Annotated in this window: 100 protein-coding genes and 2 tRNA genes (2 of these 102 cut by a window edge); 66 read left to right on the top strand and 36 right to left on the bottom strand. The window is 39.0% G+C overall.

Going from position 1 to position 115343, the window contains the following annotated elements:
• Positions 1–1229, top strand: the 3' portion of a protein-coding gene (locus HMJ38_RS05905; protein WP_194973446.1) for a GMC oxidoreductase. It extends 478 nt beyond the left edge of the window; only the last 1229 of its 1707 coding nucleotides appear in the window; its start codon lies off the left edge, out of view; its stop codon occupies positions 1227–1229.
• 94 nt (positions 1230–1323) lie between these two features.
• Positions 1324–1557, top strand: a complete 234-nt coding sequence (locus HMJ38_RS05900) for a hypothetical protein (RefSeq protein ID WP_194973445.1) — start codon at positions 1324–1326, stop codon at positions 1555–1557.
• A 162-nt stretch (positions 1558–1719) separates the two neighbouring features.
• Here HMJ38_RS05900 and HMJ38_RS05895 read toward each other — a convergent pair whose 3' ends face one another.
• The 3 genes from HMJ38_RS05895 to HMJ38_RS05885 form a co-directional block, all read right to left on the bottom strand.
• The gene (locus HMJ38_RS05895) at positions 1720–2550 is read right to left on the bottom strand and encodes a hypothetical protein (protein WP_194973444.1); all 831 of its coding nucleotides are present in this window, start codon (positions 2548–2550) and stop codon (positions 1720–1722) included.
• Positions 2551–2773: 223 nt separating this feature from the next.
• Positions 2774–3241, bottom strand: coding sequence for a pyrophosphohydrolase domain-containing protein (locus HMJ38_RS05890; protein ID WP_194973443.1), 468 nt, complete (start codon positions 3239–3241; stop codon positions 2774–2776).
• A gap of 131 nt (positions 3242–3372) precedes the next feature.
• The gene (locus HMJ38_RS05885) at positions 3373–4143 is read right to left on the bottom strand and encodes a superoxide dismutase (RefSeq protein WP_194973442.1); all 771 of its coding nucleotides are present in this window, start codon (positions 4141–4143) and stop codon (positions 3373–3375) included.
• 194 nt (positions 4144–4337) lie between these two features.
• On the opposite strand from HMJ38_RS05885, the gene dapF reads away from it, so the two are divergent.
• From dapF to HMJ38_RS05835, 10 genes are all read left to right on the top strand, one after another.
• Positions 4338–5111: a diaminopimelate epimerase gene (gene dapF / locus HMJ38_RS05880; RefSeq protein WP_194973441.1), complete on the top strand. Its 774-nt coding sequence runs from the start codon at positions 4338–4340 to the stop codon at positions 5109–5111.
• Positions 5112–5408: 297 nt separating this feature from the next.
• Positions 5409–8789, top strand: a complete 3381-nt coding sequence (secA, locus tag HMJ38_RS05875; RefSeq protein ID WP_194973440.1) for a preprotein translocase subunit SecA — start codon at positions 5409–5411, stop codon at positions 8787–8789.
• 10 nt (positions 8790–8799) lie between these two features.
• Positions 8800–9369, top strand: coding sequence for a hypothetical protein (locus tag HMJ38_RS05870; protein ID WP_194973439.1), 570 nt, complete (start codon positions 8800–8802; stop codon positions 9367–9369).
• Positions 9329–10522 carry a M20 metallopeptidase family protein gene (locus HMJ38_RS05865; RefSeq protein WP_194973485.1) on the top strand — a complete coding sequence of 398 codons (1194 nt, stop codon included), beginning with the start codon at positions 9329–9331 and terminating at the stop codon, positions 10520–10522. The genes HMJ38_RS05870 and HMJ38_RS05865 overlap by 41 nt, the downstream gene beginning before the upstream one ends.
• A gap of 285 nt (positions 10523–10807) precedes the next feature.
• Entirely contained in the window at positions 10808–11584 is a 777-nt protein-coding gene (locus tag HMJ38_RS05860; protein WP_194973438.1) for a S1/P1 nuclease, read from the top strand.
• Positions 11585–11701: 117 nt separating this feature from the next.
• Complete coding sequence (locus HMJ38_RS05855) at positions 11702–12472, top strand: SDR family NAD(P)-dependent oxidoreductase (protein ID WP_194973437.1); 771 nt, start codon at positions 11702–11704, stop codon at positions 12470–12472.
• 34 nt (positions 12473–12506) lie between these two features.
• Positions 12507–13370, top strand: a complete 864-nt coding sequence (locus tag HMJ38_RS05850; RefSeq protein WP_194973484.1) for a histidinol-phosphatase — start codon at positions 12507–12509, stop codon at positions 13368–13370.
• A 17-nt stretch (positions 13371–13387) separates the two neighbouring features.
• A complete protein-coding gene (locus tag HMJ38_RS05845; RefSeq protein WP_194973436.1) occupies positions 13388–14209 on the top strand; it encodes a zinc finger domain-containing protein in 822 nt (273 codons plus the stop codon).
• Between the two features lie 55 nt (positions 14210–14264).
• Positions 14265–16532, top strand: coding sequence for an aminotransferase class III-fold pyridoxal phosphate-dependent enzyme (locus HMJ38_RS05840; RefSeq protein ID WP_194973435.1), 2268 nt, complete (start codon positions 14265–14267; stop codon positions 16530–16532).
• A 122-nt stretch (positions 16533–16654) separates the two neighbouring features.
• The gene (locus HMJ38_RS05835; RefSeq protein WP_194973434.1) at positions 16655–17635 is read left to right on the top strand and encodes a TlpA family protein disulfide reductase; all 981 of its coding nucleotides are present in this window, start codon (positions 16655–16657) and stop codon (positions 17633–17635) included.
• 14 nt (positions 17636–17649) lie between these two features.
• On the opposite strand, the gene HMJ38_RS05830 is transcribed toward HMJ38_RS05835, so the two are convergent.
• A complete protein-coding gene (locus HMJ38_RS05830) occupies positions 17650–19464 on the bottom strand; it encodes a serine hydrolase (protein ID WP_194973433.1) in 1815 nt (604 codons plus the stop codon).
• A 197-nt stretch (positions 19465–19661) separates the two neighbouring features.
• Positions 19662–20930, bottom strand: a complete 1269-nt coding sequence (locus HMJ38_RS05825; protein WP_194973432.1) for a LamG domain-containing protein — start codon at positions 20928–20930, stop codon at positions 19662–19664.
• Positions 20931–21199: 269 nt separating this feature from the next.
• On the opposite strand from HMJ38_RS05825, the gene recG reads away from it, so the two are divergent.
• Entirely contained in the window at positions 21200–23293 is a 2094-nt protein-coding gene (gene recG / locus HMJ38_RS05820; protein WP_194973431.1) for an ATP-dependent DNA helicase RecG, read from the top strand.
• A gap of 98 nt (positions 23294–23391) precedes the next feature.
• On the opposite strand, the gene HMJ38_RS05815 is transcribed toward recG, so the two are convergent.
• Positions 23392–24495 (bottom strand): Gfo/Idh/MocA family protein, encoded by a 1104-nt coding sequence (locus HMJ38_RS05815; protein WP_194973430.1) that lies wholly within the window; start codon positions 24493–24495, stop codon positions 23392–23394.
• A gap of 128 nt (positions 24496–24623) precedes the next feature.
• Between HMJ38_RS05815 and HMJ38_RS05810 the strand changes: the two genes are divergently transcribed.
• The 3 genes from HMJ38_RS05810 (at position 24624) to HMJ38_RS05800 (ending at position 27094) form a co-directional block, all read left to right on the top strand.
• Complete coding sequence (locus HMJ38_RS05810) at positions 24624–25079, top strand: GlcG/HbpS family heme-binding protein (protein ID WP_194973429.1); 456 nt, start codon at positions 24624–24626, stop codon at positions 25077–25079.
• Positions 25080–25151: 72 nt separating this feature from the next.
• Positions 25152–26048 (top strand): sterol desaturase family protein, encoded by an 897-nt coding sequence (locus HMJ38_RS05805; RefSeq protein WP_194973428.1) that lies wholly within the window; start codon positions 25152–25154, stop codon positions 26046–26048.
• Between the two features lie 80 nt (positions 26049–26128).
• A complete protein-coding gene (locus HMJ38_RS05800) occupies positions 26129–27094 on the top strand; it encodes a proline iminopeptidase-family hydrolase (protein WP_228779907.1) in 966 nt (321 codons plus the stop codon).
• A gap of 143 nt (positions 27095–27237) precedes the next feature.
• On the opposite strand, the gene HMJ38_RS05795 is transcribed toward HMJ38_RS05800, so the two are convergent.
• On the bottom strand, positions 27238–28371 hold the full coding sequence (locus HMJ38_RS05795) for an ATP-binding protein (protein ID WP_194973427.1): 1134 nt from the start codon (positions 28369–28371) through the stop codon (positions 27238–27240).
• A 217-nt stretch (positions 28372–28588) separates the two neighbouring features.
• Between HMJ38_RS05795 and HMJ38_RS05790 the strand changes: the two genes are divergently transcribed.
• The 5 genes from HMJ38_RS05790 to HMJ38_RS05770 all read left to right on the top strand — a co-directional run bounded on the left by HMJ38_RS05790 (position 28589) and on the right by HMJ38_RS05770 (position 36699).
• Entirely contained in the window at positions 28589–31735 is a 3147-nt protein-coding gene (locus HMJ38_RS05790) for a VPS10 domain-containing protein (protein ID WP_194973426.1), read from the top strand.
• A gap of 109 nt (positions 31736–31844) precedes the next feature.
• On the top strand, positions 31845–32441 hold the full coding sequence (locus tag HMJ38_RS05785; protein WP_194973425.1) for a YceI family protein: 597 nt from the start codon (positions 31845–31847) through the stop codon (positions 32439–32441).
• Positions 32442–32589: 148 nt separating this feature from the next.
• Complete coding sequence (gene recJ / locus HMJ38_RS05780) at positions 32590–34314, top strand: single-stranded-DNA-specific exonuclease RecJ (protein WP_194973424.1); 1725 nt, start codon at positions 32590–32592, stop codon at positions 34312–34314.
• 130 nt (positions 34315–34444) lie between these two features.
• The gene (gene lptB, locus HMJ38_RS05775) at positions 34445–35182 is read left to right on the top strand and encodes an LPS export ABC transporter ATP-binding protein (protein ID WP_194973482.1); all 738 of its coding nucleotides are present in this window, start codon (positions 34445–34447) and stop codon (positions 35180–35182) included.
• Positions 35182–36699, top strand: coding sequence for a GH3 auxin-responsive promoter family protein (locus tag HMJ38_RS05770; protein ID WP_194973423.1), 1518 nt, complete (start codon positions 35182–35184; stop codon positions 36697–36699). The genes lptB and HMJ38_RS05770 overlap by 1 nt, the downstream gene beginning before the upstream one ends.
• Positions 36700–36713: 14 nt before the next feature.
• Here HMJ38_RS05770 and mtgA read toward each other — a convergent pair whose 3' ends face one another.
• Positions 36714–37409: a monofunctional biosynthetic peptidoglycan transglycosylase gene (gene mtgA, locus HMJ38_RS05765; RefSeq protein ID WP_194973422.1), complete on the bottom strand. Its 696-nt coding sequence runs from the start codon at positions 37407–37409 to the stop codon at positions 36714–36716.
• Positions 37410–37416: 7 nt separating this feature from the next.
• Complete coding sequence (locus HMJ38_RS05760) at positions 37417–38247, bottom strand: class I SAM-dependent methyltransferase (protein ID WP_228779906.1); 831 nt, start codon at positions 38245–38247, stop codon at positions 37417–37419.
• 63 nt (positions 38248–38310) lie between these two features.
• Between HMJ38_RS05760 and HMJ38_RS05755 the strand changes: the two genes are divergently transcribed.
• Positions 38311–38778 (top strand): MaoC family dehydratase, encoded by a 468-nt coding sequence (locus HMJ38_RS05755; protein WP_194973421.1) that lies wholly within the window; start codon positions 38311–38313, stop codon positions 38776–38778.
• A gap of 154 nt (positions 38779–38932) precedes the next feature.
• On the top strand, positions 38933–40060 hold the full coding sequence (locus HMJ38_RS05750; protein WP_194973420.1) for a fatty acid desaturase family protein: 1128 nt from the start codon (positions 38933–38935) through the stop codon (positions 40058–40060).
• A 10-nt stretch (positions 40061–40070) separates the two neighbouring features.
• Here HMJ38_RS05750 and HMJ38_RS05745 read toward each other — a convergent pair whose 3' ends face one another.
• Positions 40071–41204 (bottom strand): amidohydrolase, encoded by a 1134-nt coding sequence (locus tag HMJ38_RS05745; protein ID WP_194973419.1) that lies wholly within the window; start codon positions 41202–41204, stop codon positions 40071–40073.
• Between the two features lie 243 nt (positions 41205–41447).
• Here HMJ38_RS05745 and HMJ38_RS05740 point away from each other — a divergent pair, with 243 nt between their 5' ends.
• The 6 genes from HMJ38_RS05740 (at position 41448) to HMJ38_RS05715 (ending at position 49286) form a co-directional block, all read left to right on the top strand.
• Entirely contained in the window at positions 41448–41624 is a 177-nt protein-coding gene (locus tag HMJ38_RS05740) for a hypothetical protein (protein ID WP_194973418.1), read from the top strand.
• A gap of 109 nt (positions 41625–41733) precedes the next feature.
• A complete protein-coding gene (locus HMJ38_RS05735) occupies positions 41734–42327 on the top strand; it encodes a pseudouridine synthase (RefSeq protein ID WP_194973417.1) in 594 nt (197 codons plus the stop codon).
• Between the two features lie 333 nt (positions 42328–42660).
• Positions 42661–43632, top strand: a complete 972-nt coding sequence (locus HMJ38_RS05730) for an AAA family ATPase (protein ID WP_194973416.1) — start codon at positions 42661–42663, stop codon at positions 43630–43632.
• A gap of 197 nt (positions 43633–43829) precedes the next feature.
• Positions 43830–46655 carry a TonB-dependent receptor gene (locus HMJ38_RS05725; protein ID WP_194973415.1) on the top strand — a complete coding sequence of 942 codons (2826 nt, stop codon included), beginning with the start codon at positions 43830–43832 and terminating at the stop codon, positions 46653–46655.
• Positions 46656–46679: 24 nt separating this feature from the next.
• Positions 46680–48668 (top strand): Ig-like domain repeat protein, encoded by a 1989-nt coding sequence (locus tag HMJ38_RS05720; RefSeq protein WP_194973414.1) that lies wholly within the window; start codon positions 46680–46682, stop codon positions 48666–48668.
• A gap of 66 nt (positions 48669–48734) precedes the next feature.
• Entirely contained in the window at positions 48735–49286 is a 552-nt protein-coding gene (locus HMJ38_RS05715; protein WP_194973413.1) for a hypothetical protein, read from the top strand.
• Positions 49287–49636: 350 nt separating this feature from the next.
• Here the strand turns inward: HMJ38_RS05715 and HMJ38_RS05710 are convergent, their stop codons facing one another.
• The 4 genes from HMJ38_RS05710 to mutS all read right to left on the bottom strand — a co-directional run bounded on the left by HMJ38_RS05710 (position 49637) and on the right by mutS (position 55456).
• Positions 49637–51832, bottom strand: coding sequence for a TonB-dependent receptor domain-containing protein (locus HMJ38_RS05710; RefSeq protein ID WP_228779905.1), 2196 nt, complete (start codon positions 51830–51832; stop codon positions 49637–49639).
• 399 nt (positions 51833–52231) lie between these two features.
• A tRNA-Leu gene (locus HMJ38_RS05705) sits at positions 52232–52315 on the bottom strand.
• 62 nt (positions 52316–52377) lie between these two features.
• A tRNA-Gly gene (locus tag HMJ38_RS05700) sits at positions 52378–52450 on the bottom strand.
• A 393-nt stretch (positions 52451–52843) separates the two neighbouring features.
• Positions 52844–55456 carry a DNA mismatch repair protein MutS gene (gene mutS, locus HMJ38_RS05695; RefSeq protein WP_194973411.1) on the bottom strand — a complete coding sequence of 871 codons (2613 nt, stop codon included), beginning with the start codon at positions 55454–55456 and terminating at the stop codon, positions 52844–52846.
• Between the two features lie 222 nt (positions 55457–55678).
• Between mutS and HMJ38_RS05690 the strand changes: the two genes are divergently transcribed.
• Entirely contained in the window at positions 55679–56218 is a 540-nt protein-coding gene (locus tag HMJ38_RS05690; protein WP_194973410.1) for an RNA methyltransferase, read from the top strand.
• A gap of 50 nt (positions 56219–56268) precedes the next feature.
• Here the strand turns inward: HMJ38_RS05690 and HMJ38_RS05685 are convergent, their stop codons facing one another.
• Entirely contained in the window at positions 56269–56646 is a 378-nt protein-coding gene (locus HMJ38_RS05685) for a hypothetical protein (protein WP_194973409.1), read from the bottom strand.
• A 73-nt stretch (positions 56647–56719) separates the two neighbouring features.
• On the opposite strand from HMJ38_RS05685, the gene HMJ38_RS05680 reads away from it, so the two are divergent.
• Positions 56720–57055, top strand: coding sequence for a tRNA-binding protein (locus HMJ38_RS05680; protein ID WP_194973408.1), 336 nt, complete (start codon positions 56720–56722; stop codon positions 57053–57055).
• On the opposite strand, the gene HMJ38_RS05675 is transcribed toward HMJ38_RS05680, so the two are convergent.
• Positions 57052–57378 carry a Rieske (2Fe-2S) protein gene (locus HMJ38_RS05675; protein ID WP_194973407.1) on the bottom strand — a complete coding sequence of 109 codons (327 nt, stop codon included), beginning with the start codon at positions 57376–57378 and terminating at the stop codon, positions 57052–57054. The two genes, HMJ38_RS05680 and HMJ38_RS05675, sit on opposite strands and share 4 nt — an antisense overlap.
• 50 nt (positions 57379–57428) lie before the next feature.
• On the opposite strand from HMJ38_RS05675, the gene HMJ38_RS05670 reads away from it, so the two are divergent.
• Positions 57429–58172, top strand: a complete 744-nt coding sequence (locus HMJ38_RS05670; RefSeq protein ID WP_194973406.1) for a hypothetical protein — start codon at positions 57429–57431, stop codon at positions 58170–58172.
• Positions 58173–58294: 122 nt separating this feature from the next.
• Here the strand turns inward: HMJ38_RS05670 and HMJ38_RS05665 are convergent, their stop codons facing one another.
• Together HMJ38_RS05665 and HMJ38_RS05660 are read right to left on the bottom strand one after the other, a co-directional pair.
• Positions 58295–58876 carry a DNA-3-methyladenine glycosylase I gene (locus tag HMJ38_RS05665; protein WP_194973405.1) on the bottom strand — a complete coding sequence of 194 codons (582 nt, stop codon included), beginning with the start codon at positions 58874–58876 and terminating at the stop codon, positions 58295–58297.
• Positions 58877–58878: 2 nt separating this feature from the next.
• A complete protein-coding gene (locus HMJ38_RS05660) occupies positions 58879–59184 on the bottom strand; it encodes a DUF4286 family protein (RefSeq protein ID WP_194973404.1) in 306 nt (101 codons plus the stop codon).
• A gap of 104 nt (positions 59185–59288) precedes the next feature.
• Here HMJ38_RS05660 and HMJ38_RS05655 point away from each other — a divergent pair, with 104 nt between their 5' ends.
• The 10 genes from HMJ38_RS05655 (at position 59289) to HMJ38_RS05610 (ending at position 69257) form a co-directional block, all read left to right on the top strand.
• Complete coding sequence (locus tag HMJ38_RS05655; RefSeq protein ID WP_194973403.1) at positions 59289–59978, top strand: carotenoid biosynthesis protein; 690 nt, start codon at positions 59289–59291, stop codon at positions 59976–59978.
• A 49-nt stretch (positions 59979–60027) separates the two neighbouring features.
• The gene (locus HMJ38_RS05650; RefSeq protein ID WP_194973402.1) at positions 60028–60471 is read left to right on the top strand and encodes a sterol desaturase family protein; all 444 of its coding nucleotides are present in this window, start codon (positions 60028–60030) and stop codon (positions 60469–60471) included.
• Positions 60471–61367 (top strand): MerR family transcriptional regulator, encoded by an 897-nt coding sequence (locus HMJ38_RS05645; protein ID WP_194973401.1) that lies wholly within the window; start codon positions 60471–60473, stop codon positions 61365–61367. Before HMJ38_RS05650 ends, HMJ38_RS05645 begins: the two co-directional genes overlap by 1 nt.
• A 221-nt stretch (positions 61368–61588) precedes the next feature.
• On the top strand, positions 61589–62101 hold the full coding sequence (locus tag HMJ38_RS05640) for an RNA polymerase sigma factor (protein WP_194973400.1): 513 nt from the start codon (positions 61589–61591) through the stop codon (positions 62099–62101).
• Between the two features lie 5 nt (positions 62102–62106).
• A complete protein-coding gene (locus HMJ38_RS05635; RefSeq protein ID WP_194973399.1) occupies positions 62107–63585 on the top strand; it encodes a phytoene desaturase family protein in 1479 nt (492 codons plus the stop codon).
• 24 nt (positions 63586–63609) lie between these two features.
• Positions 63610–64452, top strand: coding sequence for a phytoene/squalene synthase family protein (locus HMJ38_RS05630; RefSeq protein WP_194973398.1), 843 nt, complete (start codon positions 63610–63612; stop codon positions 64450–64452).
• A gap of 1 nt (position 64453) precedes the next feature.
• A complete protein-coding gene (locus HMJ38_RS05625; RefSeq protein ID WP_194973397.1) occupies positions 64454–65164 on the top strand; it encodes a lycopene cyclase domain-containing protein in 711 nt (236 codons plus the stop codon).
• A 3-nt stretch (positions 65165–65167) separates the two neighbouring features.
• Positions 65168–66013, top strand: coding sequence for a 4-hydroxy-3-methylbut-2-enyl diphosphate reductase (locus HMJ38_RS05620; RefSeq protein ID WP_194973396.1), 846 nt, complete (start codon positions 65168–65170; stop codon positions 66011–66013).
• Positions 66014–66042: 29 nt separating this feature from the next.
• Entirely contained in the window at positions 66043–66762 is a 720-nt protein-coding gene (locus HMJ38_RS05615) for a fatty acid desaturase (RefSeq protein ID WP_194973395.1), read from the top strand.
• Positions 66763–66851: 89 nt separating this feature from the next.
• Complete coding sequence (locus tag HMJ38_RS05610) at positions 66852–69257, top strand: TonB-dependent receptor (protein WP_194973394.1); 2406 nt, start codon at positions 66852–66854, stop codon at positions 69255–69257.
• A 101-nt stretch (positions 69258–69358) separates the two neighbouring features.
• On the opposite strand, the gene HMJ38_RS05605 is transcribed toward HMJ38_RS05610, so the two are convergent.
• The 6 genes from HMJ38_RS05605 to panC form a co-directional block, all read right to left on the bottom strand.
• Positions 69359–70288, bottom strand: a complete 930-nt coding sequence (locus HMJ38_RS05605) for a helix-turn-helix domain-containing protein (RefSeq protein WP_194973393.1) — start codon at positions 70286–70288, stop codon at positions 69359–69361.
• Between the two features lie 139 nt (positions 70289–70427).
• Positions 70428–71567 (bottom strand): acyl-CoA dehydrogenase, encoded by a 1140-nt coding sequence (locus tag HMJ38_RS05600; RefSeq protein ID WP_194973392.1) that lies wholly within the window; start codon positions 71565–71567, stop codon positions 70428–70430.
• Between the two features lie 104 nt (positions 71568–71671).
• Positions 71672–72358, bottom strand: coding sequence for a zinc metallopeptidase (locus HMJ38_RS05595; RefSeq protein WP_194973391.1), 687 nt, complete (start codon positions 72356–72358; stop codon positions 71672–71674).
• A gap of 32 nt (positions 72359–72390) precedes the next feature.
• The gene (locus tag HMJ38_RS05590) at positions 72391–73392 is read right to left on the bottom strand and encodes a lysylphosphatidylglycerol synthase transmembrane domain-containing protein (protein WP_194973390.1); all 1002 of its coding nucleotides are present in this window, start codon (positions 73390–73392) and stop codon (positions 72391–72393) included.
• A 1-nt stretch (position 73393) separates the two neighbouring features.
• The gene (gene panD, locus HMJ38_RS05585) at positions 73394–73741 is read right to left on the bottom strand and encodes an aspartate 1-decarboxylase (protein WP_194973389.1); all 348 of its coding nucleotides are present in this window, start codon (positions 73739–73741) and stop codon (positions 73394–73396) included.
• Positions 73742–73762: 21 nt separating this feature from the next.
• Complete coding sequence (gene panC / locus HMJ38_RS05580) at positions 73763–74611, bottom strand: pantoate--beta-alanine ligase (protein WP_194973388.1); 849 nt, start codon at positions 74609–74611, stop codon at positions 73763–73765.
• Positions 74612–74737: 126 nt separating this feature from the next.
• On the opposite strand from panC, the gene HMJ38_RS05575 reads away from it, so the two are divergent.
• The 3 genes from HMJ38_RS05575 to glmS all read left to right on the top strand — a co-directional run bounded on the left by HMJ38_RS05575 (position 74738) and on the right by glmS (position 78841).
• Positions 74738–75553, top strand: coding sequence for a glycogen/starch synthase (locus tag HMJ38_RS05575; protein WP_194973387.1), 816 nt, complete (start codon positions 74738–74740; stop codon positions 75551–75553).
• Positions 75513–76877, top strand: coding sequence for a DUF4270 family protein (locus tag HMJ38_RS05570; protein WP_228779903.1), 1365 nt, complete (start codon positions 75513–75515; stop codon positions 76875–76877). Before HMJ38_RS05575 ends, HMJ38_RS05570 begins: the two co-directional genes overlap by 41 nt.
• A 122-nt stretch (positions 76878–76999) precedes the next feature.
• Positions 77000–78841: a glutamine--fructose-6-phosphate transaminase (isomerizing) gene (glmS, locus tag HMJ38_RS05565; RefSeq protein WP_194973386.1), complete on the top strand. Its 1842-nt coding sequence runs from the start codon at positions 77000–77002 to the stop codon at positions 78839–78841.
• Between the two features lie 51 nt (positions 78842–78892).
• On the opposite strand, the gene HMJ38_RS05560 is transcribed toward glmS, so the two are convergent.
• Positions 78893–79318 carry a hypothetical protein gene (locus tag HMJ38_RS05560; protein ID WP_194973385.1) on the bottom strand — a complete coding sequence of 142 codons (426 nt, stop codon included), beginning with the start codon at positions 79316–79318 and terminating at the stop codon, positions 78893–78895.
• Between the two features lie 167 nt (positions 79319–79485).
• On the opposite strand from HMJ38_RS05560, the gene HMJ38_RS05555 reads away from it, so the two are divergent.
• A complete protein-coding gene (locus HMJ38_RS05555; RefSeq protein WP_194973384.1) occupies positions 79486–82068 on the top strand; it encodes a M14 family metallopeptidase in 2583 nt (860 codons plus the stop codon).
• 69 nt (positions 82069–82137) lie between these two features.
• On the opposite strand, the gene HMJ38_RS05550 is transcribed toward HMJ38_RS05555, so the two are convergent.
• Both HMJ38_RS05550 and HMJ38_RS05545 read right to left on the bottom strand, forming a co-directional pair.
• Positions 82138–82323, bottom strand: a complete 186-nt coding sequence (locus HMJ38_RS05550) for a hypothetical protein (RefSeq protein ID WP_194973383.1) — start codon at positions 82321–82323, stop codon at positions 82138–82140.
• A gap of 434 nt (positions 82324–82757) precedes the next feature.
• Entirely contained in the window at positions 82758–83630 is an 873-nt protein-coding gene (locus HMJ38_RS05545) for an AraC family transcriptional regulator (protein WP_194973382.1), read from the bottom strand.
• A gap of 142 nt (positions 83631–83772) precedes the next feature.
• On the opposite strand from HMJ38_RS05545, the gene HMJ38_RS05540 reads away from it, so the two are divergent.
• The 7 genes from HMJ38_RS05540 to HMJ38_RS05510 all read left to right on the top strand — a co-directional run bounded on the left by HMJ38_RS05540 (position 83773) and on the right by HMJ38_RS05510 (position 93950).
• On the top strand, positions 83773–87285 hold the full coding sequence (locus HMJ38_RS05540) for a PVC-type heme-binding CxxCH protein (RefSeq protein ID WP_194973381.1): 3513 nt from the start codon (positions 83773–83775) through the stop codon (positions 87283–87285).
• A 12-nt stretch (positions 87286–87297) separates the two neighbouring features.
• Positions 87298–88173, top strand: coding sequence for a sugar phosphate isomerase/epimerase family protein (locus tag HMJ38_RS05535; RefSeq protein ID WP_194973380.1), 876 nt, complete (start codon positions 87298–87300; stop codon positions 88171–88173).
• A gap of 313 nt (positions 88174–88486) precedes the next feature.
• The gene (locus tag HMJ38_RS05530; RefSeq protein ID WP_194973379.1) at positions 88487–89599 is read left to right on the top strand and encodes a Gfo/Idh/MocA family protein; all 1113 of its coding nucleotides are present in this window, start codon (positions 88487–88489) and stop codon (positions 89597–89599) included.
• A 276-nt stretch (positions 89600–89875) separates the two neighbouring features.
• Complete coding sequence (locus HMJ38_RS05525) at positions 89876–90844, top strand: hypothetical protein (RefSeq protein WP_194973378.1); 969 nt, start codon at positions 89876–89878, stop codon at positions 90842–90844.
• Positions 90845–90968: 124 nt separating this feature from the next.
• On the top strand, positions 90969–91796 hold the full coding sequence (locus tag HMJ38_RS05520; protein WP_194973377.1) for a hypothetical protein: 828 nt from the start codon (positions 90969–90971) through the stop codon (positions 91794–91796).
• A gap of 1270 nt (positions 91797–93066) precedes the next feature.
• Positions 93067–93465 (top strand): heme-binding domain-containing protein, encoded by a 399-nt coding sequence (locus tag HMJ38_RS05515; protein ID WP_194973376.1) that lies wholly within the window; start codon positions 93067–93069, stop codon positions 93463–93465.
• Positions 93462–93950, top strand: coding sequence for a heme-binding domain-containing protein (locus HMJ38_RS05510; RefSeq protein WP_194973375.1), 489 nt, complete (start codon positions 93462–93464; stop codon positions 93948–93950). Before HMJ38_RS05515 ends, HMJ38_RS05510 begins: the two co-directional genes overlap by 4 nt.
• 109 nt (positions 93951–94059) lie before the next feature.
• Here HMJ38_RS05510 and HMJ38_RS05505 read toward each other — a convergent pair whose 3' ends face one another.
• From HMJ38_RS05505 to HMJ38_RS05495, 3 genes are all read right to left on the bottom strand, one after another.
• Positions 94060–94584, bottom strand: a complete 525-nt coding sequence (locus HMJ38_RS05505; RefSeq protein ID WP_228779902.1) for a transposase — start codon at positions 94582–94584, stop codon at positions 94060–94062.
• Between the two features lie 231 nt (positions 94585–94815).
• Positions 94816–95319 (bottom strand): hypothetical protein, encoded by a 504-nt coding sequence (locus HMJ38_RS05500; RefSeq protein ID WP_194973373.1) that lies wholly within the window; start codon positions 95317–95319, stop codon positions 94816–94818.
• Positions 95320–95372: 53 nt separating this feature from the next.
• A complete protein-coding gene (locus tag HMJ38_RS05495; RefSeq protein WP_194973372.1) occupies positions 95373–95879 on the bottom strand; it encodes a regulatory protein RecX in 507 nt (168 codons plus the stop codon).
• A gap of 73 nt (positions 95880–95952) precedes the next feature.
• Between HMJ38_RS05495 and tpiA the strand changes: the two genes are divergently transcribed.
• The 3 genes from tpiA to HMJ38_RS05480 all read left to right on the top strand — a co-directional run bounded on the left by tpiA (position 95953) and on the right by HMJ38_RS05480 (position 97969).
• Positions 95953–96714, top strand: a complete 762-nt coding sequence (tpiA, locus tag HMJ38_RS05490; RefSeq protein WP_194973371.1) for a triose-phosphate isomerase — start codon at positions 95953–95955, stop codon at positions 96712–96714.
• A gap of 239 nt (positions 96715–96953) precedes the next feature.
• Positions 96954–97784, top strand: coding sequence for a 50S ribosomal protein L11 methyltransferase (gene prmA / locus HMJ38_RS05485; RefSeq protein ID WP_194973370.1), 831 nt, complete (start codon positions 96954–96956; stop codon positions 97782–97784).
• A complete protein-coding gene (locus tag HMJ38_RS05480) occupies positions 97781–97969 on the top strand; it encodes a hypothetical protein (protein ID WP_194973369.1) in 189 nt (62 codons plus the stop codon). Before prmA ends, HMJ38_RS05480 begins: the two co-directional genes overlap by 4 nt.
• Positions 97970–98041: 72 nt before the next feature.
• Here the strand turns inward: HMJ38_RS05480 and HMJ38_RS05475 are convergent, their stop codons facing one another.
• Genes HMJ38_RS05475 through HMJ38_RS05465 form a run of 3 tightly spaced genes read right to left on the bottom strand, consistent with a single transcriptional unit; the run spans position 98042 to position 101927 of the window.
• Positions 98042–99385, bottom strand: a complete 1344-nt coding sequence (locus HMJ38_RS05475; RefSeq protein WP_194973368.1) for a dicarboxylate/amino acid:cation symporter — start codon at positions 99383–99385, stop codon at positions 98042–98044.
• A gap of 24 nt (positions 99386–99409) precedes the next feature.
• On the bottom strand, positions 99410–100486 hold the full coding sequence (gene aroC, locus HMJ38_RS05470; RefSeq protein ID WP_194973367.1) for a chorismate synthase: 1077 nt from the start codon (positions 100484–100486) through the stop codon (positions 99410–99412).
• Positions 100479–101927 carry a BatD family protein gene (locus HMJ38_RS05465; RefSeq protein WP_194973366.1) on the bottom strand — a complete coding sequence of 483 codons (1449 nt, stop codon included), beginning with the start codon at positions 101925–101927 and terminating at the stop codon, positions 100479–100481. The genes aroC and HMJ38_RS05465 overlap by 8 nt, the downstream gene beginning before the upstream one ends.
• A gap of 118 nt (positions 101928–102045) precedes the next feature.
• Between HMJ38_RS05465 and HMJ38_RS05460 the strand changes: the two genes are divergently transcribed.
• Positions 102046–102237, top strand: coding sequence for a hypothetical protein (locus HMJ38_RS05460; protein WP_194973365.1), 192 nt, complete (start codon positions 102046–102048; stop codon positions 102235–102237).
• Positions 102238–102279: 42 nt separating this feature from the next.
• Here the strand turns inward: HMJ38_RS05460 and HMJ38_RS05455 are convergent, their stop codons facing one another.
• From HMJ38_RS05455 to ruvB, 3 genes are all read right to left on the bottom strand, one after another.
• Complete coding sequence (locus HMJ38_RS05455) at positions 102280–103452, bottom strand: hypothetical protein (protein ID WP_194973364.1); 1173 nt, start codon at positions 103450–103452, stop codon at positions 102280–102282.
• Between the two features lie 49 nt (positions 103453–103501).
• Positions 103502–104446: a tRNA epoxyqueuosine(34) reductase QueG gene (gene queG / locus HMJ38_RS05450; protein ID WP_194973363.1), complete on the bottom strand. Its 945-nt coding sequence runs from the start codon at positions 104444–104446 to the stop codon at positions 103502–103504.
• A gap of 99 nt (positions 104447–104545) precedes the next feature.
• Complete coding sequence (ruvB, locus tag HMJ38_RS05445; protein WP_194973362.1) at positions 104546–105577, bottom strand: Holliday junction branch migration DNA helicase RuvB; 1032 nt, start codon at positions 105575–105577, stop codon at positions 104546–104548.
• 157 nt (positions 105578–105734) lie between these two features.
• Between ruvB and HMJ38_RS05440 the strand changes: the two genes are divergently transcribed.
• The 9 genes from HMJ38_RS05440 to HMJ38_RS05400 all read left to right on the top strand — a co-directional run.
• Positions 105735–106796: an FAD:protein FMN transferase gene (locus HMJ38_RS05440; protein ID WP_194973361.1), complete on the top strand. Its 1062-nt coding sequence runs from the start codon at positions 105735–105737 to the stop codon at positions 106794–106796.
• Between the two features lie 11 nt (positions 106797–106807).
• The gene (locus HMJ38_RS05435; RefSeq protein WP_194973360.1) at positions 106808–107584 is read left to right on the top strand and encodes a ZIP family metal transporter; all 777 of its coding nucleotides are present in this window, start codon (positions 106808–106810) and stop codon (positions 107582–107584) included.
• A gap of 292 nt (positions 107585–107876) precedes the next feature.
• Complete coding sequence (locus tag HMJ38_RS05430; protein WP_194973359.1) at positions 107877–108299, top strand: IS1/IS1595 family N-terminal zinc-binding domain-containing protein; 423 nt, start codon at positions 107877–107879, stop codon at positions 108297–108299.
• 227 nt (positions 108300–108526) lie between these two features.
• Positions 108527–109882 (top strand): porin, encoded by a 1356-nt coding sequence (locus tag HMJ38_RS05425; RefSeq protein WP_228779901.1) that lies wholly within the window; start codon positions 108527–108529, stop codon positions 109880–109882.
• A gap of 14 nt (positions 109883–109896) precedes the next feature.
• The gene (locus tag HMJ38_RS05420) at positions 109897–110160 is read left to right on the top strand and encodes a DUF4212 domain-containing protein (protein WP_194973357.1); all 264 of its coding nucleotides are present in this window, start codon (positions 109897–109899) and stop codon (positions 110158–110160) included.
• A gap of 24 nt (positions 110161–110184) precedes the next feature.
• Positions 110185–111870 (top strand): sodium:solute symporter family protein, encoded by a 1686-nt coding sequence (locus tag HMJ38_RS05415; protein WP_194973356.1) that lies wholly within the window; start codon positions 110185–110187, stop codon positions 111868–111870.
• Between the two features lie 239 nt (positions 111871–112109).
• A complete protein-coding gene (locus tag HMJ38_RS05410; RefSeq protein ID WP_194973355.1) occupies positions 112110–112319 on the top strand; it encodes a hypothetical protein in 210 nt (69 codons plus the stop codon).
• Entirely contained in the window at positions 112312–115053 is a 2742-nt protein-coding gene (locus tag HMJ38_RS05405) for an ATP-binding protein (RefSeq protein ID WP_194973354.1), read from the top strand. The genes HMJ38_RS05410 and HMJ38_RS05405 overlap by 8 nt, the downstream gene beginning before the upstream one ends.
• Positions 115046–115343 carry the 5' portion of a response regulator transcription factor gene (locus tag HMJ38_RS05400; RefSeq protein ID WP_194973353.1) on the top strand. The gene runs 59 nt beyond the window's last position, so the window shows 298 of its 357 coding nt (coding positions 1–298); its start codon is at positions 115046–115048; the stop codon falls past the right edge of the window. Before HMJ38_RS05405 ends, HMJ38_RS05400 begins: the two co-directional genes overlap by 8 nt.

Raw genomic sequence — 115343 nt, 5'->3', positions numbered from 1 at the left:
GTCATGTGGAGAAATTTGTAGGGGTTTCCGGTAACAAAGATGGGCTTCCAAATTTGCCTGATGGTGAATTTTTGCCCGGCTTTCCATTGAATGTGGTGGAACAGTATTTTGCCGATCAACTCAAAAAGCACTATGGCAACGATAGGCATATGATTTTGGCCCGCTGTGCACACATTACGGGTAACTTGGATTATTATGCCAAACAAGGCAGGGCAAAATGCCAGAGCAGAAACCTTTGTCAAAGAGGCTGTCCTTTTGGAGGTTATTTTTCTGCGAACTCTTCCACAATTCCTTGGGCGGAAAGAACAGGGAATATGACAATGCGGACAGATGCCGTAGTTCATTCTATCATCTATGATGAAGAAAAAGGCAAAGCCACGGGAGTAAGGATTGTAGATGCCCATACCAAAGAGTTGGAAGAATACTATGCTGATGTAATCTTTGTCAATGCCGCGGCACTCAATACCAATTTGATATTACTCAATTCTACCTCTAACCGTTTTCCAAATGGGTTGGGGAATGACAATGGACTTTTGGGCAAATTTGTGGCTTTCCATAATTATAGAGCAGGTGTATCAGCCCAATATGAAGGACATTTGGAATATACTACCCAAGGAGGCAGACCTACCTCAGGATATTTTCCAAGGTTCCGAAATCTCCACAAGCAGGAGACTGATTTCTTGAGAGGTTATGCTGCCGGCTTCAGTGCAAGTCGTGGTACTTATTCCGACCAAAACAGTATTGGAATGGAATTAAAGGAGAGCTTGTTAAATCCTGATAAATATGGGCCTTGGCATGTGGGTTCCCACATGATGGGAGAGACCATACCCAAAGAAAGCAACTATGTGGCTTTGGACCCCAACCAAAAAGATGCTTGGGGGATTCCGCTTTTGAAAGTCAATGTGGATTATGATGACAATGACGAGAAAATGATCAAAGATTATCAGGAACAGATGACTGAGATGTTTGAAAAAGCCGGATTCACCAATATAAGACTCCGTGATGACAAGCGTGCCCCTGGCTTGGATATCCACGAAATGGGCGGTGTCAGAATGGGCAAAGACCCAAAAACCTCCCTACTCAATGCCAACCACCAACTGCATTCGGTATCCAATGTATATGTGACTGACGGGGCATCCATGACCTCCACCGCTACCCAAAACCCATCTTTAACCTATATGGCTTTTGCGGCAAGGGCAGCGCATCATGCGATGACGGGTTTGAAATAATACTTTCTTAGCCCCACTCAAAGGAAATTTGGGTGGGATCTTGTGCATCTTGGATGGATTTGATGTAAATAGGCTAAAATAAATATTTGGAGCGATGAGTATAGAAGATCAAAAAGCCATAATTATTGAAAAAGTCAAACAGGTTAATGATATTGACCTTATCAATGCCATTGAAAGTATGCTTGAATTTGCTTCCAAGAAAGATGTTTTGATTGAAATTTACGATGAGCATCAAAAATTAGTGATGAACAGGTTTGAAAAAGTTCGGCAAGACCCTGAAAGACTTTTGGACTTGGAAGAAGCTCAAAAAATCCTGAATGAGGAATGATTACCTGTAATGTCAAAGTAGATCCTGATGCCATTGTAGATATTAAAGAAATGGTACAATGATATCCAAAGAGGACTTGGCAGTAAATTTCGAAGTATTGTGATGGAACAGATCAAGTCTTTAAAAAATGACCCTCGTATTTAGCCGCACATCATGCGATAATTACCAACGATTTAAATAACCAGCACCATCCCCTTTTTTATTTCCCAAAACATAAAACAGGCCGGCATTGACAGTGATAAACTGCATGTGTGTCCTGTAAGAAGAGCCTGCATGGTATTCATGAATTATATCAGGCTGTGCAGCACTCACAAAATCAAAAGATACATTTTCGCCTCTTAGGGTGGTTGTGTTGTTGCTAGGTTCGTTCAAACTCATGTACCTTACTTCTCCGCCATTTAGGTAGTTAAGGCGAATATCAAAAAGCCATTTTCTTCTTTCGAGGGATTTGAAAGGATAACTCAAATCAAACCTTAGGCCGCCGCCCAGGAGTAAATATGAAGTCCGGTCGCTCACTAATGTAGTGGATTCCAAAGGTTTTGGACAATCTGAGGTAAATACCTCTCTTGGATCAAGGATGGACAAATCAGTGGAAATATTGCTCAAACCGCCTCCAAAAAACAGGTAAGGCTGGGCAAATCCGTTATCCACAATATCATACTTTATATATGCTGAATTGTTTGTAAAGAGGTTATAAATTTCTACATCAACATTGCCTTCATAGCCATTATCAAAGCGATACAATTCTTCCCGCTTTTCATTTCCATAATCTGAAATTGCAAATTGAACACCTACACTGAGTTTGGTCTTGGGAATGCGGTAGGCCAAATCTGTAGAAAAGCCATGACTTGCACGATTGATATAAGTACTCATCGGCCCTCGGGGCGTGGAGTTGAGGTATCCTAAACCAACCTCAAACTGGGCCTGAGAGAAGATAGGAATCAATAGCAAAGGCATCAAAAAAACCGAAAGAAGAATAAGTCTGTTTTTCATGGGTTTCAGAATTAAATGAATCTTATACTTACATTGAAAATGTCCTTAAAAAGGATACTCAATTGTACGGGATTAAACTAAAAAAAGTTAAAAAAATTATTTGGTATATTCGCCGTTTCCGACATACTATTTCTTTTTATTCAGATATGTACGTATTATCTTCGCTGTAAACAGATTATTGATAATTATATTATAATCAATAACAATATTCATTTTATAGACCTTATCTCCCCAATACCCCCTTCAAATCCGCCGGCGAGTAATTAACAGACTTTAAAGTTTTCCGGTCTTCCTTTCTAAATACCAAAAACAGTTCACCTTCTTGTTCATAAAAACAATCTACTCCCTGACTTGCATAATGTTCAACCGTCTTTTGGGCTTCCCCTTCGGTTTTGCAGGCTTTGCTCATATTGGACCTTTGGACCTCATCAAATAGTTCCTTGAATTTGTCAGCCAATCCGAATTCCAAAATTGCCCCGGACAATACATATTGGATGTCACAAAGGGCATCGGCAATTTCCACGATATCTCCGTTTTGAATTCCTTCTTCCAATTCTTTCAGTTCCTCGGAAATCAGGGAAACCCGCAATTGACATCTCTTTGCATCAGGGATTTGGGGTTCGGGAAGGATGGGATGTTTGAAAGTCTGATGGAAAGCAGCGACTGAGGTGAGGCTTTTTGGATCTTGCATGGAGGAATTTATAGAAGTGGTGTTTTAAAAACTTATCAATTATACTCCCCGATTTGGGGAAAAACGCTTTTTCAAATAAAATAAAAATGGCCGGAAAAACCGGCCACTTAATAATTATTTTAAGCAGTTTATTATACTAAAGTATCATATCGTCTGCCCACTTCATCCCAATTGACAACACTCCAAAAGGCAGTCACATAATCAGGTCTTCTGTTTTGGTAATTGAGATAATAGGCATGTTCCCATACATCGATGCCCATTAACGGTATTCCCTGAAATTCGGAGATGTCCATCAAAGGGTTGTCCTGATTAGGGGTAGAACCTACCTTCAGTAAATTGTCTTTATCCAATACCAACCAAGCCCAACCTGATCCAAATCTGGTTTTGGCGGCTGTCTCAAACTGCTCTTTAAAAACTTCAAAGCTTCCAAATGCTCCTGTGATGGCTTCTGCCAAATTGCCGCTTGGCATTCCCTGTCCCGAAGGCGTCATGATTTTCCAAAAAAGCTCATGATTGTAGTGTCCGCCTCCATTGTTTCTCATCTTGGTTGAATACTTGGAGATATTCATCATCACTTCTTCCAAAGGCCTGCTTACATCCACATTTTCTTCTGACGCTGCTTCTCCAAGGTTTTTGGCATAAGCTGCGGCGTGTTTGGTATAATGTATTTCCATGGTCATTTGATCGATATGTGGCTCCAAAGCCATATAATCATAACCTAATGGAGTCTGTTCGAAACCTGTACTCAGTAAAGAAACGGCTTCTCCTTCACTCTCTCCACCACCACAGGCGGTCAGAAATGCAGAGCCGATCATACTGCTTCCTATGCCCAAAGCAAAGGTCGCCTTTGAACTATGGCTTAGAAATGTTCTTCTGGAAACATTAAAATTTGTCTTTTTCATAGATTGATTTTTTCTTTTTGAAATGGTTTTTCATTCTAAAGAATTTCCAAGTTAACCAATTCGACTTGATTTTGAAACCATAAATCAGACATTAAGTCTGAAATTGTGACAAGTTGGTTATGTTTGTAGAACCATAAATACTTGGTTTGGTTTTTGAAAAAAATACGTTACCTCTAAAAGGTATCAAAATAGACATGGAAATTTCCTTTTATAAATATCAGGGCACAGGAAATGATTTTGTTATGATAGATGACAGATCAAATGCTTTCCCTGAAAAAAACCTTCCTCTGATCCAAAATCTATGTCACAGAAAATTTGGGATTGGTTCGGACGGACTGATCTTAATTCGAAACAAAGTAGGTTTTGACTTTGAAATGATTTATTTCAATGCAGATGGTTCTCAGAGTATGTGTGGAAATGGAGCGAGGTGTGCTGTGGCTTTTTCCAAGTTTCTGGGAATTATTGGAATAAATACTAACTTCTATGCCATAGATGGCGCGCATGAGGCAAAAGTTGTGGGAAATGAGGTGGAGTTGGGCATGAGTCCAGTTTTAAATTTGGAAAATGCAGGCCATGATTTCTTTGTGGATACAGGCTCTCCGCATCATGTAAGGTTTGTGGAAAATGTGCTTGAATATCCTGTATTTGAAGAAGGAACCAAAATCCGCTACAATGACAACTATGCACCCAAAGGGACAAATGTGAATTTTGTCACGCCCTTGACCAATGGAGAAATTCAAGTCAGGACATACGAAAGAGGAGTTGAAGACGAAACCCTGTCCTGTGGAACAGGAGTTACAGCATGTGCCATAGTATATGGTAACCAAAAAGGGCTCAATGAAGTTAAAATAAAAACACTCGGGGGCAATTTAAAGGTTAGGTTTACTGAAAATCCAGATGGGAGTTTTCACCGCATTAAACTCATAGGGCCAGCAGAACAGGTTTTTGAAGGAAGAATTGAAGTATGAGATTTGAGACATAAGACGTGAGACGTGAGACGTGAGATTTGAGAACCAAGAAACAAGAAACGAGGGCCAAGACTTGGGTTTGTTTCACCTAAATCAATATAATGGAGGTGATCCAATAAATATTAAGTAAAAACAAAATTCTATTTTGTCTCTTCTCTATTGCCCTTATTGCTCTATACTTACTTGTATATCTAAATAGACCCAAATCTCATATCTCACATCTCATATCTCATATCTCATAAAGATTATTAACAAAAAGGCCTTAATTTTAAGGCCCCATATTATACTGAATCAATTATGTTAGAATTATTAGCCAAAGGTCTGGCAAAAGTTTTTGGAACGAAGTCAGATAGAGATATAAAAGAATTGGCCCCTAGGGTTCCCCTGATCAATGATGCCTTTAATAAATTAAAAAACCTCAGTGATGACCAACTGCGGGCGAAAACCGAAGAAATCAAAACGATCATCAATGCAGATTTAAAAACATTTGATGATAGAATAGCTGAATTAAGGGAAAAAATCAATGCACTTGCTGCTGATAAGGTACATGAGAAGGATGCGCTTTTCAATGAAATTGACAATACCGAAAAGTCAAGAGATGAGGCCTTGGAAGTGACTTTGGATAAAGTCTTGATCGATGCTTTTGCAATTGTCAAAGAAACAGCAAGAAGATTTAAGGAAAACGGGAAACTAGTCGTCAAAGCGACGTTACTTGACAAAGAACTGGCAGCCAAAAAAGCCAATGTTGAGATTTCTGGAGAAGAGGCTATTTGGCATAACAAATGGATGGCAGCGGGAACAGAAGTCGTATGGGACATGGTCCATTACGATGTACAGCTGATCGGAGGAATGGTGCTACATAAAGGTAAAATCGCCGAAATGGCCACCGGTGAAGGTAAAACTTTGGTTTCTACATTACCTGCTTACCTCAATGCACTTGCAGGGAGAGGCGTTCACTTGGTGACTGTCAATGATTACCTGGCAAAAAGGGATTCCGAGTGGAATGCCCCATTATTCGAATTCCATGGCCTAAGCGTAGATTGTATAGACAAATATCCACCGAATTCAGATCAAAGAAGAAAAGCATATGCCTCTGATATTGTATATGGCACAAACAATGAATTTGGTTTTGATTACCTGAGGGACAATATGGCCCGTGATGCCAATGACCTTGTTCAGGGAAAGCACCACTTTGCCATGATTGATGAAGTTGACTCTGTGTTGATTGATGATGCAAGAACACCATTGATCATTTCAGGCCCCATTCCAAGAGGTGATGAACATGAATTCATGGACATGAAACCAAGGGTTTCTACTTTGGTCGATGAGCAGCGTAAATTGGTGCAGGGATTTCTGGCTTCAGCCAAAAAACTGATTGCCGAAGGAAATGAAAAAGAGGGTGGTTTGTCTTTGTTTAGGGCTTTCAGGGGTATGCCCAAATACAAACCATTGATCAAGTACCTTTCTGAACCAGGAATCAGAGTTATCCTTCAGAAAACTGAGAATTATTATCTTCAGGACAATAAAAGGATGATGCCGGAGGCTGATGAACCTTTACTTTTTACCATTGAAGAAAAAACCAATGGCATAGAACTGACCGATAACGGAATAGAGGTCATTACCACGAAAAACGAGAACCCAACTTTCTTCATCTTGCCCGATATCGGTGTTGAGATCGCAGATATGGAGAAAAACCCGGATTTAGATGACCGTGAAAAACTGATCAGAAAAGAGGAAATCATCAAAGACTACGGCATCAAGGCCCAAAGAATCCATACTGTCAATCAATTGCTGAAGGCCTATTGTATGTTTGAGAAAGATACAGAGTACATCCTTGTGGATGGAAAAGTAAAAATTGTCGATGAACAGACAGGCCGTGTGATGGAAGGCAGAAGGTACTCTGACGGACTGCATCAGGCCATTGAAGCAAAGGAAAACGTGAAAGTGGAAGATGCTACCCAGACCTATGCCACTATCACGCTGCAGAATTATTTCAGGATGTACCACAAGCTTTCAGGTATGACTGGTACTGCCGAGACGGAAGCGGGTGAATTCTGGACAATTTACAAGTTGGATGTAGTGGTCATTCCGACCAATAAGCCAATCGTCAGGGATGATAGAGAAGATAAAGTTTATAAAACCGTTCGTGAAAAGTTCAATGCAGTAGCTGACGAAATCGTCGAATTGACGACTGCAGGAAGGCCTGTTTTGGTGGGTACAACTTCAGTTGAGATATCTGAAGTGTTGAGCAGAATGCTTACGATCAGAAAAATCCAACATCAGGTTTTGAATGCAAAACAACACGCAAGGGAAGCCGATGTTGTAGCTGAAGCCGGTAAGCCAGGAACGGTCACCATCGCTACCAACATGGCGGGTAGAGGTACTGATATCAAATTGACCCCTGAATCCAGAGCTGCAGGAGGTTTGGCCATTGTTGGTACTGAAAGACACGAATCCAGAAGAGTCGATAGGCAGCTGAGAGGTAGGTCCGGACGTCAAGGGGATGTGGGTTCATCCCAATTCTTTGTTTCCTTGGAAGATAACCTGATGAGGATGTTCGGTTCTGACCGAATTGCCAAATTGATGGATAGAATGGGTCTGGAAGAAGGAGAAGTAATCCAACATTCCATGATTACCAAATCCATCGAAAGGGCACAGCGTAAAGTCGAAGAAAATAACTTTGGAGTAAGAAAACGTCTGTTGGAATACGATGACGTTATGAACTCTCAAAGAGAGGTGGTTTACAAAAGGCGTAAAAATGCGCTGATGGGTGAGCGCCTTGAATTGGATATTCTGAATGTCATGTATGATGTGTCAGAAGATATCGTTCAGATGGGTAAGTCAACAGAAGATGTTGAAAATCTCAGAATGAACATTTTTAGTTCCCTGGGTATTGACCATCCATTTACGATTGATGATCTAAAATCAAAAGACTCGAATGTATTGACGAGAGAGTTGTTCGATGCAGCCTATAAAAACTATGTATCCAAAAATGAAAAGATATTACAGAAAGCATTGCCAATCCTTAAAGATGTACATATCCAAAGAGGTGCTACTGTAAAAGAAATCATGGTACCCATCACAGATGGGGTCAAGCAGATAGGCGTAGTTATCAACTTGGAGTCTGCTGTCAAACATGAGGGGAGTGATCTGATTCGTGCAATTGAGAAGAATGTGACTTTGGCCATCATTGACCAAAACTGGAAAGAGCATCTCCGTGATATGGATGACCTGAAGCAGTCTGTACAGAATGCGGTTTATGAACAAAAAGACCCACTTTTGATTTATAAATTTGAGGCTTTTGAAATGTTCAAAAGGTTTGTGGGTAGATTGAATGAAGATACGATTTCTTTCATTTCAAAAGCAGAACTTCCTACTCAGGATCCTAGTCAGGTTAAAGCTGCTCAATCCCAAAGAAGGGATGATGGAAATGTTAAGGCCTCCAAAGAAGAAGTCAGCAGTAGCCTTAATCCAGGATCAAGAAGACAATCAGCAGCTGCAGTTGCCAATAGGACCGAAGCACCACAGGTGGTTGCGCCTAGAAAATCAGAAAAAGTTTATGGCCGAAATGACAAGGTTTCGGTTCAATATGCTGACGGAAAAACTGTTAAAGATGTCAAATACAAAAGTGTAGAAAGGGATGTTGCTGACGGAAAATGTATAGTAATTGAACATTAACAATAACATCATGAAAAAATCACTGATTGGACTGATTGGCCTGTTAATTTTAACAAACTCTTGTGCACTTCTTCAAAAAGGAGGTTCTAATGCTGATGCTTATGAGGGATATCAGGAAGATTTAAGTGAAATCAGAATCACATTTCCATCTCTGGAAAAACAGGTTGCAGAAAATGCACAACCTATAGTAACAAGCACCGAATCTTTGGCAATAGATCGCGACTTGGAAATTGCCTTGCAGAATTTTACTGAGAGCAATAGAGGAGAAAGATATTGGAGTGGGTTTACTGTTTTGGTTTACAGTGGGGTTGATAGAGATCTGGCTTTCAAAACCAGAAATGACCTTTTCACACATTTCCCGGACATCAAAACAGACATGCAATATCAACAGCCCCGTTATTTGGTGAAAGTTGGAAAATATGTCAACAGAATTGAGGCACAGGCCCATTACCATAAATTAAAAGATACATTCCCCTCTGCCCGGATCATTCAGGATAGGTTTCAAAGAGAAGAATATGTCAACCCAGAACCAATAGATGATGGTGAAAGACAAAATCAAGTCACTGGCAACCGACTATAAAGCCGAAATTATTGCAAACCGTAGGCACCTTCATGCCCATCCAGAGCTTTCATTTCATGAATTCAAAACAGCAGCCTTTGTTGAGGAGCAGCTAAAAAGTTTTGGTATCACCAAGCTGGAAAGAAAAGCTGAAACAGGAATAGTTGCATTGATAGAAGGGAGAAATCCATCTCATAAGACAATTGCTTTAAGGGGAGATATGGATGCCTTACCTATTATCGAGCAAAATGATGTCCCATATAAATCTACCAATACCGGAGTCATGCATGCCTGCGGGCATGATGTTCATACAGCATCACTTCTTGGTGCAGCTAGAATTTTACAGGGATTAAAGAACGATTTTGAAGGGACAGTGAAACTTATTTTTCAGCCTGGAGAGGAATTGATACCTGGTGGTGCATCTTTAATGATCAAGGATAAGGCCTTGGAAAACCCTCGCCCTTCAGGAATAATCGGTCAGCATGTAATGCCCTTGATACCTGTTGGTAAAGTGGGATTCAGAAAAGGCATGTATATGGCGAGTGCTGATGAACTTTATATTACCATCAAAGGTAAAGGGGGTCACGGAGCCATGCCCGAGACTTTGGTGGATCCGGTATTGATTGCTTCGCATATGATTGTAGCCTTGCAACAAGTGATTAGTAGAAATGCTTCTCCTAAAACGCCTTCGGTTCTTTCCTTTGGGAGAGTAGAAGCCTTGGGAGCCACCAATATTATACCCAACGAGGTAAAGATCCAGGGTACTTTCAGGACACTTAATGAAGAATGGAGAGCCAAAGCCCACATAAATATGGTCAATATTGCTCGGGGAATTGTGGAAGGTATGGGAGGTGAATTGGATTTCGAAGTCAGAAAAGGATATCCTTTTCTTAAGAACGCAGAAGAATTGACCTCAAGGGCACAGCTTGCTGCTATTGATTACCTTGGTGAAGAAAATGTGGAGGACTTGGATATTTGGATGGCCGCAGAAGATTTTTCCTATTATACACAAGAAATTGACGGCTGTTTTTATCGCTTGGGAACACGCAATGAATCCAAAGGTATTATCTCAGGAGTCCATACACCTACTTTCGATATTGATGAGGATGCCCTCGAAATCGGAGCGGGACTGATGGCTTGGATAGCTGTTAATGAATTGGAACATAAACTATAGAAATATTGTAGAAATACTCTGCCTATCGGCAGACAGGTTCACGAAATAAATAGAAATAGTGAACTGCATTGTTACTAAGCAAGCATAAAAACCAGTTTCTTGACTCTTTCGTCTCTGCAGATGTCTCCTGACTTCGACATGACAAGGAAAAGTCTTTCTTGAAAGGAAACACCTGGGTTTATCAAATCACCAATATTTCAAATTATTTCTATAGTATTTCCACTTTATTTCCATCTTATATTTATCGTATTTCATCTTTATATCTATCATATTTCACCTTAAAAAATGAAAGCAACCAAAAATCTAATACTAGCAGTAATTTTAGCAGTTAGCATCAATAACCAGTCATTTGCCTGGGGACCAATTGGTCATTATGTGATTGGAAAACTGGCTGAATGGCAAATGAAACCTCAGACAGTTCAAAAAGTTGAGGCAATTTTACATCACGAATCTATTTCAGGGGTAGGCGTTTGGATGGACAATATTCGATCAGACAGAAATTATGATTACACCAATACTTGGCACTGGGTTACAACAGCTGATGGTGAATATGACCCAAGTATTCAGGAAGAATCAGGTGATGCTTATGCTGCATTTCTCAAAATTAAAGAAACCCTCAAAAAAGGTGGCTTGAGTCCTGAAGAAGAAAGAGACCAGTTAAGATTATTGATTCACATTGTCGGAGATCTTCATCAACCTTTTCATGTGGGTAAACCCGGAGACCGCGGAGGAAATGATGTCAAAGTGAGCTTTTTTAACAAGGAAACCAATATCCATGCAATTTGGGATTCTGATTTGATCGAGGGCAAGAAAATGAGTTACACAGAGATCGCAACTGAATTACAGAAGCGTATCAATCCCGAATTGATTTATAAATATACTTCAAAAACTCCTGCTGATTGGCTGAGAGAAGCGGCTGCCATAAGACCTGACATGTATGACATACCGGAAAATGGAAGGATAGGATATGAATATATCTACAAGCATTATCATCATGTAGAAGAGAGATTGACTGCGGGAGGAATCCGCTTGGCGCAGGTTTTGGAAGAAATTTATGGTTAATTTTGGGGAGGAAAATTCTTAAAAATACGCGAACCGACACAAAAATGTGTCGGTTTTTTTTATTTTCTCATTCGCTATGTGATAATTGAAACTCAATAATTATCTTATAGGGTAATTATGGAAAAATATGCACTTATCACAGGAGCGAGGCATGGCTTAGGTAAATCTTTTGCAATTGAACTATCCAAAATGAAAATCAATACCATTTTGGTTAGTAGGCCAAACCATGGGCTTCAGGAATTTTGCACAGAATTGAAGGAAAAATATGAGATAGATTCAAAGTGCTTTGAGACGGATTTATCCGTTTATCAAAATGTAATTGACCTTGCAAATTGGGTAAATCAGCACTTTGACCTCTTTATCCTTATCAATAATGTCGGAGTGGGAGGAACAATTAGGATGACTGATGCGGATGTTGATTACCTCAATAATATTATCAAGCTAAACGTAATTACTACTTCTGTACTTACCCATCAACTACTTCCTAACCTCTTAAAACAACCTAGAGGATATGTTTTGAATATTTCTAGTTTGGCGGCTTATCTTCCCATAGGCTTCAAAACGGTCTACCCTGCATCCAAATCTTTTGTTTATTCCTTTTCAAGAGGTCTTAATCAGGAATTGAAGGGTACGAATGTTTCTGTCAGTGTAGTGTGTCCCGGACCGATCCGAACCAATGATGAAATCATGAAAAGAGTGGAAAAGGGATTTTTTGGAAAATTTATGGTATTAGAACCTGAGTTCATTGCCAAAAAATGTATCCGGGAACTTTTCCTAAAAAAGGCCGATATTGTGGTTAACCCAATGATTTGGTTTTTCATCATGATTTTACCAAAATGGATTAAGATTCCAATAATGACCAAAATTGCCAGTAAAGAGATTAGTTGAAATATTCAGAAAAAAATTCAATGTTAGAGGTATCATGACTTGGACCAATTACCATAACCACTGTAAATATTGCGATGGGGTGGAAGAGATTGAAACCCACGTTCAACAAGGTATCATTGAGGGTGTCGTCAGTTTGGGTTTTTCCTCCCATAGTCCTGTTTCATTTGAAAACAAATGGTCAATGGAAGAGAAAGATATCCCTGCTTATTTAAAGGATATCAAGGCTGCTGCCGAAAAATACTTCGGACAAATAGAAATATACAAAAGCTTGGAAATTGATTATTTTCCCCAGCAATCAGGAGTTATCAAAAAGTGGGTAGATGATCTTGACCTGGATTATTCAATAGGTTCTGTTCACTTTGTAGATGCTTTTGAAGATGGTATGCCATGGGAAATTGACGGACCTTTGATTACTTTTGAAAAAGGACTGGAAGAGATTTTTGGTAATGATATCAGGAAGGTGTTGGAAAAATATTTCGAATACACCATCCAAATGCTGGAAAAGGATTGCCCAACCATTCTGGGACATATAGATAAGATAAAGATGCAGAACCATCACCATTTTTTTTTCGATGAGAATGAAACATGGTATCAGGAGCTTTTGAAACAGACCTTGGAAGTTGCCGCAAAATCCGGAGTGATAGCAGAGGTGAATACCCGGGGATTGTATAAAAAAAGGGCTTCGGAGACCTATCCCGGTGAATTGGGACTTGGATTGTTGAAGGAATTTGGGATACCGATCTGCCTCAATTCAGATGCACATCACCCAAAAGAAATCATAGGGGAATATAAAAATACTGCTGTACTCTTAAAACACCTTGGATTTAAAGAGCTAATGATCTTGAAGAACAATACGTGGCAGGCTATGCCTTTTGATGAAAATGGAATTCAGTGGTAATTTAAATTAAGCTGATTATGATAGAAATCCCTGAATCCAAAACGCTGAGTTTACAGGCGTCCCAAATTCTGACTGGCAAAAAATTGGCCAAGGTCATTCCGTCCACCCATGTCCATAAAATGGCTTGGTACGAAGGCGATCCCAAAGATTACCCAAAACTTCTGGAAGGAAGAACTGTACAATCCACGCAGGGACATGGAATGTTTGTGGACGTCCATTTTGATGGAAATGTGAGTGTTTCTATAAGCGATGGAGTGAATATGCGATATTATTCCAATTTCGAAGAAGCTCCTACCAAGCATCAGTTGCTGTTGGTTTTTGAAGATGGGAGTTGCTTGGCTTTTACGGTAGCTATGTATGGGGGGATCATGGCCTATCGGGGGAAATTAAACAATAAATACCATATCGGTAGTTTGAATGCGATTTCTCCATTGGATGAAGCCTTTAATGAAAAGGTTTTTCAGGGAATTCTTGATTCGACAAAGGATATGTCCGCAAAATCTTTGTTGGCTACCGAGCAAAGAATACCGGGCCTTGGGAATGGGGTATTGCAGGATATTCTCTTCAATGCCGGTATACATCCCAAAACAAAGAAATCCAGTTTATCTGAATTGGAAAAGAGAGATTTGTTCCACAGCCTTAAAATCACACTCAGGAAAATGACTGACCTTGGGGGAAGGGACACCGAGAAAGATCTTTTTGGGAAAAATGGAGGATACAAAACCATTCTTTCAAAAAACACCTTGGTTCAGCCCTGTCCAAAATGCGGCGGAAAAATAGAAAAAGAATCCTATATGGGAGGGGCAGTATATTTTTGCCCAAATTGCCAGAAATTGTAAAGGACAATATTTTATTTTTTGTAGATATTGTAAAGAAATTGAAAAACCTTTCCTGATGCATGATCTGTTAAAAACATCCATTGGGTTCCTTTCGGTGGAACTTAAAAAATTAAATGGTTATGACAATGTTAACTATTTGGTTGAAACAGATAGTGGTAAATATATTTTTAAAACTTATCCTTTTACTTCAGAGACCTTTGATTTAGTCCAGGTGGAAACGGAATTTTTGCATGCTTTGCAAAAAAGGTTTCATGGAAGAATACCCGAACCGGTTCCCTTTGAGGACGGAAACTATGTTAAGTTGATTGAATCTGGCGGTCAAAAACTGGTAGGCAGGTTGCTTACTTTTTTGGATGGAGCGTTTTTGGGAGACTTGAATCCTTCAAAGGCTGACTATCATGCTTTAGGGATTCTTCTGGCGGAATTAGATCAGGAACTTGGAAAACAAAAAAGCTACTTGATTCAATCAAGGAAATGGGAATGGGATATTCAATACCTTGAATTGGTACATAAATTCCTCGAAGATATCCCTTCGGGTAAAGACAGGAATGCGGTACGATTTTTTTTCCTGCAGTTTGAAGAAAATGTTAGGCCACATCTTTCAGGTTTGAGAAAGTCGTTTATTTACAATGATGCCAACGAATGGAATGTTCTTTTCAGAGAAAATAAAGATTTGGCATTGATTGATTTTGGGGATTTGGCTTATGCGCCATTAATTCAGGAGTTGGCAGTTGCTATGACTTATGCCGCTTACGACAAAGATAATTATTTGGAATGGGGGGTTGAGGTATTAAAGGGTTACCAATCCGTAATCCCCCTTGAAGAAAAAGAGTTGGAAGCTCTGTATTACCTGATTGCAGCGAGGTTGTGCGCCAGTGTTTGTAATTCGGCCCACGCCAGAATAACTGATCCTGAAAACTCCTATACCTCTGTCAGTGAAGAAAATGCCTGGAAAATGCTTTATGGATGGCTGAAAATCAATCCTATTGAAGCAGAAAATAGATTCAGGGAGGCGGCAGGCTTGGCTAAGAAAATGGCACTTTCCCTGGAAGATAGCCTGATTTACCGCAATCAATACCTCAGTAGCATTTTATCTGTCAGTTACAGCAAGCCCATCAAAATGGAAAGGGCTGCTTTTCAATATATGTATGATGTCTATGGCAATACTTTCCTGGATGCATACAATAATATTCCTCATGTAGGGCATTCACATCCCAAGGTTGTGGAAGCAGGTCAAAGGCAAATGGCCAGGCTTAATACCAATACCCGATATCTTTATGACATTTTGCCTGAATATGCGGAGAAATTGTTGGCCAAGTTTCCATCATCTTTGAATAGGGTTTTCTTTGTGAACTCAGGCAGTGCGGCCAGTGACCTGGCCATCCGAATGGCAAAGTGGCACACCCAAAGAGAGGGGATAGCAGTAGTTGAGCATGGCTACCATGGAAATACTCAGATTTCCATAGATATTTCAGATTATAAGTTTAACAATCCCAAAGGGCAGGGCCAAAAAGACTATATCCTGAAAGTTCCTATTCCTGATGCCTATCGTGGAAAATACACAGGAGAAGGCGAAAAATCAGGAATTGCATATGCCAAGGATGCCAAAGGATTGATAAACAACTTTCAAATGCCGATAGCAGCATTTATCGCTGAACCCATTGTGGGTTGCGGCGGACAAATACCTCTGGCCCCAGGATATTTGCGGGAAGTTTATGCGGCTGTTCGGGCCAATGGAGGACTTTGTATTTCTGATGAGGTGCAAACCGGTTTTGGCAGGGTTGGGGATTGTTTTTGGGGCTTTGAGCAACATGCTGTGGTGCCGGATATGGTGATCTTGGGCAAGCCAATGGGAAATGGCCATCCAATGGGAGCTGTAGTCTGTACCCAAGAAGTTGCGGAGTCTTTTGAAAAGGGAGTAGAGTTTTTCAGTTCCTTCGGAGGCAATCCGGTTTCCTGTGCCATAGGGTTGTCAGTTTTGGAGGTGATGGAGGAAGAAGGATTGCAGGAAAATGCCAACATGGTAGGCAATTACTACAAATCTTTATTTCATGAACTCCAAAAAAAGCACACTTGCATAGGAGATGTCAGGGGTTCAGGTTTGTTTCTTGGTGTGGATTTGGTCAAACCTGGCACCAAGGAGGAAGATCCCTTGCTGGCAAAAATCATAAAAAATAAATTAAGAGAAAATTACATTCTCATCAGTACGGATGGGCCAAAAGACAGTGTCCTGAAAACTAAACCTCCTTTGATATTTTCCAGAGAAAATGCCCTTCAGGTAGTAGAGGAAATGGATGGGATTTTAAAAGATTTTCCCTGCTAGATTTAAAATTTTAATGGATAGATTTACATATCAGATAACCTTCTGAAATCAAATCAAAAAATCAGATTTCCCACAACATCAAGAACTGATTTGATTTCGTTGAAAGATAATTGTTTTATTAAATGAGAAAAGTATTCCTTTTGATTGTATTGTGGAGCATTTGTTTGAGTATTCGTGCACAGGAAAAAGTTGATTTTGAGATTGATTTTTTAAAAAGCAAGAAGGGATTCTATTGGGAAGGTGGAGGTGTACCGGTTGGTCCGGAAATCACCTTTTCGCAAAGCATGCTTTTTTCTGAGCTTCCGACCGCAGTTCAATTTTATGCTGTATCCAAAAAAGGAAGAATCAATTATTTAACGCCAAAAATCTGGGTGGATGACTTGGAAGTGCACCTGCAGCTGGAGTTTTTGCTAAAATCTGCCCAATGGGAAATAGATAAACCTTATCAACACCAAAATTTTTCTGAGAAGCTTGAACAAGCTACCAAGAATGAAAAGCTTGAACTCATCGGTAAGAATTTGGATAAATTACCGGCAATCTATTTCCTGGAGGCAGAAAAGGAAAAGTACCCTTTGGAAGTGGTCAGGGACTTGTTTCAAAAGATTCCTATCGAAACCAGTAATTCCATTTATGCCAAAAAACTAGAGGTATATCTTACCGTAAAGTCCATCACATCACCCAAAAGCGGTGATAAAATAAAAAATATCGAACTCATAAATTCAAATAATGAGCGTCAACAGCTATTCAAATCTGATCAAAAACCAAAGTTGCTCGTCCTGATGAACTCAGAAAGTGCTTATTCATTATCTACCATTTCACTCTTATCCCAATTTCATGAATTAGTGAAAGAAGAATATGAAATCGTCACTGTTTGGTCGGACAAAAGTTTTGACAGATGGCAAAATTACAGAGCTGATTTAAAGGCAAATATTAAATGGACCAATTTATTGGACATATATGGAGAGGCTTTTAATTACTTTGATGAAGATCTGACGCCTACTTTTTTTGTAATTAATCCGGATGGGATTATTGAGAGAAAATTTAGGGGCTTCAATAAGCGAATAGTAAGCCGATTGCAAGCTTTATCAGAAGCCGTTGAATAGAGGGTTTTAAATTTCTATTTTCTTTTTGCGACGAAAACGCCATTAGGTTGATTAAAAACAGCTTCAATAATTTTTCCGGATTCATCTTCTGTAAATACTATGGTATAACCCTCTGCCACTTTTAATGCAAATTTATTTTTACCAATAGGTAGGAGATCATATTCCGGTTGACCTGCCACAAAAAGGAAAAGCGTATTCACATTTCCTTCTTTTAAATAAAATTTGGCAACCTGCCCGCCCAAGTCATAATCCCCTGTATATTTTTCCAAGGTTTCTTTATCCAGTTCAATTTCCTTGGGTTTACGCTTGAATTCTATGGCATCCACCATTGGTTCGGCTTTGAAAGAAAGAGAAGCGATTTCTCCCAAATTATTGATTCTGAAATTGAACTGCATGGGAGAAACCGTAGTGGTATCAACCTTTCCATTTTCAATACCCACCAGTGAAAAGATATTGTAATGAAAATGTTTTAACCAGACTTTTTGATAAGGAGTGTTTGCAAAAAGGGAATCTCTCTCAAGTTGAATATTTACCATTCCGTAACCAGGATGAGAATATTCCCCGGTAAACTCGGCCAAAAGATGAGAAGTCTTGGTTCCTTTTTTTTGAATTGAGCTAGATTGAGCCTGATTTGCAGCAGCTTGTTTTTTGGCTTCATCAGCTTTTTCTTTTTGGATCTTGTTCCAATCGGTCTTATCTACTTTCAACAATCTGTCACTGATTATATTTCTGACAATGCCGGGAATCGGGGAACCGTTTTGATTGGACAAAACCACAATTCCAATACTATCCATCGGGAAAAATGCCGCATTCGCAGAGAATCCATTAATGTTCCCTCCATGTTCCACCCTGTAATGTCCTTTATAGGAAGAAACCATCCAACCGTAACCATAAGTACTGATATGCATATCCGGAAATTCTTTATCGGGGATGCTGTTTGCCATGATCATTTGCGGACTCATAGCTTCCTTGACATAGGCTTCAGGAAGAATTTGATTGTCCTTGAATTTGCCTCCATTGATCCAAGCAATCAACCAATTGGACATTTCATTGACACTGCTGTTGATACTCCCGGCAGGACCCATAGCGGCAATGTCATAATAGTCCATTTTTTTGATAATGGAATCGTTTTTTACTTCGTAGCCAAAAGATGCATCTTTGCCATTTTTCAGGCCTGTGATTACTGCATTGCTCGTTTTCATCTCCAAGGGATCAAAAAACTTTTCCTGAACGATGTCTTCCCAGGGCTTTCCTGAAATCCTTTCTGCGATTACCCCTTGGGTCAGAAACATAAAATTATTGTAATACCACTGTTCCCTAGGCTTGGCAAATGGTTCCTGATATTGAATTCTTTGCATCAATGAATCCCGGGATTGGGTAGTGAAGAAGTACCAGCTGAGATCATGTCTTGGAAGCCCCGTTCTATGGGTCATGATATCCTTGATGGAAATCAGGTTGTTCATCTCATTATTGAAAAACCGAAGTTCGGGGATGTGTTTGATGGGACTGTCATCAAATGACAATTTGCCTTCTTCCCTCAAAACCCCCAACAGCCCAGATGTAAAGGCCTTGCTGCTTGATCCTATGGCGAAAAGTGTATTTGGAGTTACAGGAATTTTATTTTCGTAATCACGGTAACCGAAGCCTTTTGAATAGATGATTTTGTCTTTTTCCACTACGGAAACAGCAAATCCAGCTGCATTCCAGGTTTCGAGGACTTTGTTTAGTTCGGAATCCAGACCTTCAAAACGATTGTCAGCCTTTTGTTTTTGAGCTATAGAAGTCAGAGAGACCAGAAAGATTAGAAGGGAGAGGAATAGTTGTTTCATGGAATAACTCAATTAAAAAGAAAAAGATAGGTTAATTTTGGTAATTTTTTTGAAATCTAATGAAAAAAATCAAATCTGATTATTAACATATCGAATTCTTGAAGAATTACAAAGTTAATCCTAGAGTTGTAGAAAAACCGATCTATTGAATAAAAAAGGCCCTGAGAATTTCTTCCTCAGGGCTTTCATATTTATAATTAAAAATCCGTTTTTGCATAGTTATAAATCTTGAGGTCATCTAAGAGAAACTTTCCTTCAGGAGAGCCATTTGCCCCAGCGATATCAACCATATTGTTCCAAAATGGATCTCCAAAACTTGAACTCCAATTATTTGATGTTGTTGCGGCTACTTTTTTCCCATTAATGTAAAGTTGCATAGCTTCTTTTGAACCTGAAATTCCCTTTCTATCCCAAACTGCTGCAATATGAATCCAGTCTTTAGTTTGTTCAATTGGGTAAAATTTGATAATTACTTGTGATGGTTCACGTCCAAGAGCGAAAGAAAAAACATTAGTTTTTTTATCTCCGAAAAAAGTGCCATCATAGCTCGACAAACTTATTCCTGATCTAAAACCATAAGGACCATCAAATATTCTATATGTATCAAATTTATACCCAATAGGATTTGTTCTTTGGCTATACCAAACTGATATGGTACCTCTTTCTGGATTTAAAATTTCATCTATATTTTTCAACACTAGGTTGTGTACTCTAGCTAAAGGAAAATAATCTCCAGGAGCAATAGTAACTGCATTTCCAAATTTGCCTGGCACATATTCTCTATTGGCTGGGATATCTAGTCCATTATTCTCATCAAAAAAGCTAAGATTAGGACCGAACTTACTATTTAAAACTTCGTAATCGCTACCAAGTTCATTCCATAAAACAAGTCCTTTCTCATATTTACAAACAGGAATTAAAGGATAAGTTTCAGTGAAGGAAATGGGTGAACCAAGACCTTTTTGCAGAATTGAAAATGAAACTTCATCACAACCTTTCCAATCTTTTTCAAGAGGTATTGAAAAAGTTGCCGTGTAACCGGAAGGTACATTTTTAAACTCTTTACTTTTTCCATTTATTTGGACATGAATGTTAGCTTTTGCTTTGGATGGACCTGAGGTAATATCATACCTGACTTTTACTACAAACTTTTCTTCGGTATTGAACACTTTGTAGGAAATTTTTTTTGTATTGATTCCTGAACTTTTGCTTTTGGAGTCTTTTTTTGCAAAATATTTTCCGCTGCCAAGTTCTATACAATCCGACTTACAATCTGAAGCGTAAATTAATCGTGCATTTAATGGATCATTTTCCTGTTCAAGTTCTATTCCTGTGAGATCTTGAAATTCTTCCAATAACAATACCGGCTCTTCCATTGGAGCAAATTGCTCGCAGGAAAACATTAAACCAAGTGTAAACAAAACTACCAAGTAGCTTTGAATGCAAATCCTTTTTTTTGTTTTCATTTTTTTACAATTTTAGAGTTAACAATAGTCCGGTAAAGGTAAATCTGACTTAAAGTTCCTGAAATGATTTTGCACATGACACTTAATGATTTTTCTCATTTAGTAATTGAAAATCAATAGATTAATCTATTTTTTTGAATAAAAACTAAAAATATATTGGTTTGCTATTTTCTTTTATTATGCTTCTTGCTTTTATGTTGAATGAAAAATCCTATTAGCAAATCCCATCCTTCCTATTTAATTTGACAATTGAAACCAAAATACTCAATTTGTCCTCATTCTTCGATACCAAAATAGAATTCCTCCGCGGCATGGGTCCGCAGAAAGCTGCTTTGCTCAACAAGGAGCTGAATATTTTTACCTATGGAGAGTTGTTACAATATTATCCTTTTCGCTACGAAGACCGGACAAAGTTTTACAAAATCAATGAGCTAAACGAGGACCTTGAAAATGTACAGGTCATAGCCAAAATCCGAAAAACAGAAACCATTGGAGATGATAGAAGAAAGCGCTTGGTAGCTTATATCTATGACGAGACCGGAGAAATGGAACTTACTTGGTTCAAAGGGATTCAATGGGTTGTCAAAAAACTGCTGATCGGACCTGCCTTTGTATTTTATGGCAAGCCCAATAAATACGGCCGAAAATTCAGCATCGCCCACCCGGAAATGGAACCGCTTTCTCAGGTACAGGAGGAAAAGAGTTTTTTTCAACCGGTCTATTCAACTACAGAAAAGCTGAGGTCGAAATACCTGGATTCCAAAGGAATTTCCAGGATATTGGAGGGTCTGGTACAGGTAGCCTATCCCCAAATTCAGGAAACTTTGCCTTTGGAAATCATACAGCGATTTAGCCTGATTTCAAAACAGGTAGCGATGAAGCAAATTCATTTCCCTGAAAACCCAGAAATCCTTCAAAAGGCAAGATTTAGATTGAAGTTTGAAGAATTTTTCTTCGTGCAGTTGAGGTTATTGAAACTGAAACTCACCAGAACAGAAAAGTCAAGAGGACAGATTCTCAACCAAACAGAATTGCTTACGAAGTTTTACAAAGAGCATTTGCCTTTTGAGCTGACAGAAGCACAAAAGAGAGTTGTTAGGGAGGCATTTGGGGATATGAAATCAGGCAAACAGATGAACCGCCTGATTCAAGGTGATGTGGGGAGTGGCAAGACCATGGTAGCCTTTATCTGTATTTTGATTGCTGTGAGTTCCGGGGCACAGACCTGTTTGATGGCACCAACAGAGATTCTGGCCAATCAGCATCATGAAGGCTTGAAGGAATATGCAGACCTGATGGGTTTGAAGATTGCCTTGCTGACAGGATCTACCAAAAAGTCAACCCGAAAAATCATCCATGAAATGTTGCTTTCAGGCGATCTACATATCATTATCGGAACCCATGCCCTCTTGGAAGATATCGTCCAATTCAAAAACCTGGGATTGGCGATTGTTGATGAACAGCACCGCTTTGGTGTAGCACAGCGGGCAAAACTTTGGGCAAAAAACGAAAATTTTGTTCCGCATGTATTGGTCATGACAGCCACGCCAATCCCCAGAACATTGGCCATGACATTGTATGGTGATCTTGATATTTCGGTCATTGATGAAATGCCCAAAGGGAGAAAGCCCATTCAGACCGTGCATCGCTATGATAAAGACAGGTTGAAAGTCTTCGGTTTTATGAGAAAACAAATTTTATTAGGAAGACAGGTGTACGTAGTCTATCCTCTGATCGAAGAATCTGAAACATTGGACCTGAAGAACCTGATGGATGGGTATGAAAGCGTTTGCCGGGCATTTCCTGAATTTCCGATCAGTATAGTCCATGGAAAAATGAAAGCGATGGACAAAGATTTTGAAATGCAGCGCTTTGTCAAAGGAGAAACCAAAATCATGGTAGCCACAACTGTTATTGAGGTGGGCGTAAATGTGCCCAATGCTTCGGTAATGATTGTTGAAAATGCAGAGCGCTTTGGCTTGTCACAAATGCATCAATTAAGGGGAAGAGTTGGCAGAGGGGCAGATCAGTCTTATTGTATCCTGATGACCAAATATGAATTGTCAAAAGACAGTCGGGTACGATTAGAAACAATGGTCAGGACCAACAATGGTTTTGAGATTGCGGATGTGGATCTGAAATTACGTGGCCCGGGAGATTTGATGGGAACCCAACAAAGCGGGGTTGCAGATTTATTGATTGCAGATCTGAGCAAAGATGCACCGATCTTGACTTTGGCACGTGATGCAGCGCAATTGCTTTTACAGGAAGATCCGGACTTGTCTCAGCCCCAAAACACCATGGTCCTGAGACAGATCAGAAACCAAAAGAAACACGCGATCAACTGGAGCAGGATTTCTTAAGTTGTCCCGCAGATTTCACAGATCAAAAAGGAAATATCATTTTCATTCATAAACCAAATTTTGGTTATCTGCGGATATTTGGGAAATCTGCGGGCCAGTTATATCACCACCCTCTGCCCGGTTTCAGCACTTTTTAGAATAGCCTGCACAATTCTGATATCTCGTAAGCCTTCTTCGCCCGGAACAGGCATCGGTTTACCCCCCATGATGGCCAAGGCATCCATGTCCATTTGGTTGGCTTGTTGCCAAGGAACCTCATATGGGAAATTGATCTCACCAAGAGGACTGGTACCCTTGTTTCCGGCATAAGCAGAAAATGGTGCCATTTCAATAGTTCCCTCTTCGCAAGTGATATTCAAAAAGTTTACATTCTCAGCAAAGGATGTTTTAATGTTGCCCAAAACTCCACCGGGAAACTCAAGTTGTGCTTCCACGATTTCTCCCAAACCATCTTGATATATTTCAGGTCTTTCTGTCCAGATTTTGGCAGAGTTGACTGCAACAGGTTCCATATCACTGCCCAATCTTGCACCTTGAATAGCATATACACCCATGTCATAGATAACACCACCGCCCATTTCTTTTTTCTGTTTCCAGTGATCAGTTCTTCCCTCTCGGTATCCTGCGGCACAATCCACTTGGGTAACTTTCCCCAAAAGGCCTTCTTTGACAATTCTCTGATACTCCAAAGTATTGGGTTCATGTTGGCATCGGTAGCCAATGGAGAGTGATACATTATTCTTTTTACAGGCATCAATCATGGCCTGACACTCCTCTACAGTTACAGCCATGGGTTTTTCACACCATACATGCTTGCCTGTTTGTGCAGCTTTGATGGTATATTCCATGTGCATGGAGGGGGGAAGGACAATATAAATGACATCGATATCAGGATTGTCTGCTATCTTATCCATATTCTTGTAGTTGTAAATATTTTTGTCGGGAATATTGTATTTTGATTTCCAATCAGCAGCTTTAGAAGGCGTTCCTGTTACGATTCCTGCTAGGTAACAATGTTCTGTCTGTTGTAAAGCAGGCGCCAAAAGATCAGTGCTATAGTAGCCCAAACCTACCAAGGCCACACCTAGCTTGCCATTTTTTGGAGCCTCATTACAGGAGATTAATGTAAGTGGGGAAAAGAGACCCAGTCCTGTGCCCAGAGTTAAAGTTTTTAGAGTATCCCTTCTACTGATGTTTTTCATGGTTTTGATAGGTTTAAGTTTTTCTTTGACATTATTGAAGTTTTAATTTAAGACTTTTTAATCAGTGCTTCAAAAAAATAATTAAATTAGGAATAATACTATCAATTTTACTTAACCTGAATGGACACATGAAAAAGTTAACCTTACTTATCTTAATCTTAATATCATTTAATGCTATCACTCAAGCTCAAATGCAACCCTATTTGACTATGGAGGAAGCCCTTAGGATTTCTGACGCTGCTGAGGAAAAAGCACGACTTGAAAACTGGAATGTTGTCATTGCCATTTTGGACGGCGGCGGACACTTGATTGCGCTCCGAAGAATGGATGGCGTACAGATTGGAAGTGTGGAGGTTGCTCAAGCAAAAGCAAAATCCGCAGTATTTTTCAAAAGATCTAGCAAGGTTTTTGAGGATTTGGTAAAAAGTGGAGGTGTACATATTCTTACACTGCCCAATGCAGTAGCGGTAGAAGGTGGATTGCCTATTTTCAAAGATGGTGTATGTGTGGGCGCTATTGGAGTTTCGGGCGTTACTTCCGCTCAGGATGGGATTATTGCTGAGGCAGGTATTAAATCATTATGATTTTTTTATCAAATAGTCACTATGTAACCTTCCATTATTAGACAACAATTAATTATCAATACTTTTGAATTTATGGAAAAAGAAAAATTAACCTTTGAACACATTGTAAACTTAGATCTTCCTAACCTTATCCTTATTGCGACTCCTGTAATGATTTTCTTGGTCGTTCTGGAATGGGTTTTTTCCTACAAAAACAACAAGGGTTATTATGACGGAAAAGATACTTTGACAGCGACCTTTATCGGACTTGTCAATGCAGGTATGAGTGCAGCGATTAAAGTGTTGACTTTTGGTATCATTTTGTTTTTTTATAACCTCATCCCGTGGTCTATTCCCCACACTTGGTGGGCTTATGTGCTTTGTTTGTTTTGGTTGGATTTTTGGAGATATTGGGCCCATAGGGTCGCACACGAAAATAGATTTTGGTGGGCAACACATGTGACCCACCACAATTCAGAAAAGTACAATTGGTCTGTGTCCTTTAGATTAAGTTGGACTCAACATATCAAAATAATTTTTTTCATACCGGTTGTTTTAGCTGGTTTTCACCCGGTTGTCTTCTTTATCATTCATCAATTGGCAGTATTGTATCAATTTTGGATACATACAGAATATATCAGAAAATTGCCAAGACCGATAGAATATTTCTTTACCACACCTTCCCACCATCGTGTACACCATGCTACCAACGAGCATTATTTGGATAAAAACTATGGTTCAACATTTATTATTTGGGACAGGATATTTGGCACATTTATGCCAGAAGGCGAGCAGGCAAATTATGGATTGACCAAGCAGGTGAAATCTTATAATCCCATAACTTTGAATTTTCATGAGTGGTCGGATATTGTAAAAGACGTCCGAAATTCCAAATCTCTGAAAGAGGCTTATGCAATGGTTTTTACCCGCCCGAGTTTGTTGGAAGGAGTGAAAAATGAGTTTAGGGAAAAAGAAAAAGTGAAAGTTTGATGTAATTCGCCTAATGATGGATTCAAGGTCTTTGGTGCAAAGAATTTTCCTTTATCCATAAAAATGCTTTGATTTATTGGATGATGAAGCCAAAAAATTATTCCAGCGCCATTAAGCTCCTAAGCCTCCTATTTTTATCTTTATATATTTCCTGTTCTCCAGGAAATCCACTTTTACCAGGAGAGGGGTTTGTTGAAGTCAATGGTGGAAGAGTCTGGTACGAAGTTTTTGGAGAGGGGGAAAAAGCCCCAATTATTCTTTTACATGGTGGTCCAGGAGGAACAAGTCTTGGATTTGAACCAATGAAGGAAATTGGATATGAGGGGCCAATTGTATTTTTCGATCAATTGGGTTCAGGAAGGTCAAGTGCTATTAGCGATACCTCTTTAATGACGATTGAAAACTATGTGGAGCAGGTTGAATCACTTCGTAAGCATTTGGGAATAAAGGATTTTGTGCTTTACGGATCATCTTGGGGAACCATGCTGGGCATGGATTATTATATGAAATACCCGGATGAAGTAAAGGCCATTATTTTCAGTAGTCCGTTATTCAGTACAGATTCTTGGATTGCGGATGCGGATACTTTAATTGCAACTTTACCGGATTCTGTACAACAGGTCATCAGATACCATGAATCCATCAATGAATATGACCATCCTGACTATCAGGAAGCGGTTAAACTCTATTACAGCCTATATGTCACCCGTAAAGAAAGGCCAAAAATCGACAGAAGTCATTTGAATTTAGTATCCGGAAAAGTGATCTACGAATACATGTGGGGACCTAGTGAATTTACTTCAACAGGCACTTTGAGAAACTATGACCGATTGGACCAATTGGGAACGATATCGGTTCCTGTTCTGCTTTTTACCGGGCAATACGATGAAGCCAGACCGGCTACTGTTCAATATTATCAAAGCCTGATTCCCAATGCGACATTCAGGGAAATCCCTGATGCAGCCCATAGCACCCTGAATGACAATAAAGAAGAGACTTTAAAAGTTGTGATGGAGTTTTTGGAAAGGGTTAATTCTTTGAAATAAAGCCTATCTATCTTTTGGCTGAGTCCTATCCTACCTATGGCCTTTGGATAAAGGCATGAAAATTTAGGGGAGCAAAGAGACCTAATCTTTACTGCTGCTGATTCAAAGGTTTCACTCGATATTTAAATATTTTAATAATTAGCTTAAGTAATCCACTCCAAATAATTTTCCTTTTCAATCAGTTCCCATTTTGCATCCGGGTATGCTTTGGCAAAGGCTACAGGTACTTTTGCTTTGGATTTTCCCCATTTACATTCAAATGCCTGCATCTGTTGTTGGCTGTCAATTTCCAATAAATCCAGTTCCTGTCCATCATAGGTCCTCCAAAAATAGTATTGAGGATAATGGCTTTGTGAGGCATTGAATTTCATTCTTTCATAGATGAAATACTGCTCCCAAAGTGCCCCAAGATCATTTCTCAGGTGTATAGGACTAAAATTATTGATAAGGGCATTCCGGATTCCATTGTCATGGAAATACCATTTTTTACTCTTGGAGACTTCTTTTCTTAGATTTTGACTATATCCTCCCAACGGAAAAATAATAAAGACCTTCGAAAGTAAATCCATATATCTTTCCACCGTTTCTTTATTTATCTGAAGACTGTTTCCAAGCTCTACTGTACTGACTTGACTTCCCACCTGCCAAGCCAATAGTTTTAAAAGCTTGATCAGAATATCGGAACCTTTCACATTGGTCAAAGCCAATAAATCCTTTAGGAGGTAAGAGTTTACCATGGATTTGAGATACTCCTCCTTCTCATCAAGGCTATCCATCTGTGTCAATTCAGGATAACTACCATAAATCAATCTTTCGGAAAGTCTGTTGGCAGTTTCCAAAAGGTTTTCGGATTTCCCAAATTCGGTTTGCGCTAAGGGGAATAGTTGATATTCTTTTTGCCTACCAACCAAAGGTTCCCCCGCATCATTGACCAAATCCAGACTACTGCTACCGGTGGAAATAATGGTGATTCCTTTCACATTGTCTATCATTAGCTTTAGGATTTTCCCAATATTGGGAACTGCTTGCGCTTCATCTATGATTACCAATTTTTTATCACCGATCAATTGACGGTAATTAGCTACAGTACGAATTTGAAGTAATTCTGCCACCTGAATATCTTCACCCAATAAGATTAATGATTCGTTTTGATGATTTACGTGAATACAATCGATGATTGTAGTTTTTCCTGTCCTTCTACTTCCATATAGCATCAGTACTTTCTGTTTGCCAATTTGGTATTCTAATTTGTCTTGGAGATACCGTCTAAATTCCATTTTTTGTTAATTGGGCTGGTTTACCAGCGCAATTTATATAAATTAGGCGGTTTAACCAGCGCAATTTATATAAATTAGGCGGTTTTGGAGAATTTGAAACATATCTCAAAAGAGAGATTATAGCTAACCAAAAAAATATCCTTGGATTTAAATGTCCTCATTATACTTTATAAACTTTTTTCACCAAATTCAGAACACCAATTAACCAACCTTTACAATGAAAAAAATAATATTATTTGGCATGATGCTGTTCATGTCCTTTCCTTCCTTTTCCCAAGGAAGAAAATCTACGGTATCCCCTTCCCCAACATTCGACGCAGAAATATTTCAAGGACTGAAATGGCGCAATATTGGACCTTTCCGTGGAGGCAGGTCAGGTGCTGTTTCCGGAGTTCCCGGCAATGATCAGGTGTTTTTTGTAGGATATACAGGAGGAGGACTTTGGAAAACTGACGATGCAGGAATCTCTTGGCACAATGTTTCAGATGGTTTTTTCAAAACGGGTTCTGTGGGTGCGATTGCTGTCAGTGAATCTGACCCTAATGTGATTTATGTGGGTATGGGCGAACATGCCATTCGTGGCGTGATGACCACCTATGGAGACGGAGTCTATAAATCCACAGATGGAGGCAAGACTTGGAAAAACATGGGTCTGGAAATGACAAGACATATTTCTGATGTTATTATCCATCCCAAAAACCCAGATATAATATATATAGCTTCCCAAGGTGCTGCACATGGGCCCAATGAAGAAAGGGGAATCTATAAAAGTACGGATGGGGGCAATACATGGACCAAAGTATTGTACGTAGATCAAAATACAGGAGCTTCATCTCTAAGTATGGATTTTAATAATCCCAGGATATTATATGCAGCTACTTGGGAATACCGCAGGTTGCCTTGGCAGGTACAAAGCGGTGGTGCAGGTTGTGGCATTTGGAAATCTGTGGATGGTGGAGATAACTGGACCAAAATCAATAATGGTCTCCCCGAGGAAATGGGAAAAATCGGTGTAAGTGTTTCTAGGGCTAATTCTGAAAGAGTTTATGCCATAGTAGAAGCTGAAAAAGCAGTTGCCGGTGTCTATCGCTCGGATAATGGTGGGGAGACATGGGCACATATGACCAACAATCAATTGTTGACTTCGAGATCTTGGTATTATATGGAAGTGGAGGCAGATCCGATAAATGCAGATGTGGTGTATGTGCTTAATTCACCTTTGACCAAATCTATCGATGGGGGCAAAAATTTTACTGTGGTACCGGTAAGGCATATTGATACCCACGACCTTTGGATCAATCCCAAAAACCCCATGAATATGATTTTGGGAGATGATGGTGGGGCTGAGATCACTTATGATGGAGCCAAAAGTTGGTCGACACAGGACAATCAACCTTCAGCGCAATTTTACAGGGTAAATGTGGACGAAGGTTTTCCATACAAGATTTATGGTGGACAGCAGGACAATACTTCATTGGTCATTGCCAGTCGGAACAATTACATTGGATTGACAGATAAGGATTGGTTTATCGGTCCGGGTTGTGAATCTGCTTTTATTGCTTTCGATCCCAAAAATCCGGTTTTGCTCTATGGGGGATGTTATCAGGGGCTAATTGATGTCCTGAATACCCAAGATGGGCATAGCAAAGATATCAGACAATATCCTTCCAATATCTTGGCCTATGATGCCAAGGATATGAGATACCGTTTTAATTGGAATGCGCCGGTTATTGCTTCTCCTCATGATTATAACACCATTTACCATGGTGGAAATATTCTTTTCAAGACAACTGACGGAGGTTTATCATGGGAAGAAATCAGTCCTGACTTAACCCGAAATGAGGAATCTAAACAAGGTCCCGGTGGAGCACCCATCACCAATGAAGGTGCCGGAGGGGAGAATTACAATACCTTAAGCTATGTCATTGAATCAATCCATGAAAAAGGAGTGATTTATACAGGCAGTGATTGTGGTCTTTTTCATATCACCAAGGATGGTGGAAAAACTTGGGAAAACATCACCCCGGCTGGGCTACCAGAAAGCCTTATACAATCTATTGAAGTTTCTCCCCATGAGAAAGGAACTGCCTTTATTGCAGCCACCCGATACAAATTCAACGATTTTTCCAATATGTCTTACAAAACTACTGACTATGGGAAAACTTGGACTAAAATAGATGCAGGAGTGGACAAAGATGATTTTATCAAGGTTATCAGAGAAGACAGAAAAGTGAAAGACCTCTTATACGGAGGCGCCGAAAGGGGCTTCTATGTTTCATTTAATGGTGGTACCAATTGGCAGAAACTTCAATTGAACCTACCTGTAGTTCCGATTACTGACATTGCTTTTGCGGATAATGACATGGTTGTTTCTACAGCTGGGAGGGCTTTTTGGATTTTGGATGACTTAAGTGCTTTGCAGCAGTCCAATGGGAATTTCTCCAGCATGAAAATATATACGCCAAAGTCTACCTACAAATATGAAGGATACATTCCATCATGGATGGACCTTCCTCCTGGAATCGGAGAAAATCCGGCCACAGGGGTGATCTTGGATTATTATTTGCCTGAAGAAGTGGATTCTCTGGAAGTTACTTTAGAAATTCTGGACCCATCAGGAAAAGTTATCCGTTCTTATTCCTCCATTAAAGATGAGAACTTTAAGCCATTTTCTGGAGGACCTTCACCTGCTCAGGTAATCCCATCCAAAAAAGGATTGAACAGATTTGCCTGGAATTTCAGAGGGGAAACATTATTGCCCATTCCCAATGCCTTTGTTTATGGTGATTACAGTGGACACCGTGTTGCCCCGGGTAAGTACAAAGCCAGGTTGAATTACAACGGTGCTGTATCAGAAACCGAAATAGAGGTAGTTCAAGATCCAAACCTCAAAAACATCAGCCCTCAGGATTGGGTTGCACAACAGGCTTTGCTAGAAAAGGCTGCCTTATCCCTAACAGATATCCATCAATCGGTCAATGACATGCGCAAAGTCAAAAGTCAGATTGAGCACCATAATTCTTTGCTGAAGGAAAAAGAAGATGCAAAGGACCTTTATCAGGCAGGGCAGGATTTGATCCAAAAATTAACTGAATGGGAAGCCAAATTGGTAGAAACCCGCCAAAGTAATTTCCAGGATGTCATTAATTTTCCAAGTCAGTTAAATGCCCAATACTTTGATCTAAGGGGAACTGTGGATGTGCATGACCCTCGATTGACAGTAGGATCAAAGCAACGATTGGCAGATTTGGATAAGGAATGGGCAGGTTATAAATCTGATTTGAAAGGGCTTATAGAAAATGACATCAGACAGTACAATGAAAAATTCAAAGCACAGAATTTACCCGCTGTCATCATAAATTGACCCATTTAAATAAAAATATTAAGTTGGATTAAACTATTTGTTTTCAAAAGAGTCTATAAGAGAGGTTTTTAACACCTCTCTTTTACATTTACTCCAAACCAAATCAACAATGAAACTTATCACAATTATTTCCTTTATCTCACTGATGTTTTCTTCAGTGATAGTCGGTTCAGAGAATGAATTCGAGGCCATAGTCAGCAAGTCTGAGAGCACCGTAACGTGGAGTGCCAAAAAAGTCACCGGTGAACATTATGGGAAAGTCCTGATTTCAGATGCTCAGTTGGATTATCAGAACGGAAAAATCCAAGGCGGCTCGTTTGAAATGGATATGACCACCATAACAGTAGAGGATATTACAGATGCAAATTCAAATGCAAGATTGACCAATCATTTAAAATCCGATGATTTCTTTTCTGTTGAAAAATTCAACAAATCATCATTTAAAATCACTGAAGCTAAAACATCCAATGGAACAGACTATCAGATCACAGGAAATCTGATCATCAAAGGAATCAGCAATCCAGTTACTTTTCCAGCTAAAGTAGATGTGCAAGGGGAAAAAATCTTCGCCACAGCAAGTATTGTTTTTGACCGCACCAAGTTTGACATCAAATACCGTTCAGGCAATTATTTTGAAAATCTTGCTGACAAGTTGATTTATGATGACGTGAGTTTGGAAGTGAAGTTGGTCGCTCTCAATCAGTAATATTTTAAAGGTAAATTATCTCAAGCTTTTTCAGGCTACTCTATTTAATGGAGTAGCCTTTTTTTGTTTAAGCCAAATGACAATCTCAATTCAAAATATTTGGGATGCAAATGTTACTATTGGTGCCTTACTTTAGTAATTTAGCCCAATGGAGTACAAATGGATGATCAGAGACAAGGCTGATTTAGAAACTGTAGAATCCTTGGGAAAAGAAATCAACGTAAACATGACCTTGGCCAATATGTTGGTCAACAGGAAGGTCAATACTTTTCAGATAGCCAAGGATTATTTTAGACCTGATTTGGACAAACTTCATGACCCATTTTTGATGAAGGATATGGATATTGCTGTCGAAAGATTACAGACAGCGATCCAAAACCAAGAAAAAATAATGGTTTACGGTGACTATGATGTTGATGGCACCACTTCCGTAGCTTTGGTTTTTGGGTATTTAAAAGAGTTTTATCCTCATGTCAGTTTTTATATTCCTGATAGGTATAAGGAAGGATATGGTATTTCCGAAAAAGGAGTGAGGTTTGCTGCCGAAAATAGTTTTAAGCTGATCATCTCTTTGGATTGCGGCATCAAGGCCTTGGAAAAAGTTGCATTGGCCAAGGAACTTGGGGTTGATTTTATTATTTGTGACCACCATACACCAGGTGAAAACCTCCCCCCTGCTGTTGCGATACTTGATCCTAAAAGAAAGGATTGTCTATACCCCTACAAAGAATTGAGTGGTTGTGGGGTAGGTTTTAAATTGATTCAGGCTTTTTCTATTTTTCAGGGAAAAGACCCTGCCAGAGTGATGGTTTACCTGGATTTGCTTGCCATCAGTATTGCTGCGGATATTGTACCGATTACGGGGGAAAACAGGGTGTTGACTTTTTATGGACTGGAAAGAATCAACAACAACCCAAGACCAGGTATCAAAGCCTTGATACTTCGAAGTCAGATTGAAAAAGAAATAGAAATCTCGGATATCGTATTTAAAATCGGGCCAAGAATCAATGCCTCGGGAAGGTTGGAACATGCCAAAGCCTCAGTGGAATTATTGATTTCTAAAGAATTGGAAGATGCTTTGGCAAGGGCAGAAATTGTCGATTCGGTGAATGCCGCAAGGAAAAACTTTGATGAGAATATCACCAAAGAAGCCTTGACCATGATACAGACCATGGAAGAAGTAAAACAGATGAAAACCACGGTTCTTTTTAAAGAGGATTGGCACAAAGGGGTAATTGGGATTGTCGCGTCGAGGTGTATTGAAAAATATTACAGGCCAACCATCATTCTCACTGAATCCAACAGTAAAGCCACAGGAAGTGCGAGGTCAGTATTTGATTTTGATATCTATGAGGCAATCTCCGAATGTAGCGATCTGTTGGAGCAGTTTGGAGGGCACAAATATGCTGCTGGTCTGACCATGTCCGTTGCCAATGTCCCTGCATTCCAATCCAAATTTGAAGAGGTGGTCAGTTCGAGGATTACAGATATCCACATGAAACCTGTTCTGGAAATCGATGATGAAATCTTGCTGGATCAGATCAACTATAAGTTTTATAATATTTTAAAGCAGATGGCACCTTTTGGCCCCGGAAATCCTGAACCGATTTTCTGCGTCAAACAGGTCTATGCTGAAAATGTCAGGATACTGAAAGACAAACACTTGAGATTCAATGTAGTGCAGGATGGACAAGAAACAAAACCGGTATGTATTGCTTTTGGAATGGCAGACAAAAATATCTATCCGGATGAAATTATTTATAAGATGCTCAACCGAAAAATGCGTTTTGATTTGGCTTTTGAGATCAGGGAGAATACTTTTAGGAACAACAGCAGCCTGCAATTGTACGTGAAAGACATAAAATTTGATTGATTATGAAATCGAGCCTGCCTGAGGCAGACAGGCATGATGCAAGTGACATATATTAGAACGATTATCATTGCGAGATTCCGTCACATGTCCCGACCAATCGGGATGACCAATGAAAATAAATTATAAACACATGAAATTAAGGGCAGAAAACCTTATCAAGATTTACAAAGGCCGTAAGGTTGTCAATAACATTTCCGTTGAGGTGGAACAGGGAGAAATTGTTGGTCTATTGGGTCCAAACGGTGCTGGCAAAACCACTTCTTTTTACATGATTGTGGGACTTATTAAACCCAATGAAGGGCAGATTTTTTTGGAAGATCAGAATATCACCAAACTTCCCATGTACAGAAGGGCAAAGTTGGGGATTGGATATTTGGCCCAAGAGGCATCTGTATTCAGAAAACTTTCTGTAGAAGAAAACATTCTTGCAGTTTTGGAAATGACTAAAATGACCAAAATTGAAAGAAAGGAAAAAACCGAAAGTTTGCTGGAGGAATTCAGTTTGACCCATGTGCGCAAAAATTTGGGTATGGTGTTGTCCGGCGGGGAAAGGAGGAGAACTGAAATTGCCCGTGCATTGGCCGTAGATCCAAAATTCGTACTACTCGATGAACCATTTGCTGGGGTAGATCCAATAGCAGTAGAAGAAATCCAAGGCATTGTAGCCAAACTCAAAACAAAAAATATAGGCATCCTCATCACTGACCACAATGTGAATGAAACATTGTCTATTACCGACAGGGCATACCTGATGTTTGAAGGCCAATTATTGAAAGCGGGTACTGCTGAAGAATTGGCAGCAGATGAACAGGTCAGGAGGGTTTATCTTGGCCAACATTTTGAACTTAAACGCAAAATTTTTAACTGATGGAAGTTGTCAACTCCTTTATGACCTGGATTTTTAAAAACAGGGTAGGTCAGATCCAAAATTTTATGCAATACCCGATTGAGTCTCAAAACCAGATTTTTGATGAACTCATCACGGCAGCCAAAAGAACTGAATTCGGGAAAAAATATCAATTTAGTGCGATCCGTTCCTATCAGGATTTTGCAGATCAGGTTCCAATTCATGACTATGAACAAATGAAACCCTATATCGAAAAAACGATGAGAGGGACTCAAAATGTCATTTGGCCAACAGAAATAGAATGGTTTTCAAAATCTTCTGGAACTACGGGCAGCAGAAGTAAATACATACCTGTTTCACAGGAATCTCTGGAAGAGTGCCACTTCAAAGGTGGAAAAGATATGCTTTCACTATATGTTAATAACTACCCGGAAAGTAAGCTTTTCACTGGCAAAGGTCTTACCATAGGAGGAAGTTTGGCAAAGAATCCTTTGAATGGTGATAGTGATATTCAGGTTGGGGATATTTCTGCCGTGATTACCCATAATCTGCCTATGTGGGTACAGTTTGCAAGGACACCAAGTCTTGAAATAGCGCTCATGAGTGAATGGGAATCCAAAATTGAAAAAACTGCCTTGGAGGTTATGGATGAAAATGTGACGAGCATTTCCGGTGTACCCACTTGGACAATTGTGCTGCTTCAAAGGGTCATGGAACTCAAAGGAGCAAGCAATATTTTGGAAGTTTGGCCAAACCTCGAAGTGTTTTTTCATGGAGCGGTTGCCTTTGGCCCTTATAGGAATTTATTCCGGGAATTGATTCCTTCTGAAGGAATGAGGTATGTAGAAACCTATAATGCTTCTGAGGGATTTTTCGGGATTCAGGATCAAAAGAATTCAGAAGAATTACTTTTAATGTTGGATTACGGGATTTTTTATGAATTCATTCCCATGGAAGAATGGGAAAATGAAAATCCAAAAGTCATTCCCCTCTCAGAAGTTGAGGTAGGGAAAAATTATGCAATTCTGATCTCAACCAATGGAGGACTTTGGAGATACAAAATCGGTGATACAGTCAAATTCACCAATACCTATCCATACAGGATTAAAATATCAGGACGAACCAAGCATTTTATCAATGCATTTGGTGAAGAAGTGATCGTAGAAAATGCTGAGAAGGCAGTTCAAACAGCTTCCGAAGCTACTGATGCCCTGATTACAAATTTCACCGCTGCTCCTGTCTATTTTGGTGATTCCAAAAGCAAAGGAGCACATGAATGGATCATTGAATTTAAAAAGATGCCCTCAGATCAGGAAAAGTTCATTCAAATCTTGGACAGTACTTTAAGGGAAATCAATTCCGATTATGATGCAAAGAGATATAAGGATATGGCCCTTACAGCTCCCAAAATCCATTTTGTGGACGTTGGTATTTTTGAAAAATGGCTAAGAGGGAAAGGAAAACTCGGGGGACAGAACAAAGTGCCAAGACTTTCAAATACCCGGGAGTATTTGGAAGAGGTATTAAAGTTGATTTAAATAATTATTGGTATTTATACCCCAATCTCGACAGGCTTCAAATTATTCATTTGCCTAAGGATCCAAGCCTGTCTGCCTGAAATGTAAGCCGTTGGCCTGGCGGGGTTCCATCGTCTCGGATTGGGAAGTACGGCAGCAATCAGGGCTGCCTCTCGTTTGGAAAGTTTTGCAGCAGTCTTATTAAAATAAGTTTGCGCAGCCGCTTCTATACCATAAATTCCCTCCCCCATTTCAATGACATTGAGATAGACCTCCATAATTCTTTCCTTGGACCAGATCAGTTCGATCAAAAAGGTAAAATAAGCCTCAAGCCCTTTTCGGATCAGATTTCTGGCGGGGCTTAAGAAAACATTTTTAGCAGTTTGTTGCGTAATGGTGCTTCCTCCTTTGACTCTTTTGCCCTTTTGGTTGTTTTCCCAGGCGGTCTTCATGGCTTCCAAGTCAAATCCATTATGATCCATAAACTTTTGATCTTCGGCGGCAATTACTGCTTGGGGGACATTTCTTGAAATTTCTGAAATCGGAACCCAATCTTTTTTAAGCCTAATTTCTTTTTCTTTATCAAATGCCTGCTCCCAAAGTCTGATTACCATCAATGGTGTAATGGGTACAGGCAAAAACCTGTAAAGGACTGTAAAACCTATGCTTAAAATAAAAAACCAGATGATGATTTTAAAAATAAGCCTGAATAGAAACCTAAATATTTTCATGGTATTTTTAAGCGTAGGCGGTAGCTTGTATAAATCGGTAATAGAAAACAGCATGTGGCATGTCCCTCAATTCATCCATGGCCAGTTGCATGTCATTCACCTGTTTTTCTGAAACCAAACCTTCTTCTATTAATAAAGGCGCTCCACTGCTTATCAGGTTTTTCCAATAATTGAATACCGTTCTTTTTTCTTCCGGATGTCGGCTGTCCAAGTGGAAGCCTCCTGAGCGCAGGTCAATGTTGATGTATCCTGCTTCTTCCAATAAATCACCCAATCTTACCCCAACTTGCGGATCACCACCAATTTGAACTTGGTATTCATTATAGATTCTCCAATAGTCTATCACTTCCTTTTTTACCGGATAGGTATAGAAAGTCGAATTGAATACTTCTGTTATGGAGACCAAGGCATTAGGTTTTAAGAATGGCTTCATGCTGACCAAAACTTTCACAGGATCAGTAATATGCTCCAATACCCAACAGATAAATGCTGCATCATATTGCTTGTCCAAATGCAAGTTTTTTGCATCCTGCTGTACGAATTTCACTTTGCTTTCATCATATCCTAATTTGGACATATTCTCAATGGCCTTTTTAATCTGACGGGATTCATATTCAACGCCTGTGATCTGGAGATGGGGAAATCTTCTGAGTAGGATTTCAGTTTGTGCACCAACCCCGCAGCCAATTTCAAGCAATTCTTTTACCTCCGAAAAATCTATGTAATCATAAATGGGCCTTTCGATGACCAATGCCTGTTCTCGGAGCCTTTCTTGCTCTTGTTCAAGGTAACCATGTATGTATTTTGGTGAACTGCTGCCCATATTTGTTTTTTTCAAAAACAAAATAAGGTGATTTTATCAGATTTCTTTACCTTTAATTTTTAAAAACCAGCAAATATCATGAGCCGCATAACAATCGGAAGCTTCGAGGATTTTGAACAATATATAGGAAAAGAATTGGGAGTCTCTGAATTTCACCAAATCACCCAAGAACAAATCAATAAATTTGCTGAAGCCACCCTTGACCATCAATGGATCCATACAGAACCTGAAAGGGCTAAAAATGAAGGAGGATTTGGAGATACCATTGCGCATGGTTATCTGACACTTTCGTTGGTGCCTTATCTTTGGGATCAGATCATTCAGGTCAATAACCTCAAAATGATGGTTAATTATGGTATTGAAAATCTTCGCTTTGCGCAAGCGGTTTTGGTCAATAATGAAGTCAGATTGAGTGCTAATCTTAAAAATGTGGTTAACCTCAGAGGTACAATCAAGGCCGAGGTAAATGTAAAATTGGTAATAAAAGATCAAAAAAAGCCTGCTTTTACTGGGGTTTTGGTCTTTCTGTATCATTTTGTTAGTTGATTATTACATGATTTACGTTTAAATTCGGATTTGAAATCTAAATTCACCACATTTATAGTATGGCTAAAACTATAGAAAATACTCACCCCAACTAATTATTTTTATACCCCACTCAATGATGTTTTATTAATTAACCTATTAAAAATTACCAGTTATGAACCAATCCCTAAAATTTAATGACAAGGGAAATTCACAGTTTTTTGTGACCATTAAAAATAGAGTTGACACATATTTCAAAGACAATAATATTTCTAAAAATGCCAATGCGGCAATGATTTGGAAAACTGTACTTTATCTAGGGTCATGGATTGGCCTATATCTTGTGATTATACTGGAGGTTTTTCCTACTTATATTAATTTCTTTCTTGCCATCATCCTGGGTATGAATATGGCATTTATAGGCTTCAATGTATGCCATGATGCCTTACATGGTTCTTATTCTAAACATGGCTGGATCAATAAAGCGCTTGGTTTTATTTTCCATTTTATCGGGGCAAACGTATATGTTTGGAATATCACCCACAATAAGGTTCACCATACCTACACGAATATCGTTGGGCATGATGGTGATCTGGATGTTGCTCCCGGCATGGTAAGGGTGTCTCAGGATGAACCTTTGAAACCTTTCCACAGGTTCCAACATATCTATGCATTTGCGCTTTATTCACTTGCTTCCCTATCCTGGTTTTTCAGAAAGGATTACGTAAAGTTTTTTCAGAAGAAAATTGGATCACATGTCAACAAGCATCCGAAAATTGAGTATTTCAACCTGTTCTTTTACAAGTTGATGTATTATAGTATTTACATAGTCATCCCATTAGTGGTAATGGACATCACTTGGTGGCAATTTACGATTGGTTTTCTGGTGATGAATTTTGCGGAAGGACTTGTACTTGGATTGGTATTTCAATTGGCCCATTTGGTGGAAGATACGGATATGCCCCACCCTAAGGAAAATGAAAATATTGAGGAATCTTGGGCAGAACACCAAATGCGGACTACTGCCAATTTTGCCAGAAAAAGTAAAGTTGCTGCTTTCTTATGTGGAGGGTTGAACTTTCAGGTAGAGCACCATCTTTTTCCAAAAGTCTGTCATATCCATTATCCGGCTATTTCGGATATTGTGAAAGAGACTGCGCATGAATTTGACCTGCCTTACAATGAGAATGATACCTTTATGAGTGCCTTAAAATCTCATTATCTTTTCTTAAAGAATGCAGGTAGAAATGAAGAAATAGCCGAACCGATACTTTCCTCTAGAGAAAGAGAATTGGTAGCTTAATCTGGTTTTTTTAACCATGTAGGTCCTGAATGATTTCTTTGAACATACTGACACCAACAGGTATAAGTTCATCAGGGAAATCGAAATTCTGTTCATGTAATTGAGGTTGCTTCTTACCTGACCCCAATCCAAAAAGTAAGGTTTTGGTATGGACTGAGAAAAGCCCAAAATCCTCCGACCACCTAAATGGTATTCGGATATGCTTGGTTTTGAGTTTGAGCCTTTTTGCAGCTTCATTGCCTAGATTCCAGGCGTCTTCGTCATTATGTGTGGCTGCAAAACTTTCAACATATTCAAAAGAAACCTCTAGACCGTATTCTTTGGCGATTTGTCCTACCAGCTTTTCAGCATAGGAGACCAACAAATCCCTTGTTTCATTTTCGTGTGCCCTTAAGGTTGCTCTCACATATGCCTCACCGGGAGTGGTACCAAAAGCTATTTCACCCAATTGGGCATGAATGACTGTTATCAAAGTAAATTTTTTCATGGCATCAGGAAGTCTTTCCAATGCTACAATCGTTTTGGCCATGGCCTCTGCAGGACTATTGCCTGCCTCAGGATGAGCTGAATGTGAGTTCCTTCCTTTCAAATGAATGGTCATTCCTACTGAGGCTGCTGCAAAAGCTCCTTTTTTTAAAATGATCTGCTTGCTGTCAAATGTGGGAAGGTTGTGCAGTGCAAAAGCATAATCAGGGTTGATCGATTTGAACTTTGGATCTTTGATGACTGCCTCAGCTCCTGCGCCAGTTTCTTCAGCAGGTTGAAAAAGTAAAACCACTTTTCCTTTTGTTGGTGGATTTTTAGATAAATGAATACCCAAACCACTGATGATGGCCATATGTCCATCATGACCGCAAACATGTGATTTGCCGTCAACAGTACTGATATGCTTGATGTTGTTTTCTTCTTTGATGGGCAGTCCATCCAATTCACATCGGTAAAGAGAGATTGGACCATCTTCTTTTCCTTCATATACAAAAGCCACACCATGCCCTCCTAGGTTTTGAATTACTTTATTGGGGCTTAAATTCTGGAAAAAATTTAAAACTCTTTTTGATGTCTCTTTCTCTTCACCCGAAACCTCAGGATATTGGTGTAATGTTTTTCGGAAGTCGGTGAGTGTTTTAAGGGTATCTTTATCCATGGTTTTTCCTTTGTGTCAAAAATAGAAGATTGCAGTTGGTTTATGCTACAAATTATGAGAATAGATTGTTCCAATTAGGAATTTATGATTTTAGAATTAAGAGTTCAGATTTGGACTAGAGTTGGTGATTCCTTATAATAACTTTGGTGTTTTGTGGATATTCATAAATCAGTGAAACAAGTAATCCATTTTTTTCAAGAACTTTTTTATATTGTCAGGTGCTAACAACTTAATCCGTTTGTCATGACTACAGAACAAAAAACTGCAATTGAGCAGGAAATCGAGAACTTGAAATCAAACCTAACAGGAGACATGTTTCAGGACATGGAAGCCCGCGACAGAATCCATAATCTGGAAATGCAGCTGAAAGGTGTGAAACCCATAGATAGTTATTTTGACTGCATAGGCTGCGGCAGTTAAAAAAATTTTGGAACCACAAAAGAAACAAAAGGTAACAAAAGATTCACTTTCAATTCTTTCTTTTATTCACTTTTGACACTTTTGTGGTTCAATCAAATTTTTCCCTCAAATGACCATTCACAGGTACTTCGTTATTTACAAGCCTTTTGGAATTCTTAGTCAGTTTTCAGGGGATAAGGGTACATTGAAGGATATTGGTGATTTTCCCAAAGAAGTCTACCCAGTTGGCAGGTTGGATAAGGATTCAGAGGGCTTATTGTTATTGACTGATGACAAAGTACTCAATCATCATTTGCTCGACCCCAAGTTCCGCCATATCAGGACTTACTTGACACAAGTAGAAGGGCTTCCTGATGCTAAGGCGATTTTATCATTGGAATCCGGCGTTGATATCAATATTGATGGTAAGATATACAGGACCAAAAAAGCTTTTGCAAAGCATCTGGTCGAACCGCCCATTTTACCGGAAAGAAATCCACCTATCCGGTACAGAAAGTCAGTACCTGATTCATGGATAGACTTGAAGCTGATAGAAGGCAAAAACCGACAGGTAAGAAAAATGACCGCAGCAGTTGGATTGCCTACTTTGAGATTGGTCAGGTGGTCTATCGAAACCTTAAATATTGATGGCATGGAAGTGGGTGAATCTAGGGAATATGAAAAAGAAGAATTGTACAGGTTATTGAATATAAAAGTTAGATAATGACACGGTATAGTCTTGGAAAGCTCTGTTTTTTAGAAATATACTATATAAATCACAACAAATATTCTCAACAATACTACCATCCATCAATTAAGGAAAATCAGAAATTGGGATAAAGGGTATTTTGTTATAATTTAGCCGTCTTTAAGACGTGAGATGTGAGACGTGAGACACAAGACTTAAGACGTAAGATAAGAGAATTGTTGACTTAAAAGAAGTTCAACTTTAAAGTTTTATTTCAATTTATATCAACTCTATTTCTATCCGCCACGGTGGACAAGCTCATATTTCACTTGTATATCAATAATTCAAATAATTAATTAAAAATATTCCATGCATCAGGACAAGATCCAACAGGTCATCGAAGAAGTAAAAAAAGTAGTCGTAGGTCAGGACCGGATGGTCAATAGGTTATTGATCGGATTGTTTACCAATGGCCATATTCTATTGGAAGGTGTTCCAGGTTTGGCAAAAACATTGACTGTTAATACCCTTGCAAGGGTTCTACATTTAGATTTCAAAAGAATTCAGTTTACGCCGGATTTGCTCCCATCGGATTTGGTGGGAACCATGATTTACAATCAGCAGGAAGCAAGCTTTGAGGTGAAGAAGGGGCCTATTTTCGCCAACATCATCTTGGCGGATGAGGTCAACAGGTCTCCTGCCAAAGTACAGTCTGCACTTTTAGAGGCGATGCAGGAAAAGCAAGTGACCATAGGTGAAACTACTTTTCAATTGGATAGGCCATTTCTGGTATTGGCTACCCAAAATCCCGTGGATCAGGAAGGAACTTATCCGTTGCCGGAAGCACAGGTGGATAGATTTATGATGAAGGTGCATATCGACTATCCTTCCAAAGCGGACGAAATGGAAGTGATGCGCAGAATGGCCAATATGTCTTTCAGTTCAGAAGTGAATGCAGTACTATCCAAAGAGGATATTTTTGCGATCAGGAATCAGATCAATGAAGTCAAAATCGCAGAACCATTGGAAAACTATATCATTGAATTGGTATTTGCGACAAGGTCACCTGAAAAGTACGGGATGAAAGAGGAAGCTAAGTATATCCAATTCGGTGTTTCTCCAAGGGCCAGTATCAATTTACATTTGGCTTCGCGTGCTGCTGCCTATATGGATGGCCGTGATTATGTCTTGCCTGAAGATATCAAAGCAGTGGCAGAAGATGTTCTAAATCATCGCCTGATTCTCAATTATGAGGCGGAAGCGGACAATATCAGCACTCGAGATTTGGTACGTCTGTTTTTGGATAAGATACCTATTAACAAAACCGTAACATTGAAATAGCCGAATATCATACTCATTTTCAATTATAACCTTTTGGTTTAGATCAAACGGTCATTGCAATATTAAAAAATTGTGATGACTGTTTTTTTTTACCTGCCTCTTATTAATGAATTGATAATTTTCAAAACGCTTCCAATTAACATTTAGTGGTGAATTTTGTGCAGTTAAAAATTGCTGCTGTACAAATTTTAAAACAAATGAAGAAAATTTTAATTCTAATTGTCTTTTTGTGTGGAATTGGGTCCAATGAATTGGTAGCCCAAACTGCCACAGTGAAAGGAATTATCAACGACACAAGGCTAAATGAAACTGTTGTTGGTGCCAATGTGAGAATAGAGGGGACTACCCTAGGTACTGTCTCAGACATTGATGGATCATTTGAACTGAAAAACGTTCCCTCAGGCCCCCAGATTTTGATTGTTTCTTTTATCACCTATTCCACAGAAAAAATTGAGATTGATGTTCCTCAATCGGGAAGTATTTCTGTAGAGGTTAACATGATAGAGGATATATCTGAACTCGCGGTGGTTACAGTCTCCGCTGTTAGGGAAACAGCTTCTGATATCAGTTTGCTTAGGGATATCAAAGAAAGTATTCAGGTAGTCAGTGGAATTTCTGCTGAATCCATTAAAAAAACACTTGATAGTGATGCATCTCAAGTGGTCAAAAGGATTCCTGGTGTAACTGTAGTTCAAGACCGATTTATTGTAATCAGGGGATTGAATGAAAGGTACAATACCACTCAATTGCACAATATCAACACGCCAAGTATGGAGCCTGATGTAAGGTCGTTTTCTTTGGATGTGGTGCCGAGTAATATTGTCGATAAGATTCTGATTTATAAAAGTCCTTCTCCAGAACTCCCAGGAGATTTCTCAGGAGGCATGGTAAAAATCTTCACTAAAGGTATTCCTGATGGAACCTCTACAACACTCGATGTTTCCACTGGATTCAGGCAAGGAACTTCTTTGAGAAATTTCAGGGGTGAAGAAAGAAGAAGTAACCATTGGCTAGGACTTAACGATGGAAAAAACAATCTCCCTGCGGGTTTCCCTGAAAGGTTGACGACTTTGCCATCTAATGAGATAGACCAAGCGGGAAGATCACTTCCAAATAACTGGCAGGAACAAAATTACGGTTCAGGACTTGATTCTAGGGTAGCAGTTACTCACTATTTTAGGAAGGATATTGGAAATAAAGGAATGCAGATAGGTAATACCACAAGTATCCAATATTCCAATACCAAGACAATCTTTAATGTGGAGAACAATGCCTTTGAAGCGTATGATTTTGAAGCCAATTCCCAAAAGCTCAGATATGCATTTGACGACGTAGAGTTTGGTCAGGAAATTATGAATGGGATCATTTTCAACTGGGCATGGAAGATAAATGACAACAATGTAATTGAGCTTAAAAATCTTTATGAAAGATTAACCACCTATGATTTTATAGATAGATTCGGTGATCAGGTTGCACAAGGTTTTAGACAAAATAACTTTGCCTTTTTCAATGAATACAGAGGTATATACTCTGGACAATTGGTCGGAACTCACAAACTATTTCAAGAATCAGGCAAGATTGATTGGGTGGGTGGTTACGGTTTATCTTACAATGACTTACCTGATTATAGAAGATATAGAAAGAATGTGGTTGATTCTGAGACAGGAGAATCAGTTCTATTTGTACCGAGAGGTCAAACTCCTGATTTTCTTGGAAAATTTTACTCCAATATGCAGGAGAATATCTATTCTGCAGCAGTCAATTATGAGCAAAAGTTCAATCTGAATAAGGAAACTAATTTCAGACCTGTTTTAAAAACTGGAATATATTTCGAAAACAGGGAAAGAAGTTTTGAAGCAAGGAACCTAGGTTACAGTAGAGGCACTAATTTTGATGAAAGCCTTACTCAAGTCGGAATAGGAGAGCTTTTCGATGAAAAAAACATCAATAGTGTATCAGGTATCAGATTGGGTGAGAATTTTTCAACGAGTAATTTTTATTCCGCAACCAACGAACTTCGAGCATATTATGTGTCCATGAATTTACCATTAGGTAAATTCAATTTGTCGGGAGGACTAAGGATAGAAGATAATGTGCAGACCCTGCAAAGTCCCGATAGGTTTCAACCAGGTACAGATACACCTCCAATTGAACCTGTAATTATAGATCAGGTGGATATCCTTCCATCTGTAACGCTATCCTACAACATCAACAATAAAATGGTTTTGAAAGGAGTTTATGGCAAAACATTGAACAGGCCTGAATTTAGGGAAATTGCTCCTTTTGGATTCTTTGATTTTATATTTGATGCCACAGTTACAGGATATACATTCCTAAGAAATGCCAGCATTCAAAATTATGACCTTAGATGGGAATGGTATCCTAGTCTGACGGAAACGGTATCTTTTGCATTTTTTTATAAAGACTTTACAGATCCTATCGAATCACTCTATGGGAATTTTGGTAGTGAGCAATCCACTTTCCTTTTCAGAAACTCCGAAAGGGCTTTTGCAAGAGGAGTGGAAATCGATATCAGAAAGTCAATGGCGAATGTGATTCGTACCAAGTTTTTCAGCAGAGTCAGCACTTTAGTAAACGTTTCGATTATCGACAGTGAAGTTACATTAGGTGAGGACCTATCACAGTTGCTTCGTGCAAAAGATAGACCACTGCAAGGCCAATCTAACTTTATCGTAAATACTGGTCTCTTTTATGACGATGAAATAAAAAACCTCCAAATTAATCTTAACTACAATGTGATTGGGAAAAGGATTTTATTGGTTGGTGCCGGTGCCATTCCTGACACCTATGAAATGCCAAGGAACGTATTGGATCTTTCAGTTCGAAAAGGGATAACACAAAAATTATTTCTTAAAGCAGGTATCAGAGATATTTTCAACCAGGAGTTTTTACTCCTTCAAGATGGAAATGAAGACGGAGTTTTTGATAGAAAAAATGATCAGATTTTCAGAAGGTTTAAACCTGGCAGACAGTATTCGCTGGGCATTTCATACGAATTTTAACAATTAACTAAACTTTATATTATTATGAAAAAAAACAAACTTAGTAGATTCTTGAGTAACAAGCTGGGTCTACTTTCATTGGCTTCATTTGTAGCCTTTGCATTTACTGTAATGTCTTGTGGGGATGATCCCGAACCGACTATTGGAGCTCCTCCAACAGTATCCGTATCTCCTTCCTCAGGATCTGGAGTAATTGGTGCAGTGGTAAGTACACAAGTTACCGTCAATGCACCAGAAGGTATCAAAACCCTTACAATTTTGAAAAACGGTGCTCCTGATGCAGCGTATCCACCAGTGACATTGACAGGTACCACTGGAACTTATGACTTATCGTATACCATCGAATCAGGTCTTTCAGTTGGAAATACAGTTAATTTCACTTTTGTGGCACAGGATACTAGAGACAGATCTTCTGCCCCGACAACATTTGCGGTTACTGTATCTGCAAATCCTCCTAAGCCTAGAGTCCAAGTTGGTGGAACTACGCAATTGGCTGGATACGATGAGCATATCGTAGGTGTAGCTGTTACTGGTTTGGAAGGTACTTACATCCAAGACCGAAATGTAACTTTGACCCCTGACAAAGATTATTTCTTAATAGGTTTTGTTAGGGTAGGACCTATTCCAGCATCTGGTCAGACACCTCAGACAGACGATGGTAGAACAGAAGGTGTTTTGACTATTGAACCTGGAACTGTAGTTTTCGGAGATCAAGCAACCAAGGGAACTTTGGTTATTCAAAGAGGTGGTAAATTAATCGCTGAAGGAGAAGTTGATAACCCAATTGTATTTACATCTACCAGAAATCCTGGTGAAAGAACTCCAGGTGATTGGGGTGGTGTTGTGCTTTGTGGTAGGGCAAGAAACAATGAAGGTCCTAGCGTGCAGCTTGAAGGTGGGTATGCTGCTTGGCATGGTGGCACCAATGATGAAGATGACAGTGGTGTTTTGAAATATGTTAGAATTGAGTGGGCTGGTATTCCAATCAACCCTAATGAAGAAGTAAATACCCTTACAATGGGTAGTGTGGGAAGAACTACTGAAATCGAATACGTTCAAGCTTCTTTTGGTCTAGATGATCAGTTCGAATGGTTTGGTGGATCAGTTGATGGACGTCATTTGATCGCCTACAGAGGTTTGGATGATGATTTTGATGTTGATTTGGGACATAGTGGTAACATTCAGTTTGCCATAGGCATAAGAGATTCCAAGGATGCAGATCAATCCGGTTCTAATGGTTTTGAAGTTGACAATAACGGTAGTGGTGAATTGAGGGAACCATTTACATCTTCTGTTTTTTCAAATGTTACCATCATAGGTCCTAAAAAACTTAGAGAAACTTCCATCTCAGCAGAATTTCAACATGGTGCTCAATTGAGAAGAAGTAGTAAATTGAAAATTTATAATTCCATCATTACTGGATATCCAATGGGTATTTTCATAGATGGAAACAGCACCACCCAATTCGCCGAAAACGATGAGCTTCAATTAAGAAACGTAATTCTTGCCGGTGTAAGAGGTTGGGGTGGAAATGGTTTTGGAAAAGCATATGATCCAAATAGACCTTGGGACAATCAAAGTGCAATCAACTCTGCTAGTTTCCCGGATTTAACAGCTACTGGATTACCGTTTTTAGATGCTAATGGAAATCCAAGACCAAATCATCCAGGTTCTGAACCAAGAGGACATGCATTGAGATCCACAGTTCAGGCCTTTGACTCAAGGGCTTGGTTTAGTACTGCTGCTTATGGTAATCAGTTCTTTGGTGCATGGGATGAAATTGGTATCAGTCCTTCTGTATTTGATTTGGGAACTCCAGTATTTACAGTAGAAGCTGCAAGTGCTGCTGCAACTAGTGGAAAATGGGATAATGTGCCATTTGTACAATCAAGCTCCAAAAGCTCCTGGTTTGGAGATTTTGAAGAAGTTCCTTATGTAGGTGCATTTGGTACTTCGGGAGATTGGACACAAGGATGGGCTAATTTCAGCAGAAATACAGTTTATAGAGATTAATAAATAAAAATTAGATGTTAAAGGCCAAGTCGGAAATTCTGACTTGGCCTTTTAAATTGATATTGCATGAAGAGTACAATCATTGCCATTACTACAATTTTATTATTTTCCGTTGGCTGTAACACTGGAAAACAGAAATATGATATCGGCAGCTATTATGAAAAGCAAGTTCAGGATACCATTATGACCAATATCATTACCTATATCTATAAAGTTCCAAGAGGTGCAGATCCAAAGAGGAAGCATGATTTGGAATATAGACAACTTTATGTGAATCAAATTGACTTATTTAAATTTGTAAAATATTATATAGATGTAGAAGACAGTACACATTATTTTTATTTGATCAGACCTGCGAGAAATGAAAAAGGATTTAAAAGAGGGGTTTTAGGGAAATATAAAATAGATGACTCATTTAATCTTTTGGATTTTGAAGAAATAGCAAATACCCCCATGATTCCCGAAGAAGAAATCTTGGAAAATGGAGAATACCTTTGGAATGACTTGATGCACTTTGGTAATGTGGAAAGATATATTTTGAATAAAAAGTATATCGAGTTTCCTGATGAACGAGCTAGGTATGATAAAAATACCCATCAATGGACTTATGAAAAATGATAGTTTTTTAAAGTTTTTAAAAATAAAATTTATTTTCCTTTATTGAATTCGGTTGAAAAAAGTCAAAAAAAGAACCAATTTCATTAAAAAATACCCTGTTTAGGGTATTTTTTGGTATTGGTAGGAAGGTTAAATTTGTAAAGTACGATAAGGTATTTTTCCACGGTTTTTTTGATAAAAATATAGGGGATAATAAAAAACTCATTTTTTATCCCCAATTTTTTTAATAATCCATCGATTGAATTAATTTTTCCCAAACCTAATTGGTCAAGTATCTATAAATATCTGTCCAAATCCTAATATCCGAAATTTGGTGTTGAACTGGATTTAAAGAATTTTATATTTCAATTCTAATATCTCAAACCCACCTTGATTCCTCCATAAAAATTCCGCCCCGGAGCAGGCTGGTAAAATCGATTGGCAAAAGCATTCAGGTCATTTCCCAAGCTGTAGACTTCATCCAATAGATTATCTGCACCTCCATAAACTTCTATATCCCATCGGCTGCCAAGAGTATTTCTCCAACCTATTCTGCTGCCTACTAGATTATAAGAATCCTGAAAAACTGTGTTCGCATCATTCAAAGGAATTGCATCAACAAATTGATGGGTGAAATTCAAATAAAAACCCAGTTTGCTTCTGATATCCAATAAATTGACCAAGGTATTGGGTGAAACCCCGGTCAATTGATTACCGGAAAAATCATTGCCGCCTTTTTCAAAGTCTGCAAAATTGAAATAATGACCGGTAAAGGCATGGTTGAGCTTTATCTCCTGGATGATAGTGTTTTGGTTTCTGAACAAGGCATAATCTAAACTGACCTCAATTCCTTTTTGATCAGTGGCTCCTGCATTTCTGAAGAGTACTACACCTTGGTCATTGGTAAACGTGGTAATGGTCTGATCCAGCTTAAAATAGAATGCAGTAAAGTCAAGGTTGAAAATACCAAACCGGCTCCTGTATCCTGCTTCATAATTGATCCCCCTTTCTGCCTCCAGATCCAAATTGATGCTACCTTCATTAGTCCTGACCTCGGCAATGGTTGGAGGGGAAAAACCCGAACTGATGCTTCCGTGAATTCCAGAATGATCGCTCAATTTGTAGACCATCGCAATTCTTGGAACCACGATAGGGTTGAAGGTTCTTGTATTAGATGAAGGTGGGTTTGGTCCGGCGTCTATGGTTCTGATGATATCATATCTCCCAAAATTCTGGCTGAAGCCGAGGGTCATCAGGATTTTTGATGTCCATTCTATTTCCAGTTGCTGAAAGAGAAATGCCTGTGTGGTGATGAGGTCATCACTGAACCTGATGGTATCGGCCTGTCCTTGCCTGTTACCGAAATTCTGCGCCAAGGTTTTTCCAAACTGGTACTCACCCCCTGCAACTATCTGAACAGGGAATTGTCCCCATTGGTCGTTGTACGAAAACTTTGACCTACCCCCATAACTGAAAGCAGTTTCTTTTTTGTAGTCTAGAATAAAAGGATTTTCAAATTCGGTGGTGTTAATATATAAGGCTGTGGAATTGTCCCATTTGTCATTGAAATCAATTTGGTGTGAAAGTGTTCCATACAGTGTTTTTTGTGCAATAGAGCTATTTTGAGCAACAGAACCCGGCCTAGCCTGCGTTCTATCTTCCTCCAACTGTGCTGCATTAAGCGCACCAGGAATCTGGTATTGAAGGTCTGAATAAAGTATTTGACTGGAAAGAGTCTGTTTGGTTGATGGCTTGGAATGCAATGCAAGTTGAAACACTTTTCTGTCCAATGCACTGTGTTCTCTATAACCATCTGATTTTTGATGTACATAAGAGGCATTGATTCCACCCTCTCCGATTTTCTGGTCAATACCAAGGCGATATCTCAATAATCCAAAGTCTCCGATTCCGAAATCCGAAGAGAGATAATTTTCAGAAACTGTTTTCCGACTCTCCATGCTGATGACACCACCGTTTCCTGCACCAAAAATACTTCCTGCCGGACCTTTGATGATTTCTGTATTCTGAAGGTTGGAAAGGTCAAGGATATTCAATGCCGTGGTTCCATCAGGAGATGTAAAAGGGATGTCATTCCAATAGACTTTCACATTCCTAACTCCAAATGGTGACCTTAGAGAACTCCCCCTAATTGATATTCTATAACTGGCTGGAGCCCTTTCCTCTACCCTAATGCCTGGCTTGGTATTGAAAGCACTCAGAAGAGAATTCTCATTGAAACGGTGCAGTTCATTTTCCAAAACTTTGCTGATGGCTCCGGCCTGATGTACCAAAGGACGCTCAGATTCAAAGCCTGACACCACCACCTCATTCAAAGAGCTAATGCTTGGAACCATCTCAATATTCTTGTCCTCATTTGGATTGACAAGAATTGAAAAGTTTTCATAAGATATATGGGAAAATGCAAGAAGCGTAGGATTGTTTAAATTGAGAATAACTTTCCCATTAGAATCTGAAACCTGATTATTTTGCCCCTGAATTTTTACAAGGACACCGGGAATTGTATTTTGAGTATTTTTATCTAAAATGACAATGTGGTTTTGTCCCATTGTTGACAAGGGAATGAGAAGAAAGAGCAGGCAAACGGTTAATTTCATGCTGAAATATATGGGATTTGAAAAGGCTTACAAAGAAGCATTTTATGAAAGGAGAATTGATGCAAAAGGAAGTGAATTTTTTTCTTTTCTTACAGATTTACATAGTTAATATAACATAATCTATAGGCTATAGATTAAAATCTTCCCCAAGACATAAATATGATGATTATATCATTTCAGGGGGAATTGTTTTTATTAAGAATTGATAAGCACTAATAGCTGTAACAAGAGAAACAGGTGCGCTAATCGTTAAAAGAGCAAAATGATTTTTTCAGATTGAGGGATGTGGCTAAGACACTTAACAGTTATTAACATAAAAACAAAAAACCCCGTATTTCTACGAGGTTTCTGTACCAGGAGCGGGAATCGAACCCGCACGAGATTGCTCTCACAAGATTTTAAGTCTTGCGTGTCTACCTATTCCACCATCCCGGCTTACTCTACTGCTAGAGTATGTTACCTTTTAAACAACAAAGCCCTTTTGCAAGGGCTTTTTGAGCGAGAGACGAGATTCGAACTCGCGACCCCGACCTTGGCAAGGTCGTGCTCTACCAGCTGAGCTACTCTCGCATACAATATTTCAATTAACGGTTGTGCTATACCTCCCGATAGCTATCGTGGATGAGCTACTCTCGCTTTTTATTAAATTAAGCCGAAAACCTTACATCTCCGTCTTTTGTGTGTGCAAAGGTAAAGCAGTTTTTGAAATATGCAAAAAGCTATGGTCAAAAATTTTATGATTGTTATGTAATCCCAGTTTCAAGATTTGACTATCAGTGCATTACTATATATTTATGGTGAATTGGCTGTAATAGTAATCTTTTTTCTTACCATTAAAGACATTTAACTTATATCAGAGATATTAAATTTTGATTTTTATTTCGGTCTTCTGTCTTCCGTCTTCCGTCATTTTCAAAAAAAGTAGCCCAACACCAAAATATATAAAATCCATCTTGAACTCTTCTACGTCTCCAATTTTTTCTTTATCTCGTTCAGCTTGATCAATGCTTCAATCGGAGAGATGGTATTGATGTCTATGCTGCCCAACATTTCCTGAGCTTCCTTGAATTTTGGATCTATGTCAAAAAGGCTCAATTGGTAATTGTTTTTCGGCATTTCACGCATTTTTTCTTTAGAGGGTGACATTTCCTTGTCTTTTTCTAAATGTCCCATAATTTCTGAAGCCCTCAACACGATTGGATTTGGCATCCCGGCCATTTGGGCTACATGTATACCAAAACTATGTTCGCTTCCACCTTCTTTTAGTTTTCGAAGGAATATCACCTTATTGCCAACCTCCTTCACGGATACATTGAAATTTTTGATTTTTGGGAAATCATCGGCTAATTGGTTGAGCTCATGGTAATGTGTTGCAAAAAGAGTCTTTGCTCTGAATTTGGGATGGTTGTGCAGGTATTCTACAATGGACCAAGCTATGGATATGCCATCGTAGGTGGAGGTACCTCGTCCAATTTCGTCCATTAAGACCAAGCTACTATCTGACAGGTTATTTAGTATACTGGCTGTTTCAGTCATTTCGACCATAAAGGTCGACTCCCCCTTGGCAAGGTTATCCGAAGCGCCCACCCTTGTAAATACCTTGTCGATGATTCCAATCCTTGCATATGAGGCAGGAACAAAACTGCCCATTTGTGCCATCAAAACGATCAAAGCCGTTTGTCTGAGCAAAGCTGATTTACCTGCCATATTGGGTCCTGTGATGATCATGATCTGTTGGCTCTCATTATTCAGATAGATATCATTGGGAACATAGGGTTCACCGATGGGGAGTTGTTTTTCTATCACAGGGTGTCTTCCGTCCTTTATTTCAAGGGAATCAGTATCTGCAATTTTTGGTCTACAATAATTGTTTGTTTTAGCTACCCAAGCAAAAGAAATAAGACAATCAACTGTTGCCAATACTCTGGCATTTTGCTGGATATGAGTGACATATTCAGAGGCATCCTGTACCAAAGCCATGAAATACTTTTGTTCAATGGCAATCATCCGTTCTTCTGCATTGAGGATTTTTTCCTCATATTCCTTGAGTTCGGGGGTGATGTATCTTTCTGCATTGACCAAAGTCTGTTTTCTGATCCATTCCTGCGGAACCTTGTCTTTATGTGAATTGGTGACTTCCAGGTAATAACCGAAGACCTTGTTGAATGCTACCTTTAATGAAGTGATCCCAGTACGCTGTACTTCTCGCTGTTGCATAGAGACGAGAAAATCTTTGCCGGTATTGGCCAAGCCTCGGTATTCATCAAGATCTGCATCTACGCCTGATTTGATGATACCACCTTGATGAATCAGCATAGGGGCATCCTCCTGAAGTTCTCTGTCGATTTTGTCAAGTAGAAATTCGCAGGAATTGATCTGATCAGCCAGTTTTTTGAGTGAGGCGCTTTTGGAAGCTGACAGGAGGGATTTGATTGGAATGGTGCTTTTTAGGGCCTTTTTCAATTGGTTCATTTCCCTCGGATTGATCCTGCCCACTGCTACTTTTGATATCAACCTTTCCAAATCTCCGATTTGCTTGAGATGGGCATGGATTTCATCTCTACTTTCCTCTCCTTCATAAAAGTAATCCACAATCTTTAACCTTTCCTCAATCGGTTCCTTTTCCTTTAATGGAAGTACCAGCCATTTTCTCATCATCCTTGAACCCATCGGCGTCACGGTATGGTCTAGAATATGGATTAATGGGATACCGCCCTCCTGCTGAGGATAAACCAATTCCAGGTTGCGGATGGTGAATTTGTCCAACCACACAAATTTTTCCTCGGCAATACGGGATATTGAGGCGATGTGTTTGACTTCGTTGTGTTCTGTTTCCTCTAAGTAAAACAAAACAGCTCCTGCCGCAATAATACCGTGCTCGAGGTTTTCTATCGCAAAACCCTTGAGGTTATTGGTGGCAAAGTGATTTTTCAGCTTTTCATACGTGTAGTCATATTGGAATACCCAGTCTTCACAATGAAAAGTAGTATATTGATCTTTGAGCATTTCCTGTGCTCTTGACTTCGCTGCTTTGGAATAAATGACTTCTGAAGGACTGAAGCTTTGTAGTAGTTTTTCTATGTAGGGTTGGGTCCCCTCGGCACACATAAATTCACCCGTTGAAAGGTCAAGGAAAGCAATTCCAAGAATTTCATTTTTAAAAAAAATGGACGCTAAGTAATTGTTTTTTCTTTTGTCAAGGACATTGTCATTGAAGGAAAGCCCGGGAGTGACCAATTCTGTTACTCCTCTTTTTACGATTCCTTTTACTTCTTTTGGGTCTTCTAATTGATCACAAATAGCAACCCTGTTTCCAGCCCGCACCAATTTGGGCAAATAAGTATCAAGGGAATGGTGTGGGAATCCGGCCAACTCTATATGCGAAGCAGCCCCATTTGCTCTTTTGGTCAATACGATATCCAACACTTTAGAGGCCACAATGGCATCCTGCCCAAAAGTCTCATAAAAATCACCTACCCGAAACAATAAAAGTGCTCCGGGATGTTTGGATTTGATGGCATTGTATTGTTTCATCAAGGGAGTTTCTTTCACTTCCTTTTCCTTCGCTTTGGCCATTTTGTCCCTGAATTAATTTTTTATGTTTATCCTACTTTTTCAAAACTTGATTATAACCTTAAAATAAATAAGCTTTTTGTGGTTTTATCTTAATCTATTTAAGATTATGTAATTTTAATTCAATTAAGTATTTCTAAAGAATCAAATATGCCAAGGTAGGGTTAATTTTGAAAATCTTGAAAGCCTGAATTTAAAAATATATCAAAAGGGAAACAAAACCACATGAGAAAATTAAACATGGAAGAACTCAATCGTTTGTCGGTAGAGGAATTCAAAGAAGTAAAGAAATCACCTATTGTCATTGTTTTGGATAATGTAAGAAGTCTCAATAATGTTGGTTCAGCATTTCGTACTTCAGATGCTTTTTTGATTGAGAAAATTTTTCTTTGTGGCATTACAGGAAGACCTCCCCATAAAGAAATTCAAAAAACTGCTTTAGGGGCTACTCAATCCGTGGCTTGGGATTATCTGCCGACAACTTTAGAAGCCATCGAGCAGTTGAAATCGGCAGGTTACCAGATTTGTTCCTTTGAGCAGGTAGATCAAAGTATGATGTTGGATAAGTTTGTTCCAAACAATGAAGCTAAATTTGCACTGGTTTTTGGAAATGAAGTTTTTGGGGTGGAAGAGGAAGTGATAAAAAACAGCGACCATGTCATCGAAATCCCACAATTAGGAACCAAGCATTCGCTTAATATTTCTGTGACAATGGGAATTGCTATTTGGGACTTTGTGGTGAAGATGGGGATTTTAAAAAAATAGATTGAAAAACAAAAAAGAGCTCATACAAGCTCTTTTACTTTTTTAAAATATTAATCTTCCTTGAATTTATCCACGATGTATAAAAAGAGGTTAAATGATAATGTGGACATACCTTCTTTTTTGATTTCTTTTTCTCCACCCATTTTATAGATAGCATTATCCTTTTTCGTTTGGGTGTTAGTTACTCCTGATTTTGATTCAATGAGAGGCGCAATTGATTGCTTTTGGACATTCTCAGATTTCTGTTCTGAAGTCGATGACTCTGAACCCTCATATTGGTTTACAGTATCACTGTTTCTTGGTAAATCGGGAACAACTCTATCTCGTTCGTTTTGGGCAAATGAAGCAAAACTCAAAAAAAGACAAAATACTACTAAAAATGGTACTCCTTTAACGACTTTTGAAGAAATTTTGGTCGGATATATCATTTATGTTTGAGGTTTGATAGATTTAACTGAATATTTTCAGCATAGTTTCCAAAGTTATAAAATAATTTCCTCAATGCAAACGATTGACTTCATTGATTTTCAAAGAATAGACTTCAGAATTGGCACCATAATAAGGGTGGAAAAATTTGATAAAGCTAGAAAACCTGCCTATAAACTTTGGGTGGACTTGGGTGAATTGGGCATCAAAAAGTCCTCAGCACAAATCACTGATCTATACACATCTGATATGCTGCTTGGAAAGCAGGTGATATGCGTCTGTAATTTTGCTCCGAAACAAATTGCCGATTTCATGTCTGAAGTATTGGTAACTGGTTTTGATGATGGAAATAGGCAGATTATCCTTGCAACTTCCGATAAGCTTGTTCCCAATGGGGCAAAACTTCATTAAAGGATAATTTGGATCTTTAATCCTTCATCACTCAATTCGGATGTGTAGATTGTCAGGTCAGGGCACTGTCCCGAAGTAACCCTTCCTGTATTTAAATCAAATCGGTATTCATGTAGATGACAAATTACCTCCTGTATGCCATTGATGAAACCCTGTGATAAATTGGCCTTTCTATGAGGACACAGCGTTTCAAAGGCAAAGAAATTCTCGCCATCTCTGGTCACACAAACTTTTGTTGCGCCCAACTGAACAATTTTAATCTGTTTGTCAGGAATTAGCCGCATAACCTGCTCTTTGCTCGTTCCTAAAGTAAAGGTTTTCATTAGAAAATGTAAAATGTTAAATTCGAATATAAAATAAACTTAAACACATTATGAGAAAAATCATAGCCTTGTTGATCATGTTATTTCCGGCTGCCTTATTCGCACAAACACTTGAAGGTGCATGGAAAATGACACACCAAAATGGTAAACCTATGCATGATGTTGAATACATTAAAATCATGCAGGATGGTTATTTCGCATTTGGGGCAAAAGAGGCCGCAACCAATAAATTTGTAAGCGCGGGTGGAGGTGAATTTATGGTCAAAGACAACTTATACCAGGAAACGTTGGATTTTTTTACCATCAAACCAGAAGCAATTGGGGAAACCACTTCTTTCAAATTGGACATGGTAGATGGGAAAATGGTAATCTCGGGACAAGTGCAGGGGCAGACCTTGGTGGAAATATGGGAGAAAGTTGGAGAAAGTACGGATGACCTTACTGCTAATTGGGTTTTTACAGGAAGAAAGAGAGATGGGGAAATCTCAAGGAGTAGTCCGGGTGCTAGAAGAACTGTAAAAATATTGAGTGGCGGCAGGTTCCAATGGATTGCTTTTAATTCTGAAACCAAGGAGTTTATGGGCACCGGTGGAGGAACGTATACCGCTGAAGATGGAAAATATAACGAACAGATAACTTTTTTCTCACGAGATGATTCTAGGGTAGGTGCAAGTTTGGGATTTGATTTTGAGGTGATCGATGGCGAATGGCATCACAGCGGTCTTAGTTCAACGGGAAATCCGATTTATGAAATATGGACCAGGTATAAAGACGCCTATACTCCGACAAAGTGAAACAAAGATGTTCAATTCTAGACTGGATTGTAAAACCGTCTTTCAGAAGACACAATGTCCTATGACCCCTGCATGCCGCTTTGCAGGGGTCATAGGACATTTTTTCCACCCCTTTCTACAGATTATCCCCTAACCTCCTTGTGTCTCCAACAATCCACCAAATGGTCATTGACCAATCCGGTTGCCTGCATGTGTGCATACATGATGGTGCTACCTAGGAATTTGAAACCACGATTTTTTAGATCCTTGGAAAGTCTGTCGGAGATTGGAGTAGAGGTAGGTACTTCTGAAAGAGTAATAAAAGAATTTTGTAATGGCCTGCCATCTACAAAATCCCAGATATAATCCGAAAAACTCCCGCAAGCAGCTTGAATTTCCATAAAACGCCGAGCGTTATTGATGGCAGACCTGATTTTTAATTCATTTCTGATTATATCTTTATTTTGCAATAGTTCCTGGACATAACTTTCGGGTAGATCTGCGACTAATTTATAATCAAATTCAGCAAAAGCTTTTCGGTAACCTTCCCTTTTTTTCAGTATAGTGGACCAACTCAAACCAGCTTGTGCGCTTTCCAGGACCAAAAACTCAAATTGTTTTTGGTCATCAAATACAGGAACGCCCCACTCTTCGTCGTGGTATTTGAGATATTGTTCAAATCCCAAACACCAAGGGCACCGAAATTTTTCTGGTTCTTGTTCCATATTTACTCAACCGCCTCAAGTAGCGTCCTAAAAATTACAAACTTGTCCTGAAATTTTGCTTTAATATCTTCTTGTAATTTTGGGGCAAAATTGTTTTGATATTCCATGATTTTATCCATGCTGTCTGTAAAATATTGCACCGAATAATTTACACTTCCGTCGTCTGAATCATGAAGGATTTTATAAAATCTGTTTTCAGAAAACATTCCTGTCGCAAGGACATCAGGAATATGGAATTTTTTCATCCAAATGACCCAATCCTCTTCAGCTTCTTTCTCTATATTGACTGTGACATTATATAAAATCATATTTTCTTACTTTTATCTTTATTTTTGTCGCATTCTTACACCAACAAATATAGGCTCATGTTGTTAATGTATTCGTGTTTGTTAACAAAATCCTTGAATTTAACATGTCAAATACCCCTTTAGAGAAATCAGAAAGCAAAATTGAGACAGTAGTTCAAGGAATTCAGAATAACAAATCCGGTTTATTCAAATTGATTATTTCTGTTTTTTATTTAGTAGGAATTATCGGAATGTCTTTGCCTGGACTCAAACCCTATTTTCAAGTTCTTACACCATTTCATTTGTTACTCAGTTTAGGAATACTTCTTCTGTTTCATACAGATTGGAATAAAGCATTTTTATTATTTTCAACTTCGGCATTTTTGATTGGTTTTGGCTCTGAGGTATTGGGTGTACATACTGGATTTCCTTTTGGGAATTATGCCTACGGCTCTGTTCTTGGAATCAAATTATTGGATGTTCCTCTCATGATAGGGATCAACTGGCTATTGTTGGTGTACTTGACAGGAAATTTATTTCAAAAGAGGATCCAAAATGATTTCCTGGCAGCAGGCCTAGGTGCAGGATTGATGGTATCTATAGATTTTTTGATTGAACCTGTAGCAATTGGTTTGGAATTTTGGAGCTGGGAAGGCGGCGATATTCCCTTGTCAAATTATATTGGTTGGTTTGCGGTGGCTTATTTAATTCATTTAATCTACCGAAAAGCAATGTTTCAAAAGGAAAATCTGGTATCAGGATTTCTAATGCTCAATCTGATAATCTTCTTTGCTGTTTTGAATTTCATGTTTTGAAAATCCATTTCAGCTGTTTAAACATTCTGTATATTAAAAAGTTACTCATATGATGTACGCAATTATATTCATTGTTCTGGGATTTGCTGCGATGGAATTTTCAGGCTGGTTTATACACAAATATATCATGCATGGACCTCTGTGGGGGATTCACAAGACACACCATCAGCCTTCAAAGTCATTTTTCGAACTCAATGACTTGTTTTCATTGCTGTTTGGGAGTGTAGCTGTTTTGTTGATCTTCCTGGGCGTCGGAAAGTTTGATTTCCGATTTTGGATGGGTGTGGGAATAAGTTTATACGGTATCAGTTACTTCTTTATCCATGATGTACTGGTTCACAGAAGGATAAAATGGTTTGATAGACCAAAGAGCAATTTTCTCCAAGGAATATTCAAAGCACACCAAGCGCATCATGCGACCAACAAGAAAAATGATGCGGTCTCCTTTGGATTATTTGTTGTACCCAAAAAATATTTTAAAATAAAATCATAGTGAGTACTTATTCAATCAAAGATCTTGAGCAGTTATCCGGAATTAAAGCCCATACTCTGCGTATTTGGGAACAACGGTATAATTTGCTGGCGCCAAAGCGTACTGACACTAATATTAGGTATTATGATGATGCTGATCTCAAACTTATTTTGAATGTAGCCTTATTGAATGACAATGGTTATAAAATAAGCAAAATAGCAAACATGTCCCTTTCAGAAATGAGGGAAGAAGTGGTCAAGCTGACAGAAAAGACCTTGACCCACGACGATCAGATTAATGCCCTTACCATTTGCATGGTTGAAATGGATGAAGACAGATTTGAAAAAGTTTTGTCCACCAATATCTTGAAAATAGGTTTTGAACAGACAATGCTCAACATCATTTATCCTTTCATGTCAAAAATAGGTGTGCTATGGCAGACCGGTGCGATCAATCCTGCCCAAGAGCATTTTATGAGTAATCTGATCAGACAAAAACTGATTGTAGCCATTGATGCACAGATTTATAAAGGTGGGGGGAAAAAATTTCTGCTTTATTTGCCTGAAGGCGAACACCATGAGATTTCTATTCTTTTTGCAACCTATCTCATTAAACTTAAAGGTCATAAGGTGGTGTATTTAGGCCAAAGTACCCCCGATGAAGACTTAAATTCAGTTTACAATTTGATACAGCCGGAATTCTTATTGACTGTAATTACAACCTCACCAAGTTCTGAAAATGTCCAAGAATATATTGATGCATTGTCCAAACGTTTCAGTCAATCTGAAATCATCGTGTCGGGCTATCAAATAGTTGGTCAGGACATACATTTCCCCAAAAATGTTAAATCCTTAAATTATATCAGACAAGTAAAGGAATATCTTGAAGAGCTTGATCAGGTAATCGTTGAGAAATAATTTTAGGTTTTACATTTTTAGAAAAAAATTAAACAAAGTGAAAATATCGATTTTCACTTTTTTTTGTGCCTATTTTATTATTTGGCCGTTTTATGATAGATATCTGTGTTTAATTTTTTCAGCAAATGAATTTTGTTTAATAAATTTTGAAAAATATTAGACAAAATATTTGTATTCTGTTTAATCATTGCTACATTTGATTAAACAAAAACAAAACGTCCATGACAACTCTAGAATTCAGTTACTCGCTAAACAAGTTATCAAGTTCGCTAAAGCCATTTGCTCTTAAGTTAACAAGGGATATGGATGACGCCAATGATTTACTGCAGGATACTATGGTAAAGGCATTTACCAATAAGGATAAATTCACAGAGGGGACAAACCTGAAAGCTTGGTTGTATACCATCATGAAAAATACTTTTATCACCAACTATCAAAGGATGGTAAGAAGAGGTACTTTTGTGGATACTACCGATAATCTTCATTATATCAATTCAGGTGATGCGCTTGTTGAGAATGGAGCCTTTGGAGATTTTACAATGGATGATATTTACACTGCCATTGACAAATTAGATGAGGTGTACAAAACGCCATTTATGATGCATTACAAAGGGTTTAAGTACCATGAAATTGCCGATAAATTGTCTATTCCAATTGGAACTGTTAAAAATAGAATACATATTGCTAGAAAACTTTTAAAGGATGATTTGCACGTTTACAAACATAAAAACTAATATATATGCCTGATAAAAAAGTAGTGGTTATTGGGGCTGGATTTGCAGGCCTATCAGCAGCTACACATCTGGCACATCTTGGATATCAGGTTACATTGCTGGAAAAAAACACAACCCCCGGGGGAAGAGCTAGAAAGTTCGAGTCCGAGGGTTTTGTTTTTGATATGGGACCTAGTTGGTATTGGATGCCTGATGTATTTGATACCTATTTTGGTCATTTTGGCAAAAAACCTTCTGATTACTATGACCTAATAAGATTAGACCCATCATATACCGTAGTATTTGGGGAGAATCAGTTTGTGGAAATACCAGCCAACCTCTCAAAATTTCGGGATTTGATGGAAAGCATGGAACCTGGGGTCGGACCCAATCTTGATGAGTTTCTCAAACAAGCGGCTTATAAATATAAAGTGGGTATTCAGGATTTGGTCTATAGACCAAGTAGATCTATTTTTGAATTTACAAATCCCCAACTGTTGGCTGATGTGGTAAGGATGGATGTCTTTCAGTCTATGTCCAAACACGTCAGGAAATTTTTTAAGGATGAAAATATTATCCGGTTAATGGAATTTCCTGTAATCTTTTTGGGTGAGATGGCAGATAATATCCCGGCACTTTACAGTTTGATGAATTATGCTGATATAGTACTTGGGACTTGGTATCCTATGGGTGGAATGCATGAAATTGTAAAAGGTATGGTACAACTTGCTGAAGAAAAAGGTGTAAAAGTTCACCTTGGAGCAGACGTATCAAAAATCGACATCAAAAATGGAATAGCAAAAAGTGTTGTCCTGAGTAATGGCAAAAGTTTTGATGCAGATATAGTTGTTGCAGGAGCAGATTATCACCATGTGGACAACAAGCTTCTTGCTCCAGAATACAGAAATTATGATGAAAAATATTGGGATAAAAGGGTAATGGCGCCTTCTTCTCTTTTGTTTTATTTGGGAATTGACAAAAAATTGGACAACTTAACACACCATTGTCTGTTTTTCGATGAACAAATGGGACCTCATGCTGATGCTATTTATAAAAATCCAAGGTGGCCTGAAAAACCCTTATTCTATTTATCAGCAGCATCAATAACTGATCCTTCTGTGGCTCCTGAAGGAAAAGAGAATTTGGTAATTTTGATCCCGCTAGCTCCGGATTTGGAGGATGGGGAAGAAATAAGAGAGAAATATTTCAATATGGTCATGGACAGGCTTGAAAAACTAACCAATCAGGAAATTAGAAGTCATATTATTTTCAAACGTTCTTATGCACACAGTGATTTCAGGGCCGATTATAATGCATTCAAAGGAAATGCCTATGGTTTGGCCAACACGCTGTTCCAAACTGCAATTTTAAAACCATCTTTGAAAAGTAAAAAAGTAAAGAATTTATATTACACAGGTCAGCTAACAGTACCGGGTCCCGGTGTCCCTCCAACGCTGATATCAGGTCATGTAGTTGCAAGAGAGGTTCATAAAGAGAATAATTAAGACAAAAAATTGTATATTATGGGTATGGATGCAAAAACCCTTTTTGATCAAACTACATTGGAGTGCAGTAAATTGATCACCCAAAGGTACAGTACAAGTTTTACGTTAGGTATAAAAACCTTGGACAAAAAACTGCATTTGCCCATTTATGCTATTTATGGATTTGTAAGGTACGCAGACGAAATAGTAGATACTTTTCATGACAAGGACAAAAAAGTACTTTTGGATCAGTTCAAACATGATACCTATGAAGCCATTGACAAAGGAATCAGTCTGAATCCGGTACTTCATGCCTTCCAAATGATAGTCAACCAATATGGGATTGACCTCGATCTCATAGAAGCATTTCTCAAAAGCATGGAGATGGATCTTGACTTTAAGACCTATAATGATTCTAGATACCATGAGTATATTTATGGATCGGCGGAAGTGGTTGGTCTGATGTGCCTTAAGGTATTCTGTGAAGGCAATCAGGAAATGTACCAAAGTCTCAAAGAGCCTGCCTGTAAGCTGGGTTCAGCTTTCCAAAAAGTAAATTTTCTCAGAGACATTAAAAGTGACTATGAGGAACGAGGAAGGGTTTATTTTCCAGGGGTTGATTTCAATAACTTTGATAAATCTGCTAAACAGCTGATTGAAGAAGATATACAAAAAGATTTTGATGAGGCTTTGGATGGGATTCGCAGATTACCCGAAAGTGCCAAAATGGGCGTAAAGATTGCTTACTTGTATTATCAGAAGTTATTTGATAAAATCAAAAGATTACCACCTGAAATAATCACGCATGAGCGGGTTAGAATACCTAATTCAAGAAAATTTTCATTATTGTTGGGAACCTATTTTGGGATGAAATTGGGGATAGTTTGATATGGAAAAGTATTTATACCTTCTTTTGAATTTATTGACCATTTCTTTCCCTCTGGTCAGGTCATTTGAACATAGAGTACAATATGCGAAAAAGTGGTATGCGCTTTTTCCAGCAATTGGAATTACAGGGCTGTTTTTTTTGGTATGGGATCATTGGTTTACAGTAATCGGAGTTTGGGAATTTAATCCCCGATACCTGACAGGAATATTCTTTTTCGAATTGCCTCTTGAAGAATGGCTTTTCTTTTTGACTGTTCCTTTTGCCTGTGTTTTTATATATGAAGTACTAAATTATTTTGTTAAAAAGGACGTTTTGGGTGCCGTAGCCAAACCTATCACACTTGTTTTCATTCCTGCCTTTTTGATTATAGGCTTATTGAATTTAGATAAATGGTATACTTCAGTAAACTTTCTGGTAGCTACTGCCATGCTTTCTATCCATTTTATTCTTTATCAAGGTAAATACTTGGGGAGGTTTTACCTGGCATATCTTGTTTCTTTGATTCCTTTTCTGATAGTAAACGGCATTCTCACGGGTTCCTTTATTGATGAGCCTATAGTCATATACAATAATGCAGAAAATTTGGGTATTCGCTTGTTTACCATTCCGATCGAAGATACCGTTTATTCAATGACCCTTATGTTAATGAATATCACAATTTATGAAAGGATAAGGAACACTAAAACAATTCAGACCGTTAAAAGTTTATAGCCTATGATGAACCTGCAAGTACATATAGATCAGCATTCTGGCTTCTGTTTTGGAGTGGTTTATGCCATAGAAATGGCAGAGGAAATTCTTGAAGATCAGGGTTATTTATATTGTTTAGGGGACATTGTCCACAATGACGAAGAGGTAAATCGGCTGACCAAAAAAGGTTTAAAAATCATAGACCATGTGGAATTACAAAGCCTGACAGATGAAAAAGTTTTGATCAGAGCCCATGGTGAACCACCATCCACTTATGAATTGGCCATCAATAATAACCTTACCTTAATAGATGCAAGCTGTCCGGTTGTATTGAAACTGCAGAATCGGATTAAAAACTCATTTGATAAGGATGAGACAATATACATCTATGGTAAGCATGGACATGCTGAAGTCATAGGGTTATTGGGACAGACAAATAATAAAGCTGTTGTTTTTCAGGATATCAAGGAGTTGGATATTCCCAGTTTACCGAAAAATATGACACTATACAGTCAGACTACCAAAAGCACTGACAAGTTTTATGAGATCAATAACATACTTAAGGATAACGGAATTACTGTCAATACAAATGATACTATCTGCAGACAAGTATCAAACAGGGATAAGGAATTGAGATCTTTTGCCGAAAAATTTGACAAAATCATTTTTGTCAGTGGCACCAAGTCATCCAATGGAAAAGTCCTATATAATGTCTGTAAAGAAAAAAACCCACATTCTTTTTTTGTTTCGAATCCCGAACAGGTGGATAAAATATGGTTTGAAGAAAATGACAGCGTGGGTATCTGTGGAGCTACTTCTACTCCCATGTGGCTGATGGAACAAGTGAAAGATAAGATCGCAGCTTTTTAGTGCATCGATTTCTTTCCTACCTTTACAAAGTGATAAAAACAACTGCCCATAAAGATTCCGTTGATTCAAAAGGTGTAATCATTGCGATTACAGTCATTCTCTTATGGTTTGTATCTCTGATATTTTTGCTTTCAATTGAGTTGAATTGGTCAAACCCTTTAACTTATTTAGGGATTTTAATCCAAACCCATCTTTATACAGGTCTCTTTATAACCGCCCATGATGCGATGCATGGCATAGTTTCTTCTAATAAAAAGCTGAACCATGGGATTGGTTGGGTTGCTGCCATGCTGTTTTCTTATAATTTTTATTGGAAATTATTTCCAAAGCATCACGAGCATCACCGCTATGTAGCAACGGACAAAGACCCGGATTACCATCCCTCAGGAAATTTCTTTATTTGGTACTTTAGTTTTATTAGACAATATGTATCCATCTGGCAAATTTTGTTAATGGCTGTTACCTTCAATATTCTCAAACTTTTCCTCCCAACAGAGAATTTGATAGTTTTTTGGATGTTACCTGCTATCCTGTCAACTGTTCAGCTATTTTATTTTGGGACGTTTTTGCCGCACATGGGTGAATCAAAAAACAAGCACCATTCCAAAACTCAATCCAAAAATCACCTATGGGCATTTCTTTCCTGTTATTTTTTTGGATACCATTATGAGCATCATGATTCTCCCGGAACACCATGGTGGAGACTTTGGAAAATAAAGGAGGAGTATCAAAAAAACAACATTGTTTAACCAACTTTAGATTTTATTCATTTAAAATCAAAGATTTTTGAAACAAAATCGCGGAAGTTTGATTTATTTATTGTTGCTAATTTCTTAAGATGAGACTTTCATTTATACTAATTCTGTTTTCATTTACGGTTTTGAGTTCTTATGCACAGGAAGGTGAAGTAAGAGGTCGTGTTTTCAATCCTGTTAACAATGACGGGGTGCCATTTGCCAATGTTGTTGTATTGGGCACGGATATCGGTACAGTTTCCGATGAGGACGGGAATTATATCCTGACCAATATTCCCCCTGGATTATATAATATAAGAGCGAGTTTTGTTGGTTTTCGCAATAAAACTTTTTTTGAGATTCAGGTGACAAGGGCCCGGCCTGTCAGATTGGATTTTGACCTTAGGGAAGAAGCCTCTGAATTGGGAGAGGTGACAGTGGATGCAGAGTTTACGCGCTCGGATGAAACACCCATTTCTGTTCGGAGGCTCAATACCAATGAAATTGAAAGATATCCTGGTGGAAACCGGGATATCAGTAGAGTCATTCAGTCTTTGCCGGGTGTAGCAAGTACTGCCAGTTTTAGGAACGATATCATCATCCGGGGTGGCGCACCCAATGAGAACAAATTTTTTATCGACGAAATAGAAGTTCCGGTAATCAATCACTTTTCTACTCAAGGATCTTCAGGAGGGCCAGTCGGTATTTTGAATGTCAATTTGATCAAAAATGTGGATGTCATCACGGGTGGATTTCCAGCTGACAGGATGAATTCTTTGAGCTCGTTTTTTGAGTTTCAACTCAAGGAGGGGAGAAAAGACAAGATGTTTACCCAAATGACTTTGGGTGCAAGCGAACTGACCCTTTCCAATGAAGGTCCGATAGGTGAAAAAACCACTTATTTGGTTTCAGCGAGAAGATCTTATTTGCAATTTCTTTTCCGACAATTGGGATTGCCTTTTTTGCCTACCTTCAATGATTTCACTTTCAAAACCACCACCAAAATAAACGACAAGACCGAATTGACATTTTTGGGAGTTGGTGCGATTGACAATTTTGTGTTGAATTTTGATGAACCTAACAATGAAAGCGAGGAGGATAGAGAGAATAGACTTTATCTTCTTGAAAATCTTCCCATTTCATCCCAATGGAATTATACCACGGGTTTGAAGCTGAAAAGATTTAGGGAAAATGGCTTTTGGACATTTGTTTTAAGCAGAAATATGCTGAACAACCGGTCCTTCAAATATCTCGGAAATGATAGCAGTAATCCGGATAACCTGTTATTTGATTATACCTCACAGGAAAGTGAGAATAAATTCAGAGCTGAGAACTCTGTGTTTACAAAAGGTTTCAATTTCAAATATGGTGTCAATTATGAATTTGCCAGGTATTTCCTGAGTAATTTTGACAGATCTACCCTTGCTAATGAAGGTGGTGTGATTAATGTCAACGATAAAGCGTTTTTCAATAGCTATGGGGCATTTATTTCTGGTAGCAAATATTTCAATAATGAAAGGCTTTTGATAACAGGTGGGATAAGATTGGATGGGAGTGACTTTGGAGAAACTGCCCAGAATCCTTTAAATCAAATCAGTCCAAGAGTTTCTCTTTCTTACCAACTCAAACCCAATCTTTTTTGGACAGCCAATGCAGGGATTTATTATCAAAAACCGCCTTATACTGCCCTTGGATACAGAAACAATGAAGGAGAATTGCAGAACCAATTGAATGATATCCGGTTCATCAGGTCAAGCCAATTGATCACCGGAATTGAAAGGGTAATTCCTGACAAAAGCAGGAGGTTCAGTATTGAGGGATTTTATAAACACTACAGCAATTATCCCTCGTCAATCAGAAATGGTATAGCCCTAGCAAACTTGGGGGCTGATTTTGGAGTAATTGGAAATGAACCGGTAAGGTCTGACTCAGAGGGCAGGGCTTATGGTCTTGAGTTTTTGGCACAGCAAAGACTTTTCAATAATTTTTATGGTATTGCCGCCGTGACTTTGGTAAGGAGTGAGTTTACCAATCCCAACACAGAGGGGTTTGTGCCATCTGCATGGGATAGCAGATTTATAGTGAGTTTGACCGCAGGCAAAAGATTTGGAAAAAATTGGGAATTGGGTACAAGGTGGAGGTATTTGGGCGGACTTCCCTTTACGCCTGTCGATGTGGAAAACTCCTCTTTGAGGGAAGTTTGGGATTTAAGAGGTCAGGCAACTCTTGATTTCAATCAGATCAACAATCAAAGATTGGCCGCTTTCCATCAGTTGGACTTAAGAATTGATAAACGGTATTTTTTCGACAAGTGGAATTTGAATTGGTACTTTGATGTTCAAAATGCCTATAATTTCCAAGCACAGCAACCCCCTATTTTGGTTCCTGAAAGAGAAGTAAATGGTCAGCTCAAAATTGACCCCAATGACCCTGCTCGATATCAGATGCGCTTAGTAGATAATCCGGCGGGTACAATTCTGCCCACTATCGGGATAATTGTTGAATTCTAATCTATAAAGGTTTCCTGTAAACTGAAAAAGGCAGGATAATCATAAGACAAAAAAAACCGTCCAATTATTTTGGACGGTTTTTAGGTTTGAATTGATTGGGTTTATTGAACGTTGATGAGTGATTCTCGCCTTCTCATTTTTCCGGCAGGCAAGCCATACATCATCTTAAATCTTCTACAGAAGTAGGCAGTATCTTTATAACCAACCTCTTTCCCTATATCTCTGATGCTTTTCTTGGAAGTTCTAAGAAGTTCCACTGCAGCCTCCATTCTTTGGTATTCGATATAATCCTGGGGATTGATACCGGTGAGCATTTTGAAGTATTGTCCAACATAATCTTCAGATACATTGGCAACTTTTGCCAAGACTTTATTGGAAAGATCTCCACCTATATTCTTTTTGATATAGTTGAAAAGATCAATTAGCCTTGGATCTTTGAAGTAAGTACTATTTGTGGATAGCTCTTCAACAAACAATCTGTTTTTGAGGATATGTCTGACGATCTCAATGACCAAAAGCTCCGAATGGATTTTGATTACCCGTTCTTTACCTGGGGTGTTTTGTTCAGACTCCTTAATGATGTCCTCTATGATAGAGGCAATCTTGTCATTGAACCTGATGACAAAGGGAGGGATACCCAATGAATGAAAGAAATTGACGACATCAAAAACTTTTGCTTCAAAGTTGAGAATGGTTACACAGTCTTCTTCAAGGTTTTTAATTTCTTTAAAACTAATAGTTTGAAGGTATTTTCTTTTATTATCTAAAAAATTTTCATTATTGATTTCGCTTTTTTTATTCTGTTGACCGAATGTGACATTGGTTTTCCTACCAGCAGGGATGAATAGAATTTCGCCTTCGTTGACCAACTCCATTTCTTCAGCAAATTTCACAGAACCTTGATGAAGTAATATGATTGAATTTTCGGTATCACTGTAATCTAATACTGTCACAGGCTTCTCGATTTTAAAATTGTTGCCTTTTAGAAAACGTACCCCGACAGATTCAATTACTTTATTGTAATATTCCATGATAGCAGATATTAATGTTAGGATGTAAAACTATAATAATTTTGGAAATAGATGTATATTAAATCAATAATTATTTAATATAAAATAAAAAAAGGCATAAAAAATTGATTTTATGCCTTTTCCATTGATTTAGATTTGATTATCTTATTATACTTCTTGATATGACTATTTTTTGAATTTCACTCGTTCCTTCATAAATCTGTGTAATTTTTGCGTCTCGCATCAATCTTTCCACATGATATTCTTTCACATACCCATAACCTCCATGTACCTGCACTGCTTCGATTGTCACATTCATGGCAACTTCCGAAGCGTATAATTTGGCCATTGCACTAGCGAAAGCATAATCCTCGCCTTGATCTTTGAGCCAAGCTGCTTTCAAAACCAAAAGCCTTGCAGCTTCAATTTGCGTTGCCATATCAGCAAGTTTGAATTGAATGGCCTGATGTTGACTGATAGGCTTTCCAAAAGCTTTTCTTTCTTTGGAATAAGCCAAAGCTAGTTCATAGGCTCCCGAAGCAATTCCTAAAGCTTGTGCAGCAATTCCTATTCTTCCACCATTTAGGTTTTCCATGGCGAAATTAAATCCAAAGCCTTCCTCTCCTATCCTGTTTTCAACAGGGACTTTGACATCTGTAAACATGAGAGAGTGGGTGTCTGAGCCTCGAATGCCCAATTTATCCTCTTTTTTTCCAATTACAAATCCTTCTGAGTTTTTTTCTACAATAAATGCTGAAATTCCTTTGTGCCCTTTGGATGCATCCGTCTGTGCAATGACCAAATAGACGCTCGCCGAACTCCCGTTTGTGATCCAATTCTTGGTGCCGTTTAGCAGATAATGGTCACCATGGAGATCAGCAGTGGTCCTTTGGGAAGTGGCATCAGAACCTGCCTCCGGTTCTGAAAGGCAGAATGCCCCAATTATTTCTCCTGTTGCGAGACGAGGTAGGTATTTTTCCTTTTGCGCTTCCGAACCATATTTTTCCAAACCCCAGCATACAAGGGAGTTATTGACTGACATGCAAACTGATGCTGAAGCGTCGATTTTGGATATTTCTTCCATGGCCAAAACATAGGAGACGGCATCCATGCCGCCACCATTGTATTTGGGATCAACCATCATGCCCATGAAGCCAAGATCCCCCATTTTCTTTACCTGTTCGGCAGGGAATTTTCCCTCAGTATCTCTTTCGATTACTCCTGGTAAAAGTTCTGTTTGGGCAAACTCTCTCGCTGCATCCCTAACAGCTAAATGTTCTTCTGTATATTCAAAATTCATAAGAATATTTGGGTTTAGTATTTGGCTTTCAAGATACAGCAAAAAAAAATAAGGGGCAATTTCTTGCCCCTTAAAGTAAACTCATTTGATGCTTTTAAGTTTCCTTAATCCCTATTTCCAAAGAAGATGAATATGTAGTAGGCCAATGTTGCCAAAGCCGCTAATGCTGCAACCACATAAGTCATTGCTGCCCATTTCAGTGCGTCTTTTGACATGGCATACTCATCTGGGGTTACCACATTTCTCGTTTTGATCCATGCCAAAGCCCTGTTACTTGCGTCAAATTCTACAGGGAGCGTGACCAAAGTAAACAAAGTCATTACTCCATAAGAACCAACCACAATATATCCGATCAATTCATAAGGAAGATTCAGCATGAATCCGCCAAGCAATGAGGCGATCAATACAATGTTCAAAATTTTACCACTGGCATTTTGTACAGGAACCATGGCAGATCTTAGATTCAACCATGTATAAGCAGTAGCATGTTGGATGGCGTGTCCACATTCGTGAGAAGCAACAGCTGCTGCAGCTGCATTTCTGCCATAATATACATCAGGGCTGAGGTTCACGGTCCTGTTCATAGGATTATAATGATCGGTAAGCTGACCTTCAACACTCAGCACCCTTACATCGTGTATATTATTGTCTGTAAGCATCAACTCCGCAATTTCCTTTCCTGATAGATTTGCCTTTAGAGATGTCTGAGAATACTTTTTAAACTTGCTCTTTAGCTTTCTGCTGACAATAAAGCCCAAGGCAGCGAATACAACAACAATTAGAATAATCATAGTTTTTTTATGTTTGCTAGTTAGTTACGAATTTAATAAGATTTGGATTCTTTTCTTGAAGTTATTTTAAAGAAAAAGCCCAAGGCTATCAAACCTAGAATGATCACTGTCAGTACCTGACTTCCATGGATGATGGCAGCAAAGATTTTTCCTTCTTCATTACTCAATCCATAAGCCATCAAAATGAAAGCCACTAATGCATGGAAGGTACCGATACCCCCTTGAACAGGAGCAACCATGCCAATACTGCCCATGACCATGACCATCAACATGGAGCTTAGTGACAAACTGGCAGTTGATGGAATGGCCCAAGCCATAAATATCAGCATTAAGTAATAGGTAAACCAGATAAAAACCGAACTGCTCCAAAAGCCCAATTGATTGTCAACCTTTCTAAGGCTGATCACCCCATTGATCAAATCTCGTAGAAAATGCCTGATTTTCTTGAAAAGGCTACTGTCTTTGTATTTTTGGAAAACCAAATAAATAAAGATCATTGTTACAATAAGGCCTCCAATCAAGAGAGGTAGGTATTGGAGTATCTTTTCTTTCAATGAATCCAAAGACACCAATTCACTTGATAACTTTACAAAAAGGTCCCTTTCAAGTAAAAATGCCAAGAATATAATGCTGACCATAAACAGCATGTCAAAGGTTCTCTCCAGAATCACTGTTCCAAGTAGTGTACCCATTTGTCGGTCCTCGGTTTTTGTCAATACCCCGCATCGGGCCACTTCACCTGCCCTCGGTACCAGGAGATTTGCCAGGTAGCCGATCATCAATGCCCAAAAGGAATTAATAGTTTTGGTTTTTTGGGACTCTCCCGCATCTATCAGTAGCTTCCATCTCCAAGCCCTTACCCAAAATCCCATCAGGGAAACAGCAATGGACAAACCAAACCAAGATAGTGAAGTTTGAGATAGCGCCAACAGCAAAGCATCAAAGCTGATGTCCTTATATAGAAACCAAAAAATCCAGATGGCTACTATCAAAGAAACCGCCACCTGGATCCACTGTTTTTTTGTTAGCCTCACTTTAAATCAATTTATTATGATCATCGGGAAAAATGATCAAAGGTCTGTGTTTTTTGGCATCTTCAAAATCCATGGATGCATAGGAAATCAGGATGACAATGTCTCCAACTTGTGCTTTCCTTGCAGCAGGTCCATTGAGGCAAACCATTCCGCTACCCCTTTCTCCTTTGATGACATAGGTCTCCAATCGCTCTCCATTATTGATATTGACGATCTGGACTTTTTCATTTTCAATAATATTGGCCGCATCCATCAGATCTTCGTCCACAGTGATGCTGCCCACATAATGTAATTCTGCTTGGGTAATTTTTACCCTATGTATTTTTGACTTTAATACCTGAATGTGCATGAAATGAAATTTTTCGCAATATTAATCAAATATGGAAATATTGTCTATCAAACGGATTTCTCCAAGATAGGCGGCAGTACAGATGGCTATGTTAGAGGTTCCTTTGAGACTCTCTAGAAGTTCAAACCGGTCAGAAGAAATCAATTCGAAATATTCCAAACGAAAACGAGGTTCTTCCTTAAACATCTGTTCTACTTTTCCCCGAGTGCCAAACCAATTATTGCCAGCCAAAAGTTCATCTTTTGCAAATGTCAGTGCCTCATAAATAATGGGTGCAATTTTTCTCTGTTCATCATCAAGCCTGAGGTTTCTGGAAGACATGGCCAATCCATCAGCTTCCCTGACGGTGGGAATAATGACAATTTCCGTGTCAAAGGAAAGGTCTTCTACCAGTCGTTTGATGATGGCTACTTGCTGTAAATCTTTCTGTCCAAAGAAAGTTTTGTGAGGTTTAACAATATTTAACAGCTTTGAAACTACGATTCCAACACCATTAAAATGCCCAGGGCGAAAGGCCCCCTCCAAAACCTTGTCGATAGCGCCAAAATCAATGATAAGACTGGGAATAGATGGGTAAATCTCTTGATTACTAGGCACAAACACGAAATCAACCCCGGTTTTATCCAATAAATCCAAGTCTTTGTTCAAAGTTTTTGGATAATTTTCAAAATCTTTCTGGTTATTGAATTGAGTTGGATTGACGAAAATTGACACAATGATGACATCCGAATTTTCTTTGGCTTTTTTTACTAAATCCAAATGACCATCATGTAATGCGCCCATAGTAGGCACAAAACCAATAGTTGTATTGTTTATTCGGGAAATTCCAAGGTGGCGATGAACCTCTTGTTTGGTCCGGAGAAGCTTCACGTTTGTTGTACTTTGCAAATGTAAAATAGGGGCAAAACTATGTTATATTCCAGAAAAACAATGGCTTTACCACTTTTTTTTTGTATCTTTGTGCGTTTATTATCACTCAATAAAACTCAACAAGGTATGTCAAAACTTCGTATTCTCTACGTTGCAAGTGAAATCAATCCATTTCTTCAAACCTCAGAAGTTGCAACTTTCGTGAGGGCCTTACCGCAGGCTATGCAGGAAAAAGGAATGGAAATTCGTATTCTTGTACCAAGATTCGGATTAATCAATGAAAGAAAGAACAGATTGCATGAGGTAGTAAGACTTTCAGGGATCAACATTGCAGTAGGAGAGGAAGAGAAGCCCTTGATCATCAAGGTGGCATCTATTCCAAACGCCAAACTTCAGGTTTACTTTATTGACAATGAAGACTATTTTCAAAGGAAAAGCGTTTTTCATGACAAGCAGGAAAAATTCTATGAGGACAATGACGAAAGAGCCATTTTCTTTTGCAAAGGAGTCATAGAGACAGTAAAAAAATTAGGTTGGGCCCCTGATGTGGTGCATTGCAACGATTGGATGACAAGTCTGATTCCGATGTATCTTAAAACAACCTATAAGAATGAGCCATTATTTAAAGATACAAAATCCGTATTCGCTATTTACAATACGGGATTTACTCATAAATTTGGCGACGATTTGTTGGAGAAAGTGAAAATGGTGGATATTGATGATGCCATTCTTGCCCCTCTCAAATCAAAAGATTATGAAGGCTTCCTGAAAATCGGAATGGAATATGCCGACGTGGTCATCAAGAGCGAAGAAATTTCCGAACACCTAAGCCAACTCATTGAGGAGTGCTCTAAAGACAAGAAGTGTGAGATTAACAACGAAGAAGAAGACGAACAACTTTTTGAAAGTTACTTTAATATCTATACAGAACTCGCCAGCTAAGCTGGTTTTGGGTTTATTGATTCTGATTTCCATTACATCATCTTGTGAAGATCCTTCCAATATCGGTTTGGAATTGGATCCCAACAGCAATCAAATAGGGGTTTTCTACCAAGAAATACCCCTATCTGCTTCTGTTGTATTACGGGATTCGATATCTACAACCAATACTGGTTTTTTGGTGTATGGATTTGAAGAAAGCGAATTTTTTGGAAAGACCGATGCTACAGCATATACCAGATTACTATTCAACAGAGATGTAAGAAGACCTGAATCAACAGCTGTATTGGACTCAGTGAAGTTCAATATCAATGTACGGAATGTGTTGGGGGATGACCTTGAAGCTCCCAAAACGATTAATGTACATTTATTAGAGGATCAAATTCGAGACCTCAATTATTTTAATTTTAGCAGTTTAAATTATGACCCGGAACCTGTTATCAGTGCAACTGTTGATTTTAAAGAAAGGCAAGACACTATTGTAACAATTTCGGTTGATAATGAATTGACAGAAAGAATCTTTGCAGAATTAAGGGATGGAAATGCTTTTAATGATGTGTTTTCATTCAGGGATTTTTTACCAGGGTTGGTTTTTAAGGGAGCTGAAAATGAAGATGTTTCATTTAGTACAAGAGTTGGTAATAATACCGGTTTAGTTTTCTTCTATAAGAATGAGGGTGACACGGTTTCAAGGGCGTATCCAATTGCTACAGGAATCAATAATAATTTCGCGCGCCATTTCAGTCAGGTAACAAATGACCCCACCGGCACTCCTACTGAAGTTGTTGAAAATAAGATGGTAGCCTATAATCTAGGTCAGTATGCTGGAGGAAAATCAAATTTTGGTATGTTGGTTAAATTGGACATGAGTCCTTTGGATGCTTTTTTGGATACATTGGAAAATGTTACTTTTAATCAGGTTCGGCTTGAAATGGGTCCTTTGGTAAACGATAATGTTACAAATAGACCTCCCCAATTGCAGATTATGTACTTCACAAATGAAACAAATAAAATATTATTGAGGACTGACGGATTTCCTATGGCAGTTCAACCAGATGGTAGAGCTCAGGTCGATTTGGAAAAGGGAGAACCCATCTATTCAGAACAACCTGCCCTGCTTGCCCATTCTTTTGAGGACAATACATTCAGCCAATTGATTACCTCCCATGTAAATGCGATTTACCGGAAGAATATTCAAAGAAGAGATTTGCTTTTGTACCCAGGTACTCCAGGTGTTGATGATTTTCGACAGTCATTAAAAGAATATGTGGTAGATCAGAATACGATCAAACTGAAAATTTTCTTTTCTAGGGCACGGTCCCTTTAAATCCTGAAATTTTATCAAACACCCAAAAATCTACTTGAAATTTTTCATAAGTAGATTTTTTTTATTTCATTTCGCTCTTGTAATTTGAAAAATATTACATTTGATTTTAAATATTTTTACTTATGTGTGGAATTGTAGCTTATGTTGGGCACCAAGAAGCGTTGCCCATTATTATCAAAGGCCTTAAAAGATTAGAATACCGAGGCTATGACAGTGCAGGGGTGGCTCTGCTCAACCAAAAAGGACTTAGTGTTTACAAAAAGAAAGGTAAAGTCTCAGAATTGGAGAACCACCTCGGAACTTTTGAAAACCTGAATTCAAAAATCGGTATCGGGCACACCAGATGGGCCACCCATGGTGAACCCAATGATGTCAATGCCCATCCCCATTATTCTTCCAATGAAAAATTTGCGATGATCCACAACGGGATTATCGAAAATTACGATGTGCTCAAAACCGACCTTATGAATAAAGGTTATACTTTCCATAGTGAAACAGATTCTGAGGTCTTTATCAAGTTCATTGAAGACATCTATAACAATAACCATATCAGCTTGGAAGAGGCGGTAAGGTTGGCCTTGCATAAAGTGGTCGGCGCTTATGCGATTGTCATCATGAATATCGAAGAGCCTGATACATTGATTGCCGCTAGAAAAGGATCTCCGTTGGTAATTGGGGTTGGAGAGAATGAGTATTTCTTGGCATCTGATGCTACACCAATTATAGAATATACCAATCAGGTAGTGTATCTTGATGATTATGAGATTGCTGTGATCCGTGACAACAGATTACAGATCAAAACCATTGAGAATGTAGAGACCAATCCTTATATCAATCAATTGGAAATGGAATTGGAAGCCATAGAAAAAGGCGGCTATGAACATTTCATGTTGAAAGAAATCAATGAACAACCAAGGTCAATCGCAGATTGTATGCGGGGTAGGTTGGATGCCAAAAACGGCAGGTTGGTATTGGGGGGATTGAGGGACTATATGAACAAGTTCCAAAATGCCGACCGCATCATCATCACTGCATGTGGTACTTCATGGCATGCGGGATTAGTAGCAGAATATCTCTTTGAGGAATTTGCCAGAATACCTGTGGAAGTGGAATATGCTTCGGAATTCCGCTACAGGAATCCGGTCATCAATGAAAAAGATTTTATTATCGCCATCTCCCAATCAGGGGAAACAGCGGATACTTTAGCTGCCATAGAATTGGCCAAATCCAAAGGTGCAACCATTTTTGGAGTGTGTAATGTGGTTGGCTCTTCCATTCCACGCGCTACGCATGCTGGATCTTACACCCATGCAGGTCCTGAAATAGGTGTTGCTTCAACCAAAGCATTTACCGCACAGATTTCTGTATTGACCATGATGGCCTTGAAATTGGGTTATCAAAGAGGGACTTTGTCTGAATCCAGGTATATGCATCTGCTCAGTGAATTGGAAACGATACCTTCCAAAGTCGAAAGGGCCTTGAAACTCAATGATAAAGTGAAAGCCATTGCAGCAGAATACAAGGATGCCAGAAATTTTCTTTATTTAGGACGTGGATATAATTTCCCTGTTGCCCTGGAAGGAGCATTGAAACTGAAAGAGATTTCCTATATCCATGCTGAAGGTTATCCAGCAGCAGAAATGAAGCATGGTCCTATTGCCTTGATAGATGAAGAAATGCCGGTAGTTTTTATTGCTACGAAGGATAGTAGTTATGAAAAAGTTGTTAGCAATATTCAAGAAGTAAAAGCCCGAAAGGGGAAAATTATAGCCGTGGTCACGGAAGGTGATACCACTGTCAGAAACATGGCAGACCATGTGATCGAAATCCCTGAAACAGAAGAGGCTTTTGTTCCATTGATTGCCGTAGTTCCTTTGCAACAACTTTCTTATCACATTGCCGTCATGAGAGGCTGCAATGTGGATCAGCCTAGGAATTTGGCTAAGTCAGTGACGGTTGAGTAATTGAAATAACTTACGAAGCCTGCAAAAAATCTTTGCAGGCTTTTTTTTGTTTCAAATCGGGTCAGTACTGTAGATCAATCCATCCTTACCTCTTGCTTCCAAGCTTCCACTTTCTGTGATTACCCAAGTTTCGTCTGAGGAACCATCCTTTGCCCTGAATACTTTTAGACCTTCCTGCTCGGATAAAGTCATTTCTAAAATATTGACGGTTCCATCACTCAATTCTTCATTTTTATAATATTTCCCCAAATGATGTTCAATTCTCAATTCTCCTCCTCCAAATGTTGAAGGGATAGTCCATTCACCTATCAAACCTAAGGATTCTGCTTGTATCTCTGGTATTGTTGTGTTTTCTATATTAGTCTTGGATTCCACATTCTCCAATTGATCGATTTTATCCGATTCATCGCTTGTTTGACTCCGTTCAGCACAAGAAAAGAAAAAGGAAAGGAACATTAAAGACACAAAGTATTTCATAACTATTGTTAGGTAAAGATTACATGTTTCAAGCTTAAATTTAAGAATTTTCATTACAAAATAAATACTTGATTTTACATAGTTGGTATGCCGCAAAATCAACAACTTTTGCATTTTGTATTAAATTTGATCCACAGCCAATATAACATGGATTTAACCAAGCTATCATGAAAAAAATACATTTATTCTTTCTTTTGTTTATCCTTTCCACCTCAGTTTGCTTTGCCCAAAATAGTCCTAAGGGCACTGCAGATATCTCTTTGAACTATTATCTCCCTAATTCCTATACATACAATGAAACAATCCCAACGCCAAAAGAGGTATTGGGATTTGAAGTAGGTGAATGGAATGTAGGCTACGATCAATTGATCAGGTATTTTGAGAAATTAGCGGAAAGTTCTCCCAGGGTTTCTTTTGAGATTTTTGGCCAGTCCTATGAAAAACGACCCCAGGTGATGTTGACGATTACATCTCCCGACAATCTGTCCAAGATTGATCAGATCAAAGACTCCCGAAAACAACTGCGGGATCCCAATGCCAATTTGGATTATGACCAAATGCCTTTGGTTTTAGCGGCAGGATATTCCGTGCATGGCAATGAAGCCAGTGGAATCAATTCCTCCCTTTTGGCAGCATACCATTTTGCAGCTGCCAACGAAATAGAAGATGACCTCAAAAATATCATCATCCTGATTGATCCATCCTTGAATCCCGATGGTTACAGTCGATATTCTACTTGGGTCAACTCTCATAGATCATATAATCTTAATGGCGATCCCAACAACAGGGAATTGGCTGAGGCTTGGCCGGGTGGCAGAGGCAATCACTATTGGTTTGACCTCAACAGGGATTGGTTATTGGTACAACATCCTGAATCCCAAAATAGGGTGAAGAAGTTTCAGGAATGGCTTCCCAACATTTACCTGGATTACCATGAAATGGGTACCAATTCCACCTTCTTTTTTCAACCGGGTATCCCGAGCCGGGACCATCCATTGATCCCAAAAAGAACTGTACAACTTACAGAAAAAATGGCTGCGTACCATGCCAAGGCCATGGAAGAAATCGGCTCCTTGTATTATGCCAAGGAAAGTTTTGATGAGTATTATTTTGGCTATGGCTCCACCTACCCGGATATTCAGGGTTCCATTGGTATTTTGTTTGAACAGGCTTCTTCGAGAGGACATCTTCAGGAAAGCAATTTCGGCCCATTGACTTTTTCATTCACCATCAGGAATCAGTTCCGAACCAGTATCAGTTCCTTTGATGCTGCCAAGGAAATGCGAATTGACATCAACAAATCTATGCATGATTTCTACAAGGAAGCATTTCAGATGTCTGCAGCTGATACTGACAAAGCCTTTGTTTTTGGTTCAAAGGAAGATGGGGCGAGAAGCTTTCATTTAGCAGACATGATTCGGCAGCATGCAGTTGATGTATATTCTTTGAATGAAGATATCTCGGTGAATGGTGTGCCCTTCGAAAAAGGGAAATCTTACATCGTACCTCTCAACCAACCACAATACCGGTTGATTAAATCACTTTTTGAGGTTAGAAATGAGTTTCAGGATAGTTTGTTTTATGATGTTTCGGCTTGGACAATGCCGATGTCTTTTGATTTGGATTTTATGGCACTCAGTAGCCGGATTTTGAATCTGGCAGATGTCAGTCCATTGGATAATGATTTTTCATTGAATTCCGGTAAGGTATTAGGGCAGAAAGAAGCTTATGCTTTTGGTTTCGGATGGGAAGGGTATTACGCTCCCAAAGCTGCCTATCAATTGATGCAAAAAGGTTATTTGGTCCGTGTGACCAACGAACCAATAGTATTACCTGATAAGATACAATTGAAAAGAGGCAGTATTTTGGTAAGTATGCCAAGAGAAGAAAAGAAGGAATTGAACCTTTTGGAAGATTTGAAGAAAATTGCGGATGAGACCGGATTGGTAATACATGCCCTTAATACTGGATATACAGGGGGTATAAATTTAGGATCACCGCAGATCGATGTGTTAAAAAAGCCTGAGGTAGCCTTATTGGTAGGTACAGGAGTGGTGAGTTTGGAAGCGGGTGAAATCTGGCATTTACTGGATCAGAGAATGGATATGCCCATTACCCTGCTGCCTGTGGAAAGGGTAAATTCTGTAGATCTAAGTAAGTACAACGTTATCGTAATGCCCAATGGGCCATATATCACCTTTGGAAAGGATGAGGCAGAAAAGATTAAATCTTGGACTTCAGCAGGAGGGACTTTGATAGCTAGAGGAAATGCACTGACCTGGTTGAACACACAGGAACTGGTAAAATTTGAATTCAAAAAGGATGAAAAAGAGGATGAGAAAAAAGAAGTCCACGCCTACTCCGATTTTCCTAAAAATACAGGAGCAAGGTTGACTAGTGGCACAATATTCCATGCCATGCTGGATAATTCTCATCCCATTGGATATGGATATACAAACGATTCCATACACACTTTCAGAAACAGCAACCTGTTTTTGGAAACTGCCAAAAACCCCTATTCCAACCCATTGGTTTACACTAACCAACCATTGGCAAGCGGCTATGTGCATCCTGAAAACTTAGAAAAGATTAAAAACACGGCAGTCATTCAAGTGAAAAAACTGGGTAGTGGCAGGGTCATTGGTTTGGTGGACAATCCAAACTTCAGAGCCGTCTGGTTCGGAACCAATAAGCTTTTCCTGAATTCGGTGTTCTTTGGACAGATTATTAAAGCGGGGACTGCGGATTGATTTACAGCTAACCTTTGAGTGCTCCTACTCTAAGGTTATTTGTCACTAGTAGTGGAGAAAATTTGGCATTTACAGAAAGTGAATGACAATGGGTTCAGCGTCATCCCGAGTCCCTAACTTTTTGTAAATGTTCAGAAAAGGAATGACATAAAAGCGGGCTGCAGACCTCTCCTGACGTCGAGGTGACAAGGCAAAGTCCTGTATAGAATTGAATGCTATTTGTAGTCCTAAACCATCAATTTCAAAATCTTTCATTGGTATCCGAATTAGCTGGCTTTATTGTTTTAACAATAAAATGATGGAACCATAAAAGAGTCAAAAGAATACAAAAGTTGCTGAATATCAGCTTTTGGTGATATAGTCTTTTGTTCACTTTTGTTTCTTTTGTGGTTCAAATAAAACTCCCTATGTGATTACTATTATGCCTGTAGCCAAATACCATTGTTTCACATTGTCCCAAAAGCATCAGAGATAAGAACACAGATGATAAAGACTTACATCTATTGATAAAAAAGAAGCTAAAAAAAAAGTCAATCATTATAAATTGTTGCTTGGAAATCATTTTGACATTGAAGCCGTTTACCTGTTTGGCTCTTTTGCAAGTGATACAAATAGAACCTTCGAGGTTTTAAAAACCTCAAAGGTTCAGCCCTCTCTATCTTGTTTCTTGGCTCTTGTTTCTCGCTTCTCTAGAACGTCCTCTGATAATCCTTCTTATACACCAAAGGTGTCACCCCCATTCTGTCTTTGAACTGTTTATTGAAATTGGACAAAGTATTGAATCCGCATTCGTAACAGATTTCACTGATGTTCAGATCGGCTTCATGCAGCAATTTGCAGGCATGGCTGATCCGGACATCAGACAGAAATTCCGAAAAAGGTTTGTTCATTCTGGAAGTAAAATACCTGCTAAAAGCACTTTCCGTCATATTCCCCAAGGAGGCAACTTCTTCCAATAATATTTTCTGTCTGAAATTTTCCATCACATATTCATACACCTTCCGCATCCTGTCTTTTTCCGACTCCTTATTGTTATTGGTATATCCTGCTTGGGTGATCGGTTGGCATTCTTCCGATTCAGCGAGTACCTGTAATATCTGCAATAGCTTCAAAATACTTTCAATTCCGTTCGTATTGACTAATTCCTGCATCATGGACCTTAATTTAACATTGGTATTGCCTAAAATTTCCAGTCCCCTAAGTGATTTTTCCAACAATATGTTTATTGGCTCGAACTCCTGTTTAATTGATATAGCATCTCCTAGAAAGCCTTCATTAAAGTAAATTACAATTCCATGGGTTTTCAGGTGACTTTCTTTTTCAAAATAAATCTGATCATTTCTCCAAAGGTGGGGTAAGTTGGGTCCCGTGAACACCATATCAAATTCCCTAAAAGGCTTCATTTGGTCACCGATAAATCTTGTCCCTTTTCCTTCCAAAACCAAAAACAATTGGTACTCCTGATGGAAGTGCCAGTTTTTATCAAAATTTGGAGCAATCAGCTCCTTCACTATAAAAGCTTTGGTTTCAGGAATCCTTGATTTTTGGAGTGCTTGTTTCATATTTTAGTCAATTATGTTATAAAAATAGATAAAAATCAATTTTAATATCAAAATTCAGTCAGAATTGAGCAAAAAACAGTGAGAATTATAATTTGAAATTCAGCAACTTGACCTTTCTAATAAAAATACAATCCTCCCCAAAATGACGTTACTCAAAAATCTCCCAAAGCTTTTCGTCTTTTCAATCATTCTCTTGATAGGATGTGAGCAAAAAGCCAAGTTTCAGGCCTTATCAGATGGTCCAAGAAGGGCTGAAATTCTATTCCTAGGACATGACAGCAAGCACCATGATTCAGAAAAACTTTTGCCTTACCTGGCAAGACCCCTTTTCCAAAAGGGAATCAACTTTACCTATACTTCAGATCCCAATGACCTGAATGATGAAAACCTGAACAATTATGATGGAATAGCTATCTATGCGAATCATGATGTAATAACGCCTGAACAGGAAGCTGCCCTGAAAAAGTATGTAGAAAGCGGAAAAGGATTTATTCCGCTTCACAGTGCCTCTTTTTGTTTCCGAAATTCAGATTGGTTTGTTTCTGCTGTCGGTGGGCAATTTAAATCCCACGGAACAGGGGAATTTTTTGTCGATATAATTGCTCCTGAGCATCCCATTATGTCGGGAGTAAATACTTTTGAGACTTGGGATGAGACCTATTTGCATAGTAAAATCAATCCCGATATGACTGTCCTGATGGAAAGGGAAGAAAACGGTCACCGTGAACCTTGGACCTGGATCAGAGATCAAGGGAATGGAAGGGTATTTTATACTGCTTATGGACATGATGAGCGGACTTGGTCAAAACCGGAATTCCATACCTTGGTTGCCAATGGCATACTTTGGGCTATAGGTGAGGATGTAGCAGCGCAGGTGGCTTCTTTTGATATTCCTCAACCAAAATTTGAGGAGGCAGAGATTCCAAATTATGAGAGAAGGGACCCTGCACCAAAATTCCAGCATCCTTTATCACCGGAAGAATCCATGAAATTGGTGCAGATTCCTGTGGGATTTGAGTTGCAGCTATTTGCTTCAGAACCGGATATTGTAAACCCTATGGCCATGTGCTGGGATGAAAAAGGCAGGTTATATGTCATCGAAACAGAAGATTATCCCAATGAAGTACGAAAAGAAGGTGGCAATGACAGAATCAAGATCCTGGAAGATACCAATGGAGATGGTAAGGCAGATAAAATCACTGTTTTTGCAGAAGGCTTAAATATCCCTACCAGTTTGGTTGCTATCAATGGAGGTATATTGATTTCCATGGCACCGGATTTTATTTTCCTAAAAGACACCAATGGAGATGGCAAGGCAGATGTGCGGGAAGTGGTCATCACAGGTTGGGGTAAAAGTGATACCCACGCCGGACCATCCAACCTGAAATATGGATTTGATAACAAAGTCTGGGGAGTATTGGGATATTCAGGTTTCAAGGGAGAAGTAGACGGAAAGCCATTTACATTTTCACAGGGGATTTATAGATTCACTCCGGAAGGGAAAGATTTTGAATTTTTAGGTTCCACCAGCAACAATACCTGGGGATTGGGATTCTCAGAAGATTTCAATGTGTTTATTTCAACCGCCAATGGGCAGCATAGTGCCTATTTGGCTATGAGTAACAACTACGTCCGAAGACCGGTAATTGGCGGCATGAACAATACTGTATTTGGAATAGACAGCCATTATGATATGCCACACCATACTCCGGCTTTAAGACAGGTGGATTATCATGGAGGTTATACCGCGGCTGCAGGTCACAATTTTTATACCGCCAGAAATTTCCCAAGAAATTACTGGAATAGGATCGCTTTTGTAGCAGAACCCACAGGAAGGGTCTTGCATAATGCCATCATTTTGGAAGATGGTTCTGGATTCAAAGAGAAGAATGGATTCAATATTTTATCCAGTTCAGATGAGTGGTTTTCACCTGTGCATGCAGAAGTAGGACCTGATGGGGCTTTGTGGGTAGCAGATTGGTATAATTTCATCATTCAGCACAACCCGACACCAAGGGGATTTGAAAACGGAGCTGGAAATGCATACATCAATCCGATGCGGGATAATAAGCATGGCAGGATTTATAGGTTGGTTTATAAAGGTGGGCCAGAACACAAAACCATGAAATTGGATCCTTCCAAAAATAAAGATCTGATAGCGGGATTGAAAAGTGATAACATGTTCTGGAGAATGACTGCACAGCGATTGATTGTTGAGAGTCAAAATACAGCTATCAAATCAGACCTTTACAAATTGATTGAAAATAGAGATGTTGATGAATTGGGATTGAATACACCTGCCATCCATGCCATATGGACATTACATGGATTGGGGCTTTTGGATGGTTCTGATAAGAGTTCTCTACAAATTGTGACAAGGGCTTTAAATCATCCTTCAGCAGGTGTCAGAAAAAACGCCATTGAGGTTTTGCCCAAGACACCGGAAACTTTCCAAGCCATTCAAGGATCCAAGGTTCATCAGGATCCGAGTATGAATGTCAGAAAGTCTGTCTTCCAAACTTTAGCAGATATACCTTCATCTTCTGAAATCAGTAAAGTACTGCATGAGGCCAGTTTGGATGAGGGCAATGCCAAAGACAAGTATTTGCCTCAGGTGATATTTGCAGGGGTCATGAACCATGCTTCCTATTTTGAACAAAATATTGGAACGCTTTTCCCAACGGATAAACCGGATTCTCTGTACACTTTGACCGATAAACTTGCCAAAAGCCTGGTCGAGGAGGAATATAACCTGGACAGAAGGGCTGCCATTATTTTCCCGCCTGATGTCAGTGGAAAAGAAATCCGTATCAGGACGGAATTGGCCAAAGGGAATGACGGCATCGAAGGGGTAATCATTGCACAAGGCAATAAAGAAAACGGATACACGCTTTTTGCCAAAGAAAACTCCCTCAATTGGGTGGTCAAACAAAATGGCAAAGCCTACAAAATATCCACTCCAAAAAACCTTCCGAACAACTTATTCACTGTTCAGGCCAATTTGTTGGAAAATGGAGAAATGAGCCTTTTAGTAGATGGAAATCTGATTGGTAAAGCCAAAGCTCCTTCTTTGTTCGAAAAACCGCTTTCTCCGGAGAGAATCAGGGTTGGAAATGACATGCAAGATGAAAATCAGGTGGGAGACTATGAAGGTGCTTCATGGCTAAGAGGCCGAATGGGCCGGGATAGCTATATTAGCCTAAAAGATCCAAACATCAATCTTGAAGAGTTTTTGAGCAGAGAAATTGAAGTGGTTCAGCCCTCTATCTCCAGAGATAATGCGACCATTATCAAAGTAGGGGTAATACCTCACGAGATGAAATATGATGTGACCAGTTTTAAAGTCAAGGCCGGTCAGCCTGTGATCATAGATTTTGAGAACAAGGATTTTATGCAGCATAACTTGCTGATCGGTAAAATCGGATCCCTGGAAAAAATCGGTAAAGCGGCAGATGAAATGGCAAGAGATCCTCAGGGAATCGAGAAAAATTATATTCCGAATATTCCTGAAATTATAGTTTCTTCCAAGTTAGTCGACCCTGATAATCTGGAGTCCATTATGTTTATTGCCCCATCACAGCCGGGAGAATATCCATTTATCTGTACCGTTCCGGGCCATTGGCGTATCATGAACGGTAAAATGATAGTTGAATAAAAAAACCTTAAAATGCCATTAGATGTAACTTTTGGAGTAAGTACCTGGCTTTGGACTTCTCCTTTTAATAAAAAAACAATTGACCTGTTTCCCAAAATCAAGGAAATGGGCTATGATGTGGTGGAAATCCCTGTGGAAGACCCCGCATTGATAGATATTGAAGAGGTCAAAAAAGCCTTGGAGGATAATGGGCTCAAACCGGTAATCTGCGGTGCGTTTGGACCAACCCGTGACCTGACCCATGACGACCCTGCTTTCCATCAGACCTGTTTTGATTATTTGGAAGCCTGTTTTGAAATCAGTTCTCAATTAGGTGCCAACTTTGTAGCGGGTCCCATGTATTCGGCAGTTGGCAAGGCAAGATTGGTTTCAGATGAACAGCGGAAAGTAGAATGGGACAGAGCAGTTACAAACCTTTACAAAGTCTGCCAAATGGCCGAGCAAGCCGGACAGCAGATTGCTTTGGAGACTTTGAACCGATTTGAGACAGACCTGATCAATACCACGAAGGAATTGATGCAGCTGATTTATGATATCAACCATCCTGCAGCCAAGGTGCTGTTGGATGGATTTCATTTGAGTATTGAAGAACCTGACTTGGAGCAGGCCTTTAGGAATGTTGGAGACAAGTTGATTCATGTGCAAGTATCCGAAAACCACCGTGGCATTCCTGGAACGGGACAGACCAATTGGGATGCTTTCAAACGAGGGCTGTGGGCTGTCAATTATTCAGGTGTGATCTCCATAGAAAGCTTTACCCCGAATGTCCAAGAACTCGCCGGTGCAGTCTGTATATGGAAACCTCTTGCACTGAGTCAGGATGGTTTTGCCTCCGAAGGACTTGCTTTCCTGAAGGACTGGATTATGGGGAGGCAGTTTACGCATTGAGAAGTTTGATGTAGGATGACCGATGACCGATGTAGGATGACCGATGTCAAACGATCAAAATGCGTCGTCATTCTGAGTGGAGAAAATAGCATTTACAAAAAGGGGAACGACATCAAGACGGGGAGTAGACCTCTCTCCCTTACTGTTGTCGGGATCGAGGTGACAAGGCAAAGTTCTATCTAGACTTGAATGCTATTCGTAGTTCTTAACTATCAATTCCCAAATTTGTCCTTGCTAGGCAAGGGGAATTTCAAGAGATTCTAATTTTATTAAATCTAAATTCTAAAATCTGAATTCTAAACTTAAAAAAACCATGACCCAAAAAAAAATAAACATCGCAATCATTGGACTAGGCTTTGGTGCGGAATTTATTCCGATATACCAAAAGCATCCTTTGGCCAATATGTATGCCATCTGTCAGCGCAATGAAGATAAGCTGAATGAAATCGGAGATGCCTTTGGCGTAGAAGTCCGATATACCGATTATGATGAACTGCTCAAAGATCCAAACATTGATGCAGTCCATATCAATACCCCAATTCAAGCCCATGCCGAACAATCTCTGAAAGCCCTCAGGGCAGGCAAACATGTAGCTTGTACAGTTCCCATGGCCACCACAGTAGAAGAATGCCGCCAAATAGTGGAGGCAAGTGAAGAGACCGGGCTTACCTATATGATGATGGAAACGGTGGTGTATTCCAGGGAATTTCTTTTTGTCAAAGAGATGTATGAAAATGGGGAATTGGGAAAAATTCAGTTTCTCCGTGCTTCCCACCAACAGGAAATGGCCGGATGGCCGGGATATTGGGAAGGGCTGCCGCCAATGCACTATGCGACCCATTGTGTGGGGCCTGTTTTGGCATTGCCAAAAGCGCAGGCAGAATATGTATCCTGTTTTGGTTCGGGTAGGATTGATGAAAACCTGATAGAAAAATACGGTTCGCCTTTCGCCATCGAGACCTGCCATATCAAACTCAAGGATTCTGATCTTTCGGCAGAAGTGACCCGTTCCCTTTTCAATACAGCAAGGCAGTATCGGGAAAGTTTCGATGTATATGGTTCCAAAAAATCCTTTGAATGGACCCTGATCGAGCATGAAGATTCCGTCATCCATACCGGTGAAGTGCCTTCAAAAGTAAAAATCCCTGACTATGCCCATTTGCTTCCCAAAGAAATTGCCTCTTTTACCACTGCGGGGGTCTATGATTCGGATGACAATCAGCACTTGTCCTTTATCCAAGGTGCAGGACACGGAGGAAGCCATCCCCATCTGGTTCATGAGTTTTTGTCTGCATTGACAGAAGGAAGGGCGCCCTATCCGGATGCAAGAGAATCCGCCAATATCACCTGCGTAGGTATCTTGGCCCACGAATCTGCGATGGCGGGTGGAAAGATTATGAAACTACCGGAATTTACACTCAAGTAAGCTTATCTACTATAAACTGTAACTCTCTCAAACCATATGAACCACTGCGAATGCAGTGGTTTTTTTGTGGTTATTGGAACAGAAAAGGGAGGAATTGATCAGATAAAAAGTTCAGAGGATGGATTGGAAATTAAACTAAAAGAGATTAAGTTTAGACAAAAGGAAATAAAAAAAATATATCTGATACCAACCCTATTTGGGCAGATATGAACAGATTTTCTTGAATTAAAAACAGTTTCGCCATTTCCTAACCATACCACTAGTAAATAAAAGATAATGACAATAAAAGAAGCAGTATTAAAGAGCCTGGAAGAAATTAACGGACTTACAAACTATTTGGAAGTTTACAATCATATTGTGCGGAAAAATTATTATGATTTTGGACCTGCAAAGACTCCTGGTTCGACAGTTTCGGCTATACTTGGCGACTTTATTCGTAAGGGTGACTCAAGGGTGAAAAGAATAAATCAACAGGGAGGAACTTATTCTTACTATCTGACAAAGAACGAGGAGAATATTGCGATTGACATTTTAAGCGGAGAAACTGAAACCCAAACAGCACCCGCAATAAAACCAACCAAAATCAAAACTTATGAAGAGAGAGATTTACATATACTTTTAAGCAGTTATCTAAAAAACACAGGTACGTATTCTAAAACTATTTTCCATGAACAATCAAATGGAAAAGACACCAATCAAATTTGGACTCACCCTGATATGGTGGGCATTAAGTTTTTAAACCTACAAACAATGGCTAGCCGAAATTTTTTAAAATCCATAAATAAATTTGACACTTTTAAAATGAGTTCTTACGAACTGAAAAAAGAAATAAACAGTGATAGTGAACTCAAAAAAGCCTTCTTTCAAGCAGTTTCAAATTCAAGCTGGGCAAATTATGGCTATTTGGTCGCTTTTGAGTTTAGTGAAAGTCTAAATGATGAAATGGCAAGATTAAATCAATCATTTGGAATTGGAATTTTAAAACTCAACCCAAACCCTTATGAAAGTAAATTGCTTTTTCCTCCATCATTAAGAGATTTGGATTTTAAGACCATTGACAAACTTTGTAAGATGAATAATGAATTTAACAGGTTCATAGAACAGGTAGAAAAACTTATGACAGCAAGTGAAAAGTATGCCTCGGGTGCAGAAAAAGAACTTGATCAATTTTGTGACGAATATTTTTCGGAAGACACAGAAATTGAAGAATACTGTAAGAATAAACACATACCAAGTTGGGAGTAGTTTGAATTTTTATGTCAGTTGGGTTAATAGTAAACGAATTCCTAATAATATATGATCTATATATTATAATGATTTAATTCATTATACTGTTTATCAATATTTTTGGAGATATATAATAATTGAAATGATTTCGAAAGAAAATTTTGCAAAGATAAATTTAGAAGTAAAAACAGCGGTTGAGGAGTTGTTTTCCTATGTTAAAAAAGTGTGTAGTAGCGATAAATTATTTCTATTTGTAGCAAATGGCGAATTCGATGAAGTAATAGGAGATTCAAATTCAGGATACTTTCCGCACACTATTGATCATATGTTGGACGAATATCGGGACGAAACCAGGCTTAAGTTTTTGATTGCTTTTATAAAAACTTTTTATTCTTTTCCTTCTGGTGCAGTTGCTGTAGAGGACGATGAATATAGAATAAATTTGGAATTGATGATCTACACGCATATTTGGGAGTCAAAACCATTCTTAAAGCAGCTTTTTCGCTTAGCTCAATTAGCACAGGATAAATCCTATCCATGGAAAGTTATTATTCCTGAGATGTCTAAACATACATTTATAAGAAAAGAATTAAGAGACTCATTATTAGATATCGGTTTGAATTATCCAAAAATAATTTCCAAAGGATTCCACTCCTCTCTGAGAAATGCATTTGCCCATTCAGATTTTAGCATATCAACTGACAGTTCCATAATTTTTCTACATTCTGATAAAAAATTAGCAGACTGGGAATTGCCAAATATCTCATTCGATGATTGGACGGAAAAGTTCGCTTATTCATTTTTGTTGTCTTATTATGTGTTAACTGAAAAGCAAAAGCATAGAAAATTGGTCATTTTAGAAAATGGAAGTAATGATTTTGGAATTCCATTGCCTTTGGGTAAAAATGGGTCAAGATATGTCAAAATTACCCATTACTCAGATCAAGATATATTTAGGTTTAAACAATAAAGATCCTCTATAGGTGTAGTTTGCAACTACACCTTTTATTTTTAGGAATTTGTAATTCCAATTCAAAGCTAGTTCAACCCCCGATTCTCGGGGCAGGCACTTCAGGGTTGTTGCCTCCAATCCTTATATTATTTACCCCCGGTTTTACGGGGGATCAAAGCATCCAAAAATATACTCCCGACCCCGAAGGGTGTCGAATCATTTTTGTCCAAATGGGTACTTCCGAAGTGGTAGGGGGTACTTCGGAAGTACCCCTCCCCACTTCATAGGCGAACTCACTCACCTTTTTGCCTACCCGGTTCACCTTTTTGGTGAACTCACTCACCTTTTTGGTAACCCCGGTCACCTTTTTAATGAACTGGTTCGCCTATTTGGTGAACTCGGTCACCTTTTTGGTAAACTCACTCGCCTTTTTGATGAACTGGGTCGCCTTTTTGCCGAACTCAGTCGCCTTTTTGGTGAACTCACTCACTTTTTTGGTGAACTAGTTCGCCTCGGAGAGAACTCACTGAGTATTTTAGAAATTACAAATACTCCCACCAATTTACTCTAATTCCAAGCAGCCTGGTGTCGAATTATTTTTGTCCGAGGGGGATTGGATATTTGATAATCTAATCAGATATTTCAGCAAAAGCAGCGGCTGATTTGCCGGCATGCAGTATAAAGATCCCCGGTTGCTTAATACCTAATAGAATAACAGATATGATAATCTCTTTTTATTTTTTCCATCCACTGTAACCATCAGGATGAAATTGAATCCTTAGAATTCTTCTCATTATCTGTTTGATTTTTTTGAGGAAGCGTCTTCCAAAGGCCTCCACACCCATCCCAAACTATTTTAATAAAAGCCATTAAATCATTTAATACATAAAAAGAGACCAATGTGCAACTTAAGCTAACCTGATTAAGTTAAACCCATTAATATGGAAAAAATCTACTCCTAAGCCCTGCATTTTCAGGTTTTTATCAAGGTTTAGTTATTCAAAAACAGAAATTGCAGGCACTAATTTTAGTGTTCTTTTTGCTCTCGGTTTGGTTAAAAGCTGTCCCCTCTAAGGACAGTTTTTTGTTTTTGTAAACCATAAGTGACTTGTTCACAAAAATTATTTATGTCTTATAAAGACTTTATTTCAAATGGAAATTTTTAAACTTTAGCCATTCTCATACATTTAAAGTAGAAAAACCAAGAATCTCAGTCAATTCATAAATATCCAATTGCGGAATTCATAAATTTTTCTGAAATTCCTGATCAAACTATTTACTCCTCCCTATGAAAAAATTATTCTTCCTCCCCGCTTTGGCCATTCTAGGTCTTTTGTTCATTCAGGGTGTTACTAAATCCGAACCTGAAACAAAATTTATTTCCCATGAAATTGCACCCGATATGCCTCCTCAGGTAAAGGCTATCGTTGAACAGAAATGTTATGGCTGTCATAATGCAGAATCCAAAAACGAAAAAGGAAAGAAAAAACTCGATTGGGATGAATTTGAAGCTTCCAAAAAAGCCAAGCAAATGGCAACCAAAGGAAAAATCGTGGAGGCCCTTGAAAATGGAGATATGCCGCCAGCAAAATTCTTGGAAAACAAGCCTGAGGGAAAACTTACTGAGGGTGAATTGGCCACTTTGATGGAATGGAGTGCCGGTAAAAAGAAATCACCCAAAGAATGAAGTTGGGAAATTTAATCCTAATAGGATTGTTCTTGGTTTTTATAGGTATTCAGTTTGTGCCCACTGAATTGCCTTCCGTGGAATCCAATAATCCAGAGGATATTATTCAAAGTGGAATTGTCAATGAGGAAGTTGCCGGAATATTGAAAACGTCCTGTTACAGCTGCCATAGCAATGAGACCAATTATCCTTGGTATTCTTATATGGCACCATCTTCTTGGCTTGTGGCCAAGGATGTCAGGGAAGGCAGGAAAGAACTCAATTTTTCTACTTGGCAGGAAAATGACATGATCAAAAAGCTAGGCTACCTTGATGACATTTCCTCCGTAATTGACGATGAGAGCATGCCCATGGGAATTTATACCCTGATGCATCCTTCAGCCAAACTGACGGAAGAACAGCGTGAACTGATTGTCGCCTGGGCTGAGGACGCGATGGATTTGGTGGTGGAGGAGGATGAGGAGGATTGGGAAGAAGAAGGGTGATTCTTGTTTGCATTTATTGGATTTATCGTCTAACCGTCACTTTTCCTGGCACCCATTACAAAATAGAGATTCAAATTCATCGCCCAATTATTCACATATGAGTGCGATTCTAAAAAAAGGTGTCATCTTTCCAATTGGCGGGATTATTTTTTATATATGTTGCAATTCTTAGAAATGATTCATCAGACCGGATGATGTGGTCATGAAAACGAGATTGCCAGTCAAAATCGAATTTTAAGCGGTTACAATGTTTGGTTACAGCAGATTTGTATGAACCAATAATTGATGATATGGTATTTTTCCCCTGATTTTGAAATCTTTTTTGACCGATGGTTTGGGATGGTGGTTCCGATGGTTGTTGTAGGGATAGGGCATCCGGTAGGGACAGGGCATGCCCTGTCCCTACGGTTGGCACATCGTTATCGGGTTGTAGGGACAACGCATGCGTTGTCCCTACATCATACCCTGTCCCTACGTCATGCGTTGTCCCTGATGACGTTTCCCCGTTTATAATCAATATGCCATGCACATGATTGGACATGACGACAAATTCACGCAATTCAACATTATTTGCATGATTTTTTATTTCATACCACAATAAATCTGCAATAACACCCTGATTGGATAATTTCATTTTATCATTTTCAATTTCCCCAAAAAAATGAATTCTGTTTTTGGTGCAAATGGTAATGAAATACATAGCATTCCAACCATAATCCCAATTTTGCGGACTCGTTGCGATATTTACCTCTGAATTTTTCAGACATCAGGTAATAAATTTATAAAAATTATATAACCTATTAAGTAAGTGCTTATTACTATTTTATGAATTAGCCAGAAAAATAAAAAAATGACTTTAGTTTTTTTACGCAATCTTCAACCGCAATTCCCCTTTTCTCTTAATGATTTTCAACTCGAAATGCTGGTTGATAAAAAACTTGCAGTGGTTTTCGGCCCATTCTGCCCTGCTTTCTGTATCATAAAGCAAAGTCATTCTGAGCATGGTTTTCACGTATTGTTCATGATAACCCAACTCATGTACCCAAGCGATCAACTGTGCTGACCAATCTTCCTGGAATTTTTCAAAATGGGTACGCCCATCAAAAAGCAACTCCAATTGATTCTCCCTGTTTTTAAAACGGTAGATGCCACATAGCTGCCTGTAAATCATCCTCAGCCTGTCTTTTGGATACTCGTAAGTATCCAAGATAGTAGCAAAGGTCTCATCCATTAGCATCAGTGGATTGTACAATTGGGTGTAGGATTTTTTAAGCTCAAAAACCATGGTGTCCAAAAGGCTTTCTTCCAAAACAGATTGTGCCTGACGGAGTATGTAGTTTTTGTCTAAGGGGAATAATTTCTGAATCATCTGACAATCAAATCTTTCGCAAATTAGGCTTTTGCTTTCAATTATTAAAGATTTTATTTTGAAAAAATAGTTTCTATGGCATTTTGAATCAGATCATTTTCAAAACCCCTCCCCATCAGGTATTGATGGGTCTTGTACCTTTTTTTGAAATCATCAGATTCCTTTATCAAGTCAGCTTTCTTTTCAACCAAATGGAGAAGTGTTTCCCAATATTCATCTTCGTCGATTTCCTTCATTCCTGATTTGATACAATTGGGACTGATTTGGCGAAACTTCAGTTCCTGTAGGATTTTATTTCTGCCCCATTTTTTGATCCTGAATTTCCCGCTTACAAATGCCTGTGCAAACCTTTCTTCATTCAAATAGCCTTCACTGATCATATAAGCAATCAACTCCTCAGCCTCCTCCCCATAGATTCCACGTTTATGCAGTTTGTTCCTGACCTCTTGTTGGTACCGCTCCTGATAGGCACAAAAAGAAGCGATCCTGACCTTTGCTTCGGCCAAGGACCAATACTTTTTGGGTTGATCGGGATTATATTCTTTTCGTGGGTAGGACATTTTGTGTAATTTTAGCCCAAAGTAACTTTAAGTGTTATTTTTTTCAAATTTTAAACTCAAACCATTCAACACTATGCGCAAAAAAATTGTAGCCGGAAACTGGAAAATGAACCTCAATTTTGAAGAAGGTCAAAAGCTGACTTCTGAAATCGTCAATATGCTCAAGGATGAAAACATCAAAGATGTGATCACTGTACTCAACCCACCGTTTGTTCACCTTTATTCTGTTAAGAAACTGATCGGGGATACGCCAAACCTTTTCCTAGGTTCCCAAAATTGCTCTGACAAAGCTTCCGGTGCCTATACCGGAGAAACGTCGGCAGGTATGTTAGCTTCTTTTGGGGCCACTTATGTTATTATCGGACACAGCGAAAGAAGGGAATACTTTAAAGAGTCCAATGAATTGCTGACTGAAAAAACCAAGCAGGCATTGGCCAATGGCCTGACACCGATTTTCTGCTGTGGCGAACCCTTGGAAATCCGTGAAGCCGGCACACATGAGGAATATGTTAAACAGCAATTGACAGAAAGCCTTTTTGGATTTACACCTGAGGAAATGTCCAAAATAGTCATTGCCTACGAACCTATTTGGGCCATTGGAACAGGTAGAACAGCTTCTTCCGATCAGGCACAGGAAATGCATGCGGCACTGAGGAATCATTTTGCCAGCAAATATGGACAGGAATTGGCCGACAACATTTCCATCCTTTATGGAGGCAGCGCCAATCCCGGAAATGCCAAGGAACTGTTCTCCAAGCCTGATGTGGATGGTGGATTGATTGGCGGTGCTTCCTTGAAATCAAGGGATTTTGTGGAGATTGTGAAATCGTTTTAAATGCTCGATGTCAGATGACCGATGACCGATGTAAGATCCCGTCCTTGGTAACTAGCTGGCATTGACAAAGTAAGATGATACAATTTGACTAAGAACTGAACATGGCTTACCCTTGTCACTTCTCTCCCGATGGCTATCGGTAGAGAAGTCTAATCCCGTTTAAGGTTTACTACACTTTTTCATCTCTTTTCTGTATGATTTTGGGAAAAAATTAGGACTTAAGAAGAAGAAAAATACCCATGCAATACCTGGAATTCAAATTTTCCTGTAAGGAACCATACCGTGAAATTCTCATAGCCGAGCTCTCAGAGGTCGGCTATGATTCTTTTTTGGAGACAGATGAGGGTTTTGATGCCTATATTCAGGAAGACCTGTTTGATAGAAATTCATTTCAGCAAGTCATCGACCAATATCATGAGGCGGCTTCCATTCAGGTGACTGAAGGCAAGATGCCAAAAGTCAATTGGAATGAGGAATGGGAAAAAAACTATGACCCCATCGAGGTAGGTGATCAGGTTTATGTCAGGGCTTCCTTCCATCAACCTAGAAAAGAATTTAAATATGAAATCCTGATCAATCCAAAAATGTCATTTGGTACAGGCCATCATGCTACTACTTACCTGATGCTGTCCCACCAATTGACCATCGATCATCTTGGCAAAAGGGTTTTGGATATCGGTTCCGGGACAGGGATTTTGGCCATTATGGCTCATCAGTTAGGAGCAAAGGAAATAGAAGCCTTTGATATAGACGAATGGTGTGTCGAAAACGGCAATGAAAACTTCGAACTGAATGGGATGAACAAAGTGAGGATGGGCAAGGGAACTGTTCGTGAAGTGAAACCACAAGGTGAATTTGACATCGTTTTGGCCAATATTAATAAGAATGTGCTTTTGGACGAAATGGATGTTTATGCCACCTTGGTCAAAAGCAAAGGCCATTTGTTGCTCAGTGGGTTTTATGAACACGATGTTCTTGACATTGCCGAAAAGGCGTTTCAGTTTGGGTTTGTAGAAAAGGAAGTGCAATCCAAAGACGATTGGGCAGCGTTGATTTTGGAAAAGCTATGACAGAACTGGTTATTTATGCCGTCCTTTTCCTGTTGCTGATCGGGCATACCCTATTGGCTTCAAAGATGTACAATGCCGTACATCTGAATAACTCTTTGGACATTCGGGAGAAGAATGATTGGAAATTGAAGGCTTTGATCTTTCCTTTATTTTTTTGGGGGAGGTATAAGAGGAGGGTTTTATGATTCAGAAAGATACCTAAGAGAAATTAAAAAGCCCCTGAAAATCTTAAAATTTTCAGGGGCTTTTTAATTTCTTTATCCAACCCCCTCTTCCACATCTGCTGTAAGTGGATTGGATTGACGGATAAGTCCCTCTGGCAATTCACCTTCTGTAGAAGCCACCACACAGCAAACTGTAGCATCCCCTGTTACATTCACAACAGTTCTGAACATGTCCAATATTCTATCAGGCGCGATAATCAGTGCAATTCCTGCTGCGGGAACACCAATAGATTCCAAGACTATAATCAACATAATCAAACCCGCACCGGGTACTCCCGCAGATCCTATAGAAGCTAATGTGGCTGTCAAGACTATGGTCAATTGTTGGACAAGGCTTAAATCCATACCCAAGGCCTGAGCAATAAATACCGCCGCTACTCCTTGATACAGGCTGGTACCATCCATATTGATGGTCGCACCTAAGGGCAGGACAAAACTACTTACTTCTTCTGAAACTCCGATTTCATTTTCTACTTGTCTCATTGTAACAGGTAAAGTTGCCGAACTTGAGCTGGTAGAAAAAGCTAAAAGTTGAGCAGGCCTAATGGCTTTGAAAAAATCCAGATATTTTATTTTTGTGAAACTTTTCAGAATGGTGGGGTATATCAAAAATACCATCAATAATAATCCACCAACTACTACCAAGCTGTATTTTAATAAAGCAAGCAGTAACTGCACAGCAGAATCTGGGTTATCTCCTGCTATTTCTACGATCAAGGAGGCCATCAAAGCAAAAACACCATAAGGTGCAATAAGCATAATGAAGCCTACTATTTTGATGATTACATCATTCAATCCATCAAAAAATGCGATCACAGGTTGTGCTTTTCCTTTTGGAATTTTTAATAAAGCAATGCCCATAATAATGGCGAAAAACACGACCCGAAGCATACTTGCATTGTCTCCTGCTGCCTCTACTACATTTTCGGGAACCATATCCACCAGCGGTTGCAATGGACTTTTTTCTTTAAGCTCCGCTGCTTGCATGGTTTTTGAGCCTACTGCATCATCATAGAGTGTCATTAGATTCTCTTTGGTATCCTGAGGGAGACTTTTTCCTGGCTGAAATATGTTGACCAAACCTAGACCAATAGTCACTGCAACGATGGTAGTGAGCAAATAGGTTATGATAGTTTTACCCCCAATTCTAGAAAGCTTTGAAACATCACCTAAATTGGCTACGCCTACTATCAAAGAAGCCAAAACGAGGGGTACAGCAATCATCTTCAGCGCATTGATAAATATTGTACCAATAGGCTTGATAAAATTGATCGTAAAAGTTGGCGAAAAATTGAACTTGATTACCAATAATCCAAAAACCAGACCAAGGACAAGACCAATAATGATTTGAGTATGTAAGGGGATCTTTTTTAGCATTTCTATAAAATTGATTGCTGTTAATTAAATTTTGCTAGATCTGCTGATCAGGATATAATCGGCCAATACCAAAGCACACATGGCTTCCACTATCGGTACTGCTCTGGGAACTACACAAGGATCGTGTCTTCCTTTTCCGGACACAGTCACAGTTTCACCTGATTCATTGACGGATTCTTGATCTTGCATGATGGTAGCCACGGGCTTGAATGCTACATTGAAATAGATATCCTCACCATTGGAAATACCTCCTTGAATACCACCTGAGTGATTGGTTCTGGTTCTTACCCGATCACCATCCTGGTAAAAGGCATCATTGTGTTCGGAGCCACGCATTTTCACCCCTTCAAAACCGCTTCCATATTCAAAACCTTTGACCGCATTGATAGAAAGCATGGCTTTGCCCAATTCAGCATGTAACCTGTCAAAAACGGGTTCGCCGATACCAGGAGGAACACCTTTTGCCACGCAGCTTACGATGCCTCCAACTGTGTCCCTGCTTTTCCTAACCTCGTCGATGTAATCGATCATCCGTTCGGCAGTTTTTTGATCAGGACACCTCACAATATTATCTTCCGTTTTGTTCAGATCAAGTTCTTGATAGGTTTTTTCTAATTTCAGGTCACCCACTTGACTTACATAAGCCTGTACACTAATACCGTAATGACTTAGTAACATTTTAGCAATGGATCCTGCTGCAACTCTTGCGGCTGTTTCTCTGGCACTGCTTCTGCCACCACCACGATAATCGCGGGTACCAAATTTTTCAAAGTATGTATAATCGGCGTGTGAAGGTCTGAATTTGTCCGAGATATGACTATAATCTTTACTTTTCTGGTCGGTATTCATGATGACCAAGCCTATGGGTGTGCCTGTGCTTTTACCTTCAAATACCCCTGAAAGTATTTGAAACTCGTCTTCTTCTTTTCTTTGCGTAGTAATTTTTGATTGACCGGGTTTTCTACGCTGCATTTCTGCCCGTATAAAATCCTCGTCAATAGTGAGTCCCGCAGGACAGCCATCTATGACTACACCCAAACCCAAACCATGGGATTCTCCAAATGTTGAAATCTTGAATATTTTTCCGAAAGTGTTACCCATTACCTTTTCTCATAATCAGGACTGCCAATAATATGACCGATCCTGCCAGCAATAAATTGATAAAGATGGAAAAATAATACTTATATCTTTCGTAAGAAAGTTTATTGCTCTCTACTTCAATCAAATCATAAATCCCACCCAACCGCTGATTGGAAATGGCCTGATTGACTTTGGACTCGCCTGTCACATTAATAATAGCCTTAGGTCTGAGGGTATCATATTTTGATTGGACAGGATTAAAGTAAATCCACTCAAAATGATCTGCAAGATTAACCTGACCGGGTTCATTGATGGTAAGGTAATAGGTGAATTCCTTGATACCGGTAATTTTCTTCATTCCTCTGTTTACCTGTTGTCTCACGTTGGGATCGTAAGTATTTAATTTATGTATTTGTCTTGTTTTTGGCGCAGATATAGAGTTGATATTTCCTTCTCCATTGATCCCAAAATTATATGTGAAGCCCTCACCTGTCTGTGCTTCAAATTGTGAGATGTTTTCCCGTAATTGAAAAATGCCCACACTTACTTCATTTCTTAGCGGATGGGGCGGAAGCGGATTAACTTTCACTTTTTTAGCAGAAGAATAGAAAGTTTTGAAATCCTCTAACCTGTTGCTGCCAAAAAATGTAGGGTTTTTGGCTACTCGGTACTTGATCATTTCCCATGAAATAGGGGGAATGGTTATTTCTCCCTCAGAAAAAGGGAAAAACGTCGCTTCATAAACTTTATATTTTATCCATGTTTTACCATTGAAACTTACTCGTTCCGGTTGGATATTGGTGATGTTAAAATTTTCTTCCCAAGCATTGGAAGGTTTCATTTTTTTCAGTATTCCATCAAGTTGTTTGCCGGGTTCATAAAATTGAAATGGCGCCTGATTGGTCTCTGACATATAAAAGGCTAAACTGACATTGAATCCTTCCCCCACAAAAACTTCTTCCTTATCTACAGAAGAAGCAAAAAAAGCATCGTCTTCAATTTCAATAAATTCAGGCTCTTCTCTTGACTTACCGAAAAGATCATCAAATGGATCGAAAACATTGGACTGTCTTTGGGCTGCCCTGGCATCGACCACATTTATTTTTTTTCCAGGAGAGCTGTAGTCTGCTCCATTGATTTTAATACTGAAACCTGATAGAGTAACCCCCCCTTTTCTCAATGGCTTATAATATTGGATAATGCTGTTGGTGCTACTTACTTGCCCATTGATAACATTCATAGAGGAGGATTGTGATATTCCTTGTTTTTGAAATCCTAAAATATCTGGAAATTCATTATACGACTTTATTTTGTCATTGGAAATCGTTACCTTGATGCTGAAAGTTGCATTTAAAGCTATCTCGTCTGGGCCAAGTTCAATAACCACTTCTTGCGCCATTGTAGGAATAAATATAATTCCGAAAAAGTATACAAAAATTAGGGTGATGCTCGTTTTGATCATGTTGTGTTTTACTTAATACTCGCAAATTAACTTTATATTTTAAACGCAACAAACCAAATTTAGTGTCGTACCAATAAGTGTTGTTGTTTAATCTTTAACCTATAAAATTCTTTGAACCATGCTTGAATATGTAAAGACCATCTTAATGAAAGTAAGTTTTGATGGAAAACTCTTCGAGAAAGAGTTGAGGAAAGCCCTGAATTTGTTGATGCCAACGGAAATACAAGAGTTCAGGGATTGGTGTTATAGGAAGTTTTCCAACAATTACGAACCTGTGCTGGATAAATATTTTATCAGCTTGGCAGGTTAAAGAAAGAGCCCCGATTAAGGGGCTTTATTTTTTTTTATCAAACTACTCCAATATTGGATGCCTTTCAAAAGGCTTATTTCTATCAAACAAATACCTGTAAGTAATAAGATTCCTGCTTTTTTTCCCCCCAAGATTTTTAGAAATATTTAACATTTTAGGATTGAAATCCCCCTGCCAGTATAGTTCTAGTTTTTTGTAGTTTGTTTGGGATTTGATGACTTTTTCTGCTTCTACTATCATAAAATAATCTAACCCTGAACCTTGAAACTCGGGTACAACACCAAATACAATCCCTACAAAGCTGCTATTCTTTCCAAAAGTTTTTATAAGGAAAAATTTAATTTTTGCCCATACTCCGAATTGTCCATTAAGGTGTTTGATGATTTGGTTGATATCCGGAAGATTTAACCACATTACCACGGGTTCATTTTTGTGATAAACAAACCACATCAATTTTTCGTCCAAAACAGGCTTCATTGAATTCAATAATTTGAGTGCCAGTTGAGGAGATAGTTCTTTATTTCCCTCATGTTTTACCCATGCCTTATTGTACGCTGTGCTCATGTCTTGGGCAAATTTTGGCAGTTGATCCTTTTTGATATATACTGCCTTGAAGTCAGGGTTTCCATCGAATTTTTTATGTGATTCATAAAATTTCGGGTCAAGTTGATGGGAATCAGACGCAACAGAAAGACTCCAACAAATTTGGTTATAGAAATTCTTAAAGCCGTATTCCTCAAAAAGCCTTTGGTAATATGATGGATTGAAATTCATATTATAAATTGGTGGATGAAAACCCTCTGTCAAAAGTCCCCACCACTTATCCCGATCACCAAAATTAATCGGCCCATCCATTGCCTGCATACCTCTTTGCATTAACCAGACCTTTGCTGAATCAAACAACAGATTTGCAGATTCCTGATTGTCAATACAATCAAAAAAGCCAATGCCACCGACAGGGAAATTATCTCCCTTGCTTTTATATCTTTTGTTGACAAATGCTGCGATTCGGCCGATCAGCCTATCATTGTTGTCTTTTAGAACCCATCGGACCACTTCACCACCTTGGAGGTATTTATTTTGTTTTGGATCAAAAACCGACAGCACATCTTTGTCTAGCGGCCTTATCCAGTTGGGATCCTTTTCATTGATCAAAATATGTACCTTGATGAATGCTCTTTCATCATTTTTTGACAATACTTCGGTTAACTTCATAGCTTGGATGCTGATAGGACAAAATTACCCAATATTCCAAAAAGCATGGTCAAAGATTAAACTTAATATTTCTCAAAAAACCATTATATCCTGTCCTTTTAACAGCAGATTTTGCGAAAACCTTTCGGAATGTTTCCTCCGTAATTTCAACCCAATCTCTCTTATTCATTTCCTCCAAATCTGGATGAGGATTAAACTGAGGTTCTTGATGAGGTTTTGAAAAACTGTTCCAGGGACAAACGTCCTGACAGATATCACAACCGAAAACCCAGTTCTCGAATTTTCCTTTCATCTCCTGAGGGATTTGTTCTTTGAGTTCGATGGTAAAATAAGAAATGCACTTTGAGCCGTCTACCACTCCATTAGCTACAATGGCATCAGTTGGACAGGCATCGATACATTTTGTACAGGTGCCACAATAATCCTTGGTCATTGGCTCATCGGGACTTGCTTCTATATCCAAGACCAATTCTGCCAAAAAGAAAAATGAGCCCATCTGTCTGTTCAGCAATAAACTGTTTTTACCCAACCATCCTAATCCGGATTTTTGGGCCCATTGCCTTTCCATCATTGGGGCGGAGTCCACAAAAGCCCGACCGTTAATATCTCCTATTTCATCTTTCAAATGTAGTAGAAAAGATTTCAATTTATCTTTCACCACAAAATGGTAGTCTTTGCCATAAGCATACTTTGCTATTTTGAGGTCTTCCTTGCTTTCTGGAAGTTTTTGGTCGGGGTAGTAATTATAAATCAAGCTGACCACGGTTTTTGCTCCTTCAACCAGTTTGGTCGGGTCTAGTCTTTTGTCAAAATGGTTGGCCATGTAGGCCATTTGACCATGGTAGTTTTTGTTGAGCCAAGCCTCAAGTTTTGGAGCTTCCTCTTCCAAAAATTCCGCCTTTGCAATCCCACAAAAATCAAAGCCCAGGTCTTTTGCATGCGCCTTAATAATCCCAGCGTACTTGTTTTTTTGAAGAAAGGTATTATTGAACATTTTGACTCTCAACTTTTTTCTCTTACCAAATAACCCTATTATCTCAACACCACCAGTCTTGGTTCTTGCTTCTTGTCTCTTGTTTCTTCTCCTTCATCCCTAAAAAAGGCTTCCCATTTGTCCCCCAAAATCCGGCTTGATTTTCAAGTGCTTGTAGGCTAATTCTGTTGCCATTCTACCTCTTGCAGTTCTTTTCAGATATCCTTCTTGAATCAAAAATGGTTCATAAACCTCTTCGATGGTTTCTGCCTCTTCACTGCAGGCTGTTGCTATGGTACTGAGACCAACAGGCCCTCCTTTGAACTTTTCTATGATGGTCATCAGGATTCTGTTGTCCATTTCGTCCAGCCCGTTTTCATCCACATCTAATGCATTGAGAGCGAATTTTGCTATTTCCAGACTGATCGTTCCATTTCCTTTTACTTCGGCAAAATCCCGGGTTCTCCTAAGTAGCATATTCGCAATCCTGGGTGTTCCCCTGCTTCTTCTTGCTATTTCATAGGCAGCTATTTCATCTATTGGAGTTTGGAGGATTCCTGCAGATCTTTCCACGATTCCCGTCAAAAGTTTGGCATCATAATATTCTAGTCGGGAATTGATACCAAACCTTGCACGTAAAGGAGAGGTAAGCAAACCTGATCTCGTTGTCGCCCCGATCAAGGTAAAAGGGCTTAGTGAAATCTGAACAGAACGGGCATTGGGTCCCGAATCCAGCATGATGTCTATCCTGAAATCTTCCATTGCTGAATACAGGTATTCCTCCACAATGGGATTTAACCGGTGGATTTCGTCTATGAAAAGGACATCGCCTTCTTCGAGATTGGTCAATAGGCCTGCAAGGTCAGACGGTTTGTCCAACACAGGTCCTGAGGTAATTTTCAGTCCTGATTCCAATTCATTGGCTATGATATGGCTGAGGGTGGTTTTCCCTAATCCAGGAGGGCCATGCAGGAGAACATGATCTAATGGTTCATTTCTTCTTTTGGCCGCCAGAACAAAGATCTTAAGGTTTTCCACAATCTTGAACTGACCTGTGAAATCATCAAAGCTCAAAGGCCGAAGAGCCCTCTCTATTTCCCTGTCCGAGTTATCCAGTTTTTCTTTATCACCACTCAAATAATCTTCTCTCATAGCTATGCATCTGCCTTACAAAGATAGAAATTTAGATCAAGGCAAAAAGATTAAATAAATCAGGTTGAAATTAAAGGCAATATTGTTGCATTTCTAAGGTTGTTTTGGAACTATTGTTAGAAAATAACTTTAACTTTCGGAAAATTTACCCATTTCCATGCGCAGCAACGCTAACAAAAACATTCTTTATTCCATCATTCTATTATTGCTGGTTGCGATTGTCTATCTGTACAGACAAAATCAGCAAAAACCCATTCAGGAGATAGTGCAAATTGCCACAGGGAAAGTCATTCTGTCTGGAAATACTATGGGGACGACTTACGGGATTGTTTACTTAGACAAAGAAGAAAGGGATTTCAAAGAGGGAATAGACTCCTTAATGCTTGTATTTAACCAATCCCTTTCCACTTATATTCCTGATTCAGAACTGAGTATTTTCAATAAAAGTGATTCATTGGTTTTTGATTTGCCTTTTTTTCTCCCTGTATTGGAAGCCAGCAAGGTTGTTTACGAAAAAACAGATGGTGCTTTTGATCCTACTGTCGGCCCATTGGTCAATCTTTGGGGTTTTGGACCAGAAGGGCCACAATTAAAGGACAGTGTGAATATCAATAATATTTTACCTTTGGTAGGGTTCGATCAGATCGAATTTGACCATATCAGGATTAAAAAAAATAAGCCCGGTACATATCTTGATTTCAGTGCAGTCGCCAAAGGTTATGGTGTAGACGTGGTCGCTGATTATTTGGCTTCAAAAGGAATCCAAAATTTGTTGATCGAAATAGGTGGGGAATTAGTGGCGAGAGGGGTAAATGAAAATGGTGAGCTTTGGAAAGTAGGTGTCAATAGACCAGAGGAATTGGGAAGGTCAGACGAGCTATTTAGCGTCATTGCATTGGAAAATAAGGGCATGGCCACATCAGGCAACTATAGGAATTATTATGAAGCAGATGGTATCAAAATTTCCCATACTATTGATCCTTTTACAGGGAGACCGGTTAGGCATGGACTTTTGAGTGCTACAGTGTTGGCTGCCGATTGCATGCAGGCAGATGCATTGGCCACAGCATTGATGGTCATGGGAACAGAAAAGGCCATTAACCTACAGGAAAGAGAGAAGGATTTTGAAATATTTTTGATCTATAATGATGAGAATGGCGAGATGAAATCTTTTGCCAGCAATGGCCTTAAACCCTATTTATCCTTTGTCCATGATTAATATCAAAGAATATGGCAGTTAATTTTATCTTATTATTTGCAACAGCCATGCTGGCTGGTGGTTTGGCGTACTTTATACCGAGTTGGGAGGAGCGATATTTTAAATTGGTACTTGTCTTTGCCGGATCCTACCTTTTTGCGATTACCGTATTGCACATATTACCCGAATTGTTTGTAGAATCAGGTGATTCAACCAAAATGGGCCTTTTCATTCTTTTGGGTTTTTTACTTCAACAAATTCTTGCCCTATTGTCTACCGGTGTGGAACATGGCCATATACATCATCCCAACCATCAGCATGGCGGCGTTCAAGTTGGGGTTTATACTATTATGATTGGTTTATTTATGCATGCTTTCCTTGAAGGAACTCTTCTATCTCATGATGGTATTTTGGTGGATCATGCTCACGATGGACATGACCACGGTCACCATCACCATCATGGCAACAATAACCTTTTATTGGGAATCCTTTTGCATAAAGGACCGGAAGCCTTTGCATTGGTCGCCGTTTTGATGAGTAGTATGAAAAAAAGATGGGTTTTTGTTTTGCTGATTATTTTTGCATTTGCGTCCCCATTGGGAATGGTATTGAGTAACATTTTTTATGAAAGGAATATCTTAGACAGAAATGCCTTGAATATTTTCTATGGTATGGTAGCAGGAGGCTTTCTTCATATTTCGACAACCATCTTTTTTGAAAGTAGTCCGGACCATCGATTTCATCTCAACAAGGTTTTGATCAGTATTTTGGCATTTGGATTGGCTATCTTATTGGAGATGTTTCTTTAGTATATCCATTCAAAGGAAATCTGGGATGATACAAATAGCCTGATTGTTTTTCCTATTTCAGCTAAAAGTCGATGGGAAAGTTCAGGGCATGTAAAAAAACAGAAATTATGCTGCTTTAATATGGGTTTAATATCTTTATTGTTATGAAGGATGTAGTGCAGGATTTATATTGCCTGGAAAGATAAACACAGTATTTTATTTTGATTTTATAATTTTACTCATCTGATTGACAATATGTTGCTAATATAGTATACTTTCGCTAAATTGATATACCAAACCCAAAATAGAACATATGGAGCAGGCAATTTGTCCAAAATGTGACCACGCCAAAGTGGTCAAAAGTGGTGTTGTAGGTGGAAGGCAGCGATTCAAGTGTAAAAAATGTGGGTACCACTTTACAGTAAATAAGTTGGGTAAATCCATTGATAAGTATTATGTTGTCAAGGCTTTACAGCTTTATATTGAAGGAATCTCCTATAGAGAAATCGAAAGAATATTGGGCGTAAGCCATGTTTCAGTAATGAATTGGGTCAAGCAATATAAAATCAAAGCACCCGAAAGCTATGATTACAGACCAACATACAAAGTTCTAAATCATACTGAATTGATCAAATTTATGGCTCAAAAGGACAATCTTACAGATACAGGTATGTTGATTACAGAACTCGGAGATAAATTTATGATCATTAAATGGGAGCGTTTTAAAAATAGGTGATTCAGAATATTATTCTGTTTACTATACTTAGTTAACAAAAATATATCTACTTTTTTTTATTTGGAATTCAACTTTTCAATTTGGATGCATCTTATGCAGTGACATGGCAAAGGATGCAATTACAACAAACCCAAATGATTATGTTTTCCCGGTCCCATTATTTATGTATTTTGTTTTTTTGGATGGTGGTATTGCCAGGGTATGGCCAAGATACAATTCCATCTTTTATGACCCAAAAGGATGAGATGCTGTTTGATCATTCTTACAAGCCACTGGTACTTTCTCTCAATGATGATGGATCTAAATACATCAGGTTCCTGATTTGGAATCAAATGTGGATGAGATCTACCGAAAATAATCCAGGTACTCTTGGTGTAGATGGAAATCCTCAAAAGAGGTCAACTGATATTGGTATTCGTAGAGCGAGATTTTTGGCTTACGCCCAAGTTTCTCCCAGATTTTTGATATTGACCCATTTTGGGATAAATAACCAGACGTTTACAGGAGGTGGTGTTCCGGGTGGGGGAGCCACAGGAAATCCCGGGAATATTCCGGTAACTGTTAATCCTGAGACAGGAACGGGTACAGCAAATGGAATGTCATCCAAAAAACCTCAATTATTTTTTCATGATATATGGACTGAGTTTAAAATTACCGAAGAATTATATATTGGAAGTGGTCTTCATTATTGGAATGGAATTTCAAGGATGTCCAGCCACAGTACTTTGTCTTTTATGGCTGTCGATGCGCCGATATTCAATTGGCCGTTGATAGAGTTGACAGATCAGTTTGCACGACAGTTTGGAATATATGCCAAGGGTCAGATCTCAAAATGGGATTATCGGATTTCCCTCAATAAGCCATTTTCTGTGGGCGGTGGAGGTTCTTTTGATAGCAATAGGGATAGACCTATTGCGGCCAATGTGGTCAATGACAATTGGGCAACTCAAGGTTATATTGCCTATCAGTTTTTGGATAAAGAAAACAATAAACTTCCTTTTTTTGTAGGATCATATCTTGGCACCAAGAAAGTATTCAACATAGGGGGTGGATGGCATCATCACCCCAAAGCCACAAGCTCCAGAGATATTGACGGTGCCGTAAATAAACACGATATCTCTCTTTTTGGATTGGATGCTTTTTTGGATATTCCACTAAATTCTGTTTCGGGCACAGCTTTGACTTCCTATGCGGTTTTTTACAATTATAATTTTGGTCCCAATTACCTAAGGAATATCGGAATTATGAATATTGGATTTGGTCCGGGTACAAGTCAAAATGGACCGGGGAATGCCCAACCGACTGTTGGAACCGGAAATATTTTCTACTCCCAAACAGGATTTCTGATGCCTAAAAGAATTTTGGGTGATCATGGAAGACTTCAGCCTTTTGGAGCATTAACTTATAAAGATTTTGATTACTTTGATGAAAGTTCTTTCCAATATGATTTGGGTATCAATTACTACCTAAATGGCCATCAGGCAAAAATAACCTTTCAATACAGTACCCGACCTGTTTTCCAAAACTTTATCAGAAGCAGTTCGGCAAGTGAATTCATACTTCAAACCCATTTATTCCTTTAAAAACCGAAAATATTATGTCAGAAAACAAACTCAAAATGCAGGCTTACTGGAAAAAGAACCTCCGGACACTGCTCATTCTTTTGGTCATTTGGTTTATCGTTTCCTTCGGATTCGGGATTCTCTTGGTAGAACAACTCAATCAGATCAAAATCGGAGGTTTTAAACTCGGATTCTGGTTTGCCCAACAGGGGTCTATCTACGCTTTTGTAGTGCTGATTTTTGTATATGTGTACAGAATGAATCAGCTGGACAAAGAATTTGACGTCAACGAAGAATAAACCCTAACCCAAAACCAATTTACCATGGATATCTTAACTTGGACATATATACTTGTCGGTACATCTTTTGCACTTTATATCGGAATAGCGATTTACACCCGGGCAGGGTCTACCAAAGAATTTTATACGGCTGGAGGAGGCGTTTCTCCATTGGCCAATGGCATGGCTACGGCTGCTGATTGGATGTCTGCGGCCTCTTTCATTTCAATGGCAGGGATTATCGCATTTTCCGGATATGATGGGTCAGTTTACTTGATGGGCTGGACCGGAGGATATGTTTTACTGGCATTGTTACTAGCGCCTTATTTAAGGAAATTCGGAAAATTTACAGTACCTGATTTTGTTGGCGATCGGTATTATTCGAATAAAGCAAGGGTAGTAGCTGTCATCTGCGCACTGTTTATTTCCTTTACTTATGTCGCAGGACAAATGAGGGGGGTTGGAATTGTTTTTTCCCGGTACCTTGAAGTGGACATCAATACGGGCGTCATCATTGGGATGTGTATTGTATTTTTCTACGCTGTTCTAGGTGGAATGAAAGGCATCACCTACACGCAAGTAGCGCAATATTGTGTGCTGATATTTGCCTATATGGTACCCGCCATCTTTGTATCCATGCAATTGACAGGTAACCCTATTCCACAGTTGGGATTGGGAGATACCGTGGCTGATGGTTCTTACCTTTTGGACAAATTGGATGGAGTTCTTAGTGAGCTAGGATTTGCAGAATATACAAGTGGACGAAAGGACATGGTCGATATTTTCGCCATTACACTTGCCCTGATGGTTGGTACAGCTGGATTGCCTCATGTGATTGTGAGATTTTTTACAGTTCCCAGGGTAAAAGATGCCCGTCTTTCAGCAGGCTATGCATTGGTATTTATTGCAATTCTATATACCACAGCTCCTGCAGTTGCAGCATTTGGGATTTATAATGCCATTGATACCGTTGCGGGGCAGCCTGTAAATGACTTGCCTGAATGGGTAGGTAATTGGGAGAAAACCAACCTGATTGCAGTGGATGATGTCAATAATGATGGCATTGTGCAATATTCTGCAAACCCTGCTACCAATGAGCTCAAAATAGATAAGGATATCATGGTCCTTGCCAATCCGGAAATCGCAAAGCTTCCCAACTGGGTGATTGGTTTGGTGGCGGCAGGAGGCATGGCAGCTGCGCTATCTACCGCAGCAGGGCTACTCCTTGTAATTTCAACTTCAGTATCACGCGACCTTTTCAGAACTTTCAAACCTGATATGACTGAAAAAAGAGAATTATTGATTGCCAGAATTTCAGCAGCGGGTGCAGTGGTTCTCGCAGGATATTTTGGTGTGAATCCTCCAGGATTTGTGGCTGAAGTGGTTGCCTTTGCATTCGGCTTAGCAGCGGCTTCATTCTTTCCTGTAATCATCATGGGGATTTTCTCAAGCAGGATGAACAAGGAAGGAGCGATAGCAGGAATGCTATCTGGTCTTATTTTCACGATCCTGTACATCAGTTATTTCAAATTTATCAGTCCAGAACTGAATAATGTTGATCATTGGTGGTTTGGGATATCTCCTGAAGGTATTGGCTCCTTGGGTATGTTGATCAACTTTGTGGTATGTTATGCAGTGTCCAAAGCTACTCCTGCACCGCCTCAGTCTGTTCAGGATATGATACAGGAAATCAGGATTCCAAGAGGAGCTGGAAAAGCACAAGAGCATTGATAATAACTCAAAAAAATATAAGGAACTCCGGCAATTAATTTGTCGGGGTTTCCCTTTTTTGGGACTTTCAAATGAATTTACACTACTTAGTCATATTTCCTCATTGACAATACCGCTTAGATTAATAACCAAAAAAAGTTGGATTCCTTACGGTCTAAATAAATAAAGCTCAATCAATTTCTAGTTTACGATCAAATTTGACAAAGTAGGGATGATTTAAACTTAACTCAATCCGAATCATGAAAGACACACTCAAAAGCCAATATTTATGGGCAGTATTTTTTCTGGGACTGTTTCTGATGAACTACCCGGTATTATCCATATACAATATTCCACAAATCATTTTCGGAATTCCTTTATTGTATTTGATGGTTTTTGGTTTTTGGCTTTTACTTATTTTGATCACTTATTTGGTGATCAGAAAAACGAACCATAAAAACAATGCTTAGCAACGGGCTGATCATATCGTTTACTTTTGGATATTTGGCATTGTTGTTTGCCATTGCCTGGTATTCCGAGCGATCAGCATTTCGGGGGAAAAAGCTTTCTTCCAATCCATATATTTATGCCCTATCACTTGCAGTCTACTGCACTGCTTGGACTTATTATGGTTCCGTTGGCCGGGCAGCTACCAATGGCCTTGAATTTTTGACCATTTACATCGGGCCCAGCCTTGTTGCCCCACTTTGGTGGATAGTGATGCGCAAAATTATCCGAATCAGTAAAGTTCAGCATATTTCATCCATTGCGGATTTTATATCGAGTCGCTACGGCAAAAATATTACTCTTGGAGGTGTGGTAACTGTTTTTTGCTTGTTGGGAATCTTGCCCTATACTTCTATACAGATTAAGGCTGTGGCCAATTCGTTTGATATCCTCCAATATTCTGAATTTAATCAAAACCTGATTGCTTATCCCTTTTATCAGGATACTGCATTTTATTTGGCGCTAGGTCTTGCTTTGTTTACGGTGCTATTTGGGACACGGAATGTCGAGGCTACCGCCCAGCATGAAGGCATGGTGATGGCAGTGGCTTTTGAATCTGTTTTTAAATTGATTGCATTCATTACCGTGGGGGTCTTTGTCACGTATTTCGTTTATGATGGATTTGCCGACATTTTTGCGCAGGCATCGCTCAGGGGATTGGACCATCTGTATGTGCTGCAAGGTGAGAACGGCGTTTCAGAATGGTTTTGGATGAGTGTTTTATCCATGATGGCTGTTCTTTTTTTACCCAGACAATTCCAGATGGGGGTAATAGAAAACAATGACGAAAAGCATTTGGATAAAGCCATGTGGCTTTTCCCAGCTTATCTGATTTTGATCAATGTTTTTGTCTTACCCATTGCCTTAGGGGGATTGGTACATTTTCCTATGGAAACTGTAGATGCTGACACATTTGTGTTGGCATTACCGATCGCTTATAATCAGGATTGGCTGGCATTGCTTGTATATTTGGGTGGATTCTCAGCTGCTACAAGTATGATCATTGTATCTACGATAGCATTGAGTAATATGGTCAGTAATAATCTCATCATGCCCATATTGTTATTTAATGACAATCTAAAAGTCAAATACCAACATAAACTGGGGAAAATTGTACTCCGTATCCGAAGGGCATCGATTTTTGTAATTATACTTTTGGCTTACGTTTACTATAAAGAGATTTCTGCAAAGTTTTCTTTGGTTTCGATCGGTTTGATTTCTTTTGTGGCCATTGCACAGTTTACTCCAGCGATTATAGGAGGAATTTTCTGGAAAAAGGGATCTCGTTTAGGCGCGCTGTTTGGAATTGTGGCAGGCTTCGTCCTTTGGTTTTTTACCTTGGTTTTACCCACGATAGTGACAGCTGGATATCTTCAACCGGACATATTGGAAAATGGGCTTTTTGGTATCAGTGGTCTAAAGCCTTATGCCTTGTTTGGATTTTCAGACATGAGTTATGTGACCCACGGTTTATTTTTCAGTCTTTCTTTCAATTTGATTTTATATGTATGCATTTCCTTATTTTCCACTCAGACATCGAAAGAACACAATCAGGCAGTGGTTTTTGTGGATATTTTCAAATACAGCACTTCCTTGGACAGCTCGATTATCTGGAAAGGGCAGGCCTATCTTCCAGACCTGAAAGCTTTGCTATATAATTTTCTTGGAGAAGAAAAAACAAGGGAGGTTTTGGAGGATTTTTCACTGAGAACGGGAAGGACTATTGGCACTAAAAATTATGCAGATCCTGAATTGGTCAATTATTCCGAGCGTTTATTGACAGGGATCATTGGGTCTGCTTCAGCACGTATCATGGTAGCCTCTGTGGTCGAAGAGGAAGAAATAAGCATGGCAGAAGTGTTGGGGATTTTGAAAGAGACCCAAGAGCTAAAAAGTTTGAATATTGAATTAAAGCAAAAGAGTATGGAATTGGAAATGGCTTCCGAAAAACTCCAGAATATGAATGAGACGCTAAGACTCAATGATATGCTCAAGGATGAATTCATCTCAACAGTGACACACGAAATGAAGACCCCGATTACATCAATCAGGGCTTTTTCGGAGATTTTATTAGATGAAGACCTTCCTGAAGAGGATAAAAAAAGGTTCCTGGATATTATTATTCAAGAGACGAACAGAATGACCCGGCTGATTGATCAGGTTTTGGATTTGGAAAGGTTCGATTCAGGTAGACAGGAACTGAATCTTGAAAAGACAGATATCAGGATACTCATACTTCAGACAACAGAGAGTATGTTACAGGTATTTAAGGAGAAAGGTCTCGATTTCAATATTGAAATTGGATTTGATGAACTTCAGTTATTGGTAGATGAGGACAGGTTGAAGCAAGTGATACTTAATTTGCTGTCCAATGCTTCCAAATTTGCCAAAGATAAAATAGTCCTTAAAACTTTCCTGAAAGATCATGATCTTTATCTTCAAGTATTAGATGATGGAAAAGGAGTTCCAAAAGAAGAGGTCTCCTACATTTTCGAAAAGTTTTTTCAAGCTAAAAATCAGACAAGTAAAAAGCCGATCGGAAGTGGATTAGGTTTGGCCATATCCAAAAAAATCATAGAATATCATGGAGGTAAGATTGGAGTATTTAAAAAGTCAGGAATGACCTGTTTTGAATTTAGTCTTCCTCTGCAACTTGAGCATAATTTAGTAACACAATCCAAAACCGCCGATGAATAAAATACTGATAGTAGATGATGAACCCAATATCCTTCTGTCACTGGAGTTTCTTTTCAAGAAAGAAGGTTTTATGGTGTTTATAGCCCGAGATGGGGAAGAAGCAATGGGAATTATTGAGGAAAACGACCCTGAGTTGGTCATTCTTGATATAATGATGCCTAAAGTGGATGGATATGAAGTATGTAAACATATTAAAGAAAAAAATGAAAGTGTCAAGGTTGTTTTTTTATCGGCAAAAAGTAAAAAGCAAGATGTTCAAAAGGGGATGGATCTGGGTGCAGACCTATACC

The organism is Aquiflexum lacus (assembly GCF_015476655.1).
GTDB classification, from domain to species: domain Bacteria; phylum Bacteroidota; class Bacteroidia; order Cytophagales; family Cyclobacteriaceae; genus Aquiflexum; species Aquiflexum lacus.
This window is presented reverse-complemented; position numbering and strand designations above follow the sequence as displayed.

Excerpts from the sequence above, each read along its gene's own strand:
- HMJ38_RS05815 (WP_194973430.1), bottom strand. The coding sequence starts at position 24,495 with ATGAAAAACATCAGTAGAAGGGATACTCTAAAAACTTTAACTCTGGGC.
- HMJ38_RS05710 (WP_228779905.1), bottom strand. The coding sequence starts at position 51,832 with ATGGGACAAAACCACATTGTCATTTTAGATAAAAATACTCAAAATACA.
- HMJ38_RS05415 (WP_194973356.1), top strand. The coding sequence starts at position 110,185 with ATGGATATCTTAACTTGGACATATATACTTGTCGGTACATCTTTTGCA.
- HMJ38_RS05455 (WP_194973364.1), bottom strand. The coding sequence starts at position 103,452 with ATGAAGTTAACCGAAGTATTGTCAAAAAATGATGAAAGAGCATTCATC.
- HMJ38_RS05560 (WP_194973385.1), bottom strand. The coding sequence starts at position 79,318 with ATGAAATACTTTGTGTCTTTAATGTTCCTTTCCTTTTTCTTTTCTTGT.
- HMJ38_RS05575 (WP_194973387.1), top strand. The coding sequence starts at position 74,738 with ATGTCAAAACTTCGTATTCTCTACGTTGCAAGTGAAATCAATCCATTT.
- HMJ38_RS05690 (WP_194973410.1), top strand. The coding sequence starts at position 55,679 with ATGAGAAAATTAAACATGGAAGAACTCAATCGTTTGTCGGTAGAGGAA.
- HMJ38_RS05435 (WP_194973360.1), top strand. The coding sequence starts at position 106,808 with ATGGCAGTTAATTTTATCTTATTATTTGCAACAGCCATGCTGGCTGGT.
- HMJ38_RS05850 (WP_194973484.1), top strand. The coding sequence starts at position 12,507 with ATGACTTGGACCAATTACCATAACCACTGTAAATATTGCGATGGGGTG.
- HMJ38_RS05740 (WP_194973418.1), top strand. The coding sequence starts at position 41,448 with ATGACTACAGAACAAAAAACTGCAATTGAGCAGGAAATCGAGAACTTG.
- HMJ38_RS05685 (WP_194973409.1), bottom strand. The coding sequence starts at position 56,646 with ATGATATATCCGACCAAAATTTCTTCAAAAGTCGTTAAAGGAGTACCA.
- HMJ38_RS05680 (WP_194973408.1), top strand. The coding sequence starts at position 56,720 with ATGCAAACGATTGACTTCATTGATTTTCAAAGAATAGACTTCAGAATT.
- HMJ38_RS05545 (WP_194973382.1), bottom strand. The coding sequence starts at position 83,630 with ATGAAACAAGCACTCCAAAAATCAAGGATTCCTGAAACCAAAGCTTTT.
- HMJ38_RS05535 (WP_194973380.1), top strand. The coding sequence starts at position 87,298 with ATGCCATTAGATGTAACTTTTGGAGTAAGTACCTGGCTTTGGACTTCT.
- glmS (WP_194973386.1), top strand. The coding sequence starts at position 77,000 with ATGTGTGGAATTGTAGCTTATGTTGGGCACCAAGAAGCGTTGCCCATT.
- HMJ38_RS05480 (WP_194973369.1), top strand. The coding sequence starts at position 97,781 with ATGACAGAACTGGTTATTTATGCCGTCCTTTTCCTGTTGCTGATCGGG.
- HMJ38_RS05725 (WP_194973415.1), top strand. The coding sequence starts at position 43,830 with ATGAAGAAAATTTTAATTCTAATTGTCTTTTTGTGTGGAATTGGGTCC.
- HMJ38_RS05605 (WP_194973393.1), bottom strand. The coding sequence starts at position 70,288 with ATGGAATATTACAATAAAGTAATTGAATCTGTCGGGGTACGTTTTCTA.
- HMJ38_RS05715 (WP_194973413.1), top strand. The coding sequence starts at position 48,735 with ATGAAGAGTACAATCATTGCCATTACTACAATTTTATTATTTTCCGTT.
- HMJ38_RS05460 (WP_194973365.1), top strand. The coding sequence starts at position 102,046 with ATGCTTGAATATGTAAAGACCATCTTAATGAAAGTAAGTTTTGATGGA.
- queG (WP_194973363.1), bottom strand. The coding sequence starts at position 104,446 with ATGTTCAATAATACCTTTCTTCAAAAAAACAAGTACGCTGGGATTATT.
- HMJ38_RS05600 (WP_194973392.1), bottom strand. The coding sequence starts at position 71,567 with ATGAATTTTGAATATACAGAAGAACATTTAGCTGTTAGGGATGCAGCG.
- HMJ38_RS05800 (WP_228779907.1), top strand. The coding sequence starts at position 26,129 with ATGATGAAGCCAAAAAATTATTCCAGCGCCATTAAGCTCCTAAGCCTC.
- HMJ38_RS05635 (WP_194973399.1), top strand. The coding sequence starts at position 62,107 with ATGCCTGATAAAAAAGTAGTGGTTATTGGGGCTGGATTTGCAGGCCTA.
- HMJ38_RS05900 (WP_194973445.1), top strand. The coding sequence starts at position 1,324 with ATGAGTATAGAAGATCAAAAAGCCATAATTATTGAAAAAGTCAAACAG.
- mutS (WP_194973411.1), bottom strand. The coding sequence starts at position 55,456 with ATGGCCAAAGCGAAGGAAAAGGAAGTGAAAGAAACTCCCTTGATGAAA.
- HMJ38_RS05420 (WP_194973357.1), top strand. The coding sequence starts at position 109,897 with ATGTCAGAAAACAAACTCAAAATGCAGGCTTACTGGAAAAAGAACCTC.
- HMJ38_RS05595 (WP_194973391.1), bottom strand. The coding sequence starts at position 72,358 with ATGATTATTCTAATTGTTGTTGTATTCGCTGCCTTGGGCTTTATTGTC.
- HMJ38_RS05640 (WP_194973400.1), top strand. The coding sequence starts at position 61,589 with ATGACAACTCTAGAATTCAGTTACTCGCTAAACAAGTTATCAAGTTCG.
- HMJ38_RS05410 (WP_194973355.1), top strand. The coding sequence starts at position 112,110 with ATGAAAGACACACTCAAAAGCCAATATTTATGGGCAGTATTTTTTCTG.
- HMJ38_RS05500 (WP_194973373.1), bottom strand. The coding sequence starts at position 95,319 with ATGATTCAGAAATTATTCCCCTTAGACAAAAACTACATACTCCGTCAG.
- ruvB (WP_194973362.1), bottom strand. The coding sequence starts at position 105,577 with ATGAGAGAAGATTATTTGAGTGGTGATAAAGAAAAACTGGATAACTCG.
- HMJ38_RS05430 (WP_194973359.1), top strand. The coding sequence starts at position 107,877 with ATGGAGCAGGCAATTTGTCCAAAATGTGACCACGCCAAAGTGGTCAAA.
- HMJ38_RS05475 (WP_194973368.1), bottom strand. The coding sequence starts at position 99,385 with ATGCTAAAAAAGATCCCCTTACATACTCAAATCATTATTGGTCTTGTC.
- HMJ38_RS05895 (WP_194973444.1), bottom strand. The coding sequence starts at position 2,550 with ATGAAAAACAGACTTATTCTTCTTTCGGTTTTTTTGATGCCTTTGCTA.
- HMJ38_RS05720 (WP_194973414.1), top strand. The coding sequence starts at position 46,680 with ATGAAAAAAAACAAACTTAGTAGATTCTTGAGTAACAAGCTGGGTCTA.
- HMJ38_RS05845 (WP_194973436.1), top strand. The coding sequence starts at position 13,388 with ATGATAGAAATCCCTGAATCCAAAACGCTGAGTTTACAGGCGTCCCAA.
- HMJ38_RS05755 (WP_194973421.1), top strand. The coding sequence starts at position 38,311 with ATGAGCCGCATAACAATCGGAAGCTTCGAGGATTTTGAACAATATATA.
- HMJ38_RS05510 (WP_194973375.1), top strand. The coding sequence starts at position 93,462 with ATGAAGTTGGGAAATTTAATCCTAATAGGATTGTTCTTGGTTTTTATA.
- HMJ38_RS05860 (WP_194973438.1), top strand. The coding sequence starts at position 10,808 with ATGAAAGCAACCAAAAATCTAATACTAGCAGTAATTTTAGCAGTTAGC.
- tpiA (WP_194973371.1), top strand. The coding sequence starts at position 95,953 with ATGCGCAAAAAAATTGTAGCCGGAAACTGGAAAATGAACCTCAATTTT.
- HMJ38_RS05465 (WP_194973366.1), bottom strand. The coding sequence starts at position 101,927 with ATGATCAAAACGAGCATCACCCTAATTTTTGTATACTTTTTCGGAATT.
- HMJ38_RS05530 (WP_194973379.1), top strand. The coding sequence starts at position 88,487 with ATGACCCAAAAAAAAATAAACATCGCAATCATTGGACTAGGCTTTGGT.
- prmA (WP_194973370.1), top strand. The coding sequence starts at position 96,954 with ATGCAATACCTGGAATTCAAATTTTCCTGTAAGGAACCATACCGTGAA.
- HMJ38_RS05495 (WP_194973372.1), bottom strand. The coding sequence starts at position 95,879 with ATGTCCTACCCACGAAAAGAATATAATCCCGATCAACCCAAAAAGTAT.
- HMJ38_RS05620 (WP_194973396.1), top strand. The coding sequence starts at position 65,168 with ATGATGAACCTGCAAGTACATATAGATCAGCATTCTGGCTTCTGTTTT.
- HMJ38_RS05660 (WP_194973404.1), bottom strand. The coding sequence starts at position 59,184 with ATGATTTTATATAATGTCACAGTCAATATAGAGAAAGAAGCTGAAGAG.
- HMJ38_RS05550 (WP_194973383.1), bottom strand. The coding sequence starts at position 82,323 with ATGAAAGATTTTGAAATTGATGGTTTAGGACTACAAATAGCATTCAAT.
- HMJ38_RS05515 (WP_194973376.1), top strand. The coding sequence starts at position 93,067 with ATGAAAAAATTATTCTTCCTCCCCGCTTTGGCCATTCTAGGTCTTTTG.
- HMJ38_RS05670 (WP_194973406.1), top strand. The coding sequence starts at position 57,429 with ATGAGAAAAATCATAGCCTTGTTGATCATGTTATTTCCGGCTGCCTTA.
- HMJ38_RS05650 (WP_194973402.1), top strand. The coding sequence starts at position 60,028 with ATGATGTACGCAATTATATTCATTGTTCTGGGATTTGCTGCGATGGAA.
- HMJ38_RS05665 (WP_194973405.1), bottom strand. The coding sequence starts at position 58,876 with ATGGAACAAGAACCAGAAAAATTTCGGTGCCCTTGGTGTTTGGGATTT.
- HMJ38_RS05790 (WP_194973426.1), top strand. The coding sequence starts at position 28,589 with ATGAAAAAAATAATATTATTTGGCATGATGCTGTTCATGTCCTTTCCT.
- recJ (WP_194973424.1), top strand. The coding sequence starts at position 32,590 with ATGGAGTACAAATGGATGATCAGAGACAAGGCTGATTTAGAAACTGTA.
- HMJ38_RS05810 (WP_194973429.1), top strand. The coding sequence starts at position 24,624 with ATGAAAAAGTTAACCTTACTTATCTTAATCTTAATATCATTTAATGCT.
- aroC (WP_194973367.1), bottom strand. The coding sequence starts at position 100,486 with ATGGGTAACACTTTCGGAAAAATATTCAAGATTTCAACATTTGGAGAA.
- HMJ38_RS05655 (WP_194973403.1), top strand. The coding sequence starts at position 59,289 with ATGTCAAATACCCCTTTAGAGAAATCAGAAAGCAAAATTGAGACAGTA.
- lptB (WP_194973482.1), top strand. The coding sequence starts at position 34,445 with ATGAAATTAAGGGCAGAAAACCTTATCAAGATTTACAAAGGCCGTAAG.
- HMJ38_RS05835 (WP_194973434.1), top strand. The coding sequence starts at position 16,655 with ATGAGAAAAGTATTCCTTTTGATTGTATTGTGGAGCATTTGTTTGAGT.
- HMJ38_RS05805 (WP_194973428.1), top strand. The coding sequence starts at position 25,152 with ATGGAAAAAGAAAAATTAACCTTTGAACACATTGTAAACTTAGATCTT.
- HMJ38_RS05870 (WP_194973439.1), top strand. The coding sequence starts at position 8,800 with ATGAAAAAATCACTGATTGGACTGATTGGCCTGTTAATTTTAACAAAC.
- HMJ38_RS05745 (WP_194973419.1), bottom strand. The coding sequence starts at position 41,204 with ATGGATAAAGATACCCTTAAAACACTCACCGACTTCCGAAAAACATTA.
- dapF (WP_194973441.1), top strand. The coding sequence starts at position 4,338 with ATGGAAATTTCCTTTTATAAATATCAGGGCACAGGAAATGATTTTGTT.
- HMJ38_RS05865 (WP_194973485.1), top strand. The coding sequence starts at position 9,329 with ATGGTGAAAGACAAAATCAAGTCACTGGCAACCGACTATAAAGCCGAA.
- HMJ38_RS05840 (WP_194973435.1), top strand. The coding sequence starts at position 14,265 with ATGCATGATCTGTTAAAAACATCCATTGGGTTCCTTTCGGTGGAACTT.
- HMJ38_RS05730 (WP_194973416.1), top strand. The coding sequence starts at position 42,661 with ATGCATCAGGACAAGATCCAACAGGTCATCGAAGAAGTAAAAAAAGTA.
- HMJ38_RS05785 (WP_194973425.1), top strand. The coding sequence starts at position 31,845 with ATGAAACTTATCACAATTATTTCCTTTATCTCACTGATGTTTTCTTCA.
- HMJ38_RS05770 (WP_194973423.1), top strand. The coding sequence starts at position 35,182 with ATGGAAGTTGTCAACTCCTTTATGACCTGGATTTTTAAAAACAGGGTA.
- HMJ38_RS05855 (WP_194973437.1), top strand. The coding sequence starts at position 11,702 with ATGGAAAAATATGCACTTATCACAGGAGCGAGGCATGGCTTAGGTAAA.
- HMJ38_RS05675 (WP_194973407.1), bottom strand. The coding sequence starts at position 57,378 with ATGAAAACCTTTACTTTAGGAACGAGCAAAGAGCAGGTTATGCGGCTA.
- HMJ38_RS05425 (WP_228779901.1), top strand. The coding sequence starts at position 108,527 with ATGACCCAAAAGGATGAGATGCTGTTTGATCATTCTTACAAGCCACTG.
- HMJ38_RS05555 (WP_194973384.1), top strand. The coding sequence starts at position 79,486 with ATGAAAAAAATACATTTATTCTTTCTTTTGTTTATCCTTTCCACCTCA.
- mtgA (WP_194973422.1), bottom strand. The coding sequence starts at position 37,409 with ATGAAAATATTTAGGTTTCTATTCAGGCTTATTTTTAAAATCATCATC.
- HMJ38_RS05625 (WP_194973397.1), top strand. The coding sequence starts at position 64,454 with ATGGAAAAGTATTTATACCTTCTTTTGAATTTATTGACCATTTCTTTC.
- HMJ38_RS05890 (WP_194973443.1), bottom strand. The coding sequence starts at position 3,241 with ATGCAAGATCCAAAAAGCCTCACCTCAGTCGCTGCTTTCCATCAGACT.
- HMJ38_RS05505 (WP_228779902.1), bottom strand. The coding sequence starts at position 94,584 with ATGAAATTATCCAATCAGGGTGTTATTGCAGATTTATTGTGGTATGAA.
- HMJ38_RS05750 (WP_194973420.1), top strand. The coding sequence starts at position 38,933 with ATGAACCAATCCCTAAAATTTAATGACAAGGGAAATTCACAGTTTTTT.
- HMJ38_RS05825 (WP_194973432.1), bottom strand. The coding sequence starts at position 20,930 with ATGAAAACAAAAAAAAGGATTTGCATTCAAAGCTACTTGGTAGTTTTG.
- HMJ38_RS05830 (WP_194973433.1), bottom strand. The coding sequence starts at position 19,464 with ATGAAACAACTATTCCTCTCCCTTCTAATCTTTCTGGTCTCTCTGACT.
- HMJ38_RS05440 (WP_194973361.1), top strand. The coding sequence starts at position 105,735 with ATGCGCAGCAACGCTAACAAAAACATTCTTTATTCCATCATTCTATTA.
- secA (WP_194973440.1), top strand. The coding sequence starts at position 5,409 with ATGTTAGAATTATTAGCCAAAGGTCTGGCAAAAGTTTTTGGAACGAAG.
- HMJ38_RS05610 (WP_194973394.1), top strand. The coding sequence starts at position 66,852 with ATGAGACTTTCATTTATACTAATTCTGTTTTCATTTACGGTTTTGAGT.
- HMJ38_RS05630 (WP_194973398.1), top strand. The coding sequence starts at position 63,610 with ATGGATGCAAAAACCCTTTTTGATCAAACTACATTGGAGTGCAGTAAA.
- HMJ38_RS05885 (WP_194973442.1), bottom strand. The coding sequence starts at position 4,143 with ATGAAAAAGACAAATTTTAATGTTTCCAGAAGAACATTTCTAAGCCAT.
- HMJ38_RS05795 (WP_194973427.1), bottom strand. The coding sequence starts at position 28,371 with ATGGAATTTAGACGGTATCTCCAAGACAAATTAGAATACCAAATTGGC.
- panD (WP_194973389.1), bottom strand. The coding sequence starts at position 73,741 with ATGCACATTCAGGTATTAAAGTCAAAAATACATAGGGTAAAAATTACC.
- HMJ38_RS05735 (WP_194973417.1), top strand. The coding sequence starts at position 41,734 with ATGACCATTCACAGGTACTTCGTTATTTACAAGCCTTTTGGAATTCTT.
- HMJ38_RS05525 (WP_194973378.1), top strand. The coding sequence starts at position 89,876 with ATGACAATAAAAGAAGCAGTATTAAAGAGCCTGGAAGAAATTAACGGA.
- HMJ38_RS05520 (WP_194973377.1), top strand. The coding sequence starts at position 90,969 with ATGATTTCGAAAGAAAATTTTGCAAAGATAAATTTAGAAGTAAAAACA.
- HMJ38_RS05540 (WP_194973381.1), top strand. The coding sequence starts at position 83,773 with ATGACGTTACTCAAAAATCTCCCAAAGCTTTTCGTCTTTTCAATCATT.
- HMJ38_RS05405 (WP_194973354.1), top strand. The coding sequence starts at position 112,312 with ATGCTTAGCAACGGGCTGATCATATCGTTTACTTTTGGATATTTGGCA.